This window comes from Bradyrhizobium sp. CCBAU 45384 (genome assembly GCF_028128665.1).
Taxonomy (GTDB): domain Bacteria; phylum Pseudomonadota; class Alphaproteobacteria; order Rhizobiales; family Xanthobacteraceae; genus Bradyrhizobium; species Bradyrhizobium manausense.
Map to the genome: position 1 here is coordinate 109831 of NZ_LBIZ01000112.1, position 111918 is coordinate 221748.

The window sequence follows — 111918 nt, forward strand, 5'->3', positions numbered from 1 at the left end:
CGATGCCCGGGGCATCAACAGTGCGATCCCCTACACTGTCGACGAGAACGGCGCCTATACCGACCAGGCGCCCGGCTTCACCGGCAAGCGGGTCATCAGCGACAAGGGCGAGAAAGGCGACGCCAACGAGGCCGTGATCAAGGCGCTGATCGAGGGCGGCAAGCTGCTCGCGCGCGGCCGGCTCAAGCACCAATATCCGCATTCCTGGCGCTCGAAGAAGCCGGTGATCTTCCGCAACACGCCGCAATGGTTCATCGCGATGGACAAGGATATTGCGGCTGGCGGCAAGACCAAGCCCGGCGACACCCTGCGCGCCCGTGCGCTGCACGCGATCTCGGTGACGCAATGGGTGCCGCCATCCGGCGAGAACCGCATCACCGGCATGATCGAGGCCCGCCCCGACTGGGTAATCTCGCGCCAGCGCGCCTGGGGCGTGCCGATCGCCGTATTCGTCCGCGAGAAGGGCGACGGCTCCGCCGAGATCCTCCAGGACGAGGCCGTCAACACCCGCATTGGCGATGCCTTCGAACAGGAAGGCGCCGACGCCTGGTACGCGACGGGGGCGCGCGAGCGCTTCCTCGGACCGCGTGCCCACGAGGATTGGCAGAAGGTCGACGACATCCTCGACGTCTGGTTCGATTCCGGCTCGACCCACGCCTTCGTGCTGGAAGACCCCGTGCACTTCCCCGGGCTATCAGGCATCAAGCGCAAGGTCGACGGCGGCGCTGACACCGTGATGTATCTGGAAGGCTCGGACCAGCATCGCGGCTGGTTCCACTCCTCGCTGCTGGAGAGCTGCGGCACACGCGGCCGCGCGCCCTACGACATCGTGCTGACCCACGGCTTCACCCAGGCCGAGGACGGCCGCAAGATGTCGAAGTCGCTCGGCAACACCATCGAGCCGCAGGCCGTCATCAAGGAATCCGGCGCCGACATCCTGCGGCTCTGGGTCGCGTCCTGCGACTACACCGACGATCAGCGCATCGGGCCCGAGATCCTGAAGAACACGGTCGAGACCTACCGCAAGCTGCGCAACACCGTGCGCTGGATGCTCGGCACGCTGCATCACTACAAGCCCGCCGACGCCGTCGCGCCCGACGAGATGCCGGAGCTCGAGCAGCTGATGCTGCACGAGCTCGCGCTCCGCGCTGAATTGGTCCGCAAGGCCTATGAGACGTTCGACTACAAGAGCGTGGTCGCGACCTTGTCCGCCTTCATGAACAGCGAGCTGTCGGCGTTCTATTTCGATATCCGCAAGGACACGCTGTATTGCGATCCGCCGTCCTCGCTGACGCGAAAGGCGGCACTGACCACGATCGACCTGCTGTGCGATTCGATCCTGAAATGGCTGGCGCCGATCCTGAGCTTCACCGCGGAAGAGGCTTGGCGCATGTACAGGCCGGATGCCGAACCGTCGGTGCATCTGACGCTGTTCCCGGAAGGCCTGGAAAAGCTGCGCGACGACAAGCTCGCCGCGAAGTGGGAGACGATCCGTGACATTCGACGCGTCGTCACCGGCGCGCTCGAGCTCGAACGCGCCGCCAAGAACATCGGCTCCTCGCTCGAGGCCTCGCCGGTGATCTATGTCGCCGACCGCGACATGCTGGCGACATTGTTCGACATCGATCTCGCCGAGATCTGCATCACCTCGAATTACGAGGTGCGCGAGGGCGAGGCGCCGGCCAATGCGTTCCGTCTCGATGCGGTGCCCGGCGTCGCGGTCGTGGTCGAGAAGGCCGTCGGCACCAAATGCGCCCGCTCCTGGAAGATCTCGCCCACGGTCGGCGAGGACGCCGAATATCCCGACGTCACCCCGCGCGACGCCAAGGCGCTGCGCGAATGGAAGGCGTTGGGCGCGAGCTTTTGATCCGGTCGATGACCCCGCTCCGCGCCGGCATCATCGCGGCCGTGGTGACACTCGTGGCCGATCAGGCCTCGAAGCTCTGGCTGCTGAACGGGTTCGACCTCGCCCGCAAGGGCGTGGTGAAGGTGACGCCGTTCTTCGACCTGGTGCTGGCCTGGAACATCGGGATCAGCTTCGGCTGGCTGCAGAACGACAGCCAGTCGGCGCAGATCGCGCTGATGGCGGTGAAGGTCCTCGCGGTGATTGCGCTCGCGATCTGGATGGCGCGGTCGCAGACCCGGCTCGCCACCGTCGCGCTGGGACTGATCATCGGCGGCGCCATTGGCAATGGCATCGACCGTTTCGCCTATGGCGCAGTGGTCGATTTCGCCCTGTTCCACATCGAAATCGGCGGAAATACCTACAATTGGTACGTCTTCAACCTCGCGGACGTGGCCATCGTTGCTGGGGTGGCGGCCCTATTGTATGATTCCTTCCTTGGGGTACCCGCCGCAAAAGCGCCCTGATCCCGGCCGATACGGGCCGGAGGCGGAACCTTGCTTGGCGAGGCGTGGTCGCGCGAGACGCGGCAAGATTGCTACAATCAAGACTGCCACAATATGGAACAGGTACAGGTATGCGCAGCTTCGAGACCAGCGGATCGATGGGTCGAGACTCCCGACGGGGACTTTGGCTGGCGCTGAAATTGTCGGCTGTCGCATTCGGCATCGGTCTTGTCATGGCGGCGGGCCCGGTCCGGGCCGGCGACGACGATGATGACGACGACATGACCTTCGAAGAGAAGCTCATCGACAATCTGATGTCGGGCCTCGGCGCCAAGAGCATGGAGAAAAAGGGCATCGAGTACCGCGAGCGGTCGCCGCTGGTGGTTCCGCCCAAGCTCGACCTGCCGCCGCCCGCCGGCACGGAAGCCAAGAATGCGCCGAACTGGCCGAAGGATCCCGACGAGAAGCGTCGCCAGGAGGCCATCGCCCAGCGGAAGAAGGTGAGCGGCACCAAGGCAAACGAGTTCTGGAAAATTGGCCAGCCGCTGTCGCCCGCCGAGTTGAACGCCCACAAATCGGGCCCCCAGCAGGCCAACAATGAGCCGCCCCCGCCGGGCAGCAACCCCAACAGCCCGACCATGAGCCCGGCCGAGATGGGTTACACCGGCGGTCTGTGGAAATTGTTCAAGGGCAGCGGGCCTGAATCCAAGCAGTTTACGAGCGAGCCGCCGCGCCAATCCCTGGTGGAGCCGCCGCCCGGATATCAGACGCCCTCGCCGAGCTACGCCTATGGCTCCGGAGAGGATACGACGCGGAAGACCTATTTCGACGTCCGATCGGGTAAGGAGAAGGAGCAGTAAGCTCCTTGTCCGTCGCCCGCAGGCGCGCACATGCCGCAATCGTCCGGTATAGGCCGGGTGCGGCAGATGACCTATTTTTAAGTACAGCTCGACCGCGTTCTCTGCTTCGTGACCCGAAGCCCAAAGCCGCGCGGTGTAGCATGCCGCGCTTTCACGCCCGGACATCATCGTCCGGGCTTTCACAAGGATCGTGATGTCCTCACACCGATCGATTGCCTGCCTCTTCGCCGCGCTGCTCTCGACATCTGCCCTCGACGTCGGCAGCGCATTCGCCCAGACGACGGTCACCTCGGCACCGCCCGCGAGCTTCACGCTTCCCAACGGCCTCCAGGTCGTGGTGATCCCGGATCACCGCACGCCCGTGGTCACCGAGATGATCTGGTACAAGGTCGGCTCGGCCGACGAGACGCCCGGCAAATCCGGTCTCGCCCACTTCCTCGAACATTTGATGTTCAAGGGCACGTCGAAGCATCCCGTCGGCGAGTTTTCCCAGACCGTGCTCCGCGTCGGCGGCAACGAGAACGCCTCGACCTCGGTCGACTACACCAACTACTACCAGCGCGTGCCGAAAGAGCAGCTCCCGACCATGATGGAGTTCGAGGCCGATCGCATGACCGGGCTGGTGCTCAAGGACGAGAACGTGCTGCCCGAGCGCGATGTCGTGCTCGAAGAGTACAACATGCGCGTTGCCAACAGTCCCGACGCGCGCCTCAATGAACAGATCATGGCGGCGCTCTATCTCAACCATCCGTACGGCCGTCCGGTGATCGGCTGGCACCAGGAGATCGAGAAGCTCAATCGCGAGGACGCGCTGGCCTTCTATCGCCGGTTCTACGCGCCGAACAATGCGATCCTGGTCATCGCCGGCGATGTCGAGGCCGCCGATGTGCGCCCGCTGGTCGAGCTCAATTTCGGTCCGATCCCGTCGCAACCGTCGATCCCTGCCCGTCGCATTCGTCCGCAGGAGCCGGAGCCCGCGGCGCCGCGCACCGTCACATTGTCCGACCCGCGCGTCGAGCAGCCGAGCCTGCGCCGCTATTATCTGGTGCCCTCGGCGACGACGGCCGCGGCTGGCGAAAGCGCTGCGCTCGACGTGCTCGCACAGTTGATGGGCGGCGGCAGCAACTCCTATCTCTACCGCGCGCTCGTCGTCGACAAGCCGCTCGCAGTCTCGGCCAGCGCCAGCTATTCCAGCATCTCGCTCGATCCGACCCAGTTCGCGATCTCGGCCTCGCCGAAATCAGGTGTCAGCTTTACCGAAGTCGAGCAGGCGATCGACCGCGTGATCGCCGATGTTGCGCAGAACCCGATCCGCGCCGAGGATCTCGAGCGGGTCAAGACCCAGCTCATTGCGGAAGCGATCTACGCCCAGGACAACCAGGCGGTGTTGGCGCGCTGGTATGGCGGCGCACTGACCACGGGCCTGTCGATCGAGGATATCCGAAGCTGGCCCGACCGCATCCGCGCCGTCACCGCCGAGCAGGTCCGTGAGGCCGCGCAAAAATGGATCGAGAAGAATCGCTCGGTGACCGGCTATCTGATCAAGGATACCAGCACCGCTGCCAAGCGCGAGGAGAAGCGTTCGTGACCTATCCTATCCTTCGCGCGCGCCAGGTCGCGCTTTCCGTCGTCACCGGCGCTGCCCTCGCGCTCGCCGCGGTCTCGCCGTCGCAGGCGGCAGCAAAGATCCAGCACCTGGTGTCGCCGGGCGGCATCGAAGCATGGTTCGTCCAGGACGCGACCGTGCCGCTGATTGCCATGGAATATTCCTTTGCCGGCGGCTCGGCGCAGGATCCCAAGGACAAGCCCGGCGTCGCCAATCTGGTCGGCGACCTGCTCGACGAAGGCTCGGGCGATCTCGATTCCAAGAACTTCCATGAGCGGCTCGACCGCCGCGCCATCGAACTCTCGTTCAGCGCCACCCGCGATACCTTCCGCGGCAGCCTGCGCATGCTGCGCGACAACAAGGACGAAGCCTTCGACCTGCTCCGGTCCGCGCTGACCTCGCCGCATTTCGATACGGCCGATGTCGAGCGCGTCCGCTCGCAGGTCGTCTCGGGCCTGCGCCGCGACACCACCAACCCGAGCTCGCTCGCGAGCCGCAAATTCCTGGAGATGACCTTCGGCGATCATCCCTATGGACGACAGACCAACGGCACGCTGGAGAGCGTGCCGACCATCACGGTCGCGGACATGAAGGATTATGTCGGCCGCATCCTCGCCCGAGACACGCTGAAGATCGCCGTGGTCGGCGACGTCGATCCGGCGACCTTAGGCAAACTGCTCGACCACACGTTTGGCAGCTTGCCTGCCAAAGCCACTCTGACGCCGGTTCCCGACGTCGGGGCTGCAAAGCCACCGCAGCGCGCCTTCGTGCCGCTGGACGTGCCGCAGACCGTGATCACCTTCGGCGGCCCCGGCGTGATGCGCAACGATCCGAATTTCATGGCGGCCTATGTCGTCAACCATATCCTCGGTGGCGGCGGCCTGTCCTCGCGGCTTTATCGCGAAGTCCGCGAGAAGCGCGGACTGGCCTATTCAGTGTTCGAATCGCTGCTGTGGATGGAACATTCGGGAATCTTCATCGGCAACACCGGCACCCGCGCCGACCGTGCCGGCGACACCATGGATGCCATCGAGAAAGAGGTCCGCCGTATCGCCGACGAGGGTCCGACCCAGAAGGAGCTTGACGAGGCCAAGTCCTACCTCAAGGGCTCGCAGATGCTGGTGCTCGACACCTCCTCAAAGCTCGCGCAGGCGCTGCTGCAATATCAGCAGGACAAGCTGCCGATCGATTATATCGAGAAGCGCAACGCCATCGTCGATGCCGTGACCCTGGACGATGCCAAGGCCGCAGCCAAGCGGCTGTGGAGCCAGGGGCTCCTGACGGTCATCGTCGGCCGCGCACCGCAGGCTGCTGCGCAGCCGGCGGCGGCACCGGCGACGAAGTCGAACTGACGTCCGCCGACATTTCCTGAAATGGCCGGGGCTCGCCCCGGCCATTTGCGTTTCCGCCGTCCCACCATTGCCGAACATGGACGTTCCGAGATATGTCGGGGCATCACGAATGGTGCCATCATGCTGCGGATATCCCGCGATCTCGTCATCGACGAGGACGACATCGAGATCGGCTTTGTCCGCGCCTCCGGCCCGGGCGGGCAGAACGTCAACAAGGTCTCGACCTCGGCGCAACTGCGCTTCGACACGCGCAAGCTGACGATCCCGGAGGATGCGATGATCCGGCTCGCCCGCATCGCCGGCCAGCGCATGACCAAGGACGGCGTGATCGTGATTCACGCCCAGCGCTTTCGCACCCAGGAGCGTAACCGACAGGACGCCATCGACCGGCTCGTCGAGATCCTCACCGAGGCCATGGTCCGGCCGACGCCGCGCCGCGCGACGCGACCGACCTTTGCTTCCAAGCAGCGCCGCCTCGACGGCAAGAAGCGCCGCAGCGACGTCAAGGCCGGCCGCGGCGGCCGCTTCGACGATTGATCGAAAAAACCTCCGGCCGACACGCGACCGGAGGTCCGTTCACTCAGATCTCGCGCGTCAGTAGCGCTTGCCGTTGGTGGTTGCCCCGCCCGCAGCCGAGCCGTCGGTTGCGCTCTTATGCGCGGCACTTCCTGTCGTCCCGACCGTGCCCTTGGTGCTCCTGGCCGGCTTCATGCCTGTTTGGCTCGCACCGCCCGGCTGTGCTTCCAGCTCCTCCTCGCTGTTGCCTGCGACGCCGCCCTGCGTCGTCTTGCCTTGCGCGCCGCCTCGCAACTTGCTGTCAGATGACATTCCTTGCGCCAGGACGGGGCCCGCAAGCAGAGCGGAAAGTGCGCAAGCGATCACTGAGGTCTTCACCAACTTCATCCATGTCTCCTGGATTTTATTCGCGATGAGCGGTTCGGCCGTTCCCCACGCCGTTCGTCTGGACCGGACCGCGCCATCGCGCAAAGAGCTGAACGGCGCGTTCGCGATGCAATCCCGACCGTGTGGTCATCGTTTAGGGATTTCGCGGCGCTTTCGCGGAATCGTGCTCCTCATATGCGGCGGCAAGGAACACGCGCGTGCGGAAAATCCAGATCTGATATGTGGGTAGCGGGACTTATCCCATGCATTTGCGTTCCGGCGGGGATAAACTGCGCCGTCATTGAGCGAATCCATGCCCGTCCGCCAGCTTCCAGAACAGGTCGTCAACCGCATCGCCGCCGGCGAGGTGGTCGAGCGCCCGGCGAGCGTGGTCAAGGAGCTCGTCGAGAACGCCATCGATGCCGGCGCGAGCCGGATCGACGTCTTCACCGATGGCGGCGGCCGACGGCGGATCGGCATTACCGACGACGGCAGCGGCATGACCGCGAAGGACCTCGCGCTCGCGGTCGAGCGCCACGCGACCTCCAAGCTCGACGACGAGGATCTGCTCCAGATCCGCACGCTCGGGTTCCGTGGCGAGGCACTGCCTTCGATCGGCTCGGTGGCGCGGCTCTCGATCACGACGCGGCATGCCAGCGAGCCGCATGCCTGGGCGCTCACTGTCGAGGGCGGCGAGAAGTCCGAGATCATGCCGGCCGCGCTCGCGCACGGCACCCGCGTCGAGGTCAACGACCTCTTCTACGCGACGCCGGCGCGGCTGAAATTCCTGAAGACCGATCGCACCGAAGCCGAAGCGATCCGCGAGGTGGTGCGACGCCTCGCGATGGCACGGCCTGACGTCGCCTTCACCCTCGCGGGCGAAGAGCGCGTGCCTGTCACCTGGGCCGCCGCGCTGCCCGGCGCGGCCGGACGGCTGACCCGGCTTGGCGACATCCTGGGCGCTGAGTTCCGCAGCCATGCCTTCGAGGTCCATGCCGAGCGCGACGGCGTCGTCGTCGCCGGCTATGCCGCGGCCCCCGCGCTGACCAAGGCCAATGCGCTCGGGCAATATCTCTTCGTCAATGGCCGGCCGGTGCGCGACAAGTTGATCCTGGGGGCGGTACGCGGCGCCTATGCCGATTATCTGCCGCGCGACCGCCATCCGGTGCTGGCGCTGTTCGTGACGCTCGACCCGCGCGAGGTCGACGCCAATGTGCATCCGGCCAAGACGGAGGTGCGCTTCCGCAATGCCGGTCTCGTGCGTGCGCTGATCGTGCACGGACTGAAGGAAGGTCTCGCGCGCGAAGGACGCCGCACCGCGGCCAATAGCGGCGAGAGCGCCTTGTCCTCGTTCCGTCCCGCCTTCACGCCGCCACGACCGGCAAGCTGGGACTGGCGAGCTTCGCCGTCTGCACCGGTTGCTTCGATGCCGACATTCGACGGCTCCGCCGCGCCCGCTTTCGCCGAGCGCGCGCAGGCTGCGTTCGATGTCGGTGCGCCGAGCGCTGATGTGCGGTTCGACGCGCAGCCTGTCGCCGATCTCGTCGACCGCCCGCTCGGCGCGGCGCGCACGCAGCTGCATGAGACATACATCGTGTCGCAGACCCGCGACGGTCTGATCATCGTGGACCAGCACGCCGCGCATGAGCGGATCGTCTATGAGCGCCTCAAGGCGTCACTCGCCGAGAACGGCGTGCAGAGGCAGATCCTGTTGATCCCCGAAATCGTCGAGATGGACGAAGCCACGGTCGAGCGGCTGCTCGAGCGCAGCGAGGAGCTTGCTTCCTTCGGTCTCGCGATCGAATCCTTCGGCCCCGGCGCGGTCGCGGTGCGCGAGACGCCCTCGCTGCTCGGCAAGACCAATGCGGGCGGCCTCTTGCGCGATCTCTCCGAGCACATGGCCGAGTGGGACGAGGCGCTGCCGCTCGAACGCCGCCTGATGCATGTCGCTGCCACCATGGCCTGCCACGGCTCGGTCCGCGCCGGCCGCAGACTGCGGCCCGAGGAGATGAACGCACTGCTCCGCGAGATGGAGGAGACGCCGAACTCCGGCCAGTGCAACCACGGCCGGCCGACATACGTGGAGCTGAAGCTTGCAGATGTGGAGAAGCTGTTCGGGCGGCGATAGGCCGACGGTCTCGTAGGGTGGGCAAAGGCGCAACGCGCCGTGCCCACCATCTTTTCCGTGATCGAGATAGGTGGTGGGCACGCTTCGCTTTGCCCACCCTACAACAGCGAGGCTACGGTCTCTTCAAGAACACGAACTCCGTGTCGTCATACGCCCGCCGCTCCAGCTCTTCAAAACCCTCCGGCGTCGTGAACTGCGCGGCCTTCGCCTCCTCCACCACCAGCAGCGCGCCGGGCGTCAGCCAGCCGCCATCGCGCAAGCTCGCGAGTGCCTTCTCCGCAAAGCCCTTGCCGTAGGGCGGGTCGAGAAACACCAGCGAGAACGGCTCGACGGGATGCGCGGGGCCGAGGTCGGTCGCATCGCGGCGATAGACTTTGGTGACACCACCAAGGCCGAGCGACTCGACGTTGTTGCGCAGCAGCGCCCGCGCCTCCGCGCCGTTGTCCACGAACAGCGTGAACTTCGCACCGCGCGAGGACGCCTCGATGCCGAGCGCTCCGGTGCCGGCGAAGAGGTCAAGCACGCGCGCGTCGGGAATCGGGTCGTCATAGGCGTGCACGAGGATGTTGAACACGGATTCGCGCAAGCGATCCGCCGTGGGACGGATGTCGCGCGAAGACGGTGAAGCGAGATTGCGCCCCTTCAAGCGACCGCCGACGACACGCAAGCTAGTCCTCCCGCGGCGTCAGATCGCGCTTGCCGTGATAACCGCGCTTGGGACGGCGCGGCGGGCCGTAGCCGCTCGCCTCTTCCTCGTTGCGCTCGCGCGCCTCCTCGCTCCCGGTGCGCTGCACCAGCACGCGGCGGCCCTTGCGGTCGGCGATCACGGCGCGCTTGGACGTCTTGGGGCCGGATGCATCACCCTCGGCAGGTTTCTTCGGTACGTCGAACTGCGCCCCCGACTTCTCGATCACCTTGTCGCCGAGCTGCTCGCGCAATACGCGCGCGCGGACTTCCTCGACCTGGCCCTCGGGCACTTCGCCGAGCTGGAACGGGCCGTAGGACACGCGGATCAGACGGTTCACCTCGAGCCCGAGATGGGCGCAGACATTGCGCACCTCGCGGTTCTTGCCTTCGCGGATCGCGAACACCAGCCAGACATTGGCGCCCTGGTCGCGCTCCAGCGTCGCCTCGATCGGACCGTATTTCACGCCGTCGACCTCGATGCCGTTCTTGAGCTGGTCGAGCTGCGCCTGGGTGATGTCGCCATGGGCGCGAACGCGGTAGCGCCGCAGCCAGCCGGTGTCGGGCAGCTCGAGCGTGCGCGCGAGACCACCATCATTGGTGAGCAGCAGCAGGCCCTCGGTGTTGAAGTCGAGCCGGCCGACCGAGATCAGGCGCGGCAGGCCTTCGGGCAGATTGTCGAACACGGTCGGACGACCCTCGGGGTCGTCATGCGTCGTCATCAGCCCGCGCGGCTTGTGATAGAGGAACAGCCGCGTGCGTTCGCGCTCCGGCAACGGCTTGCCGTCGACCAGAACGACATCGTTCTTGGTGATGTCGAGCGCCGGCGAGTTGATGACGCGGCCGTTGACGGTGACGCGGCCCTGCGTGACCATCTCCTCCGCATCGCGGCGCGAGGCGAGACCCGCACGTGCCAGCGCCTTGGCGATGCGTTCGCCGGCCTTCTTGGGCTTCGGCGCCTCTTCGCGGCGCGGACGCCCCTCGAAATCACGCTCGCGCTCGCGATAGGCGCCGCGGCCGCCGAAGGCCGGACGCTTCTCGAAGATGCGGCCGTCGTCCTCGTTGTCGCGGCGCGGACGGTCGCGGAAGCGGCCTTCGCTGCGCGGATGCTCCTGCCAGTCCATGCGGCCTTCCGGCCGCTCGCGCGGGCGATCGAATTTCGGACGCTCTCGGAACGGACGGTCGCCCGACCCACGATCGTCTCGCGAGCGCGAGAAGCGCGGACGGTCTTCGCCGCGGCCGCTGTCGCGACGATCATCGCGCTGACGCCAGGGTTTTTCCTCGCTGCGATCGCGGCCGCCGAAATCCCTATCGAAGGACTTGCGCGGACGGTCGCCATGTGGGCGATCGTCGCGCTTCTGCCACGGCTTTGAATCGCTGCGCTCGCCGCGGTCGCGCGAAAACTTCCGCTCGCCGTCGAACTTGCGTTCCGGACGGTCGCCGCGCGGCCGCTTGTCGCCGAACTTCTTGTCGCCGAAGCGACCGGCGGGACGCGCATCGTCGCGATCGCGGCTGCGCGGCGGACGGTCGTCGCGGCCATAGGACGGACGATCTCCGCGCGGCTTGAAGGAGCGCTTCTCGCCATCGCGCGATCCACGATCGGAGAAGGGGCGGTCGCCGCGCGGCTTGAAGCTGCGCTCGCCGCGGCCCTCGCTGCTGCGATCGTCGCGCTTGAAGCGGGGACGGTCGGAAAAATCGCGGCGCGGGGCGTCGCTCTCCTCGCGGCGGCGGAAGGGGCGGCTGTCGCGGTCGCCGCGGGGCGGGCGGCTGTCGCGATCGCCCTTGCCCTCAAAACCGCGCTTGGCGAATTTCTTCTCGGGGCCACGGGGCTTGCCGCTGCGGCCGCCTTTGGGCGGGCCTCGCCGGCCGCGGGAATCGTTGTCTTTGTCGCTGTCGCGAGGCATGAATAATCTCACTTACGGGGGTGGCCAGACGCATTGTGCGCGCTCGTTTCGAGCCGCATGCTCAGGCAAATCAGGGTAAAGCACTTCTGCTGAAGGCGCAGCTACTAGCAGGTTTCTTCGGATGATACGAGGCTTGAAAGCCCCCTCCTTCATGGATTTGGCGCTCAAAACGGCCGAAAATGCCGGAAAGGCGGGCGAAGTTCCGATCGGGTGCGTGGTGGTCCGAAATTACGAGGTCATCGCCACCGCCGCCAACCGGACGCTGACCGATTACGACCCCACGGGCCACGCCGAGATCGTTGCGCTGCGCGAGGCGGCGAAGAAGATCGGCAGCGAGCGGCTGATCGACTGCGACCTCTACGTGACGCTGGAGCCCTGCACCATGTGTGCGGGCGCGATCTCCTTTGCAAGGGTCCGCCGGCTCTATTACGGCGCGGCCGACCCCAAGGGCGGCGCGGTGGAGTCAGGCGTGCGGTTCTTTGCCTCCCCAACCTGCCACCACGCTCCGGACGTCTATTCCGGGGTCGGCGAGAGCGAGGCGGCGCGGCTGCTCAAGGAGTTCTTTCGCGAGCGGCGTTAGGGGATACGCACTCCACTGTCATGCCCCGGCTCGACCGGGGCATCCAGTACGCCGCGGCCTGTCGATCGATCACGGCCGTCACGGAGTACTGGATCGCCCGGTCGAGCCGGGCGATGACAGGTTGTGGCGGGCAGCGACGCTAAGCCAAGAAGAAGTCCTGCAGCGCCTTGGCGGTCACGTCGGGGTTCTCCTCGGTGAGGAAGTGGCCGGAGTCGACCGGCATGCCGTCGACGTTGGTGGCCCATTGCTTCCAGATGTCGAGCGGGGTCGCGGCGGCCTGGGCGATGCCGGCGTTGCCCCACAGCGCCAGCATGGGCACGGTGATCTTCTTGCCGGCTTCGAAATCGGCCTTGTCGAGGTCGTAGTCGATATAGGCGCCGGCGCGGTAGTCCTCGCACATCGCGTGAATGCGGGCGGGATCGCGGAACGGGGCGATGTAGTGCGCAAGCGCGCGCGGATCGATCGCATCCAGATTCTTCGACTTGGTCTGGCTCGCCATCTTGAAGCGCAGGAAGAATTCGCCTTGTCCCGAGATCAGCGTCTCCGGCAGCGGCGCGGGCTGGGCCAGGAACGTCCAGTGATAGATCTTCAGCGCGTAGGCGCGGTTCATCCGCTCCCAGTAATTATAGGTCGGCAGGATATCGAGCACGGCGAGCTTCGACAGCCGGCCGGGATGATCGAGCGCGAGCCGATATGACACGCGGCCGCCGCGGTCGTGGCCGGCCAGCGCGAAGTGGACGTGGCCGAGGCGCTCCATCATCTCGACCATCGCCTTCGCCATCGCGCGCTTGGAGTATGGCATGTGCAGCGCATCGCTCTCGGGCATGTCGGACCAGCCATAGCCGGGCAGGTCGGCGATGATCAGCGTGAACGCGTCGGCGAGCGCAGGCGCGACGCGGTGCCACATCACATGCGTCTCGGAGAAGCCGTGCAAGAGCAGCAGCGGCGGCCCCTTGCCGCCGACGCGGGCGAAGATGCGGCCGAACGAGGTGTCGGTCCATTCGGAGGCGAAGCCGGGATAGAGGTCGGCGAGATCGGACATCTTCTGCATCCTTGTCTGGTCAGTCGCGGGGGCCCGACACACCAAAAGTCGAAAACAACCCCATGCACAGTAGCGGTATTATCAGCGGGGCGGCTAACCCCATCTGCTGATTGCGCATTTCTGCAATGTCGAGATGGGGCCCACAGCTCGAGATTCCGGATCGGCGCGCGTGGCGCGCGCCGATCCGGAATGACACAAGGCTAGCTGCGCGCCTTCTCAGCTTCCACAGCCTGCCAGCCGATGTCACGGCGGCAAAAGCCCTCCGGCCAGCGTATCAGGTCGACCGCCTGATAGGCGCGCGCCTGTGCCTCTGTCACGGTCGCGCCGAGCGCGCAGACATTGAGCACGCGGCCGCCATTGGCGAGGATGGCGCCGTCCTTCGCGACGGTGCCGGCGTGGAAGATCTCGACGGTGTCGACCTTGGCCGCGTCATCGAGCCCCTCGATCTCAGTGCCCTTCTGATAGTCGCCGGGATAGCCTTTGGCTGCCATCACCACCGTCAGTGCCGACTCCGGATACCAGCGCAGGTCAAAGTTCTTCAGCTGGCCGTCGCAGGCCGCAAGCAACGCCGGCACGATATCGCTCATCATGCGCAGCATCAGCACCTGGCATTCAGGATCGCCGAAGCGGACGTTGAACTCGAACAGCTTTGGGCCCTGCGTCGTCAGCATGATGCCGGCGTAAAGCACCCCGCGGAACGGCGTGCCGCGCTGCTTCATGCCCGCGACCGTCGGCAAAATGATTTTCGCCATGATCGCGTCGTGGATCGCGGGCGTGACCAAAGGCGTCGGCGAATAGGCGCCCATGCCGCCGGTGTTCGGGCCGACGTCGTGGTCGAACACGCGCTTGTGGTCCTGCGCGGAGGCAAGCGGGATGGCGGTCTCGCCGTCGCACAGCGCGAAGAAGCTGATCTCGCGGCCCGCCAAAAATTCCTCGATCACGACCTCAGCGCCGGCCTCGCCAAAGGCGCCCTCGAACATCATGGCGATGGCGTCCTCGGCCTCGCGCACGGTTTTGGCGACAACGACGCCCTTGCCGGCGGCAAGTCCATCGGCCTTGACCACGATCGGCGCGCCCTGGCTGTGCACGTAAGCGAGCGCATCGCTGGCGTTGGTGAAGCGCTGGTAGGCGCCGGTGGGAATGCCGAACTCGGTGCAGAGCGCCTTGGTAAAGCCCTTGGAGCTTTCGAGCTGGGCCGGGATCTTGTTCGGCCCGAACGCCTTGATGCCGGCGGCGGCAAGGTCATCGACGATGCCGGCCGCCAGCGGCGTCTCCGGGCCGACCACCACGAGCTCGACCGCGTTCTTTTTGCAGAAATCGATCACGGCGGCATGGTCGGCGACATCGAGCGCCACGCATTCCGCCTCGCGCGCGATGCCGGCATTGCCGGGCGCGCACCAGAGTTTGGTCACCAGGGGAGAGGCTGCGATCTTCCACGCCAGAGCATGTTCGCGGCCGCCGGAACCAAGCAGGAGAATGTGCATCGAAGGCTCTGAAAATGAGGGTGTTGCTGGGGGCGGAGGTCGCACGAATCTGGGTGGGGCTCAAGGGGGTGGCCTAGGACTCCCGCTCATTCCGGGCGCGACGGCTGAGGCGCGAGCCCGGCTAGGGCGGCAGCCTTTCGCTCTCTTCGCGAGTTACAGCCCAGCTGCTGAGGGCAAAACCACCAAAGCGAGACCGCGAAGGCTGTCCCGACGGTAGCTACGTCGAGAAGTTCTAGTCGTCCTTGCCGAGCTTATAGTCGCAATAGCTGCAAAAGTCGTGATTGTCCCAGGCGACGTTGTTGGGCGTCAGCGATGCTTCGCACAGAGAGCATTCGCCGAGCTCAAGCTGGCACCAGGCGCAGCCGTTCTCCTCGTCGTACATAACGTATGTCTCGCAACCGCATTCCGGGCAGGTGTCCAGCACTACCTCACCCCCGTCCTTAACAGCTACGTAATTATGCCCCGCGAAATGCTCCTTGAGCGCAGTCTCGATCAGCGCTTCCGCTTCGAAGTCCTCACCGCACTGGCGGCAAGTTGCATCGGCGTGATCATAGATCGTGTTCGCAGGATCTTTCTGATGGACCAGCCGCGAACCGCACGTGGGGCAAACGCGCTCAGCATTCGCCACAGCATTCGACTTCCAATCGACGTTATCGAAGCTCGCAACACATTCGGCGAGTTCCTGATCGTAGACGGCCTTCACCTCCAGCATAATATCCCAGCACTTACCCAAATGCTTGGCGGGCTCCTCGTGCAACTGCTTGAACATGTCCACGACCACAGGGAACGCGCGTGCAATAGCCTCACGGACCTTCTTGCCACTGGCGTTGGTGTAGTAGTGCTCCATGTCGTTGCGGATCTTGTTTAGGTCCGCTAGAGCGCTCTTGTCGATCTTGAGGCCGAACAGCTTGAAGCGGTCACCGATCTCGGCAAAGTCAACGGTTTTGTTGCTTGCCTCATAGGTCACGCCGCCCTTTCCGTCCGGTACAGGAACGAATTTCGAGCCGATAACGGCTTTGACGTCGGCCTTTGGCGCCGCCCGCACGAGGACTTCTTTGGAAATGAGCAGGGTGCCAGCGTAGAAATTCCGGACAGCCGAAAGTGCCCGCTTCGGGTCATTGTGCTGGTAATCTTCGATACCAAGCTGAATCGATTGAATAGCGTTATCAAACAATGTGTTCATGAGCGCGCGGCCTCCCGGCCGCAAGTAGAACGACTGTATAGAACGTAGGGAACCCAGGCCGCAACGGCAAGTAGACGACACGGACGGAACGTCACCGGACTTAAATCTCCAGAATTTCGTGGAGGATGGCGACGATGTACCTTTTGATTTGGAGAACAGCCTTGCGTTCCGTTCCAACATGGGCCGCGACAGAGGATCGGTCGTACACCGCGCGAAAGAGGCTCCCTACCAGTTCATCAATCGTCAAGGCCGTCTGCTCCGGCACGACCCCTGACGATTTGCTCTCGCCCCTCGCCTTGCGGATGAAGCGAACCTTTTGCTTCATCGTAGGGCCTTTTCTGTCTGGCTCGCGCTTATATCCATCGGACGCCTCGACATCGGCGTCAGGGGCAAGATGATCCAATGTTTCTCGGAACGCCTCGCGTAGTTCTAGTGCGGGACCGCGAAACGAGACCCGATCGTCGTCCGCTAAGTCGGCGACTGCCTGACGGAATGAGAGAGCGGCAGACGGTACGAGTCCCTCCAAGGTCTCGATGATGCGCTGGTCCTCGTTGGTGATGCCGACCTCCACCTTGACCGATCGCCCGCGATCCCTCTCCAATTTGGCGACCACATCAGGGGAAATCTCCCGAAGCACGCGGAACGCGGCTGCGTACTTCGATTTCGCACTCTCGGCCTCGGCGAGCCGAATCAGGGTTTCGAACTCATCTGACAAAAGCTGAGCTTCTTCTTCGAGCCCAGCGCCGATAAGCCCGAGGTGCAAGTTCTGAAAGAACGACTGTCCCAGGCCGCGAGCTTCCTCCCGCAGCGGAATTGACTTAACCCTAGCGTTGGGGACGCGATTGATCTTCTTTTGGACCTTTGAAGCTTCTGATATGAGCGCCCGCCAATCATCGACGGTATCGCTCATCGCTTGCCTTTCTTTACTGGCTTCTTGACCGGTCGGCGCGTCGCTTTCGCGCCGGCGTCCTTGCTTGGCAGCTTATGGGCCACGAGATTATGCCCGACCGAGTTAAGCCTATATTGGCCGCGCTCTAGAGCGTTGAGGTACCCCGCGTTCTTAGCGTTAGTGAGCGTCATGCTCCCGGTGGCCGTCGGCAGCTCGAAATCAGCCTGGATGAAATAGGGCTTGATGTCCTCCGGCGTAATGTAATCACGCCGCTCTGCCGGGGGCGCAAGCTGCGCAAGATAATAAGCCATGACCGCCACCTTCTCGTTCATCGTCTTTGGCGACTTAAGAGCTGCGAACGACCTGATGTCCTGCCCCGGTTGATCAGGGACGGGCGGCGTGGCCGGGGTTATGGGCGTGGGCGGGCTCGGCGAACCGGAATGATGTATTGGAGCCGGTGCCGCGCCAAGCGATATACCAAGGCGCTTCATAACGAAGTCCAGCGCGTGCTCTCGGGCCTCCTTGTCGAGAGGGGTCAGTGCCTCCATCAGTGTAGAAATTGCCTTTACGACCTCGTCCTCAGCCATGCCTACCCCCGGTCAATAAAAAAGCCGAGACATAGTCTCGGCTAAAAACCTCAGGTAGCAGATTCATCCCGGATAGGCTACCGAACGTTGTCAGCTTTCAACTGCTCCCGGATGTACTGATCCCGCCGCTATACGACCTCGGCTGTGACGAACACGAGGCAAATCAGCTTTAGGGTGGGTTGAGCCCTTACGAAACCCACCACACTTGTTTCCACGAAGCGTCCGCCGAGTTCACTGACCGCGCGGCATCCGCGGCGGCGACGGCGAAATTGTTTCAGGGCTCGTCGCTTCGCGACGCCTGCTCTTCCCTTCTCCCCTTGCGGGAGAAGGTGGCATAGGCGGTCTACGGCCGCCCTATTTGAGAACGCCGAAGCGAAACTTCGGCTATGGCGCCGGATGAGGGGTCTCTCTCCACGGAGAGACCTTTGATGAGGAGCGAACCCTCACCCCCTGAGTCGGGTTTACCGTCGTGGCTGCCCTCTCCCGCAAGGGGCCAGGGCACAGCCATGCCGCATCTCACCGGCGGAGCCATCCAACCGCGTTGGCGCGCAGGGAGAGCAGCCAATTCCAGAGGCGGGCGAACCAGGGCAGCGTGAGGAGTTTCGGCCGGACGATCCTGAACAGTCTTTCGACCAGAAACAGGCTAGCCGCGTAGGCGCACACGATGACGGCGATGCCGGTGATCCAATGCCCTTCACCCGTGATCGCTACGGCAGCGAGCTTCAGGGGCTCGACGATACTGGCCGGGATGAGAAGCAGCACCAGGGATTGGTAAGGCCCCAATCCCTCGATGTGGCGACGCAGCCACGATGGCTGATGTGACGAGGGCGGCGACACCGGACTATCGCCCCAGCCTCTTCTCCACCTTCTTCCTGGTGTTGCCGACTTTTCTGACCGCCTTCTTGACGGCCGAGGCCGATCGTCCTGATTTCCTGGCCTCGTATTGGACCTCGTAATCCTGCCCGCCGGCGACGCGGCTGCGGTCCTGCCTGCGCCCGCGGGCGGTTTGCTTCTTTGCCTTCTTCGCCATGACACTCCTCCTCATGGCGCAACGCAGGAATGAGTCGCCCGGTTCCGGGAGCCTTTCCCGCTTTGATGACCGCGCGATGCAAGACGCGCTGCTCGCGGCGAGAGGCGAATTGGAACGACCGGACAGCGGACGGCTTGATGGCTCAAAGGAGTGCCATCATGAACATCTCCCGTTTTGCGCTCGTCATGGCCCTTATCATTCCCTGCTCGGCGTTCGCTCAAGGCGGCGGCGGAGGTGGTGGTGGCGCTGGAGGCGCGGGCGGAGCATCATCTTCGGCCGGCGGCGCGGCAGGCGGAGCCTCCTCGGCCGGAAGGGCGGGTGCAGCCGCGACATCTCCATCCGGTTCGGTCGGGACTGGTGTCGCGGGGACGGGTGCAAATGCCAACGCGACGACCGCACCTGGCGCTAACGCACCTGACCTCAACAATGGACCGACCACCGGAAACGTTGCGGGCGGCAATTTCAACAGCCCCTCGCCCGCCCAATCAGGTGCAAATCTTCCAACGGGCAGCGGCAACGGACTGACAACGGGAGCGGCGCCCGGCACGAACACGGCCGGCACGGCGGCCCCATCGGGTTCTTCGCCCGCGAACGCGCAAGCCACGGCCCCTGCGGGCGGCATTGGCAGGCCGATGACGACGGACGAAAAGGGCAGTGACGACAAGATCGATCAAGAGAACAACCGCGCCGACAAGATCGTGGGGAAGATTTGCAAAAACTGCTGAACTGCACCTTGTGCATCGCTTTCATCGCAGCACTTGTGTTGAATGAGCCTGCCGAGGCCAGACACCACAGGCAGCATACGCATCCCGTCGCTTCAGCGACAGGCGAACCCAACTCCCCGAAACTTGCCGTGGATTCGCCTCGCGATCCCGCCGACAAAGCCCTGGAGAAGAAGATCAAGAGCATCTGCCGCGGCTGCTAGGCGCAATGCGATTGGGGTGACAGTGCTGGACTGCACTCCCCCTCCCTGTCATTCCGGGGGCGCAAAGCGCGGGCTATGGTGCGCAATTGCGCACCTGAGAATCCATCGGGCCCCTGCGTCGGTGGATGAATGGATTCCGGGCTCGTCGCTTCGCGACGCCCCGGAATGACGGCGGAGAGAGGCGTGCCGCGCGAACGGGGCGAAGCTGCTCTCCCCTTCTCCCCCTTGTGGGAAAAGTCCGGCGCTGGAATGCTCTCAGAACGGCTCCGGCACGACGTCGACCTCGTAAACGATCCGGCCCGTGTACCATCCGTTGGTGTGCGGATTGAGCCAGCGTCGCTCGACGGTGAAGCGGTCATGGCCGACTTTGTTGCCGCGATAGGAAATCCGGTAGTCATTTGCACTGACCTGCCCGAGCTTCGGGCTCTCGACAATCCTGTTCGAATAATGGCCACCCAGGCTGTGTCGATTTTCGATGCACCAGGGACGTTGATCCGGCTTTCCGGCGATGTGCGCCCGACCCACCGACGCGACGACAATCTTGAGCGTTTCGGTGACGGTCTGACCGTCGCTTAAATTCGATCCTGAAAACCAGCAATAGGCCGCTTGCACAGGTGAACAGAAAAACGGAAGCAGAGATAGCGCGAACAAAACCTTGACCAACAGAGTCCCCCATCCACGAAAATGTTCAGTCATCTTCCATCTGCAGGATAAAGGTGATTTTTGTCCAGCTCAACCTAAGAGGGTTTCTTCAGGCTTGGAATTGCGCTGACAGTGCACAAAATTCCGAAGCCAACGCATCTGTTGACCCCGTTGAGTGCACTGGCACCGTAGTCCCTGTCATTCCGGGGCGCGCGTAGCGCGAGCTATGGTGCGCAATTGCGCACCTGAGAATCCATCGGCCCCCAGCGTCGGTGGATGAATGGATTCCGGGTTCGTCGCTTCGCGACGCCCCGGAATGACGGAAGAAAGTGGGTCGAGCCTGCTTGAGCGCAAGTCTGAAATTGCTTCGGCGCGCCGGGTGTTCAACTCATCTCGCCCGCGACGATCTCTTACCGTCACCCTGAGGTGGCCGCTTCTTCAGCGGCCCTCGAAGGGCGACGCCCCTGCTGCATCCGGCCGTTCATCCTTCGAGGCTCCCGGCACGATGCTGTTGCATCGCGCCGCTCGCACCTCAGGATGACGGAAGAGTCTGTCGATGCTTCGCACTGCTACCCCTGCTTCCCCGCAATGATCTCCTGCAGCGTCGCCACATGCCGCGCGAAGGCGCCGCGGCCCGCCGCGGTGGCGGTCACCGTCGTCTGCGGCTTCTTGCCGACGAAGGCTTTCTCCACCGAGACGTAGCCGGCCTTGGCGAGGGTCTCGATATGGGCGCCGAGATTGCCGTCGGTGGCGCCGGTGAGTTTTTTCAGGCGGGCGAATTCCAGGCCTGCGGCAACCGGCAGTGCGTTCAGGGCCGCCATGATCTTCAGCCGCAAGGGCTGATGGATGATGTCGTCGAGCTCGGCCATCAGATCCGCCGCATCCAGAGGCCGCCGAGGATCAGGCCGCCGCCGTTGACGAAGGCCATCCAGAGCGGGAAGGCCGCGCCGATATAGAAGAAGCCGATCAATGTCAGCGCGGTAATGACAAGGCCGATCGCGACGAAGGCGGTGCCGAACCAGAGGCCCGCCAGCATGTAGAACAGCATGAAATAGAGCGGCCAGAACGTGCCCTGCTGGCGCGGGCCGAAATGGCCGATCACGCTGGTGCAGAGATAACCGAAGGCGAAGAACAGCACGAAGACCAGCAGCAGCCTGATATCGAAGGCGGGGCCATAGGCGTGATGCGGCGGATTGAAGACGCGAAGCGCTACGAGACCCGCGACGCCCACGACATCCACCGCAATCCAGGCGTAGCCCGCATAGAGCGGCCACGCCCAAGTTACCAGGTTGCCGGCAAAGACCAGAACGCCCCACCAGATCGCCGCGAGGCTCGCCAGTTCGTAGAGCCGCGATTGCCGCACGCGCTGGACGATGTCATCGATCTCGGCCAGCGCTTTGGAGGCCTCTTTGCTGTCGATCATGGCTGTCACCATCAACCCGGTATCACCGCAACATCGTCGGCGCGAGCGGCGGCACGCCGGCGGCGCGCAACGGCGATGGTGCGCATAGCTGCGTAGCTGATCAGGAACATCACGGCCTTGCTGACGATGCCATAGATCGACATGGCCGCCGACCAGGTCGCGACGTCGACATTGAGGGCCACGATCACGTTGAGCGCGGCAGAGAAGAACATCAGGCCCGACCAGGCGTAGCCGACGATGATGGCGATGTCAGGCACCAGCTCGATCGCCACGGGCGGCAGATAGCGGTTCATCCAGCCGCGCTTCAGCATCACGATTCCGACGATGACGTAGATGACGCTCGGCTTGATCATGACGAAACGCGGATCGTTGGTGATGAGCGTGACGGTGCCGGCGCCGAGCACCAGAAACAGGCTCATCCATTGCATGATGTCGATCGGCTTTCTGCGCGCGAACTGCCAGCCGATCTGGGCGAGGCCCAGCGCCATGCCGAGCACGACCGACAGGGTTACATTGTGGGTCAGCAGATAGAGCACGAGAAAGAACAGCGTCGCCGCCATGTCGAGCAGCAGCAATTTTCCGGCCTCAAACAGGTTCTTCATGGCTGTCTCCGCGGGCCGCCGAAACTGGATCGCATCATGACTGCCCCGCCCCTCTGGTCGCCACGTCCTCGGCGATCGCATTGACGGCCTTCGGATGGGTGACCATGCCCATATGGTTGACGCCGTCGATGATCTTGACGTCGATGGAGGGTTTGATGGCCTGCACGACTTCCGCATATTTGGCTGAGATCATCATCTCGTCGTCGCCGCCGCCGAAGATCATCATCGGATGCGTCACATTGGGCAGATCGAGGCGATAGCCGTGCGTGGCGAAATTGCGCATCAGGCGGTCGGAATAAGTCGCCGTCAAAATCCGCTCCGAATTCGGCGGCACCGCGAAGGCGAGCACCGGCAGCTGCGCGCAGCAATCGATGCCGAGCTTGCGCAGCGCGGTGAGGCCGAGGAAGCGCGGGATATCGGCATTGGCCCAGCCGCCGGAATGCTCGACATTGGTCGGCGCGTCATAGCCGAGATAGGGCGCGACCAGCACGGTGCGGACGAACAGGTCCTGGATGATCGGCGTCGCAGCAATGCGCAGCGAGAAGCCGGCGCCGGCGGAATGGCCGATCAGCGTGAGCGGCAGATCCGGGGCACTTTTGCGGACATGGGCGACGAAATCGACGAGGTCGTCCTCGAGCTGGCCGACATAGCCGATATCGCCGCGCGTGCCCGAGGCGCCATGGCCGCGGGTGTCCAGCGCCCAGGTCTCGACGCCGTGCGCGGCGAGCGCCGCCGTGAGCGCGTGGTTGACCGTGCCGGAGGAGCCGGACGAGCCGTGGATGAAGATCGCGCCGCGACCGGTGTCCGCCCCCTTCGGCTGATAGTGGCGGAAGCCGAGCCAGGTGCCGTCGCGGGCCTGAAAACGCTCCAGCGGCGGCAAAGTGGACCAGTCGATGCCCTTGGCGGAGTCCGAGACCGAGCGCAGCTCGGGAGGCCGCTGCAGCGGTGTCGCGACGAGTGCGGTGAAGACCAGGGCGACGGCGCCGACCGCGCACAGGCCCCATTTGAGCAAGCCCAGCAACCCTCGCAGCAGCCGCATCGCCATGGTCGAACTCCCTCATTGGAACATCAATAGAGAACTCTATATTACAGAGTACTCTTGCGATCAAGAGCCGGATTCGCGCTTGCTGGCGAAAATCCTTAACGTCCTGATGACCCCAACATGCCGAATCGTTTGCCAGATGCCGCCTGCGGAACAACTTCACAACGCGCCTGAATTCACCGTTTCCGAGCTGTCCCAGTCGCTGAAGCGGACGGTGGAGGACACCTATGGCCATGTCCGGGTCCGCGGCGAGATCTCCGGGTTCCGCGGCGCCCATTCCTCCGGCCATTGCTATTTCGCGCTCAAGGACGAGAGCGCCAAGATCGAGGCGGTGATCTGGAAGGGCGTGCACGGCCGCATGCGCTTCAAGCCCCAGGAGGGGCTCGAGGTGATCGCGACCGGCAAGCTCACCACCTATCCGGGCTCGTCGAAGTACCAGATCGTGATCGAGGCGCTGGAGCCGGCCGGCATCGGCGCGCTGATGGCGCTGATGGAGGAGCGCAAGAAGAAGCTCGCCGCCGAGGGCCTGTTCGACGAGGCGCGCAAGCAGCTTTTGCCCTGGCTACCCGAGGTGATCGGCGTCGTCACCTCGCCGACCGGCGCGGTGATCCGCGACATCCTGCACCGGCTCGAGGACCGCTTCCCTCGCCGCGTGCTGGTGTGGCCGGTGAAGGTGCAGGGCGAGGGCTCGGCCGAGCAGGTCGCAGCCGCGATCCGCGGCTTCAACGCGCTGCCTGAAGGCGGCAGGATTCCGCGGCCCGACGTGCTGATCGTCGCGCGCGGCGGCGGCTCGCTGGAGGATCTCTGGTCGTTCAACGAGGAGATCGTGGTGCGGGCCGCGGCCGAGAGCATGATCCCGCTGATCTCGGCCGTAGGCCACGAGACCGACATCACGCTGATCGATTTCGTCGCCGACAAGCGCGCGCCGACGCCGACGGCGGCCGCGGAGATGGCGGTGCCGGTGCGCAGCGAATTGTTCGTCGAGGTCGCTGATCTGGCGCGGCGCACGCGCGCCTATTGGCAACGTGCGCATGAAAGCCGGCGCAGCGAGTTGCGCGCGGCTGCGCGCGCGTTGCCGGCGGCCGGCGATCTGCTGGCGATCCCGCGGCAGCGGCTGGATTCGGCGGGCGCGTCGCTGCCCCGCTGCCTCAAGGCGAATACGCATGCGCATTTCCGCAGGTTCACGGCGGCGGGTTCAAAACTGACATTGCGAGTGCTGCATGGCCAGATCGCGCAGGCCGGGCACCGGCTCACCGTCTGCGGTGAGCGGCTCGGCCTGTCGGCGCGCTCGCTGTTGCGGCGGCGGCGCGACCGCTTCGCCGGACTTGAAGTGCGGCTGCGGGCCTCGAAGCTCTCCAACGCGCAGGCCCAGCGCAATGCGATTGCCCGCCAGCGCGAGCGTACGCAGCGGTTCTCCGAACGTGCGGGCCGCGCGCTGGTGACGTTGCTGCAGCGGCTCGACGCCCGCGTCGAGAACAGCGGCAAGCTGCTCTCCGCGCTGTCCTATCGCGGCGTGCTCGCCCGCGGCTTTGCCTTGGTGCGCGATGATTCAGGGCATCCGCTGCATTCGGCCGACGCGATCGGGCCCGGTGCACGCGTCGAGATCGAGTTCGCGGATGGCCGCGTCGGTGCGACCGCGGATGCCGATCGGCCGGCGGTGGCGAGGCGTGCGCCGGTGCAGCCGAAGGCTGCGGCGCAGGAGACAAAGCCGGCACCGAGGCGCGTGGCCAAGCCGGTGGATCAGGGCAGTTTGTTCTGAGGGCTGCTCGCGAGCTCTCTCATCCTCGTCATTGCGAGCGTAGCCCATTCAGACCCGTCATCCTGAGGTGCGAGCTGCGGGACGCGCAGCATCGCGCAGGGAGCCTCGAAGGATGAATGGCCGCGATGCAGCCGGGCCGTCGCCCTTCGAGGCTCGCTGCGCGGCGCGATGCGCCGCACGGCGCGCACCTCAGGGTGACGGTGATGGATTAGCCCGCTTCAGCGGCAGGACAGTCCCGCGTCCATCGTGGTCCAGAAGCCGCAATGTTCCGGGGCGAGCTGGGGCGAGCCGGCGTGGGCTTCGAACAGGAAGATCGCGACGGTGAAGACGGCGAGGGCCGATGAGAAGATGACGATGCGATTGCGCATGGTGATGCGTTTAGCTGACATCATGGTCGAACTATGGCACCGATCACCGCGCCAGCCACTCCGCGACTTCCTTCTGCGACTCCGCGCGCGCCACCGAATCGGTTCCGAGATGACCGTGCTCGGGAACGGCGGCATCAGGGCTGGCGCTAGCTGCGTGCAGCGGCGTGTTGGCGCGGTCGAAATCGTGATAGGCGCCGGGATAGACCACGATGCGCGCGAGCGCGCTGCGGCCATGGGCGCCGTCCACCATCTGGCGGCAGGCCGGGGGCGAGGAGACGTCGTCATTGGCGCCGATCAGCAGCAGCGTCGGCACCCGCGTGCTCCAGCCGAGACCGGCCGAGATCCGGCAATCCGGATAGAACGCGATCGCGGCGCGGAAGTCCGGGCCCGCATCGCGCGCGGCGGCTTGCGGCCGCACCGCCCAGAGCAGCGCACTGGCGCCATTGGCCCAGCCGATCAGGCTGACACGGTCGCGGGCCACCCAGGTCTGCTTCATCAGCCAGGCGCGTGAGGCCGCGATGTCGGTGACACGCTCGCGCCGCGCCTTGACGTGGATGTCCTTGACGCGGCATTGCGGCCCGAGCTCGCGCGAGCCATAGCTGTCCGGAAGCAGCACTGCATTGCCCGCCTTGAGCAGGCGCTCGGCCCAATCGCGATAGCGCGGCTGGACGGAATCGGAATGACTGCCGAGGCCGCCGCAGCCGTGCAGCGCGATCACGGTCGGAAACGGCCCCTCGCCCTCGGGCTTGAACAGCTGCGCATGCAGGACGCCGGACGACAGCGGAATCTCGACCGCTTGCGGCGCAGGCGCCGGCGCGGCCTGCGCGGCCGACATCAGCAGTGCCAGGAACAGGGCGGAAGTTAAGGCGCGCATCGGACTCTGTCGCAGGAGGTGCCGCACGGCCTCCAGAATTATCATGCGGTAACGGCGGCAAAACATCACAAACCGGTGGGTTTAACGGGCGGACAAGCCGTCCTATCTATGCTAGGTCAGGTCCAACACATCGTGCCCTCCAGGGTTCACCCATCAGGGGTTGCCCTAAAGGTATTCCTGGAAGCGGCCTCCCACGGAGACTTTCGACCGTGCTGAACAAGTTCGGCCCCTCGGGCCATGGCGAAGCCCAGGTGCAATATCTCGACGGCGATTTCCGCGTGATCTCGCCCGGGACTTTCGTACGCTGCGCTGTGACCGACACGCGGATTCCGCTCGACGAATTGAAGTACTGGAGCGTGGACCTGCAAGAGGCCTACGCCACGCCCGCCGCCGTGCTGCAGCGGCATTTTCCCGGCGCGCCGAAGCCGCAGACGTAAGGCGCCGTTGTTTCATCGACGTCTCCTGGATCGTGTCGGATCGATAGGAGTTTCCCGATGAATGTTGCCTGAATGGCAGGTCGGGTCGTCGGCTGAATAGCGAGGTGCCGTAGGGTGGGCAAAGCGTAAGCGTGCCCACCAGCTGTCTCCGAACGCAACAGATCGTGGGCACGGCGCAAGAGCGCCTTTGCCCACCCTACGAGATCAGTGCCGGTGGCAAGATCATCGCGTGCTGAAGCGGCGCTCGCGGGCCTTGTAGAGATGATCGCTGATCAGCTGCTTGAGCCTGGCCGGATCGTCGAATTCGAGCGCTACCTTGAACGGCACGATGCCGTCGGGCACGCCATCAATGCCGCGCAGGCGCGCGAGATCTTTTTCCGTCGTCACCAGGGTGAGCTGCCCGGCTTTCGCGTCGGCCGCGAGCGCGGCGAGCTCGTCGCGCGAGAACATGTGGTGATCGGCGAAGGGACGCGTGCGCGCGACGTCGATGCCGCCAGTGCGAAGGGTGCGGAAGAAACGCTCGGGATCGCCGATGCCCGCGAAAGCGAACACCGGCTTGCCCTGCAGTCTTGCAACCGAGCCCGCATCGGGCTTCAGCCGCGCGCGCAGCACCGGCTTGCCACGTTTGGCAAGCTCAGACGCGACATCGTCCGCGGCATGGCCGTCGCCGATCAGCACCAGCGCGTCGGTGCGCGAAAGCTGTGGCTTGAGCGGCGCGCGCAGAGGCCCTGCCGGAAACACGCGGCCGTTGCCGAGGCCGCGCTCGCTGTCGATCACGATCAGCGAGGCATCCTTCAAGAGGTTTGGATTCTGGAAGCCGTCGTCCATCAGGATCACGGTGGCGCCTTGCGACTTCGCCAGCGCGACACCGTCGAGGCGGTCGCGCGCGACAGCGACCGGCACGTCGCGCACCATCATCAAGGGCTCGTCGCCGACCTCAGTGGCGGTGTGACGCATCCGATCGACCATGACCGGGCCGCGCAAGCGCCCGCCGTAACCGCGGCTGAGCACGACCGGGCTCTCGCCAAGCTCGCGCAGCAGCTTGGTCAGGGCCAGCACGGTCGGCGTCTTGCCGGCGCCGCCGACATGGTAATTGCCGACGCAGAGCACGGGGATGCCGGCGTCAAATCCACTGCGCGCCATGCGGCGCGCGGTGATGGCGCCATAGAGTGCGCCGAGCGGGCTGAGCAGATGCGACTTCGGAGAGCGCGGCCGGTACCAGAAGGCCGGCTCACGCATTGGCGGCTCCCATCTCGATCCGCAACTGCATCAGATACGGCTCGAGCGCCGCCATGGTGCGATCGAGCGCGCCGCCGAGCTGCTCGACCACGCCGCTTCCCGCGCGCTGCATCTTGTCGCGCACGCTTGGCTCGGCCAGCAACAGGCCGAGCTGCTTCGTCAGCGCCTCCTGCGTGTCGACCTGGCGCGCACCGCCGCTCTGGTCGAGGGCCGCATAGAGTTCGCTGAAATTGGCAACGTTCGGGCCGTGGACGATGGCAGCGCCAAGCTTGATCGCCTCGATCGGGTTCTGGCCGCCCTCTCCCACCAGCGATTTGCCCATGAACACGATCGGCGAGAGGCGATAGAACAGGCCAAGCTCGCCCATGGTGTCGGCGACATAGACATCGGTCGTCGCCGCCAGCTGCTCGTCGCGCGAGCGCAGCGCCGGCTTCAGGCCCGATGCCGCGATCATGCCAACGATCGATGAGCCGCGATCCGGGTGCCGCGGCACGATCACGGTCAAGAGCTGCGGGAAGATGCCGACGAGGCTGCGATGGGCCGCGACAAGCATCTCGTCCTCGCCCGGATGGGTCGAGGCCGCGACGATGATCGGCCGGCCGCGCGTCATCGTCATCAGCCGTTCGAGCTTGGCGGGATCTGCCGGCGGCGCCGGCACGTCGAGCTTGAGATTGCCCGTGGTGACGACGTCACGGCCGCCGAGCGCGGCGAAGCGTTCGGCATCGGTCTTCGACTGCGCGAGGCAGATATCAAAGCGCGACAGCAGCGCCGAGATGGTGCCGTGCATCCGCCGCCAGCGCGGGAAGGAGCGCGGCGACATCCGCCCGTTGATCAGCACCATCGGCACGCGGCGCGCCGCGCCGGCCAGGATCAGGTTCGGCCACAGGTCGGATTCGATGAACAGCGCCAGCGACGGCTTCCAATGGTCGAGGAAGCGCGCGACATAGCGCGGGGAATCATACGGCACGTATTGATGGATGACGTCGGGCGGAAAGCGTTTTGCCACCACGGCCGCCGAGGTGACCGTGCCCGACGTGAGCAGGATGCGCAGGTTGAGATCGCGCAGGCGCTCGATCAGCGCCGCCGCGGCCAGCACCTCGCCGACGCTGGCGCCGTGGATCCAGACCAGCGGGCCGTGCGGCCGCACGTCCCTGCTGAGCCCCCGCCGCTCGCCGACGCGCGCGGGGTCTTCCTTGCCTTGCCGCAGCCGCCGCTTGATCAGCGCAGGCGCGAGCGGCACGAGGCTCGTCGTCAGGCGCCGATACATCCGCAGCGTCATTGGCAGCGACTTGGGAAGCGCGTGGGGCAACGAGCTAGCCATCTGCAGGCCCCTTGCGGCCGAGCTGCGCATAGGCGCGGCTGGTGGCTTCGTTCAGCGTGTCTTCCAGTTCCTGCCGCAGCTCTTCCATCTTCGCGGCATCAGCGTCTGCGGGAACGCGGATTTCCTTGATGCCGACCAGGACGCCCCGGCCGAACGGCAGGTTGATGGTGGTGCGGTCCCAGTTCCTGAGCCGGATGAAGCGGCTGGTCGCCATCGCAAAAGGCATGATCGGCCGCCCCGATTCCCGTGCCAGCATGATGATGCCGAGGCCGGCCACGCGCGAACGCTTGGGGACATCGGCGGTCAACGCGACATTACAACCGTCTTGCAGCGTGTACACCATTTCCCTGAAGGCGCCGACACCACCCTTGCGGTGGAACGCGCCGCCGTGATCCCCGGACCCCCTGATGGTGCCGATGCCGAGCCGCTCGGCGGCAACCGCGTTGAACTCGCCGTCGCGGTGGCGGGAGATCAGCACCTTGGCGCGGTACCAGTCCTTGTTCTTGATGAACGGGGTGAGGAAATGCTGGCCGTGCCAGAACGCGAAGATCGCCGGCATCTGCGGCTCGACCAGCTGATAGACGTCAGGCGGATCGAACGTGAACCTGTTGGTCCGCCACACCAGACGCAGATATTCGGCCGCCAGGACCCCGACGGCACGCTGAAACCAGCTGCTTCGCAGCGTATTGCGAAGCAGTTTTTTCAACGCGCCGGCTTCGTTTCTTGATTCGGGTCGAGCAGCCGGTGCAGGTGGACGATGAAATAGCGCATCTGCGCGTTGTCGACCGTGCTCTGCGCCTTGGCGCGCCAGGCGACGTGGGCGGACGCATAGTTCGGGTAGAGGCCGACGATCTCGACCTCGTCGAGATTCTTGAAGGTGTTGTGCTCGAGGTCAAGCAGCTCACCGCCGATGACGAGGTGAAGCAGTTGTTGCGGGGCACTATCTGACATGAGTTCGGTTCCTAACAGGCTGCCCGGCAAAGCAGTGGTCGACAAGCACGCCGACGGGCGCTTCAGGGCAAGGGACGATTGCGAAAATGCGCGACAATGCTCGCATGACGATCGCGTCCCGCTGCCACCAGCACCCCGTGCGTCACTTCCCGGCGATTATAAAGGATGGGACCTCCAGAGAGGTCGCTCATCCTACCATCCGCTTCCTGCACGATCAAATCGGCCGCCGCAAGATCCCAATCATGGCTATTGCCGCCCGCAAAAGCCGCATCCAGGGCGCCATTGGCGACCCGGCACAGCCGTAGCGCGAGCGAACCGATTCGCGGATGCAGCTTGACGTCGCCGACCTTTGCATTGAGTCGCTCGACCATCGGCTTGGGGCCGGCCATGCGGGCGAAGTCGAGCACGGACCCGGGCGTCGCCCGGACCTGATTGCCATTCAGCGTGGTGCCTTGGCCGCGGGCGGCGAAAAAGAACTCGTTCGTCACAGGCGCGTAGACCGCGGCCAGCACCGGCGCTGAAACCTCGACCAGCGCGACGCTGACGCACCATTCGTCATGGCCATTGAGGTAGTTGCGGGTGCCGTCGATGGGATCGACCACCCAGGTCAGCCGCCGCGACAGCCGCGCCTGATCATCGGCGCTCTCCTCCGACAGCCAGCCATAGTCGGGCGTGGCACCGCGCAGGCGCGCTTCGAGCAGATCGTTGACGGCGATGTCGGCTTCCGAGACCGGCGAGGACGCGCCCTTGATCCACTTCTTCAGCGTGGTGCGGAACATCGACTGCGCCAGGCTTCCCGCCTCCCGCACCGTCTCCTGCAGCAGCGCTGCGTCACGCGTCAGTGTCGTCGTGTCGGAAAAGTCAGCGTCCGCCAAGCGTCAGTCCCTCGATGCGCACCGTCGGCGCATTGATGCCGTAGCGGAACTCGAGATTGTTGGCCGGCTGCATCGACTTGAAGATCTCGAACAGATGGCCGGCGATCGTCACCTCGCTGACGGGATAGGTGAGCTCGCCGTTCTCGATCCAGAAGCCGGAGGCGCCGCGGCTGTAATCGCCGGTGACGCCGTTGACGCCGGAACCGATCAGATCGGTGACATAGAAACCTTGGCCGATGTCGGCGATCAGTTCGGCCGGGCTCAGTGTGCCGGCTTCGAGATGCAGATTATACGGCCCTGGCGAGGGCGAGGACGAGACGCCGCGATGGGCGTGGCCTGTCGTGGTGAGACCGAGCTCGCGCGCGGTGGCGCAGTCGAGCAGCCAGGTCGTCAGCACGCCGTCGTCGACCAGCGCGGTCCGCTTCACCGCGACGCCTTCGGCATCGAAGGTCTGCGAGCGCAGGCCGCGCTTGCGCAAGGGATCGTCGATGATGCGGATGTTTTTCGAAAACAGCTGCTGGCCGAGCCTGTCCTTCAGGAAGCTGGTCTTGCGCGCGATCGAGGCGCCGTTGATGGCGCCGACGAGATGGCCGACCAGCGAGCCGGCGACGCGAGGATCGAACACCACGGGCACCTTGCAGGTCTCGACCTTGCGCGGATTGTAGCGCGCCACGGTGCGCTCGCCGGCGGAGCGGCCGACGGCTTCCGGCGACAACAGATCGGCAGCGTGCGGCGCCGAGGTGAAGTCGTAGTCGCGCTCCATGCCGGTGCCTTCGCCGACGATGGCGGTCGCCGAGATGCCCTGGCTGGAACGCAGGTAAGAGCCGTGGAAACCGGTCGAGGTGACGAGCACCATGCCGCCCATGCCCGCGGAGGCGGACGCGCCGCCGGATTTCGACACGCCCTTCACGGCAAGCGCGGCAGCCTCCGCTTCGAGCGCGCGGCGCTCCAGCTCTGATGTTGCGGGCACGTTGGGATCGAGCAGATCGAGATCGGGGAAGTCACGCGCCAGCAGCGCGGGATCGGCGAGGCCGACATATTTGTCATCAGGCGCGACACGCGCCATCGCCACCGCACGTTCCGCGAGCTTGGTGACGGCATCGCCGCTCGCGTCATTGGTCGAGACCACCGCCTGGCGCTGGCCGACCAGCACGCGCAGGCCGACATCGTCGCCCTCGGACCGCTCGGATTCCTCGACGCGGCCGTCGCGCACCTCGACGCCCTGCGAGACGCCGCGCACCGCGACTGCATCGGCCGCATCTGCGCCGGCGCGCTTGGCCGCCTCGACCAGGCGTTGCGCCAGATCCGACAGCGCGGATTGGTCAAACAGGGCGCTGGTGGCTTTGGACTGAAGCGTCGAGCTTGCGGATGGTGAAGAGTTCACAAACGAAATCCTGTTGGGGCGCGCGGGAGGTTTCGGGGCGATCTTAGGCCCTGAACACCAGATGTGCCCAAATGGTGCGGACTTCAAGCATTTTCAGTCCGCAGAAGGCTCAGATTCGCTGCTTTCGCGCAACGTCTCGTCAATCATGCGCGCCAAGGTCTTGTCAATCATGGCGTGCGGTGAGGTTGGATTAACCAGCCTTTTTAAGCGGTTTCGGAAGCCGCCGCGCTAAGCTCCTCACATCGACCGGGAACATAATCCTGGCGGGGAGAACGAAGGCCGTGAGGCGTCAAACAGCAATATGCGGGGTCAACCCCGCCGGGTCGAGCCGCTCTCTGCGGCTCGACCCTCTTTCCCTTCCGGTCCGCTTCGACGCGCATGATCCGCGCGCCGACGGCTACACCAGGCAGATCGAGCTTCATCGCGAGCGTGTCGTGCTGCGCCGTGCCGTCCGCGGCATGCAGATGGCAATCAACGTCCGCGTCAGCGACTTCACCGGGCTCGCGCTGCGCGGCAATGACGAGGCGCAGACCCTCGTCCTCGTGCACCGCGATCCCTCGCTCTCCGTTCCGCTGCTGGTCAGCGCCGATGGCGACGAACTCAACGAGGCCTGGGCGATCTGGAGCGAGATCCTTGCGCTGCCGCAGCTCGACGAAGGCGCCCGCAAGCCGGCGCCGCGCCGCCGCCGCGCCAACGCGATCCGCGCGCGCCGTCCGAAATTCCTGATGCGCCGCCGCAGCGCCATGGCGCGCGAGCTGCCGGTTCATCGCGAGGAACGCGAGATCATCGCGCGCAATTGAGGTGCCGTAGGGTGGGCAAAGCGAAGCGTGCCCACCACCTCTATCGAATTGAGAAAGATCGTGGGCACGGCGCAAGGGCGCCTTTGCCCACCCTGCGAGAGCGGCGAATTACGCCGCCCGCATCACCGCATCCGCCAGCAATCCCGCGAACAGCAACAGGCCCGCGTCGCGGTTCGACTTGAACAGACGCAGGCAGAGCGCGGGATCGTCGATCCGAAGTCGTTGGATCTGCCAGGCCAGATGCACGGCGAAGGCCGCAAGTCCAAGCCAAGCCGGCCAGCGCACATCGCCCGACGCCAGCGCAACGCCGATCAGCATCACCGCAAGTCCATAGAACAGGATCAACGCCTGGTGCGTATGCGCGCCGAACAGGCGCGCGGTGGATTTGACGCCGATCAGCGCATCGTCCTCGGAGTCCTGATGCGCATAGATGGTGTCATAGCCGATCACCCAGGCGATCGACCCCGCATAGAGCACCAACGCGGTGATATCGATGCGTCCGAAGGTGACGGCGAATCCCATCAACGCGCCCCACGAGAAGGCAAGACCGAGGAAGACCTGCGGCCACCAGGTGACGCGCTTCATGAAAGGATAGATGGCGACGATCATGAGCGAGCCGATGCCGGTCGCCACCGCAAAGCGGTTGAACTGGAGCAGCACTGCAAGGCCGATCAGCGCTTGCGCGATCATGAAGGCCAGCGCCTGCTTTACGGTGATCTGCCCGGCGGGCAGCGGCCGTGAGCGGGTGCGCTCGACCTTGGCATCCAGGTCGCGGTCGGTGATGTCGTTCCAGGTGCAGCCCGCCCCGCGCATCACGAAGGCTCCGACGAGGAACAGGACGATGGTGAGCGGCAGGGAACGGATATCGTGCGCCATTGCGCCGGCGAGCGCCGCCGACCACCAGCACGGCATCAACAGCAGCCAGGAGCCGATCGGGCGATCGAAGCGGGACACCCGCAAGTAAGGCCGTGCCCATTGCGGCGCGAGCGTATCGACCCAGTTGCCGGTGGAATCGGCAACGCGGGCGGATGTGTCGCTCATCGCGTGAGGACGTTGCCGTTGAGCGTGTCGAAGGTGCTGCCGCCCTTCTTGCTGGCATTGGCCTCCGGCGCCGCGCCCGAACCCACCACCTCGCTCAGCGACGGACCGGCCGGACCGCGCTGCCCGTTCGCCATCTGCTGCGCGACGTTGCAGACCTTGGTCTGCATCGACTCGGTGTTCTTGTGACCTTCCTTCATCTGCGCGGCGACGGTCGGCGGGATTCCGCATTTTGCGGCATGGGCCTCGACATACTTGATCATCTTGAGCTCGGCCTGGCCGAAGCCCCTGATCAATTTGCAGGCCTCGTCAGGCGGGGCGTGGCGATCGCTCGCGGCCTTGATCATCTTGCCGCGCTTTTCGGCGTCCTCGCGCAGCGGGATGAACGCCTTCATGCAATCCTCGCCGGGACCGGCCTGGGTCGGCGGAGCCGCGCTGAAGGCGCCCGCGCCACCGATCGGAGCTACACCATTGACCGGGAAAGAGGCCTGCGGCGGGGCGCCGACGGAGGCGACCGGCGCCTGGCCGTTCACGGGCGGAAATGCGGAACTGGTTGCGGCCTGGTTCGGCAGCGGCGCCGGGAACCCCTGGGCGTAAGCGCCCGCGGCGCCCATGACGACCATGGCGGCAGTGATCGGAACCATCAAACGACGGATCATCAAAAGTGTCTCTCCGGCAGGAGCTACGGGTTCAGGCGTCTTCCAATTGAAGCGCGACCAGCGTGCAGGCGTTTTTACGATTCCCGCCGGCACTTAACAACCCGTCGAATAGGGCAAGAGCGCGGCGTGCCGACACACCAATCCGGCGATATTTACCCCCAAACTACCGCTTTCGGTTAAGAACGGCGACAAATCGGACCTAAAAGATGCCCTCCCACGATTTTCGCGCCCCCCGCCTGTTCGTTGACGCCCCCCTGGCCCAGGATGCCAGGATTCCGCTCGACCGCGACCAGAGCAATTATCTCGGCAATGTGCTGCGGCTTGCCGCTGGAGCCGAGGTTTTGGCCTTCAACGGCCGCGATGGCGAATGGCAGGCCGCGATCGAGGGCCGCAAGCGGCCCGAGAGCCTTGTGATCCTCCAGCAGGTCCGTCCCCAGGACCGGCTGCCCGACCTCGCCTATGTGTTCGCCCCGCTCAAGCACGCCCGGCTCGACTACATGGTCCAGAAGGCCATCGAAATGGGCGCTGCCAGGCTGCAGCCGGTCCTGACCCGGTTCACCCAGGCCTCCCGGGTCAACACCGAGCGGATGCGCGCCAACGTCGTCGAGGCCGCGGAACAATGCGGCATATTGAGCATCGCCGCGGTTGCCGAACCGGTGCCGCTGGAGCGGTATCTCAGTCAGCGCCCTGTGGGCCGTCTGCTCATCTTCTGCGACGAGGCGGCGGAGGTCCAAAGCCCCATCCAGAGCCTGCAAGGCGCAAGCGTGGCGGGCCAAGGTATCGACGTGCTGATCGGCCCCGAGGGCGGGTTTGCCGAGGAAGAGCGCACCCTGCTGCTGCGGCAGCCGAACATCCTGCGGCTGGCCCTGGGCCCGCGGATCATGCGGGCCGACACCGCCGCCGTGGCGGCGCTGGCCCTGGTCCAGGCCGTGCTGGGCGATTGGGGTGGCGGAAGCGGTTAGCTCGTCGCCTGGCGAACGGTCATCGCATCTAGCTGCGCTCGCGCAGCGATCGATGCAGGGTCTCGGACGGCAACTCTCCGAACGCCGCCCGATAGCTCGCCGCGAACTCGCTCAAATGCCAGAAGCCGTGCGCGATGGCGCAGGCCTTGACGCTGCGCCGTGCCGGGCCGGTGCGCAGCTGCCGGCGCACCGACCAGAGGCGCAAGACCCTGGAATAGCGATGCGGGCTCATGCCGCAGATGGCCTGGGTCGCACTCTGAAGAGTCCGGACCGACACGCCCACACGCTCCGCCATTTCGGTGGTCTTGTGCCAGATCGTCAGATCGTGCCGGATCAAGCTTTCCATCTCGGCGACGATCCGCAGATAAGTCGAGGTCGTCGCGTGTGTAGAACGGCTGTCCATGCTCGTTGCGATCGTGGCGTCCATCACGCTGAGCAGCGATCGTTCGACAGCCGCTCGCGACGCCGGCTCGTTCAGGACGTCCGGATCGTTGGCTGCAGTTTCAAGCGTTGTGGAAATCCGGCCGCGCAGGGCAGCAAGCATGTCCGTTGCCGGGCTCAGCAAATGATAGCCATCCAGGCGAGACCATGGCTCGCATGCGGGCGGCGTGAAGTAGATGACACCGATCAGACGGCCGACCGGTTCATGGACAAGGCAGTCGGAGGCACCCTTCAGAACGACGATGGAGCTGCCGATTGACTGCCCATTGATGCGCGTCGAGGTCACATGATCCATCGGCACCACCACGGCCGCGGCATGTGCCAGATCGTACCCTCTGACAATCCGCGGGAAGGTCTTCACCAGCGACAGGCTCAGATTCGGCAGGCTCAGCCGTGCGCGCATGATCGCGGTCGTGCCTGAGGACAACGGCATGCTCGATGCACCGGCATATTTCTCGCTGTCGCCGAAATGATCGATGTCGTAGGTTTGCAGCTCGAGCGCCGAGGACGGCTTGAGATCCTGGAACGACAACAGGCGTTCCGCCGCACTCTTGTTCGCTCCATCGCGGGCGATGTCGAGAAGGCTTTGATCCATATCCCGTCGCTTACTTCGCTTCCTTTGCCGCGACCGCGAATTTGGCGGCGCTCAGATCATCCGGTCCGCTGATGCCGGCGCGCTTGAGATCGCGAAGCAATTTCGTCAGCAGCAGCATGTTGGTCTTCTGCAGTTCGTGATTGTTGCCGAACCTGAATGCGTTCTGCTCGGTCACGATCAGTCCGGCCTTGGTCTCGGCGAGAATCTTCCGCCGCTTCAGTCCCGCCACGCGACGGCGAACCGTCTCCAGCGGCAGGCTGAGGAAACGAGAGAGCGCCGCGCGCGACACGCCCTGCTTGATCGCTTCAGGCTCGACGGTGTGAATGCTCGAAAACTTCTCGTCCAGCGCAGGATCGTTCATCACATTGATGACGTTGGCATTGAGAATCGCATGAACGATCAGAAGGTCCATCGGATCGAATTCTTCGTAGTTCCGGAACATCTCGCTGATCGAAAACAGCATGTAGGCCAGCGTGTGCCGCGAGACCGTCCGGATGACATCAGAAGCATTGCGCATGAATCGGCAACCAGCATTGATCTTGTAGACGAAGGCAGCAGCGAACGTACCATTGGGCATACCCAAATTGAGTATGTGACAACTTGCCAAGCAGTCTCAATCTTTCATTGTGACTCACTGTGACGTTGCGGAGGGACGCGCGGGTCGGACGATGTCCCGATCGACATCGCGGCTGCGAAACGATCGTCGGGTCGGCGGCTGCCGTGAGTTCGATGCACGACAGCATCCAACTCTTTCGATGCTGCCTGCTCCGTTCAGCCGACCGTCTGACGGGATGAATGGTGATGCACGATGATGTTTGCGAGCGCCAGGCACTAGGCCTGATCAAAGCTTTTCGCGGCATCGCGGACCCCCGCAAGCGGCAGAGAATTCTCGATCTCGCCGAGCAACTCGCCAATGACCAGGGGTCGGACACCGCAAAACCTGGCGTGCACGAAGCACCGACGGCGAAAGACGGTGGAGTTGAGTGAAGCAAGGCAGCTCCGGCAGGTTTGAGGACGCCGCGGAAACCTGTATATAGGTATAATGATACTCTTATCGCGAGCCTCTTCCGGTTTTGGAGAGCTCGTGCAGGGGATCCGGGCGAGACCGGCTGCGCGGCTCCAAAGTCGTTAAGCGATTGATCCTTTGGAGGTCGAAACCGCTTTCCGGCCATGCTAAGGGCTGCGCCAATACCGGTGCCTGCCTTTGGCGCCTCCCCTTGCCTCCCTTGCCTGCCCGGTTCTCCCGGGACGATGGACCCCGAGATGACCGCAACTGCCACCTCAAATGCTGCCGGCTCCGCCGCCTGGGCGGACACGCTGCTGTTGTCGTTCGCGCAGGCCGGCTATGTCAGGGCCGAGCCCGCCATTCTGCAGCCGGCCGAACCGTTCCTGGACCTGTCGGGCGAGGACATCCGCAAAAGCCTCTATCTGACGACAGACCTGTCGGGCGAAGAGCTTTGCCTGCGTCCCGACCTGACGATCCCCGTGGCGCGCGATTACCTCGTATCCAGCCGCGCCGGCCAGCCGGCCGGGTTCAGCTATCTGGGTCCCGTGTTCCGCTATCGCAGCGGACAGGCCAGTGAATTCCTTCAGGCCGGAATCGAGTCGTTCGGCCGCCAGGACCGCGCTGCCGCCGATGCCGAGACGCTGGCGCTGGCGCTGGAGGCGACCGCCGCTTTCGGCGTGCGCGACATCGAGGTCCGTACCGGCGACGTCGCGCTGTTCAATGCGCTGCTCGACGCGCTCAATCTCTATCCGGTCTGGCGCCGCCGCCTGGTCAAGGACTTCAACCGCAAGATCAGCCTCGAGCAGGATCTGGAGCGGCTGGCGGCCGAGACCACCGCCACCCGCAGCGAATATGAGGGCGTGCTGGCGGCACTGGCCGGCTCCGACCGCAAGGCCGCGCTGGCCTTCGTCACCGACCTGATGTCGATTGCCGGCACTACCAATGTCGGCGGCCGCACCACGGCCGAGATCGCCGACCGCTTCCTCGAGCAATCGACGTTGAAGAGCGGCAAGCTGCCGCGCGAGGCGATCACTGTCCTGAAGCGCTTTCTGTCGATCTCGGGCAACCCGGACGAGGCGGTCGCCGCGCTGCGCGCGCTCACCGCCGAGGCAAGGCTCGACCTGAATGGCGCGATCGACCAGCTCGAGAGCCGGGTCGGCTTCATGGCCGCGCGGGGTATCGACGTGAAGAGCACGCGCTTCTCGACCGCGTTCGGGCGCGGCCTCGACTACTATACCGGGTTTGAATTCGAGCTGCATCACAGGGGTAACGGCGCCGGGCCGCTGGTTGCCGGTGGTCGCTATGATGGACTGATGACCCAGCTCGGAGCCGCCGCTCCGATACCGGCGGTCGGCTTCTCGGTCTGGGTGGATGCACTGACCAGCATCGGCCGCAAGGTGGGAGCTTAAGCCATGAGCGCGCCGTTCGTCCTGGCCGTTCCCTCCAAGGGCCGCCTTCAGGAAAATGCCGAAGCCTTCTTCGCCCGCGCCGGGCTCAAGCTGTCCAAGGCCGGCGGCGCCCGCGACTATCGTGGCACCATCGCGGGCCTCGACAATGTCGAGGTCGCCTATCTCTCGGCGAGCGAGATCGCCGCGCAATTGTCGCGCGGCTACGCGCATTTCGGCGTCACCGGCGAAGACCTGGTGCGCGACAACATCGCGGATGCGGAGAAGCGGGTGTTGCTGATCGACGGGCTGGGCTTCGGCCATGCCGACGTCGTCGTCGCGGTGCCGCAGGCCTGGATCGACGTCCGCACCATGGCCGATCTCGACGACGTCGCCACCGGCTTTCGCGAGCAGCATCACATGCGGATGCGGGTCGCGACCAAGTTCATCAATCTCACCCGCGCGTTCTTCTCGCAGCGCGGCATCAGCGACTACCGCATCGTCGAAAGCGCGGGCGCGACCGAGGGCGCGCCGGCGGCCGGCAGCGCCGAGCTGATCGTCGACATCACCACGACGGGCGCGACGCTCGCCGCCAACGGCCTGCGGGTGCTCGACGACGGCGTGATCCTGCGCAGCCAGGCCAATCTGGTCGCCTCGAAAGATGCCGACTGGTCGCCGCAAGCCCGCGAGACCGCACGCATCATCCTCGACCACATCGCGGCCCGAGCCCGCGCCAACAAATACCGCGAGGTCCGGACCCGCTTCCGGCAATGCGACGCCGCCCTGCTCGGCGAAGCCCACAGCCGCTTCGGCGTCGAGGCTCCGTTCGGCGGGCCGACCTCGTCGGGCATGCTCACGCTGCACTGCCCACCCGGGCAGCTCTATGCGCTGGCGAGCTTCCTGCGCGAACATGGGGCCGAGACCGTCTCGGTGGTCTCGCTCGACTACGTGTTCGATCGGGAGAACCCGCTGTTCGCCAAGCTCGAAGCGTTCTTGCGGCAGTGAGCCCAAAGTCTATTGAGCAGCTCCGTTCAGCGTAGCGACAGCAAGCTGCAGCTACCATATGCTGCCCCGATGACCTTGAACGCTCTGGAACCTTGATCGATGACGCTGGGCTCTGACGTTTCCGCCCTGACGACCACCGCAGTGAATGCCGCCGCGAAGGGGCTGTCGATTGTCGTCCCCGTCTATAACGAGGCGGCGGGCCTTGCCGCCCTGCACCAGCGCATCTGCGATCTCGCCAAGACCTTGCGGCAACGCTACCGCCTGTCCTGCGAGGTCGTCTATGTCGACGACGGCAGCAAGGACAGCACGCTGTCGATCGCACGCTCGCTGCCGGCCGACGCGATCGACGTCCAGGTGGTGTCGCTGTCGCGCAATTTCGGCAAGGAGGCGGCGCTGATGGCCGGCCTCGACCATGCCCGGCTCGGCGCCGTCATGTTCATGGACGGCGACGGACAGCATCCGCCTGATCTGATCGAGCAATTGGTGCAGCACTGGATCGATGACGGCTATGACGTCGTCTATACCGCCAAGGCGCATCGCGACAACGAGCCGTTCCTGCGCCGCCTCGCCGTGCACGGCTTCTACGCGCTGATCAATTGGGGCGCGCGCCAGAAGATTCCGGAGGACGCCGGCGACTTCCGCCTGCTGTCGCCACGCGCGGTCACCGCGCTTCGGCAACTGCCGGAGCGCAACCGCTTCTTCAAGGGGCTGGCCAGCTGGATCGGCTTCCGCCAGATTCGCGTCGATTACGAGCCTGCGGCGCGCGCCCATGGCGTCACCACCTTCAACGCTGCCCGCCTGCTCGGCCTGTCGATCGAGGGCCTGACCTCGTTCTCGGTGGCGCCGTTGCGCTTTGCCAGCCTGCTCGGCGTCGCGCTTGCCGGCGTCGCCTTCCTGTTCGGCCTCTCGATCCTCTGGGAGGTGTTCACGACGGGCAAGCAGGTGCCGGGCTATCCCTCGCTCGTGGTCGGCCTGATGACGATCGGCGGCGTGCAGCTGATCATGATCGGCATCGTCGGTGAATATATCGGCAAGATCCTCTCCGAGCTGAAGGCGCGTCCGATCTACTTCGTCGCCGAGCACAGCGAGAAGCATTTCGAGGCCGGCAAGGCCCAGGGCATTTCAAGTCAGGACACTTCAGGTCAGGCCGCATCCGACAGGACCGCGGCCGAATGAGCACGGCCGCGCGCCTGCGGCATGTCTGGCTCTGCGCCGACGATTACGGCATCAGCCCTGGCGTCAACCGTGCCATTCGCGACCTGATCGAGCGCGGCCGCCTCAACGCCACCTCGGTGATGATGGTGGGCCCCGCCATCGATCAGAGCGAGGTTGCGGCGCTTTCTGCCGCCGCGAATGCAAGCCCGCGCTGCGCGATCGGACTGCACGTGACGCTCTCGGCGCCGTTCCGGCCGCTCACCATGCATTTCCGCCCGCTCGACGGCGACATGTTCATGGCTTTTCCAAAGCTGCTGCGCGCCGGACTGATGCGCCGGCTCGACAGCGAGTTCTTCCGCAACGAAGTGAGAGCGCAGCTTCTGGCGTTCGCGGAAGCCTTTGGCCGCCCGCCCGACTTCGTCGACGGGCATCAGCACGTGCAGCTGTTTCCGCAGGTGCGCGACGGCTTTGTCGAGGCAGTCAGCGAAATCGCGCCAAAGGCATGGGTGCGCCAGGGCGGGCGCGATTTGCCGCTGGCGCAGCGGCTGGCCTCTCCGAAAGCCCTGGTGCTCGATCTGCTCAGTGCACAATTCCGCCGCCGTGCGGGCCGCGCCGGCCTTGCATTCAATCCCGCCTTTGCCGGCGCCTATGATTTCACCCGCGCGGCCGATTTCGGCGAGCTGATGCGGCAATTCCTGCAGGGCCTGCCCGAGGGCGGGCTCGTGATGTGCCATCCCGGCTTTGTCGACGAGGTTCTCACCGGCCTCGATCCGATGACTGACGTCAGGGAGCGCGAGCATGGCTATCTCGCCAGCGACGCCTTCGCGCAGCTGCTCGCAACCAGCAACGTGACATTGGGATGAAACCGGCAGAGACAAGCCGGGAGGCAGTCTGTCGCATACCGAAATTTAATCCGGCCGGCACTGTTGAGGCCACATTGGAACCCTACATCCCGCTTGCGCTTGGTTTTGCGCGAAGGAGACAGATCATGACGCCGCAGGAACGCCAGCTCGTCGACGACCTTTTCGACCGGCTTTCAAAGCTGGAAAATGCACCGCGCGATCCCGACGCGGTCGCCGCGATCTCCGACGGCCTGCGCAAGGCGCCCGGCGCCGTCTATGCGCTGGTGCAGACCACGCTGTTGCAGGACGAAGCGCTCAAGCGCGCCCATCATCGCATCCAGGAGCTGGAAGCGGCCCAAGCGCCCGCGCAGCCGCAGTCCGGCGGTTTTCTCGACACCATGCGCGACACGTTGTTTGGCACGAGCCAATCGCGCGGCTCGGTTCCGAACGTGCCGCCGCGTGACTCCCGGCCGGTCTGGAACAGCGGTCAGGCGATGCAGCAGGGCCAGCCCGGCTATGGCCAGCCGCCTTATGGTCAGGCCTATGGACAAGGCCAGGGATATGGACAGAGCTACGGCGCGCCGCCGATCGGCGGCGGCGGCTCGTTCCTGGGCACGGCGGCGGCAGCCGCGGCCGGCGTGGTCGGCGGCTCGCTGCTGCTCTCCAGCATTCGCGGCATGATGGGCGGCGGATCGCATCAGACCTTTGGTGACACCACCATCATCGAGGAGCGTGGCGGCAGCCCATGGGGCGGCAGCGGCGACCAGTCCGGCGGCTCGCTCGCGCGCGATGCCGGCCTCGATGACATCGGATCGAACCGGGATTCGCGGCAAGGCTTCTTCGACCAGGCCTCGAACGATCGGGATAACGACGATCCGGGCTATGACAACAACGACAACGACAATGTGGACACGGCCGACGACAGCGACTTCGGCGGCGGCGACGACGGCGGCAGCGATTACGCGTAGGCCATTCGGCCGACGGATGTGGAACGGCCGCCTCCGGGCGGCCGATTTCTTTTCAAGAACAGCTCGACACGCGCTGCTCTGCACCACACGCCAAGAGGCCGTTCGATATAATATGACTAGTGCTGCAGAGCGAAAACCTCCTCCGACACACGCTGCCGTAGACTCCCGGATTTCCAAATTTGGACATGGGTGTTCAACTGGAAGAACACGTTGCTTATGCCACACGCCGTGGCTGCCTCTCTTGGCACAGTCGGGGGTTTTAAGAATGAGTCCACTTCAGCAGCGCATTGCGACCCTGAGCGACGTCGCAACACACCTCATCACCGAATTGTACGAGTTGGAGGGACTGCACGAGCGCCTCAGGAAGGCAGAGCTTTCGCTGCGGCGGCGGCTGAACCGCTCGGCTCGCGCACCGCATTCGGCTTCATCGACTCCTCGTCGCCGGTCCGCTGCCCCTCGTCTCGTGTCGAGGCACCGGATATAGACCATTCAGGCAGGCGTCCGGCGGCGGCAGCGTCCCCTTCGCTGCCGCATTTCGCGCCGACGCGGCACGCGGATTGATCGCCCCATCGAGCGCATGACGCTTCACATCACCACGACCTTGGTGCCGACATTGACGCGGCCATAGAGGTCGATGACGTCCTCGTTGCGCATGCGGATGCAGCCGGAGGAGACGTTGGTGCCGATGGTCCAGGGCTCGTTGGAGCCGTGGATGCGATAGAGCGTGGAGCCGAGATACATCGCGCGGGCACCGAGCGGATTTTCCGGGCCGCCTTCCATGTGCCTGGGCAGATCGGGACGGCGGGCGAGCATTTCCGCCGGCGGCGTCCAGTCCGGCCATTCGCGCTTGGCGGTGATCGATTTCACGCCGGTCCAGGTGAAGCCCTCGCGTCCGACGCCGATGCCGTAGCGCAGCGCCCGGCCGTTGCCCTCGACGAGGTAAAGGAACTTGTTGTTGGAATCGACCACGATGGTGCCGGCGCTTTCCTTGCCGCTATAGTCGACCAGCTGTTTCTCGAATTTCGGATCGAACGGACGCTGCCGCGGATCGATCGCTTCCTGCTGGTAGCTTGCGCCTTGCTGATAACCGCCTTGTTGATATCCGCCTTGCATCTGCGGCTCGCCGACCGGCGGCAGGCGACGCGGATCGTTGTAGGCGGGCTGCTGCTGATAGATCGGCTGCTCCGGCGCGTAGGCCGGGCCGCGACCGGGCCCGTCGCCGAACAGGAACTCGATGAAGCCGCCGCCCATATTGGCGTTGGAGGCGACGCGCACCGGCGCCGGGGCGACACGCGGCCGGTAGAGCACCGCGGGCGGATCGTTCGGCGCGCTATTGTCGAAGGCGCTGGCGCCGGTAGCGCCGACAATGAAGGCGCATGCGCTGCCGAGCAGCGCGACAGACGTTTTCTTGAACATCGACGTACTCTGTACTGTTTCGTCTAGTTGCATTCGCCGCCGAACGCGCTGGCTGATCGCGTCCTCGACGTGGTCAATAAAGAGCAAACTCCGTTTCGTTTGGTAAACAGAACAGGCGTTTCGATTCACCACGTCGCGAGCAACGCTGCAATTTCCCGATCAGCGTTTATTTTCGATGAAAGGCAAAGCCTCATGGTTAATCGTGCGTTTGCGTGCCGTCGCGCGCGGCTGCACGACAGTTCCGGACGTGAACCTCGTGTTAAATCGCTTCTGTCTACAAAGACGCGTGAGTGAGGTGGGGGGAGTATCCTGATGGCTGTTCACCGCAAGCGTTTTCGTGTCGAGGATATCGCCGGTGGCGAGATGCCGATTCTGGACATGACTGAAGAGGCAGGCCCGATGCATAGCGAAATCATGGCGGAGTTGCGCGCGATCCGCGCCCAGATGGCGCGAGGCGGCCACGCCGCGCAGCCGCAGAGCGACACCGTCGTGGCGCACGAAGTTGCCGAAACGCGCGCGCTGCTGGAGACCTATCGCGCCCAGATCGAGCAGTGCGAGAAGCTGAAAGTCGAGCTCGACCTCATCCACGATGCCATCGACCGTACCAAGCGCGAGATCGCGACCTTGCACGGCAAGAGCTTCGACGGCGGCGAGATGGCCAAGGTCAACGGCGAGCTCGGCGCGGTGGTGGGCGGCACCGAACAGGCGACCCAGCAGATCCTCGAAGCCGCGGAGTCGATCGACCAGGCGGCGAGCGCGATGTCCAAGGTGGACTCGATCGATCAGCAGAAGCGGCTCGCCGACGACATCCAGGAACGCGTCATCTCGATCTTCGAGGCCTGCAACTTCCAGGATCTGACCGGCCAGCGCATCAGCAAGGTCATGAGCACGATGAAGTTCATCGAGCAGCACATCAACGCGATGATGGAGATCTGGGGTGGCGTCGACGCCATCAAGTCCCACGTGCCGGTCCATGTCGACAACCGCAGCGAAGATGAAAAGCTGCTCAACGGCCCGAAACTCGCCGGCGACGTCGGCCACGCCTCGCAGGACGACATCGACGCGCTGTTCGACTAAGCGCGACGCGACAGAGAGAAAACAAATCGCCGGCCCGAGGGCCGGCGTTTTTTGTTGCCTTCATTTCTCTCGAACTGTCATTCCGGGGCACGCGAAGCGTGAACTATGGTGCGCATTTGCGCACCTGAGAATCTCGTCATTCCGGGTTCGGTCCTGCGGACCGCCCCGGAATGACGGAGAGGAATCACGCCCGCGGCGCGCAGCGGACGTAGACCATGTTGCCGTAGCGGGTGGCGGCGTCCTTGTCGACGAAGCGGGTGATCATGACGCGGCCGTCGAAGGAGACAATCTCGCGGTCCTGCTCGCCCGGCGTCGGGCCGGATGGGCCGATATAGTTCTTGCCGCTCGGCGAGCCCTTCAGCCGCAGTTCCTGCGGCGTGGCCTGGTCGGCCAGATGCATGATCACCCCGCCGGAGGAGCCGGCGCCGATGACGTAGGGGTTCTTGCACTGGGCCCGCGCGGCCGCCTCGGTACGGGCGCGGTCGGCCGGGTTCTGGAACGAGGCGAGGCCCCAGCGGCCGACGATCTCGTCGGCGCGGATCGAGGCCGGCATTTCCGGCGCGACGCCGGGCTCGGCCTCGGGCGCCGGCTGGGACGAGAAGGACGGCAGGCTCATGCCGCCGCCGCAGGCCCCCAGCAGCAGCGCCAGGCAAGAGGCCGCCGCCAGGTTGGTAAGCGTGCGCGCGTGAGCTGAACTGATCATGGCATTCCCCCGAACAAGACCATGGCCGCATCCCTCCCGCAGCCAAGCGCAAAACCGCAGCCAGGGCAATGACGTCCTAAGATACGCCTCTCCCCCGAACGAGCTTCCAGTGCCACCATCCTATATCCGCCTCACCAATCGCTTAACCACCTTTGCTTGACAGGATCACAGCCAAGCCATATCCCCTGCGCCCTATTAGCACTCGGAAAGACCGATTGCTAAGCGCGCCGCTCGCCCCTCGGCAAGAGGGAGAACGGCAGCGCCGCCCCCACTCACTTCCGCTGCTTATCGAAAAGCGAGCCTCCAAAGGGAAACGTCATGGCTAAGTCCAAATTTCGTCCGCTGCATGACCGTGTCGTGGTCAAACGTATCGACGCCGAGGAAAAGACCAAGGGCGGCATCATCATCCCCGACACCGCCAAGGAAAAGCCGTCCCAGGGCGAAGTCGTCGCCGTCGGCCCCGGCGGCCGTGACGAGGCGGGCAAGCTGATCCCGATCGACCTCAAGGTCGGCGACCGCGTGCTGTTCGGCAAGTGGTCGGGCACCGAGGTCAAGATCGACAACGAAGAGCTCCTGATCATGAAGGAGTCGGACATCATGGGCGTGATGGCCTAGAGCCATCCGTCTGAACGGCCGCTGAATATCTCATCGTCATGCCCGGGCAGAAGCGCGAAGCGCGTCTTCGCGCTAGATGACCCGGGCAACCATCATTCTTCGCAGTGAGATGGATTGCCGGGCCTACGCCACGCCGAAGCGGCTTCGGCCGCGCAGGCGGGTCAAGCCCGGCAATGACGAACGGAGTGCGACAGACACATCACGGATTAAGAAGGATTGCAGACAATGGCTGCCAAGGACGTCAAGTTTTCCGGAGACGCGCGCGATCGCATGCTGCGCGGCGTCGACATTCTCGCCAACGCCGTCAAGGTGACGCTCGGCCCCAAGGGCCGCAACGTCGTCATCGAGAAGAGCTTCGGTGCGCCCCGCATCACCAAGGACGGCGTCACCGTCGCCAAGGAGATCGAGCTCGAGGACAAGTTCGAGAACATGGGCGCCCAGATGGTGCGAGAGGTTGCCTCCAAGACCAACGACCTCGCCGGCGACGGCACCACCACCGCGACCGTGCTGGCCCAGGCCATCGTGCGCGAAGGCGCCAAGGCGGTTGCCGCCGGCATGAATCCGATGGACCTCAAGCGCGGCATCGACACCGCGGTCCATGCCGTCGTCAAGGACATCGAGAAGCGCGCCAAGCCCGTCGCCGCCTCCTCCGAGGTCGCCCAGGTCGGCACCATCTCGGCCAACGGCGATTCGGCCATCGGCAAGATGATCGCGCAGGCGATGCAGAAGGTCGGCAACGAGGGCGTCATCACCGTCGAGGAAAACAAGTCGCTCGACACCGAAGTCGACATCGTCGAGGGCATGAAGTTCGATCGCGGCTATCTCAGCCCCTACTTCGTCACCAACCCCGAGAAGATGACCGCCGAGCTCGAGGACGCCTACATCCTCCTGCACGAGAAGAAGCTCTCCGGCCTGCAGGCCATGCTGCCGGTGCTCGAAGCCGTGGTGCAGTCGGGCAAGCCGCTCGTCATCATCGCCGAGGACGTCGAGGGCGAGGCGCTGGCGACCCTGGTCGTCAACCGCCTGCGTGGCGGCCTCAAGGTCGCCGCCGTCAAGGCGCCCGGCTTCGGTGACCGCCGCAAGGCCATGCTGGAAGACCTCGCCATCCTCACCGGTGGCCAGCTGATCTCCGAGGACCTCGGCATGAAGCTCGAGAACGTCACGGTGAAGATGCTCGGCCGCGCCGGCAAGGTCGTGATCGACAAGGAGAACACCACGATCGTCAAGGGCGCCGGCAAGAAGCCGGACATCGAGGCCCGCGTCGGCCAGATCAAGGCCCAGATCGAGGAGACCACCTCGGACTACGACCGTGAGAAGCTGCAGGAGCGCCTGGCCAAGCTCGCCGGCGGCGTCGCGGTGATCCGCGTCGGCGGCGCCACCGAGATCGAGGTCAAGGAGAAGAAGGACCGCGTCGAGGACGCGCTCAACGCCACCCGTGCCGCGGTCCAGGAAGGCATCGTCCCCGGCGGCGGCGTGACCTTGCTGCGCGCCAAGAAGGCGGTCGGCCGTCTCACCAACGCCAATGCCGACGTGCAGGCCGGCATCAATATCGTGTTGAAGGCGCTGGAAGCTCCGATCCGCCAGATCTCGGAGAATGCCGGCGTCGAGGGCTCGATCGTGGTCGGCAAGATCCTGGAGAACAAGTCCGAGACCTTCGGCTTCGACGCCCAGACCGAGGACTATGTCGACATGATCGAGAAAGGCATCATCGATCCCGCCAAGGTGGTGCGCACCGCGCTGCAGGACGCCTCCTCCGTGGCCGGCCTGCTGGTGACCACCGAAGCCATGGTCGCCGAGACGCCGAAGAAGGAAGCCGCGCCCGCCATGCCGGCCGGCGGCGGCATGGGCGGTTTCTAAAGCCTATCCTTCCCGCTGACACTATTGCGAAGGCCGCCTCCGGGCGGCCTTCTTTTTTGCCCACACTGGCCTGCGCTTCAACCGGCGGACAAAACCCACTACGGTGGCGCGCCGATTCTGATTTGAGGATTTCGTCAATGCGCGCGCTTTTTCCGACGGCTCTCTTGGCGAGCCTGCTCGTCATGTCTCCGGGACTCGTATCAGCCCAGATGAAGCTGTCGCCGAAGGCCGCGGCGCCCGGCGGCACCGAGACGCGCTATTTCACCTCGATCGACGGGCTGATGGACGGCAACGCCGACGTCATCCTGAAGGAGACGCGGCAGGGCAAGACGGTCACCGCGGCCGTGCTCGACGTTTGCTATCCCGTGGCGAAAAATTCCGATCGCAAGGACCGCTTCGTCGTCAATCTCCAGGTCTCCGGCCAGACCTTGACCGGCACGACCACGAGCCTCGGCGCCAAGGCGCCCGTCACGGTCAAGCTCACGCGCAAGCCCACCGGCGACACCTTTGAGTTCCGCGGCCAGATCGGCGTCGGCCAGGCCGTGACCGAAGTGACCTCGCCGGACAATTCCGATCTCAGCGAGAAGGAGTTTCTGGACAACCAGACCACCGACGACGGCATTACGCCCCAACCGAAGGACTTTACCGAAGTCTCGCCGGAGGCAATCGCGGTCAAGGTCAAGCTCGATGCCGCGACCGACTTCCTGAAGAGCCTCAAGGGCCAGGACGTCGAGGTGACGCTGGCAAGCCTGACGGTCGGCTGCGACGCGCTGCGCGCCGGCGAGCAGACCATCAACATGTCGGTCGATCCGGAGCGTGCGGCCGCGCTGCTGGCAAAATTCAAGACGATGCCGGGCGTCACCGCCGCCGGCTGGACCGCGGGACTGGTGGAAATGGATCGCACCATCCGCATTGGCGCCGCCGACTGGCGCGACGGCGACAAGATCAACCGCGACAAGCTCGCAGGCGCAATCGCCGGCGTGCTGAGCAAGACGCTTGCGGCCAAGCCGGTCTCGCAGAGCTTCAACGCCGCCACCGGCAAGCTCAAGCTGGTGTTCAAGCGGCCGAATCAGGACTTCCCGGCGCTTGAGCTCACCGACACGATCGAGGTCTCAACCCTTGTCTCCGCCGACAAGCCGGGGACATCGGACAAGCTGATCGTCTGGATCGGCAGCCCCTCGACCACGACATCAGACGAAAGCAGCGGCGCCAAGCTCAACCTCTCGGATGAAGCGACGGCCGATGAGGAAGGCGACCAGCCCGACGACAACGGCTCGATCGAAGCGCTCGCCAAGGAGCTGAAAGGCCAGCGCTGGGACGCAGACAAGTCGGTGTGGAAGTGACGAAGTCATTCCGGGGCGACGCGCTAGCGTCGAACCCGGAATCCATCACGCCACCTGTTCCGTTGATCAATGGATTCCGGGGTTCGCGCTTCGCGCGCCCCGGAATGACGTAACGGTCAATTCCCGTTCTCGCGAAACCGCAGCGTCTTCGGGCCGATCAGCGTGAGCATGTCGCCCTGGCGTTTCCAGGTTTCGACCGCGGCGAGCGCGGCGATGAGTTCGTCATCGGCCTGAGCTTTGGCCGGTGGACAGGAACGATCCTGGATCTGGCCGGGGACGAAGATCACGGTGTTGCCGGCCACCGAGAACTGACCCTTGCCGCCCTTGCACCAGAGCTCGAGCACGACCTCGCCATTGTCGCCGATCTCGATATTCGGAATCCGCTTCGAGCCGGGCTGCGGCACGGCCTCCAGCGTCATCTCGGCGCCGAAGGGAAAGCCCTCTTCCGAATGTGCGCCGACGGACATCACAAGCAACGCAGCCGCACCACACATTATCCGCTTCAACAACACCATAAGACCTCTCGACCACGCCGATTTGCCGGTCTTCTATAAGACGGCAAAGCCCTTGAGAAGGTTCGTCGGCGCTCGACGCAAAAATCCCCGCGGGACGATCCCGCGGGGATTTTGCCTCGAAGCGGGGCCTCGCTGCTACTTCAGGACGAGCTCCGTGAACGGATAGACATAGGCTTGCAGGGTCACGAACACGCCGACGAGGCAGGCCAGCACGATCGAGTGCCAGAACACGAAGCGCAGGATGGTGCCTTCGTGGCCGTACCAGTTGGTTGCGGTGGAGGCGACGACGATCGATTGCGCGTCGATCATCTTGCCCATCACGCCGCCGGACGAGTTCGCCGCCGCCATCAGGATCGGCGAGAGGCCGAGCTGCTGCGAGGTGATCTTCTGGAGGTTGCCGAACAGGATGTTCGACGACGTATCCGATCCCGTCAGCGCCACGCCCAACCAACCGAGCAGCGTGCCGAAGAAGGGGTAGAGCACGCCGGTCGCGGCAAAGGCGAGACCCAGCGTCGCGTCGACGCCGGAGAGCCGCGTCAAGGTGCCGATCGCGAGCATCGCCGAGATCGTGATCAACGAGATCGCGCACAGCCTGATGGTGCGTCCGTATTCGACCAGCAGCCTGACAGGACCGACACCCATCAGGATGCCGGAGATGATCGCCGCGATCAACATGCCGGTGCCGGTGAAGGACAGGTAGGTGAAGCCGAACACCGCCGCTTCCTTGGTCGGCGCAGGCGCGACCGGCGGCATCTTGTTGATCATCTGGTGCAGCTCGGGAACCGGATAATTCCAGACGAAGATCCCGTTCGCCCAGGTCTTGAAGGCTCCGTTGCCCCAGATCAGCATCACGACGCAGACGATGATCCACGGCAGCAGTGCGCTGAACAGCTCGCTCTCGGTGAGCGGCGTCTTGTCGAGCGGCTTGGCCGTCGCCATCGTCGCGGCCGATTCATCATGTCCGCGCAGTGCCGGCGACAGCCAGAGTTGCTTCGGTCGCCAGACCCTCAGGAACAGGATCAGCGCGCCCATCGAGATCAGCGAGGCGCCGATGTCGACGATCCAGGGATTGACGAAGTTCGAGATCACGAATTGCGGGACCGCGAACGACACGCCGGTGACGAGGATCGCCGGCCAGACGTCCTTCATGCCTCTCCAGCCCGCGAACGCCCACACCACCCAGAACGGCACGATCAGCGAGAACAGCGGCAATTGCCGTCCGACCATCGCGCCGAGGATGTAGGGGTCAAGCCCGGTGACCGAGGCGAGGCCCTGGATCGGCGTGCCCAGCGCGCCGAAGGCGACTGGCGCGGTGTTGGCGATCAGCGAGAGGCCGGAGGCCGCAAGTGGCGAGAAGCCGAGGCCGATCAGCACGGCACCGGTGATTGCCACCGGCGTACCGAAGCCCGAGGCGCCCTCGAAGAACGCGCCGAACGAAAATGCGATCAGCAGCAATTGCAGCCGCCGATCCTCGGTGACGCCGCCGACCGCGCGCTTGAGCAGCTCGAAGCGACCGGTGGTCACCGTCACCTGGTAGAGGAAGATGACGTTGAGAACGATCCATCCGATCGGGAAGAAGCCGGTCACGATGCCGAGGATCGAGGCGCGGATCGACATGTTCGCCGGCATGGTGAACACGAAGATCGTGATCAGGTTGGTCACGATCACGGCGATGATGGCCGCGATGTGAGCCTGAACGCGCCCGCTCGCGATCAGCACCAGCAGCGTGACGACGGGTACCGCCGCCGCGATCGTCGACAGCACGGGACTGTGCAACGGATCATAGATTTGATTCCACATGATCTTCCTCCCCCACGCATGTGTACGGCAGGTGACCCGCGTGGGCGGCCGGACCTGCTTGACGCTGGAAGCGATAACCCCCGAGTTGGACGCGAATTCCTCGGATAAGCAGCGGTTCCCGCCTGCTCACAAGGTCGCGAAAATCTGGAGGCCCCCACCCCACGCCGTTATGCCCATGCTAGGGTTGCAAGCTGCGGCTCGCCAACGCAAATTGCAGACCTTGCGACTTTAGTCTAAGTGCGCCGCTTTTCCGCTACGGCCGAGCCGCTTGGCTTCGGGGCCGCTGTGAATATCCCTCAGGAGATCTCGCTCTGTGAACAACATCCGCGCCACGCTCGCGATCGTCTGGCGAATCGCCATCCCCTATTTCCGATCGGAGGACAAATGGGCCGGTCGCGGCCTGCTTGCGGCAGTCGTCACCATGGAGCTGGCACTCGTCGCCATCGACGTGCTGGTGAACCAGTGGCAGAACCGGTTCTACAGTGCGCTCCAGGCCAGCGACTGGGATGCCTTCATCACGCAGATCTGGATCTTCGTCGGCCTCGCCTCGGTCTATATCGCGCTCGCCGTCTACAAGCTCTATCTGAACCAATGGCTCCAGATCCGCTGGCGGCAATGGCTGACCCGGCATTATCTCGGCGAATGGCTGAGCGGCGCCACGCACTATCGCATGCAGCTCAAGGGCGATGCCGCCGACAACCCCGACCAGCGCATCACCGAAGACGTCAAGAACTTCGTCGAGCAAACCCTGACCATCGGCCTCGGCCTGCTCTCATCGATCGTGACGCTGTTCTCCTTCGTCATCATCCTCTGGGGTCTCTCCAACGCCGCGCCGCTGCATTTGTTCGGCAGCGACTACATGATCCCGGGCTATCTGTGCTGGGGTGCCTTGATCTACGCGATCTTCGGCACCGCCCTGACGCACTGGATCGGCGCACCGCTGGTCAACCTCAATTTCGAGCAGCAGCGCTTCGAGGCTGACTTCCGCTTCAATCTCGTTCGCGTCCGCGAAAACTCCGAGCAGATCGCACTGCTGAAGGGCGAAGGCGCCGAGCGCGGTCGCCTGCTGGACCGCTTCGGCTTCGTGATCGGCAATTGGTACGCGATCATGAGCCGGACCAAGCGCCTCACGATGTTCACGGCGAGCTATCAACAGGCCGCCGTGATCTTTCCCTACGTGCTGGTCGCACCGGCCTTCTTTGCCAAGAAGATCCAGCTCGGCGACATGATGCAGACGGCATCGGCGTTTTCGAGCGTGCAAGGTGCCCTGTCGTTCTTCGTCACGGCCTATCGGTCGCTGGCGGAATGGCGCTCGATCGTCGCCCGTCTCGACGGCTTCGAGATGTCGGTCAATTCGGCGACGAACCTGCCGGCGCACGAGGCCACGATCGAACTCAGGGCGGCCGGCGGCGGCCGCAATATCGGGCTCGAGAAGCTTTGCGTGTATCTTCCCAACGGCACGCCACTGGTCGCAGCCGACGGCTTCGCCATCCAGACGCCGGAGCGCGTGCTTGTGACCGGGCCGTCGGGCGCCGGCAAGTCGACACTGTTCCGGGCGATTGCCGGCATCTGGCCGTTCGGCACCGGCAGCATCGTCATCCCCGCCAAGGCGAAGCTGATGATGCTGCCGCAACGCCCCTATTTCCCGGTCGGCGCGCTCGGCGATGCCGTGATCTATCCTGCAGCGCCCGGCGCGTTCCAGGCAGCCCAGATCCGCGATGCGGTGGTATCGGTCGGCCTGCCGGACCTCGCCGATCGGCTCGGCGAAGACGGGCACTGGAACCGGATGCTGTCGCTCGGGGAGCAGCAGCGCCTCGGGCTCGCCCGCGCGCTGCTGCATGCGCCGGACTATCTGTTCCTGGACGAGGCCACCGCCTCGCTCGACGAACCGTCGGAGGCCCGCCTCTACCGGCTGCTGGCGGAGAAGCTGCCGCAGGCCACCATCGTCTCGATCGGCCATCGCTCGACGCTCGATGCCTTCCACACCCGCAAGGTGGCGATGGTGAAGGACGGCCCGATCCACGTGCTGGGCAAGGACGGTGCCCCCGCCGAACCGGAGCCGAGCACGGCGCGTTGAGGGCGAGGGGGTGCCCGGATGAGGCCAACGGGTCGACGCGAAGCACCGCCCGATGACAGGCTCCGCGCAATCCGGGATATCTCGCGGCGCCGATAGACCCCGGATTTCGCTGCGCTCCATCCGGGCTACGCGCTCTCCCCAAAACAAAGCCCCCAAAGCAAAAGGGCGGCAGATCGCTCTGCCGCCCTTGTTAGTCAGTCTCGGAATAAAGCTTACTTCAGGTTGGTCATCGCCGTCAGGTCGAAGGACAGCTTGGCGATACCGGCCGCGCCGCACCAGTTGGAGCCGACGCCGGTCGGGTTGATCGCGGTGATATTGTTGCTGCCTGAACCATTGAAGGCGCTGGTGAAGGCGTTGCAATTGCCCTTGTTCAGATCGGTGTCGGAGTAACGCAGATCCAGCGTGAACACCTTGTAGGTGAAGCCGATGCCGATATTCCAGGTGTTGTAGTCGGCGTATTTGATGCCGTTCGGGAACGGGCCAGCGAAGCCGGGATTGGTGAAGGTGGTACCGTAGAACGAATCGCTGGTACCGAGGAACTGGCGACCGAACTCACCCGACACGTACATGCCGACGCCACTCGAACCGAAGATGGTGCTGGGCGCAGTGTACTTGGCGGTGATCGAGGCGTAGTCGCCCCAAGCACCCGAATTCAGGAAGTTCGGCGAGTAGTACTCGTTCACACCGACCGACCAGTTGTCGTTGATGGTGTAAGTCATCTTGCCGTAGACTTCGAAGAAGCTGACATCCTTCTTCATGACGTTGCCATCGGCGAGGAAGATCGTGTTGCTGCTGACGGGGCAGACGCCGCCACCGGGAACACCGCCGGTCAGCACGCTGTCGGCGCAGTTCCCACCGGGATACAGGTAGCCCCAAACACCGATATCGAAGGCGAAAGCACCAAAGGTCGGGCGGATACCGCCGTAGACGTCGATCTCGGCTGCGGCGCGGTTGGCGAACGAGATGCTCTCGCCGGACACGCCGACATAGAGCTGCAGGTCCTTGGTGACGTTGTAGCGCGGCTCGAAATAGGCGGCGACCGAGGGCTTATGGTTCGACTGGGTCACGCCGCGGAAGATGTAGTCGTTCATGAGGGCGCCGCCGAAGGCGATATCCCAGGGATCGAACGCAGGCGGCGGAGGAGCCTTCAGGGCCTTCACAGGCATGTCCGCCGCGAAAGCCGACCCGGTCACCATTGCCAGCGCCGTTGCCAACAAAGTCACTTTTTTCATTTCGATCCCCATCACCAAGTTCTAAACCCCGGTCGAGCTCCGGAAGCCCCCCGGGGCACCCGACCTGATTGCAAATTTCATAACTGAGGCAATCTGGATGGTGGAACGCAAAGCGAGAAGCAAAAAACACAAGCATCTGCCGACTTTTTAGGCGTTCTGGCGATTCCACGAAAGGTTGTCGGTGGGTGTTGCTTCTCGATCACATTATTTTCACGGCAAAGTGCGCTGAGATGCCCGGGATACTACGGAGATCCCCGCTCCCCGGCACGCACGCTACGAATCAGGTGACTCAAAAACGGGCAGCCTCCGGCAGCCTCTGACGGAGGTGGCAAAAAGGCCGCAGCGTCGCCGCTGCGGCCTTCCTGCTGTCGACCGGTCGCCCGGGGGGAAGCCTGGTCCGGTGGACCTGGCCTTCGACCTAACCCTGCCCTTCGGCCGGCGTTGATTCCGCAGAAGACGAAGGCATCGCCCAGCTTGTCTCAGCGGCCGGCTCGGGGGCCGGCGCGGCTACCGGGGCCGCCGGCTTCGGCGCGGGAGCTGCCTTCGCCTTCTTCGGTGCCGCTTTCGTTGCGGTCGTCTTGGCGGCCTTCTTCGGCGCCGCCTTCTTGGCAGCGGCTTTCTTCGCTGTCTTCTTCGGTGCTGCCTTCTTGGCCGATTTCTTCGCGGCCTTCTTGGCGGACTTCTTGGCAGACTTCTTGGCAGACTTCTTGGCCGCCTTCTTCTTCGTCGCCTTCTTCGTCGCTACAACCTTCTTGGCCTTTTTGGCCTTTTTGGCCTTCTTGCTTTTCTTCTTGCTCGCTTTCGCCATCGTGGTCCTCCTGTTGCCGCCGAACTATGGTGGATCGGGCGCCTTCAGCCGTCACCTCGGGACGAAGGTTCAGCTCGACGCATTCAATGCCGGCCGCGACCCGCCCGTAGCCCAATCGAGAAGCTCAATCGTGTGTACGACCGGAACTGACGTGCCACCGGCAATCTGCACCATGCAGCCGATATTGCCTGCGGCAATCATGTCCGGCTTCACGCTTGCGATGTTGGCGACCTTGCGATCGCGCAACCTGCCCGCAAGCTCGGGCTGGAGAATGTTGTAAGTCCCCGCCGAACCGCAACACAAATGGCTCTCCGGCACATCTTTCACCACGAATCCATTCTTGGAAAGCAATTCTTTCGGAAGGCCCGTGATTTTCTGCCCGTGCTGCAACGAACATGCGGAGTGATAGGCGACGACGATGTTGTCCTGTTGCGTGCTCGGCGCAAGGCTGAGATCAGCGACATATTCGGTGATGTCTTTCGCAAGCGCGGACACCTTTGCCGCATCGGCTGCGAACACGGCGTCCTCGCGCAGCAGATAGCCGTAATCCTTGATGACGGTGCCGCAGCCGGACGTCGTCACCAGGATGGCATCGAGCCCCTCGCCCGCGGCCTCCCTGTGCCACGCCGCGACATTGGCGCGGGCGCGCGCCAGCGCATCCTCGTCGTCTCCGAGGTGATGGGTGAGCGCGCCGCAGCATTGCTCGTCCTTGACCAGGACGACCTCGATGCCGTGGCGGGTGAGAAGGCTGATGGCAGCCTGGTTGATGCGCGGCGCCAGCACCTGCTGGGCACAGCCCTGGAGCAGCGCGACCCGGCCCCGCTTCTTGCCGAGCGCCGCGAACACGCTGCCAGGAGGAGCACCCGGCGCCGGCAGCCGGCCGGGAGCCAACGCCAGCATCGCCTTGAGACGCTGGATCAGGCCTGGCGTGGCCGAAGGCCGCGGGGTCGGCAGGAAGACGGCAAGGGGCCGGGCCAGCTGTGCCAGCCGCATGCTGATGCGAAACCATCGCGGGTCCGGCAGGACGAAGGCCAGCAGGCGGCGCAACAGCCGCTCGGCGAGCGGGCGCTGATAGCGCTGCTCGATCCGGACCCGGGCCTGGTCGACGAGATGCATGTAGTTCACCCCGGACGGGCAGGTCGTCATACAAGCCAGGCACGACAGACAGCGATCGACATGCTTGACCACCTCTGGCGTCGGCGCCTGGTCCTTCTCCAGCATCTGCTTGATCAGATAGATGCGGCCGCGCGGGCTATCGAGTTCGTCGCCGAGCAGGACGTAGGTCGGACAGGTCGCGGTGCAGAAGCCGCAATGGACGCAGGCGCGCAAGATCTTGTCGGCTTCCGCGATGTCGGGGTCAGCAAGCTGGACGAGTGAGAATTCGGTCTTCATGCCGTAGCCCGCCTTAGGCGTCCCCGGTTCAGAATCGACTTCGGATCGAAGCTGGCGCGGACCCGTTCGCTCAACGCGGCGACGCCGGGCGCCTGCGGATGGAACACGTCGACGCTGCGCCTGACGTCCTCAACCGCCCGGATCAGCGTGGCATGCCCGCCGACTGCATCAACACGCTGGCGCACGGAGGGGGCATGCGCGTCGGCCTTCGGCGGCAGTGCCGCCCAGATCAGCCCGCCGCCCCAGTCATAGATCACATCGCCTCCGGTCTCGCGCGCCAATTGCGTGCCGAGCAGCGCCCCCGAGGCCGGCGGGCAGACGATCCGCCACACCGGCCAGGCGCCGAGCGCGCCGCTGGCAGCAAACGGCAGCACATCGCGGATGGCGGCCCACAGCACCGACGAGGCGGCATCCTCGATCAGGGTCGCCGCGCCGAACGGCGCCAGCAGCTCGCGCAACGATCCGGCCCGGTGAGTGGCGGAGGCCGTGATGCCCTCGAGCCGCAGCGCGGTCACCGCCTCGCCCTGGCCGGCGATATCGCCGAGCTCGTCGGTCCTGGTCCGCAGCGCCGATTTCGGCAGATGCGCGGCACCGGAGACGTCGTAGGGGGAGCCGAGGGCCACGGTCATCGCCTTGTTCGCGGCAGCATCGTCGAGGCCGCGGAGCAGCAGCGTCCGCTCCGCTTCCGGCTTCGGCATCACCTTCAGCGTCACTTCGGTCATAACGGACAGCGTGCCCCAGGAGCCCGCGAGGAGCTTGCAGAGGTCATAGCCGGTGACGTTTTTCACCACCCTGCCGCCGGTTTTAAAACTGTCGCCGAAGCCGGAGACGGCATGCGCCCCGAGGAGATGATCGCGCGCCCCGCCCGCCTTGATCCGGCGTGGGCCCGCAAGCCCTGCCGCGATCATGCCGCCGATGGTTCCTGAGACGGGCGTGCCGAGCAGCGGCGCGGTGTTAACAGGCTCAAATGCGAATTGCTGGTTCTTGGCGTCGATCAGCGACAGCACGTCCGCCAGCGGCGCACCGGCCTGGAGCGTGACGATCAATTCGTTCGGCTCGTAGGAGGTGACCGCATTCAGCGCGGAGACGTCGAGCACGGCATTGGTCGCCATCACATGGCCGATGCTGCGCTTGGAACCATGGCCAATGATCTCGAGCGGCTGCTCGTTGGCAATTGCCGCGCGCACCACCTCTTCGACGTCTTTGGCGTCTCTGACCTTGAGCGTATCCACGGGAGCAGGCGGTATCCAAGTTTAGGGCGGAAAGCAAATCTGGCGCATTGCAGCGACGATGAGCGCTAGAACCGCGGAATGTCCGGAAACGCCAGCTTGCCCGCGTGCACATGCATGCGGCCAAGCTCGGCACAGCGGTGCAGGGTCGGAAACACTTTTCCGGGATTGAGCAGGCCTTGCGCGTCGAAGGCGCATTTCAACCGTTGCTGCTGGTTGAGGTCGATCTCGGTGAACATGTCGCCCATGAGATCGCGCTTCTCGATGCCGACGCCGTGTTCGCCGGTGAGCACGCCGCCGAACTCGACGCAGGCGCGCAGGATGTCGGCGCCGAAGGCTTCGGCTCGCTCGATCTCACCGGGCTTGTTGGCATCGTAGAGGATCAGCGGATGCAGATTGCCGTCGCCGGCGTGGAACACGTTGGCGCAGCCGAGCTGGTATTTTTCGCCGAGCTCGCGGATGCGCGCCAGCGCCTTCGGCAGCGCGCCGCGCGGAATGGTACCGTCCATGCAGAGATAATCGGGCGAGATGCGGCCGACTGCGGGGAACGCGGCCTTGCGGCCGGCCCAGAACAGGTTGCGCTCGGCCTCCGAGGTCGAGATCTGGCAGGTGGTCGAGCCACAGGCATTTGCGATGGTCTCGACGCGCGTGATCAACTCGTCGACCTCGATCTTGGGACCGTCGAGCTCGATGATCAGCAGCGCCTCCACATCCAGCGGATAGCCGGCATGGACGAAGGCCTCCGCGGCGTGGATCGCCGGCTTGTCCATCATCTCCATGCCGCCGGGAATGATGCCGGCGCCGATGATGCGCGCCACGCATTCTCCGGCCGCCTCGACCTCGGCGAAGCCGACCATCAGCGCGCGCGCCGTCTCCGGCTTTTGCAGGATGCGCACGGTGATCTCGGTGATGACGCCGAGCAGGCCCTCCGAGCCGGTGATGACGCCCATCAGATCATAGCCGGAATTCTCGCACCCCTTGCCGCCGATGCGCAGGATCTCGCCGCTCATCAGGACAATCTCGCAACCGAGCACGTTGTTGGTGGTCATGCCGTATTTCAGGCAATGCACGCCGCCGGAATTTTCCGCGACATTGCCACCGATCGAGCAGGCGATCTGCGAGGACGGATCTGGCGCATAGTAGAAGCCGGCATGCGCGACGGCCTGGCTGATGGCGAGATTGGTGACGCCTGGCTCGGTGACGACGACACGGTTGTCGAAATCGATCTCGCGGATGCGCTTGAACTTGCCGAGGCCGAGCAGCACGCCGTCCTCGAGCGGCAGCGCGCCGCCCGATAGCGACGTGCCCGAGCCGCGCGGCACCACCTTGATGCCATGGGCGGCACAATATTTCAGAACGAGCGAGACCTGCTCGGTCGTATCGGGCAGCACCACGACCATCGGCGGCTGCCGGTAGGCGGTCAGCCCGTCGGATTCATAGGCCCGCATCTCGGCAGGCGTATCGATCACGCCCTCGCCGGGCACGATTGCGCGCAAGGCGGCGACGATCTCCCTGCGGCGCGCCAGCACCGCCTGATCGCTCGCGGGCATCATGATGGCCATGTTGCAAACCTTCTTCGGGCATTGGAATTTGTTCCGGCAAATCAATCATGTCTGCCCACGTTTGGGTAGGGTCCTCCGAAGGTCGCATTGCTTTGTCGCAACGCAAGTTCTCTCTGAGGCAAGTCTGCTATCAGGAAACCTGTCAGGGTTTGGCGGCTTGTCCACGTGCATCGGACCTGCCAAAAACCACGATCCCCCCCTCTGACCCCGGGAAGAGACGAAGAGCTATGAAAAAATTGACTTTCGGCGCGTTGGTTGCCCTTGCCATGACTGCCTCAGCCTCCACCGCGATGGCGCAGGATGTCGCGGCCGGCAAATCGTCGTTCAACAAGTGTCTGGCCTGCCACGCCATCGGCGAAGGCGCCAAGAACAAGGTCGGCCCCGAGCTCAACGGCCTCGACGGCCGCAAGTCCGGCACCGCGCCCGACTACAATTATTCCGATGCGAACAAGAATTCCGGCATCACCTGGAACGAGGCGCAGTTCAAGGAATACATCAAGGATCCGAAGGCCAAGATCCCCGGCACCAAGATGGCGTTCGCCGGCATCAAGAACGAAACCGAGATCAACAATCTCTGGTCCTTCATCTCCCAGTTCGACAAGGACGGAAAGGTCAAGCAGTAGGCGGACATACGGCGGCCGCTAATCGGCGGCCGCCTGCGCCGGGGCAATGCGACCGATCATCGTCTCGATCTCGGTCTTCACCAGATCCGGCACGGCATTCTGCACCATGTGGCCGAGATCTGGCAGCACGATCAGCTTTGCATTTGCGACCGTCGCTGCGAAAGGGCGCGCGTGGACGTCGGTCCTCACCGTCTTGTCGGGCGCGCCTGCGATGATCGTGACCGGCACTCTGATCTCGCCGTAGCGCGGAGCCTGCGCGGCCACCGATTCCTTGAGCGTCACCAGATCATAGGCATTGGCGATGAATTCGCGCGGCCGCAGCAATAGCGGCGTCGCGGACTCCTTCACGAATCCATCAGGCATCGTCTGCGGCAAGAAGACGTTGCGTGCGCCCGATTCGGTGACGAACAAGCCCAGCGGCAGCGTGATGGTGGAGGCGAGCAGCGGGCCGATGACAGGTGTTGCGATGATCTCGTTGTAGCGGCCGACGCCGCCGCGCCAGGGATGGGTCACCGGTGCCAGCATGACGAGACCGGCGACGCGGCTTGCATGATCGAGCGCCAGCCGCGCGCCCAGCGCACCACTCCAGGAATGCACGACGAAAACGGCGCGATCGATTCCGAGCTTGCCAAGCGCCTCGTCGATCATCCGCGCCTGAATCTGAGGCGTCGAATCCTGCCGTCGCGCACGCGTGCTCCAGCCGTGCCCGGGCCGGTCGATCAGGATGACGCGATGATCCCTGGCGAGCATGTCGCCGAGCGGTCGCCGCATCACTTCGAGATTGGAGCTTGCTCCGTGCAGCATGACGATCGGCAATCCCGCATCGCGCGGGCCGATGTCGACGACGTGCAGCGTTGCACCCTCGACCTCGATCATCCGGCCCTGCGGCGGAAAGGAGCGTTGCACCAGGACGATTCCGGCCTGCGTGACCAGCGCGAGCAGGGCCAGCGCCGTCACGGCTGATAAAACGATCATGAGGACAGTCCGGACGATCCTGGGCACATGGCAGTTACGAATGACGCAGACGGCAGTTTCGCGCGGGGAGGCTCAGGGCTTCCACCGGAAATGCTGCCCTGTGGATATGTGCATAATTGCCGGACTAAAAAATACAATAAAATCAATGCTGCAGCTGGATGACACACAAGCCTCCGACCAGCTTCATGCCGTCGTCATCGCGCCGTCCTTACAATCGCCACGGTCGGTTCCGCCATCTAGACGCGGATGGGCGCCGATCCCTCCTCGCATCCTCAAGGGATGCAGGAAAGACCGGCAAGATTGTCCTGGTTTGAACCGGAGGATTTTCGATGAGCTTCAGATCGAATGACACTGCAATCGACGAGATCGTCGCAAGCTGCAACGGCGATCTGCGCGGTGCGGTGCGGGCGCTGCTGCTTATCAACGAGCATCTCGAGACCGAACTCGCCAAGGCCTACGCTGCGGCGGCCGATCGCGGTTTCGCCGAGCGCGGCACCAACGTCCTGCACTAGCCCAGGCTAGCCGGCGCCGTCCTCGGCCTTTTGCTCGTCTGGCGTGAGCACGGGACAGGCGCGGATGGTCGAGCGCGCGAGCTTGGCGTCGTCCTTGGATTTGTAGGGACCGTCGCCGAACCAGATGTCGCCGTAGATGACCGGATTGCTGGTCACGATGTTGCATTTGCCGGTGGCGCGATTGCCGACCACCCAGAACAGCCCGTTGGCGAGGCTGATCGTTCCCGACGCCAACAGCAAGCTACAAGCAAAGATCAAGCGCTTCATGGCTGTGCTCCCTGCCATGCAGGTAAACCTGCGGCACCGCCGGCAATAGTCCTTGCGACACTGCGCTTGCGATCGTGGTTAATCTCCACGCGCCGCAACCGCTCGAAAGATGATCGAAATATCGGCTAGATGTCGCGGCCTTCGACCTTCTCGGTCAAGGCCTTTACCTGTTCAGGGATCTTCTCCAGGTGCGGATTGACGGCGAGCGCCTTGCGATAGGCCTCGAGCGCGCGTTTCTCGTCACCGACGTCCTGCATGATCATGCCGAGGCCTGCGAGCGCACCGAAATGGCGGGGCTCGCGGGTCAGCACCTCGCGGATGTCGGCGAGCGAGCGGGCATAGTCGTTCTGCATGTAATAGAGCGTGGCGCGACGATTCCAGGCTTCGATGTAGTCGGGCCGGAGCTTGACGACGGAATCGAGCAGCTTGATCGCGACGTCGATCTTCTGCGCATCGACCGCCGCCTTGGCCCGCGCCATCAAAAGCGCGGCGGTGTCGCTGGGGGTCTGCAGCCAGATCGCCCAGATCCGCGCCTCGACATGCTTGGCGCTGACCTCATCAGGCGCGGCCTTGAGCGCGCCGAACAGGAAATCGAGATTCTTGGTGCGGTCGGCCTTGGGCAGCTTGGCCGGCGCCTCGGGCAGCTTCTTCTGCTGCTTCGCCGGCGGGGCCGCATCATTCTGCGCCAGCGCCGGCGCGAGGCCGGCAGTGCCGAGAACCAGGGCCAGCCACAGCGTGCGCGCGAAAGGGAATCTCACGGTCATGGTGAAAGTGTAAACGCGCACAGCCGCCCTTGCAAAGCAAAGGCGGCGTCAAACTCGCGTGAGACCGTGGTCTTGCGGGGGCGCGCGGGGCGACCGCCGGGCAATCAGCCTTTGCTGATCAGCCTTGGCGAGCCTTGAAGCGGCGCTGCACCTTGTTGATCACATAGACCCGGCCCTTGCGGCGGACCAGGCGGTTGGCGCGATGGCGACCGCGCAGCGACTTCAGCGAGTTACGGACCTTCATGGCAGAATCCTGGACGTTCGAAAGGCCGTGTTCGGCACTACCGTTTCGGCACGCGCGAATGTGGCAAAATGAGATCTTTCCCGCTGGCGGACCGGCCGCCCGGGACGGGGCGGTTCTTAAGGCATGGCGGGAGGTCATGTCAATGTTAACTGGCCGGTTCCCAACGACCAAATCGCGAAAACAACCCCATGCACAGTAGAAGCGGCCGGATCGGCCCGATTCTATCCAGCCGCGGCGAGACCCTGCAAAGATCTTCGCGGGCCGGCGATTTCCCGCCGGCGACGCCTTGCCAAATTCGTTATATTCTATAATCAATTTGGCAACCCGTCGGGAGGACACAAATGCCCAAGCTGAAGCTGCCTGATATCGACAAGGTCATCGCCATCGACATCCACACCCATGCCGAGGAGCCCTGCGGCACCCATCCCGACGACGGCTATGACGATTTCCAGGCCCAGATGGCGGAGTATTTCAAGTCGCCGCACAAGCATCCGCCGACCGTGCCGGAGACCGCGGCCTATTACCGCTCCAAGAACATCGCCGCGGTGATCTTCCCCGTCGATGCCGAGCGCGAGACCGGCTTTCGCCGCTACAAGAACGAGGAGATGCTGGAGATCGCCTCCGACCATCTCGACGTCCTGATCCCGTTCGTCTCGATCGACCCGCACAAGGGCAAGTTAGGGGTGCGTGAGGCGCGCAAGCTGATCGAGGAATACGGCGTGCGCGGCTTCAAATTCCATCCGACCATGCAGGGCTTCTACGCCAACGACCGCATGGCCTATCCGCTCTATGAAGAGATCAACAATGGCGGCGCGATCGCGCTGTTTCACACCGGCCAGACCGGCGTCGGCTCGGGCATGCCGGGCGGCATGGGCATGCGGCTGAAATATTCCAACCCGATGTACATGGACGACGTCGCGGCTGATTTCCCCGACCTCAAGATCATCCTCGCCCACCCCTCCTTCCCCTGGCAGGAAGAGGCGCTCTCGGTCGCGACCCACAAGCCGAACGTCTATATCGACCTCTCCGGCTGGTCGCCGAAGTATTTCCCGCCGATCCTGGTGCGCTACATCAACTCGATCCTGCAGGACAAGATGCTGTTCGGCTCGGACTGGCCTGTGATCACGCCGGACCGCTGGCTGTCCGACTTCGCCAAGATCGACATCCGCGACGACATCAGGCCGAAGGTGCTGAAGGCCAACGCGCGCAAGATTTTGGGGATCTAAGGCGCGACCTCACGACGTCCGCCCATTGCCCGAGAGCGGACGTCGGCGTGTCAGCGTGATCAGTTCACGCTCGCCAGATAGCCGGCCAGAATTGTCCGGCTTTGGCTGAGCGTCTCGATTCGTTCGTCAATCAGGCCGACCTGCTGAGCGAGTATTCTTCGCAGCTCGTTGCACGGCGTGAAGGCCGGGTCGTTGTTGCGCACACATGGAAGCAGCTGCTGGATCGTCTCAAGCGTCATCCCGGCTGCGCCAAGCATCTTGATCCGCCGCACCGTCTCCTCTTCCGCCGGACCATAATCGCGATAACCGGAGCCGGTCCGCTGCGGCGCTAGCAGCCCTTCGGCCTCGTAATATCGCAACATCCGCACACTGACCCCAGTCCGCCGTGAGAGTTCGCCAATTTTCATTTGAAAACCTCTTGACCCTGACAGTGCTGTCAGACCCTACAGACTGTGCCCATCCAAGTCATGCCACTTGTGAAGGGTGCAACGATGAAAGCCTACCATTTGAATGGCCATGCAGGTGCTGGCCGCCTCGTACGCGTCGATCTCGGCAAACCTGAACCCGCCGACGGAGAGGTTCGCATCCGCGTCGAAGCGGCCAGTCTCAACTACCGAGACCTGATCACCCTCGACCGTGCAGGACAAACCGGGCTCAACGGCCGCGTGCCGCTCTCCGACGGTGCGGGCATCGTTGACGCAATTGGTTCTAACGTCGTGCAATGGCAGGTCGGCGATCGCGTTGCTGCGTCATTCTTTCGCGATTGGGTCTCGGGGCCATTCAAGTCCAGCTACGTTTCGTCGTCCCTCGGTGGCACCTCGACGGACGGAATGCTCGCAGAATATGTCGTGCTGCCTGCGACCGCGCTCGTCGCCGTGCCGCCGCATCTGTCCTCGGTCGAGGCGGCGACATTGCCCTGTGCCGGCGTTACGGTCTGGCACGGCCTGATCACACGCGGCGGGATGCGCAAAGGCGACACGCTGCTTGTCCAGGGAACTGGTGGGGTTGCACTGTTCGGCCTTCAATTCGCGACGGCGCTCGGCGCACGCGCAATCGTGATCTCGTCCTCGGACGAGAAACTCGCCCGCGCCAGGATGCTGGGCGGCTCGATCCTCATCAACTACCGCGACACGCCCGACTGGGACGCCGCTGTGATGAAAGCCACTGATGGCGAAGGTGCTAGTCACATTCTCGAACTTGGCGGCCCCGGTACCTATGACCGGTCGCTTCGCTCCGTCGCGTCGGGCGGCAAGATCATCCAGATTGGCGTCTTGACCGGGTTCGGCCCGAAACCAGACCTCGCCCGCCTGCAATGGGAGAACGCCGACATCATTGGTGTCACCGTTGGATCGGCCGAACATTTGGTGGCGATGAACAGCTTCCTGACCGGCCATGCGATCCACCCGATCGTGGATCGCGTCTTTGGTTTCGCGGAAGTCCCAGAAGCCTATGCTCGCCTGCGGAGCGGCTCGCATTTCGGCAAGGTCGTCGTAGAGTTCTAGAGGCCAAGGCGGGCTTGCTCCACCTTTTCCGCTTGCCTGCGCTCGCTCGTTCAGCATCGAGGCCGATCGCCGATTGAACGCCGCCGGCAACAAAATGGGCCGCGGCACGTTAGCTCCGTAGCACGGTTTGCCCGAGCGGAGTGTTCATGGCTACCGAGATCATCAGGGCAGGCGGATGCCTGTGCGGAGACGTCCGCTATTCCGTGAGAGGCGATCCCTTCAAGAGCGGGCTCTGTCATTGCGCCGATTGCCGCAAGGTGACGGGCTCGGCTTTTCTTGCCTACGCCGATTGGCGACCGGCGCAATTTGAATATAGCGGCAAGGTATAGACGTATCGGGGACGAAGCTTTTGTCCGAATTGCGGATCTCGCCTGTTCAGCCGGAACGAACGGCAAGTCGAGATATACATCGGCACCCTGGACAGCGTCCCCAGCGGCATTGCTCCGATCGACGAAGGTTGGATCATCCGGCGCGAGCCATGGCAGCCTCCGATCGAAGCAGCGTCACAACATGAGAAGGACGTGCCTCCTCACTCTGAATAGGTCCAACAACTGCTGGAGGCTCCGTTCGTCAGGCGATGGGTTTCGCAAGGGCTCAACCCATCCTACGGACTCGCCCATGCCAAGGACGCTCGGCAAGTACACGCGCTTCGATCAGCCTTCTTGAACGGCAGCTGCCGCCTTGCGGATGACGTCGATCACGACGTCGGGCTGGGAGAGCATCGGCACGTGGCTGCTTGCCACCTCGGTGACCGTCGCGCCCATGCGCTTGGAGACCCAGCGTTGCAGGTCGGGATGCACGGTGTGGTCCTGCGTCGCGAGGATGTACCAGCTTGGCTTTGACCTCCACGCGACCTTCTCTGCGCTCAGCTTCTGCTGCTGGAACAGATCGGCGACGGGCGCATAATGCGTGGCCCATACCAGCTTCTGCTCGGCCTCGGAAAGGTCTCCGGCAAAGAACTCGGTGCCGTTCGGCAGCATCCAGGCACGTCCGTCCGCGACCTCGACGCGCGAGAAGATGTCCGACGGATATTTGTTGAGCTGGTCTTGCACGGTTTCGCCCGCATCGGGGGCCACCGCTGCGATATAGACGAGGCCAACCACGCGGGGATCAGTGCCGGCGCCGGTGATAGTGGCTCCGCCATAGGAATGACCGACGAGCAGGACCGGGCTGCCGACGCGGTTGAGCGTGCGCTTCACCGTCGCAAGGTCTTCTTCATAGGAGTCCAGACCATATTGGACGGCGATGACCTCGTGGCCATCGGCCTGCAACGCAGGAATGACCTTGCTGAAGCACGAGCCGTCAGCCCAGATACCGTGACAAAAGACGATTGTCGGCTTCGATGTGACGGACATGGGCACCCCCTGGGGAGTCGCGATTGCAGCCCAATTCTGTCGAAGTGACGCAGCTGCGTCTTTCGAAATCACCCGAATCGACAGAAAGGAGACGCCTCAAACCGCGTCTCCTTTAGCGAGCGAAACGTCACGGCGTGCGACGCCATCGGTGCCGCTAAGGTCGCGGCGTTGGCTGCGGCGAGGGTGTCGCGGCAGGCTGCTGCGACGCCGGAGCAGAAGGTTGCTGTTGCGGTGCTGCTGTGACCGGCAACGAATCGCCGCCGCCGTGCGGGACGCACGTCCCTACATTGCTGAGCAGCCGTTTGGCCTCGATATCGCGGGCTTTCTTGTAGTCGCTGCGGCGGTCGATCCTTGCCGCAGCCGTGCGATCCCAGGCATCGAACGCGTCAGCATAGTGCTGCCGCATCTGCTCCTCAGCGGAAAGGCAATCACTGAACTTGTCGAACACCAGATCGGTGTTGACGGGTGAGATGCCGCCGACCAAGACGACCAACATCCATTTCATCGCGCCAGCCTACGTTCGTGCCCGCTAACGGGAACGAAGAGGCACCGGCAAAGTTCCGAAAGGGAGCCCAGGTGCTGACGATATGCGCGCGGGCCTATTCATCTTCTAGTGCGTACGAATCTCATGGGATGGCTGGATCGCAATCCCCTTGCAGTGGCCAAGCTCCGCTGTCCTTTGGTAAGCTGACGATACACGCACTCTCCCAAGCGGGATTGTTGTGACCACACCGCCCGAAAGGACAGCCCATGAGCATCAAAGCCGTCGTGTTCGACGCCTACGGGACGCTCTACGACATCCAGTCGGTCGCTGACATCACCGAAGAGGCCTTTCCCGGCTATGGCGAGATCATCACGCAGGTCTGGCGGATCAAGCAGCTCGAATACACCTGGCTGCGCTCACTGATGCGGCGCTATCGGGATTTTGCCGCCGTGACACGCGACTCGCTGGCTTATACGCTCCGCATGCTTGGGCTCGCTTATGACAACGAGGCCTTTGAGCGCGTCATCGAGAAATATCTGCATCTCGATCTCTATCCGGACGCGACCAGCGCACTCACCGCCTTGAAGCCGCGAAAGCTTGCCATCCTCTCCAACGGCAGCCCGGACATGCTGAACGCCCTGGTTCGCAATTCCGGGCTCGACCGCCTGCTCGATGCCACCATCAGTGTCGACGCGAGGAAGATCTTCAAGCCGAGCCCGGAGGCCTATGAGTTGATCGGCGAGGTGCTCGGCACCGGGCCTTCCGAGGTGCTGTTCGTCTCCTCCAATCCCTGGGACGTCGCCGGCGCCAAGTCATTCGGGCTGAACGTCGCCTGGATCGAGCTGATAACGCCGGAGGCCATGGCACTGGCTTGCGTCGAGACCGAACTCGTGGCACCGCTGACAATGTTCAAGGCGATCCGCACCCAGATGGACGAGCTCGGCTTTGCGCCTGACTATCTGATGCGTTCGCTGTCGGACCTGCCCGGGATCATCAAGGGATGACCCGGACATTGCCGCCCGCCCGTAAGTCCTCGATGAGCCCATTGGAATGAGCCTTCAATCCGTTCGCGCCTTCTTCGCCGAGAAAGCCCCCGATATCTCTGTCATGGAATCCCCGATCAGCTCGGCGACGGTGGCGCTGGCCGCCGAAGCCTATGGCGTCGAGCCCGGCATGATCGCCAAGACGCTGTCCTTGCGCATCGGCGAGCGTGTGATCCTGATCGTCGCCGCCGGCACCTCGCGCATGGACAACAGGAAGGTGAAGGCGCAGTTCGGCGGCAAGCCGAAGATGCTGGGGCTGGAAGAGGTCGCCGACATCACCGGCCACGAGGTCGGCGGCGTCTGCCCGTTCGGGCTGAAATCACCGCTGCCGGTCTATTGTGACATCTCGTTGAAGGCATACGAATTGGTGGTGCCGGCCGCGGGCTCGACCCACAGCGCCGTCCGCATCACGCCGGAACGGATGGCCGAGCTGACCGCCGCTGAATGGGTCGATGTCTGCGAGGTCAGGCCGTAACGCGCCGCGCGGATCTCACATCTAGCCACCCCAGCCGCAATAGGGCCGGCAGCGATAGCCTGCACGATGCCAATGGCCCCAGTGCCAGCCGAAACGCGCCTGCACCAGGTCGCTCTCCTGCACCATCGGCCTGGCGGCTCCGGACAAAGGCGTGACTGGAGCTGCCATTGCAGGTGCGCCGAGCAACAGCGCGCCAATCACGAAAGATGCGGCAGGAATTCCGGTCTTGAATTTGGTCTTGAATTTGGTCTTGGATTTGGTCTCGGACATGACATTCCTCCGATCCACAGCTTGCGACCGCAATCAACCTGGCAGAGGGCAATTCGTTGCACTGACATGACGGTTTCGGGACGGGACGGCCGGTCTGTGAACCGTGATGGCGCAAGATGCAATGCCTGATGCATTTGCCGGTCAGCTCGGAAAACCGCTGCACGGTTTTCCGGATCATGCTCTAATGTGGGGACCATGCCCGACGACAAGGTGAAACGACGACTGACCACCGTGCTGTGCGCTGACGTGTACGGCTATTCCCGACTCATGGAAGCGGACGAGGCCGGAACGCTGGAGGCGCTGCGCCGCTCCCGCGCGGCCATCGCCCGACTGGTCGAGCGCCATGACGGCCGCATCGTGAATACCTGGGGCGATGCCGTGATCGCCGAGTTCGCCAGCGTGGTCGAGGCCGTGCAAAGCGCGATCGAGATTCAGCAGGAAATATCCGATCAGGAATCGGTCGCGCCGCAAGCGAGCTCGATGCGGTTTCGCATCGGCATCAATCTCGGCGACGTGATGGTGGATGGCACCAACATCTATGGTGACGGGGTCAATATCGCATCGCGGCTGCAGGAGCTCGCTGACCCCGGCGGGGTCGTGATCTCGAGCTCCGTCTACGACCAGGTGCACAACAAATTATCCGTTGGCTTCGACTGTCTAGGCCAGCGCCCGATGAAGAACATCGCGCCCCTGACCAGCTATCGGCTGACCCTGGGCGGCCAGGCCGCCGGGCAAGCCGGCCTCCCCTTGCAGGAAAACCGGACTCCATCACAGAGCGCGCGCGCTCCGGGGATCGACGACAGGCGCGAGCCATCATCGTCCACGAATGCCGTTTCGGATTGGCTGGGAAGGCTGCCGCGGCCGGTCGCCGTGGCGCTAACCGTCTCGGCCTTCCTGATCACGATCAATCTGTTCACCGGCGCGCATAAGATCTGGTTCCATTGGCCCGTCGCGATCATCCTGCTCGGCGCCGCCTTGCGGACGGTGCTCGGACGTCGACCGGAACGGGACAGAAGCTAGGCAGCGCTAATCATTGTCATAGGGCCGTGGCTGCACCTGCTGAGGGGGCGGCGCATTGTCATAGCGCGGCGGCGGCGCTGCCCGATTGCGCGGGACTTGCTGTTGCGGCGGCATCTGATTGTTGGACTGGAACACAGCGCGGCAGCCGCTGGAAAGTTGCGGCGTGTTCTGTCGCAGGCAAGCGGTGATGCGGCTCACATCCGGAATCTGGTCGCTGCACAGCCGCCAGACGTCGGGCGTGCAGGCCATCTGCTGCTCCAGGGTTCCACGATATTCTTCAGCGGAGGCTGCGCCCTGTGCGACGATGCCAATCGCTAGCGCCACACCCAGCGCAATCCGCTCTTCTCGCATGGTTCCAATCCCTTCCAAACTCGCTCGATTTGTTTTCAATCAATGAGGCGCGGACAGGTTCTGGACCAACAACAAAATGTGAGGAAGGGGCTGGAACCTATTCCACCCTGCCAATCTTCTTCACCGCCGCGATCAGCCGTGCGCTGTCGGTTGCGACGAACTTGGCGAACTCGGGCGCATCCTGATACGCGACGAGGCTGCCCGAGGCGTCGAACGTTTTGAGCACGTCCGGGCTCGTCATCACCTGCGCCATCGCTTCGCGCAAGCGGCTCGCGACCGGTGCGGGGAGCGCGCTCTGTGCGAACAGCCCGGCCCAGATGTACATCTCGACATCCTTGTAACCCAACTCCTGAAAGGTCGGCACGTCGGGGAAGCTCGCGATGCGATGCGCACCGCAATTGCCGAGCACGCGCAGCTTGCCGTCGTCGACCTGCGGCTTCAGCGTGCCCGGCGCCGCCGCGATCGCCTGCACGGTACCACTGAGCAGCGCAGTCAGCGCCGGCCCTGCGCCGCGGAACGGCACATGCAGCAATTTGATGTCGGCGCTGTTTGCGAACATCTCCATCGCCACATGCAGCGTGCCATAGGGACCGGACGAACCATAAGTGATCTGGCCGGGGCGTTTCTTCGCGTCCGCGACGAATTCCTGCGCCGTCTTCCATGGCGCCGAAGTCGGCACCGCAAGCAGCGTCGGATCGGCCAGCACGCGCGCGATCGGCATGAACTGCGACATTTCGTAGGCAACGGGGCGGTCGAACAGCCGGTCGGCCTCGGGCAACACCGCGAGCGAGGACAATGTCATCAGCAGGGTGTAGCCATCGGGCTCGGCGCGCGCGGCCGCGGCATTGCCGACCGATCCGCCGGCGCCGCCGGCACGGTTGTCGACGATGACGGACTTGCCGAGGATCCGCTCCAGCGCCTGCGCGACGGGACGCGCGGCGAGATCGGCCTGGCCGCCGGCGGGGAATGGCACGATCATGGTGATGTTGCGAACGGGGTAGGTTTGCGCGAAGGCCGGCGCCGGTAACGCGGCCCGCAACATTGGCAATGCGGCAACGGCGCGCAAGACGTCACGTCGATCCATGCGTCGATTCATGGCAGCCCCCTCCCGTTGTTTTCTTGTTTCGCTCCCAGCCTAGCGTCACAGGCCGCAAGAACAAGTCGTTTACGAAGTGTTAGCCATGTTCGGCCTCGTCCGGAACGCATCCCTCCCCCCTCCGTTGCCCCAGCAGGGAGTGTGAGGAGGGAACGTGCCGTGGGAAAACTTGCGACCATTGACCTCGCCCTGGACGAGATGCTGGTGAACCTGGCGGCGATCGTCCTGCGGCTTTCAAAGCCCGAGATAACGCGAACGCCGGAAGCCCGCCGCGCCCTGACGCAATCGGTGCACCAATACGCGGTGTGCGCCGCGCGCTCGACCGACCCGCGCGTGCATGAATTGAAGACGCAGTTGGAGAACACGATCAAGCCGAGCCTGCGCATCGTCGCGATCGATGGCGTGAAGGTGTCGTAGTGAGATCTCGTAGGGTGGGCAAAGGCGCGCTCTTCGCGCGCCGTGCCCACGCTCACTCGCCGAATTGCACATGTCCCTGCGAACAGAGGGAAGAACATCCGCCCTGTGCGCGCTGATATCGAGACACCTGCAATCCGCTCGGGCAAAGACGTGGGCACGCTTCGCTTTGCCCACCCTACGATAGTAACGAGATGCCGTAGGGTGGGCAAAGTCGCGCTCTTGGCGCGCCGTGCCCACGCTCACTCGCCGAATTGCCCGGAAATATCACGCATGTCCCCGCCCCAATCCACGGGAAGCGTGCCCTGCTCCACGTAGCGATGGAAGCTGCTGAGAGACCAATCGCGCACCCGGGTGACGAGGCCGTGCTTCACGGGATTGAAGTGAATGTAATCGACGTGTCTCTCCAAATCCTCTTCATCACGGATCGCGTGCTCCCAATAGCGGCGCTGCCAGATGCCCTTCTCGCGTTTTTTCAATTTGCTCATTGAAGGCGAGCCGGCCTCCATACCTCGCGAAAAGCCGCCTTTGATCAGATTCCAACGCGATGAAAAGTCGACGTCATGGTCCGGAAGCGACCAAATGGCATGGAGATGATCGGGAAGGACACAAATAGCGACCGTCTCGAACGGGCGGCGCTGCTGGACAGTCTGATAAATTCGTCTCAGGCGATCAACATGGTCCACGAGGAGAGTAGTTGAGCGATCAGCGAGCACGACGGTGAAGAAGAACGTGCTGCCCTGTGCGCGCCGATATCGAGACACTGGCGATCCCCCGAGGCAAAGACGTGGGCACGCTGCGCTTTGCCCGCCCTACGATAGCTGTTTGCAGGATAGACTAACGCCCTCCATAGTGGCTATCCCGCCTTCGCACGCTTCTGCGGCTTCCGCTTGCAGGTGCCGGGCAGCTTCGCCGCCAGGAAATCAGCGAGCGCTTCGACCCGCGCGGGGCGCGGGCCGCCGGGCGGAGTGACGAGGTGCACGGCGCCTTCGGCCTGCTTCCAGTCTTTCAGGATGACCTCGACGGCGCCGGACGAAATGGCGTCGCCGACGATGAACTCGGGCAGCTCGGCGATGCCGAGGCCGGCGATGAGCGAGGGCATCACGGCTTCACCGTTGTTGACGCGAAGCTGGCCGCCGGGACGGACGCTGGCCTGCTCGCCGGCGGCGTTGGTGTAGTGCCAGAGGTTCGGTGTCGAGAGATAGGCGTAAGCGAAGCATTTGTGCTCGGCGAGATGCATCGGATGCGTGGGACGGCCGTGCTTCCTGAGATAGGACGGCGCGGCCACGGTGAAGCGCGGCATGGTGAACAGCCGGCGCGCGATCAGCGAGGAATCCGGCAGGCGCGCGATCCGCACCGCGATGTCGAAACCTTCGCCGATCAGATCGACGGTCGCATCGCTCAAGTGAAGATCGACCGAGACCTCCGGATAGGTCTCGAAGAACTCCGGCAAGAGCGGCGCCACCGCCTTGATGCCGAACGTCATGGGCACCGCCAGCCGCACCAGCCCGCGCGGCGCCACCGATTGCGCCAAGGCCTCGTTCTCGGCTGCCTCGCCGTCGGCAAGCAGGCGCGTGGCGCGGTCGGCGAGCTTATGGCCGGCATCGGTCAGCGCGAGACGCCGCGAGGTGCGGTTGAACAAGCGGGCCCCTAACCGCTCCTCCAGGCGGGTGACAGCCTTGGACACTGTCGCCTTGGACATTGTGAGCTCGCTGGCGGCCCCCGCAAACGACCGTAGCTCCACGACTTTTGCAAAAATCGCGAGCGCCTCGAAATCGGGGAGTTTTGCCATGGCTGGGTCCGTCAGGGTTAGCCTGGGAAACAATGTGTTTCGACAGTTTCTATTTCTATACCACAGGCGACGGCTTATCCAAGGTCCATCAGGAATTGAGGACTGCTCCAACCCAGGGGATGACGCAAATGATCGAACTCAGACCTTTCGATAAGCTCGGCGGCGCCGATCACGGCTGGCTGAAAGCCAAGCATCATTTCTCCTTCGCCAGTCACTACGATCCGAACAACATGGGTCATGGCGCGTTGCGGGTGTGGAACGATGACGAGATCGCGCCGAACACCGGCTTTCCCGCCCATCCCCACGCCAACATGGAGATCATCACCTATGTGCGCGAAGGCGCGATCACCCATCAGGACAGCCTCGGCAACGAGGGCCGCACGGAAGCGGGCGACGTGCAGGTGATGAGTGCCGGCAGCGGCATCCGCCATTCCGAGTACAATCTCGAGCCGACCAGGACCCGGATCTTCCAGATCTGGATCGAGCCTGTGGCGCGCGGCGGTCAGCCGACCTGGGGCTCAAAACCGTTTCCGAAGGCGGATCGCTCCGGCAGGCTTGTCACCATCGCGAGCGGCCTTGACGGTGACACCGACGCGCTGCCGATCCGCGCCGATGCGCGGGTGCTCGCCACCACGCTGAAGGCCGGCGAGAGCGCGGAGTACGAGCCCCACAAGGCGCGCCACCTGTATCTGGTGCCCGCGGCCGGCGCGATCGAGGTCAACGGCGTGCGCGTCAATGCGCGCGACGGGGCCGCGATCCGCGACGAGAGCAAGCTGACCATCACGGCGCTCGAAGATTCCGAGCTCGTGCTCGTCGACGCGGCGTAAACCGCTCTCTCCGTCATGGCCGGGCTTGTCCCGGCCATCGACGCGCATCAGCGAGTCACCAAGAACGTGGATGCCCGGGACAAGCCCGGGCATGACGACCTCAACAACCAATCAAACTCGTCACCCAACGGAGACCACCATGACCAAAGTTCTCGTCCTCTATTATTCCGCCTATGGCCATATCGAAGCGATGGCGAATGCCGTCGCGGAAGGCGCGCGCGAAGCCGGCGCCACCGTCGACATCAAGCGCGTGCCTGAGCTGGTGCCGGCCGAAGTCGCGAAAGCCTCGTATTACAAGGTCGATCAGGCCGCCCCCATCGCCAAGATCGAAGACCTCGCCAATTACGATGCGATCATCGTCGGCACCGGCACCCGCTTCGGCCGCATGGCCTCGCAGATGGCGAACTTCCTCGACCAGGCCGGCGGGCTCTGGGCCAAGGGCGCGCTGCACGGCAAGGTCGGTGGCGCCTTCACCGCAAGCGCGACCCAGCATGGCGGCCAGGAGACGACGCTGTTCTCGATCATCACCAACCTCCTGCATTTCGGCATGGTGATCGTCGGCATGAACTACGGCTTTGCCGGCCAGATGAAGCTCGACGAGGTCACCGGCGGCGCGCCCTATGGCGCCACCACGATAACCGGCGGCGACGGCAGCCGCCAGCCCAGCGCCAACGAGCTCGCCGGCGCGCGCTATCAGGGCCGCCAGATCGCGGAGACCGCGAAGAAGCTGCACGGTTAGGCCAGGGCTTCAATCTGCTGCATGGCAGATGCGACGCGGGCGGCATTCTCTCACGGGAATGCCGCCCCATCTCTATGAGCGACAACGAGACGACTTCCGGACAGGACTTTGCCATAGCGATGGCTTTCGAACTTCTCTTGATTGCACAGATGATCCGCAGGCCGGCCCAGGCGCTGGCGCGCCGCTGGTATTGCCGCAGCCTGTTTCGCGCCTCGCGCGGCCGGTTTCACTGCGCCGAGTGCACCGGCTCGTAATCCGTCACGCCCGCGTGATGTCCGCGTGCGGCGGGATGCTGACATCAGGCGCAGATGCGGATGCCGTCGAAAGCCACCAGCCGTCGCCGGCGAACCAGCAGGTCTCGTCGGGCGCCTCGCCTCGCCGCAGCGACTGCACCCCCTCCCAGCCTTTTGCGAACGCTTCGGCCAGTCGCCGGCCCGCCTCCGCATCCTGAAGCCCGGCGCAGCCGATGAACTGGGCGCGGCTCAGGAATTTCGCGGGCCAGGCCGTGCCCTGCTGCGGGCGAGTGATCATCAACATGCCGCCGAGCACGCCCGCGGGCGCCAGCGGAAACACCAGCCGGCCGCCGGGCCGCAGCGCCCCCAGCCATTCCGGCGCCGGCTGCGCCGCGCCCGCACAGACGTAGATCACGTCGACATCGGGCAGATCGGAGGCAACGCCCGAGCGCGCGCGCAGCTCGACATTGGCGATGTCCTTCAGGTTCTCGCGCGCAAGCGCTGCGAGCCGTTCGTCGACCTCATAGGCATAGACGCAACCGCCAGGCCCGGCGAGCTCGGCGAGGATCGCGGTGTAATAGCCCGTGCCCGCGCCGATCTGCAGCACCGTCTCTCCTTCCTTGACACCGCAGCCGCTGAGCCAATGCGCGTGCGCGCCGGGCATGCCGATGTTGATGCCCCGCGCCGGATCCAGCGCCAGCAGCGTGTTCTGATACAGGAAGGCGGGATCGTCGTCGGGCGTCACGACATAGGGATGGCCGCCCAGCGTGATCGACCACGGCCCGGGCCCGGCGAAGGGTTCGCGCCTCACCTTGCGAAAGGCCTGCTCGAGGCGAGGGTCCGTGGCCCTGGCCGCGGCGCAGATCAATTGCGCAAAGAACGCGCGATATTTGTCCGAACGATCGTGCATGTCGCCTCCTGAATGAGGCGGTCACGATAGCACAATTCATGCGATATTCGAGCGACCGCTGCAACCGGCGACGGTTCAGCGCGCCTTGCCCATGGCCCGCGCGGCCAAGGCCGCAAGCCTTGGATGACGGCGCAGTCCCTGCGCGGCATGGTCGCGCAGAACAAAAGGCAGCCCGCGCCAGGACAGCGCGACGGTGACATCGGTCAATGGCAACGGCTCGGCGCCGAAGCGGCGCTTGTAGTCGTGATTGCCGATGCTGAGATCGAAGCGCCGCACGCCCTGCGCATGCAGGGCGGCCATGGTGCGCTCGGTCACGAGCAGCCCCGGCGAGCAATTCGCCCATCGCTTGCCGGCATTGCCGATTCGCAGCAAATAGAAGGTCGCGCCGTATCTGACGCCGAACGCGGTCGCGACGATGCCCTCGTCGCAGACGAGCGCCGAAATGACCGCATAGCCTTCCGCAACGCCCCGACGGGCGACATCGCGGTAGAAGCGGGAATGGGCCGCGTCGTTGAGGACGAACCGCAAGCCGATCTGCTGCATGCGCTCCTGCTGCTGGATGTCGATCACGTCCAGAAGCTGGTGCGCGCGTACGACGTCGGTCGCGATCTCGAAGCGGGCGCCGGCATGGCGGTTGAACACGCGCCAGCAGCGCGGCATCTGCATGCGCTTGATCGAGGCCTGATAGTCCGCATAGTCATCGCCGGTCAGCACGAGATTGGCGTTCAGCGAGCAGGAGCCGGAGCGGCCGAGCGACACCAGCGGGTTCGGCTTGGCACCGACATAGGACGGCATCTTCTTGAAGCGAAGCAGGTCGAAACGATCAGGCAAGGCGCGCAAGCCATCGACCAGCGCCGCACTGATCGCCTCGGCGCCGGCCGCATCGAAATTCGCATCCCCCGCAACGATCGGAGCGTTATTGTCGGAGACGCCGAGATCGGCAAACTCGACGATACGGATGCCGCGCCTAAAGTGGCTGAACATCGGCACGACAGCGATGTCCTTGGCCGTCGCCGCGTCGGTGATGACAGCGATCAGCGGCGCGACGCCTTCAAACGCCTCGTACCAGGCACCCAGCCAGTAACCATGTTGAAACGCGGTGCGATGCCCACCGTTCAGGCGCAATGCCGCCTGTTGCCAGTCGCGCAGGAACTCGACCGAGATTCCCGACGCGCTTGAGGCCCGACCGTCTAGCTGCTCGACGCTGAGAAACGCCATTTGCGGGGCATACAGTTAATGAACACGTCCAGATAGATGATGTTTTGCCGCTGACTACAAGTTACGTTGCTGCTTATCGTTAAGCGGTTACCGTCAGCCCGCGCGCAGGTTTTCAGCCGCGGCGATATCCGGACGCACGGCTGCGACAGATTGTCTGCGATCGGGTTCACCTTGCGCGACGCATTGGAACCTGGCCAGAAAGTGCAGCCCCGCGACCGCGAGCGCGAACATGAACCAGACCGGATTCTGCCGCTCGACCAGGAAGGTCTCGGTCGTTCCGAAGTAGAGGCCGAACAGCCAGATGGTCAGGAACAGCCTGCCCAGCGCATGGCTGCGATTGTGGGCCTGGACCTCCTGCAAATTGCGCAGCGGCGCGAGCACGAAGATGAGGATAACGAGCAAGAGGCCCGGCAGGCCGATGGTGACGGCAAGGTCGAGATAGCTGTTGTGGCTGTGCGCCGCGGTCACCGCCCATTCCGAGCCCTGGATGGTCTTCCCTTCCGCCGCGCCGTCCCAGAACGCCGCATAGCCATGACCGGTGATCGGCTTTTCCGCAACGGCCCCGAGCGCAAACTCCCAGATCTCGGAACGGCCGGTGAAGGTGGGGTCGACCGGAAGCGCCCGCGTGATGCCGCCGAGCACCGGGCTCATGACGCTGCCGACCGTCAGCAGGTTCATCACGATCAGCGGCGCGAAGCAGATGATCCGCTTCAGCCACGGGCTTCTGATGGCATAGACCACCGATGCCAGCGCATAGACCGCAAGACACAGCACCGAGGACGTCTTGCCGCCGGTGAAGATCAGGAAGATGCCGGAAAGCAGCGCGATCGCCGGCCCCATTACGAAGGAGCCCACGGCCGTCAGGTAAATGCCTGTATAGACCAGGATCGACATCACCGGCGAGGCGATGTTCTTGTGGCCGAAGCTGCCGCGCCAGTCGCCGGCAAGCTGCGGCTCGGTGATGTCGAGCGCGGTGTGGATCGAATATTGCGGGGCAAGGATGATGCCGAGATAGCATGTCACCAGCAGCACCAGGGCGGCGCCGCCGAGGCACAGATCGAAGCTTCGCTGCGTCGGCGGCAGCAACGGCAGCAGGATAGCCAGCGTGGTTGCGCTGGCCGCGAGCACGAAGCGCTGGATCGAGATCTCGCGGCTCTCGGAGAATGCCAGATTGATCATCATCCAGCCGATCAGGCAGAGATGCAGCGGCGTGATCAGGCTTCTGAGCGAGGGCGCGTCGGTCGTGAAGGTGAGCAGCACCGCGATCGCGGCCAGCAATCCGAACGAGACGTAGGTCGTCGCCAATCGTCCGCTGACGATGGCGGCGACGTCGGGGTTGCGCAGGTCGGCGAACGGATCGAGCGTGATCAGGACCAGCAGCAGGCTTGCAACGGCAACAAGACAACGCGCCGTGCTCGCGACGTCGAACTTCGCCAGCGCATCGCGCAGCGCCTCGCCCAGCGAGCGGGCCTCGACGTCGGTCATGTCTGCGGCGCTGCGATCCATGCCTCAAGGCCTGCCGGGACGATGGGGGACTCCAAGGGTCTACACCGGGCTACGCCGGGTCTAGCCCATCCCCGTTAACCATCCGTCAACCAGCCCGCCCGAGGCGGCAGGGACCCGGCTCTGCCGCGCGACGCTGCGCGCGATTTCGTAATATTGCAGCGCGCGCTGCTCCAGCGTCAGATTGTCCACGATGTAGCCGCGCGGATCGAATTTTCCCGCGGTGCAGCCCGCCCAGAAATCGGTCCAGCGCTCCTCGAAGCCGGCGTGGTCGGTGAACTTGAGCCCGCAGCGATCATCCCAATAGGGCACCGACGAGACGGGCGCGAACTGGACGCGGTGCGGGTAATAGTCGGGATCCCGCCACGGACCGCCGGGATCCCAGGCAAACACCGGCACGCCGCAGGACAGCGCCTGCTGATAGGCAATGCCCTGGCTCTCGTTCTGGCACAGGAAGATCATCGCGCGCGAGCGTGCCAGCGCGGACCGGTAGTCCTCCTCCTTGTAGCTGCCGTAACGCAGCTCGGTGAAGGAGCGGCCTTCCCTCGTCAGCCTTGCGCGAACCGGCTCGAGCAGCTCCGGCACGTGCCGGTCGCGATCCAGGCTGAGCTTGTCGTAGATCAGGACGTCGACGGTCTTGTCGCGCGGGCGCGACGGCGCCCAGTGATCCGTGTCGATGCCGACGGGCCAGGCTTCCGTCTCAGGCCAATGCGGCCGGTACATCTCGGCATACCACGGACCGGGCACCAGGAATTTCCTGACTGGAAGCCGCCTGAACAGGTCAGGATCGTCGAACGGATGGTTATAGGCACAAACGCCAAGCAGGATCGGGTTCTTCCACGCAAACTTGTCGAGCAGGAAGGCGCGACCGATGATGCAGGCGACTTCTTCCTGATGTTGCGCGATGTAGCCGTAGTCGTTGACGCGATAGCGGATGCCGAGCCGGTCGAGCCCGGCGCAGAGATTGAGGAACACGCGCAGCTGCCCGCTCATGCGCGGCTCGCCAAACAGCATCCTGCGCGCCATGCGACGCAGATGGCGGTCGCCGGGAAACCAGCGATCGTCCTTGTCCTCGTAGAACAGGTTGAGGATCATGTCGTCGGGGTCGTAGTCGAACGTCTTTGCGGGCACTTTCATCCATCCGCGGCATCAAGGCCGGTAGTTTCGCACGAGACCGGCTGTCGCACCTGTCGAAATCAGCGACAGACTTAACGCCCCGGGTTTAACGCTAATCTACGAAACCGATGATTTGGACCGCGTTCGCAACACCGATCTGGTTCTTATCTGGGTATCATCTGCGCACGCCAGGACCGCGGCTGCAGGCCGCCTGGTTAACAGATCCTTAAACACGACGAGCCCCCGCTTGCCTCTCGCCGATGCCATGCTCGATGCAGCGACCACAGCCTCGGTGGCGGCGGACGCGCGCGCGACGTCGCCTGCCGTGTCGGTTGTCATCCCGGCGAAGAATGCCGCAGCCTATATCGGCGAAGCCATCGAGAGCGCGCTCATGCAGGGCGGCGTCGGCGAGATCATCGTCGTCGACGACGGCTCCACCGACGGCACCGACGCAATCGTCCGCGCCATCCGCGAGCCGCGGCTGCGCCTGATGCGGAACGACGCCAGCGGCGTGTCGGCCGCACGCAACCTCGGTGCCCGCAACGCGCGCGGGGACTGGCTGCTCTTCCTCGATGCGGATGATCGCCTGCGGCCCGACGCGGTCAAGACATTGCTGGCGACGGCCAGGACCGCGCCGCAGGCGGTTCTGGTCTATGGCGACTACAACACCATCGACAGCGCCGGGCGAACGATCGGCCGCCGCGATCTCTTGAAGGGACGGCTCAAGCCCTCGGGCAATGTGCTGGAACGGCTCGCCGGCGGCAATTTCATCGTCAACGGCGGCATCATGCTGATTCGCGCAGATGCCTTCCGCACCAGCGGCGGCTTCGACGTTTCACTGCGCTATTGCGAGGACTGGCACTGCTGGTGCCGGCTCGCCGCAACGGGCGAATTCGCCTATGCGCCCAAGCTTCTGCTCGATTATCGGCTGCACACGGCCAATACGATGAATGCGGCAGCGCGGACGCCGCAGGATTTCTTCCCGGCGGTGGCGCGCGTGTTCGGTGACGAGCTCATCCTGAGCAAGCTGCCATCGGGCGCGGCTGCGCGGCTGCGGCAGGCGGCCGAGATCCATCTCGTCACCTATGCCGCGACGCAGGCGGTCCGCTTCGGGCGATATCGCGAGGCGCTTGCCTATCTCGGCATGGTCGGGCAGCGATCGCTCAAGGCGATGCCGCGGTCCGCGATCAAGATTGCGCTTTCCTGGCTTGGGATCTAGCGTCTCTGCGCCAACCCGTCAGGAGACGGTGTTCGAGGCCTGATAGGGCTTCGGATCGTAACCGAATGCCGCGAGCGTGGACCCGACGGCCACCATCATGGGATGCATCGCGACGACCGCTTTCGATGACGTCAGCAAGCGGAGCGAGCGGACCAGAGACAGCGGCAGCCGTCCGAGCGTCTGCGCAAACAGGCGCGCCCGTGCCGACGCACCGTGCGCGGCCTTGGATCGCACACGATAGTTGATGACCCCGATGCGCAGGCCTCGCCTGGCGATCCAGCCGAAGTCAGTGCGGCTTTGCGGCACGGTCTCGGTGATGACGGCTTCCGCGGTCCAGTGGAAGATCATGCCGGCATTGCGGCCGCGATAGAAGAAGTCGCAATCGCCGCCGCCGAGAAAATTGAACTGCAGATCGAAGGCGGGGCTGCCGAGCCGGTCGAACGCAGCGCGCGTGATCAGGCAATTGCCGCAGCCATAGATCATCGGCACAGCACCGGTGTAATCGTAGGCAGGGCAGAAGGCGGGATGACGCGCGAGCCAGGGCTGGCTGTCATCGTCAAACACGGGCAGCACCGGTCCGCCGACAATGTCGGCACCGGTCGCCTCCGCCGTGCGAACCATCAGCTCGAGCCAATCGGGCGAAGCGATCTCGTCGTCGTCGATCATCAGGAAGCGGGTCGCGGCGGGAAACACCGCCTGCGCCGTCTCGAACGCGGCGTTGATCGCCCGGCAATTGCCCTGCCGCTTCTCGACCAGACAGATGCCCTGGAGTTTGCCTGACACGAGGTATTCCGCAGCCACCGGCGCGCTCGCGCGTGCTGCCGCATCGTTCTCAACCATGACCACCGCGAATGAGCGCGGGGTGCGCTGGTTGACCAGCGAATCCAGCGTCAGCCGCAGATGTTCAGGTCGGCGGAAACAGGGAATGCAGACGACGATGCCGACCGAGAGGTCGATAACGCGCGAACTCGTCGCGATCTCCCTGAAGGGATCGCGCACCGCGTCTGAGATCCGGCTGGCGGACAAATCTGTCGGGATCAGCGTCATTGCGTTCTCAATGCCTGAGATATGTTGAGAAAGCCCTGCCTCCACTGTCCCGCGACGGCACGGCCGCACGGGACAGATGCGTCCCAATATGAGCGGCCTGCCCGCGTGATCAAATTGCACCGCGACGGCGATGTCGCGTCCGTGAGGCGTCCTGTCATGCGCTTGATCGCTTCGCGTGCTTTTTTCCTGCAAATTCCGTCGCGCCTCACACTGCAATTCGCGGTCCATCACGCGCCAGCGGCGCAGGCATGAACGATGCCGTAGTTAACGCGGGGTCTGATTAACCCAGCTGTAAGCACCGCGATCGGTGATGCCCCGCGGCACCGGATTTGCTCTTCGAGGTCGCGAGATTTTTCCTGTAAATTTAAGTCGAACAAGCGCGGTTGGAAACAATGGGCAGGTCAGCAACGATCGATCTCGCGACGGCGACGCTGCCGAAGCTCGAAGCCTTCGACGGCGCCGCCGTGCTGCCGATGTGCGCGCCGCCGGGCACGCATGGTAACGAACCGTTAATCACTGGAGGGCTGGCGGCACCGAGGCGGCCCAACGACGCGGCAAGAGGCGGCGTGCCCTTAAACGCTTTGTTTGCCATTTCGGTGAATAGTCCCTCAATGAGTATGGTTAATTTTCCCTGTTGCGTTGATTGGGCACCTATATCCCCGGTGCGAGGCGTAAAGCGAAGAGTAACCCCTCAGCCCGCGACCGTTGCAATGAAAGCTGGGGACTATGCTTGACTACAACCAGCCGATCGATCGGGCCAAAAATCCGACCGCGTCGGAAGCCTCGCGGCGGAGATCCGAGTCCAGCTTCAACGTGCTGGAGCTCGCCAGCCTGCTGTGGCGGCGCAGGATCGCGATTGCCTCCGCGGCACTGATCGGCGCGTGCCTCGCCGTCGTCGTCGGCAAGAGCTTGGCACCCCGCTACACCGCGACCGCGCAGCTCTATGTCGATCCCCGCGAGCTTCAACTGGTCGATCGCGAGCTGACGCCGCGCGCGCAGGACGTCTCCGGCATGTCCATGCTGGTGGAGAGCCAGGCGCGCCTCATCACCTCCAACAGCGTTCTGCTGCAGGTGATCCAGCAGGCAGGTCTCGACAAGGATCCGGAATTCGGCGGCAGCGACGGCAAGACCCTGGCTGCCTCCTTGCTCGGCCTGGTCGGCCTCCAGCTCCGCACGCCTTCCGCTGCGGAAGCCAAGGAGGTGCAGCTCGCCGCGCTCGACGCGCTGAACAAGCACATCACGATCCGCAAGACCGAAAAGAGCTTTATCGTCGACATCGAGGTCTGGTCGACCGATCCGGCGAAGGCGGCGATGCTGGCCAACACCCTGACCAGCACCTACCTCACGGAATCCCGCAACTCCCAGGCCCTGGCGGCGCGGCGCGCCACCAGCGAATTGTCGGGCCGGCTGAAGGAGCTGCGCGAGCGGCTGCGCAATGCCGAGACCGCGCTTGCCAACTACAAGGCCCAGAACAATTTCGTCGGCACCCAGGATTCGCTGATCTCCGATCAGCAACTCTCCTCCAGCAACCAGCGCCTGTCCGCGGCCCGCGCAGCGACGATGGACGCCCAAGCGCGGTTGGACCAGATCGAGGCCAACAAGCGGACCGCCGCGGATGCGGGCGCAATCCCCGAAGCGCTGCAATCGCCGACCATCGCCAATTTGCGCGCGCAATATGCCGACGCCCGCAAGAAATATGCGGAGCAGACCGCCGAACTCGGCCCGCGCCACCCGGCGCTGCGGCAGACCGAGAAGCAGGTCGAGGATCTCAAGCGCACCATCAACGAAGAGATCGATCGCTTCGCACTGTCCGCCAAGAACGACCTGACCCGCGCCCGCGATTACGAAGCCTCGCTCAACCGGGCGCTGGAGGTGCAGAAGCGACAGAGCGTGCAGCTGAGCCAGGCGGCGGTGCGCCTGCGCGAGCTCGAGCGCGAAGCCGACGCCAGCCGCGATGTCTACCAATCATTTCTCAAGCGCTCGCGCGAGACCGAGGAACAGGAAACCCTGAACACCTCGGCGGCGCGCGTCATCGGCGAAGCCACGATACCGCAACGCCGCTCGTTCCCGCCGGGCATGACCCTGTTCGCGATGATCGGCTTCGGCTTCGGCGCGCTCGCCGCCATCTTCTGGTTCGTCGCGGCCGAGCATCTGTTCAATGGCACGACCGCCCCCGAACCGAGCCGCCGCGAACGCAAGCCTGCGCCCGAAATCGCGATGCCTGAGGTCGAAGCCACCACGCCTCCGCCCGCGCTCGCGCTGGTCGAGAAGCCGCTGATCGCCCGGCTGCAGGAGGCGGACGTGATCCGCACGCTCGGCGCCATTCTCGCAAGGGGCAGCGGCGTCGACCTGACCCGAATCGGCTGGCCGACACTCCGGCCCGGATTTCCGTTGACGACGCTGCTCAACGCGCTGCGCGACATGCGTGCGGCGATGGCGCGCCGCGCCGGCACCAAGACGATGCCCGTGATTGCGCTGGTCGGGACCGGCCAGACCTCGGGGCGCAGCGTGACCACGTTGAACTTCGCGCTCGCGGCCGCGCGCGACGGCAGCCGCGTGCTGATGATCGATGCCGACCATCAATCACACGCGCTCTCGAACAGGATCAAACGCCCAGGCAAGGCCGAAACCGGCAAGGTGGGCTGGTTCTCGATCGGCAGCAAGGCCGCGCGCGAGATCAAGACCGTGAACGGCATCTCGGTGCTGCCGGCGACCGAGACCGATGCCGGCAAGGCCACTGAGTCGATCCGCAAGGCAATCGCGCAGGCGCGCGCGGCCGGCGGTTATGACCTCGTCATTCTCGACGGCCCCGCGATGCCGCTCTCGGCCGCCGGCCGCAAGCTGCTCGATGGCGCTGACGCGCTGGTGGCGGTGCTGCCGACCAGCCACGACATCAACGACAGCATGGAAGAGATCCTGACCGCGCTCGGCGCCGCCCAGCGCAAGCTTGTCGGCGTCGTGCTCGACGAGCTCACCCCGGCAACCCAAACGCTCCAGCGAGGCAAACAATATGCTTGAGCGCCGCGTCAATCTCGAAGGTCGGGCCGCAACCGCCGACGTGCCCCGGATCACTGTCGGTGGCCTGCGCATGGCTGCGCTCGACCTGGAAGCCACCGCCGACTTCATGATCGCTGCGACCGATCAACGTCACCGCATCAACCGGCCGCTGTACCTGACCTCCGCCAACGGCGAGGTGCTGGCGCGCTGCTCGACGGAGCCGCAGATCGAACGTCTGTTCCGCGCCGCCGATCTGATCAATGCCGACGGCCAGCCGCTGGTGGCGGCCTCGAAGCTGCAGTCCTGGTTTCCATTGCCGGAGCGCGTTGCCACGACCGACCTGTTCCATGTCGTCGCGCGCAAAGCGGAGGTGACCGGTCGCACCTTCTACATGTTCGGCGCCAGCGAGGAGGAGAACGCCGCGGCCGTCAGGCGCGTCCAGAACATGTATCCGAGGCTCGAAATCGTCGGATACAGCCATGGCTATCTCCATGGCGAGGCGCTGCGGGCCAAGGTCGACGAGATCAACGCGCTGGCGCCCGACTTCCTGTGGGTGGCGCTCGGCGTCCCCAGCGAGCAGGCTTTTGTCGAGGAATACACGCCACGGCTGACCAATGTCGGCATCATCAAGACGTCAGGCGGCCTCTTCAACTTCCTGTCGGGCAGCCGCTCCCGCGCGCCGCGATGGATGCAGAGGGTCGGGCTTGAATGGGCCTGGCGTACCTGGCTCGAGCCGCGCCGTCTGTTCTGGCGCTATTTGACCACCAATCCCCGCGCGATCTATCTTCTCTTCAGCCGCAACCCGCCGATCAATCGCTGAGGCCTCAAGCGCGATGTGATCAGGATGAATCACAATCGCGCTTTTAGGTTATTGTTTGAGCATGATCTTTTCGGAAAACCGCTGCACACTTTTCCGGATCATGCTGTAGCGCATCCGCCTCGATCGCGTTGCGCAGCCGTCAGACGATTGCGCGTTTCAACACCGGTCGCACCTCGTCCACGGCCAAGTCCGTCTCCGGCTGGAGCGGTGGCGCGATCGGCAGCTCGATCGGCCGCAGCAGCTCGGCCACCTGCTTGGCCGGCAACGGCTTGGAGATCAGGAAGCCCTGCATCTCGTCGCAGCCATGGGTGCGCAGGAACGCTTCCTGCTCGGCATTCTCGACGCCCTCGGCAACCACCGTCATGCCGAGCGCCTTGCCCATGCTGATGATGGCCTGCGCGATCGCCTGGTCCTCCGAATCCTGCGGCAGGTCGCGCACGAAGGAACGGTCGATCTTGATCGTGTCGATCGGGAAATGCTTCATCAGCGACATCGACGAATAGCCGGTGCCGAAATCGTCGATTGCCAAGCGGATGCCGCGGCTCTGGATCGCGTCGAGCACCTTCAGCGCACGCCCGACATTGCGCATCATCATGCTCTCGGTGACCTCGAGCTGGAGCAGCACCGGCGACATGCCGGACGCCGCCAGCGCTTCGTCGACGTCCTGCAACAGATGCTCGTCGGCGAACTGCCGCGGCGACAGGTTCACCGCCATCGACAACGGCAGCAGGCCGCGGCGCTGCCAGGCCATCGCCTGCGCGCAGGCTTCGTTCAGCACCCAGCGGCCGATCGGCACGATCAGGCCGGTTTCTTCCGCGAGCGGGATGAACTGCGCCGGCGAGACGTTGCCGAGATCGGGGTGGTTCCAGCGGAGCAGCGCTTCCACGCCGGTGATCTGCCCCGTCTCCATGTCGACCTTGGGCTGGTAGTTCAGCGAGAACTGCTCCCGTTCGAGCGCCCGGCGCAACGCGCTTTCGAGCGACAAACGTTCGATCGACTGCGTCTTTACTTCCTTGGAGAAGAGGCGATAGCCGTTCTTGCCGTCTTCCTTGGCGAGGTACATCGCCATGTCGGCGTTCTTGGTCAACGTCTGTGCATCGGCGCCGTTGGCCGGATACATCGCGATGCCGATCGACGCCGTGGTGTGGCATTCGTGACCGGCGAGCTCCATCGGCTCGGCGAGCGCGGCGAGCAGCCCGGCGGCGATGCGCTGGACATCGTCGATCTCGCCGCACTGATCGAGGATCACCACGAACTCGTCACCGCCGAGGCGCGCCACAACGTCGCTGGCCCGTAGCGCGCCGCGCAAGCGATTTGCCACCTCGAGCAGGAGCAAATCGCCGGCCTCGTGCCCGAGCGAGTCGTTGATGACCTTGAAGCGATCGAGATCGATAAACAGCACTGCGAAGCGGTGATCATGGCGCTGCGCGTTGTCGATCGCTTCGCGCAGCAGCCCGTTGAAGGTCTCGCGGTTCGGCAGATCGGTCAGGCTGTCATGCGAGGCGAGGTATTCGATCCGCTCGTCGGCTTTGTTCTTCTCGTCGGCGCGATCGAAATTCTCCATCGCGAAAGAGACGTTGTCGGCGAGACGCTGCAGCAACTCGACGAACTCGGATGTGAAGGTGTCCTGTTCCGTCGACATGTAGATCATGACGCCAACGGCCTTGTCGTGCGTGATCAGCGGAAATGCCGCGCCGGAGCGCGCCCCGTCGACCCGGACGACAGCATGGAAGGCGCTGACGCGGCTGTCGTTGACGTAGTCGTTAACGATGCAAGGCTGGCGGGTGCGGAACGCCGTTCCGCTCATGCCACGGCCTTCGGGCCGGCCGGCGTCGACGGAGAGACGGACGTTGCGGGTGGTCTCGGCGGAAGGTCCCGCGCTTGCGACGATCGCGAGCTGATCGCTGTCCGCACTGGCGAGCGCAATGGTCGTCGAGGTAAACTTGCCGCCGGTGGACGCGGCCCGGCAGACGAGCTCGAACAGCTCAGTACGAGACTTGGCGCGCACAATCGCTTCATTAGTGGCGCTGAGCGCCGCGAACATGCGCGTCAGGCGCTCCTTCTGCGCTTCGGCCCGCGCACGTTCGTCGGCCCGATCGAAATTGTCGAGCGCAAAGGCGACATTGGCCTGCAGCCGCTGCAGCAGTTCGACAAATTCCGGCGTGAAGGTGCCGCGCTCCGGCGAGTTGAACACGAATACGCCCTCGATACGGTCGCCGTTGAACAGCGGCAACGCCGCGGCTGATCCGATGCCGTGGCGGCGGGCATTGTCCGCCCAGGGCTTGATCCGGTCGTCGGACAGCACGTCGTTGCTGATGCAGGGCTGACGGGTACGGAAAGCCGTTCCGGTCAACCCGCGGCCTTCGGGCACCTGATCCGAGGTCGAAAATCTGAAGTTGCGAACCGCATCTGCGTTCGGACCGTAACAGGCGGCGACGCGGAGCAGCTCGGCCTGGTGATCGACCAGCGCGATGGCGGCCGAGGTGAATTTGGCGCCTTTGGCAGTTGCTTCACAAACGAGATCGAACAGCTCGGCACGCGAATGGGCGCGCAGGATCGCCTCGTTGGTCGCGCTCAGCGCCGCATACATGCGCGCCAGGCGTTCCTCCTCCTCGGCGATCCGGGCCTTCTCGGCCTCGCGGTCGAAATTGTCGATCGCAAAGCAGACATTCTCGGCGATGCGCAGCATCAGCCCGACGACTTCGCCGTCGGCGGCCCAGGACTGGCTGAGGAAGGCCAGGATGACGCCGATGCTTTGGCCGCGCTTGACCAGCGGCGCCGCGACAAGCGCGGCGACGCCGGTGTTGACGTTGGGCTGCTCCCACGGCGTTCCCTTGGTGCGACGCGCGAGATCGCGCTCGACAATGGGCTTCTGTGTTCGAAACACTTCGCCGGAAATGCCGCGGCCGTAGGGATTGTCGGGATCAGTAGAGTAAAGTGTCTGCGCCGCGATCTCCAGATTCTCGCCGGTGCCGGCGACGGGCTTCAACCAGTGCGAATCCGGTTCCTTCAACAGAACGAACGTCGCCAGTGACTTGCCGCCGTGCACGGAGGCGTCGCACACGAGCTGATACAGCTCCTGCTCGTTCTTTGCACGAAGGATGGCTTCATTGGTCGCGCTGAGCGCGCCGAACATGCGGTTGAGCCGCCGCGTCGTCCGCTCGCTGGCCTGCCGCGCGGCCTCGCGCGCAAAATTCTCCAGCGTGTAGGAAATGTTGGTCGACATGCGCTCGAACAGCGACACCATCTGCTCGTTCAGCGAGTTGGCCTCGCTGCGGGTCACGTACAGCACACCGACGCTGCTGCCGTTACACAGAAGCGGTAGCGCCGCCGCGGCGCCGATATTCGCTTTGGTCGCGCCCTCACGCCATGCCAGCGAGCGCGGATCGTTCAGATAGTCGTTGCTGATGCAGAGCTTCTGGGTGCGAAACGCCTCGCCGCCGACACCCAAGCCCTCGGGCGCGCCGGCTTCGGTGGTGATCTTGAGCGCGCGCAGGCGAGCCACGTCGTCGCCACGCCCGGCAGCGAAACGCAGGTGCTGGCCCTCCGGCTCCACCAGGAACACCGCGACGGCCATGAAGTCTCCGCTGGAAAACCCGGCGTCGCAGACCCTCTGGTACAGCTCCTCCGGCGATTTCGCGTAGAGGATCGCTTCGTTAATGGCGCTCAGCGCCGCAAAGGTGCGCGCGAGTGACGTCGACACGATCTCAACTCCCGGGCATTTCTGCCGATTTTTCCCGGGTACCTTATGAATAGGGATCGCCTAAGTGGTCGTTATTGCGGCAGGGAAACCGCCAATCAGGGTGAACGAGCAGCGAATGATAGCTGAAAAATGTCCGGGAATACCGCCGCGCGGCAGGAGCCTTCGACCAAAGGCGCGCTCTGTCTACGAATTTGCAGCCCTGTATTGGTTTACGGGAGATTGATATCGCAGCTCCGCTTTGAGACGATGGCACCCAACAACAGGTCCGTTAAGGGCACGAAAGCCGAGGGAACGCCATGCCGATCGTCAAGGCCGACCGCCTCACGCGCGTCAGCGCGGCGCTGCTCCGAGCGGCCGGCGCCTCCGAGGACTTCCTTATCGCCCTCGATCTGTCCTGACACATCCGGAGACAGCAGCATGGACAGGCAGATGGTGCTGGTCGGCTTCCTTCAGGCGCAGAACTGCACGAACTTGCCGAGTTCGTGGCGGCATCCGGACTCGCGCAGCGACTTCATGTCGGCGGACTATTACCAGGAGATCGCGAAAATTCTCGAAGCCGGCAAATTCCACATGGCCTTCTTCGACGATCGTCTCGCCATGCCGGACCGCTACGGCAACGACCACGCCCATACCGTCGAATACGGCATCCGCTGCGTGAAGATGGATCCGATTGTCGTGCTGACCACGATGGGCATGGTGACCGACAAGCTCGGCCTAGGGGCGACCTGCTCGACCACCTATTACGAGCCGTTCGACGTCGCGCGCCGCTTTGCCACGCTCGATCTGATGTCGGGCGGGCGCGCGGGCTGGAACGTCGTGACCTCGCTCAACGACGGCGAGGCGCTCAATATGGGACGGGACTCCCATCCCGAGCATGATTCCCGCTACGACAAGGCCGACGAATTCATGGAGGTCGTGCTCGGCCATTGGGACACATGGGACGACGGCGCGCTCATCATGGACAAAAAGACCGGCCGCTTTGCCGATCCGACCAAGGTGAAGCGGCTCGATCACAAGGGCGCGGCCTTCAAGTCCCGCGGGCCGTTCACCGTGCCGCGCTCACAGCAGGGCCATCCTGTCATCATCCAGGCCGGCGCATCCGGCCGCGGCCAGCGCTTTGCCGGACGCTGGGGCGAGGTCATCTTCACCGCCGCGCGCAATCTCCAGGGCGCCAAGGACGGTTACGCCGCCGTGCGCAACGAGGCCGCCAAGGCCGGCCGCGATCCTGATCAGATGTTCCTCTGCAATCTGACCACCCCGGTCTGCGCTGCGACCAAGGCGGAGGCCGAAGACAAGATGGCGCTGATCAACAAGCTGCCGCTCGAGATCGACGCGCTGTCGCTGCTATCCGAAGCGCTCAATTACGATTTTGCTTCCAAGCATCTCGACGAACCGCTGACGACGGACGACCTCAGGAGCATGCAGGGCATTCTGGGCATCCGCGACGGCGTGCTGAAGGCTTCGGGCAAGAGCAATCCGAGCGCGCGCGACTTTGTCACCTTCTCCGGCCGCGGCCACGTGCATGACGCCATGGTCGGCGGCCCCAAGGAGATCGCGGACAGACTGGAAGAAATGTTCGTCGAGCGCGGCTGCGACGGCTTTGTCATCGCGGCGACGTACGTGCCCGGCTCCTATGCCGATTTCGTGCAGCATGTCGTGCCGGAGCTGCAGCGGCGCGGCCTGTTCCAGAAGGACTATCGCGGCAAGACGCTGCGGGAGAATCTCGGCTTGGCGCGCCCAGCCGCCGGTGCCTGGAAAGTGCAGCCGCACGATGCCGCGGAATAACAACAAGGACAGAACATGCGCTGGCTGAAATTCACCGCCTCCGGCAAGACCTCCTGGGGCGTGGTCGAAGGCGATCAAGTGATCGCGGTCGACGGCGATCCCCTCAGTGAATGGCAGCGCACGTCGCGCACGCATCCGCTGTCGCAGGTGAAGATCGAGCTGCCGCTGATCCCCCGCACCTTCTACTGCGTCGGGCTGAATTATCTGAAGCACCTCAAGGAAGCCGCCGACAAGGCCGGTACGGTGCCGGCCGTGCCTGATCGCCCCGAGATCGGCTACCGCGCCCAGAATGCGCTGATCGCGCATGACGAGGATGTCGTGATCCCGTCGCTTGCGACGGAGAAGATCCATTACGAGGGCGAGCTCGTGGTCGTCATCGGCAAGAAGGTGAAGCACCTCACCGAAGCGAACGCGATGGAGTGCGTGTTCGGCTACACCATCGGCAACGACGTCAGCGAACGTTCATGGCAGAAGGCCGATCGCAGCCTGTGGCGCTCGAAGAATGCCGACACGTTCAAGCCGATGGGTCCCTGGATCGAGACCGAGGCTGATCTTGCGACGATGCAGACCATCGTGCGCGTCAATGGCAAGGAGACCAACCGCTTCGCGACGAACGACATGATCTTTGGCGTGGTGCCGTTCCTGGTCGAGCTGACGAAGTATTTCACCCTGTGGCCGGGTGATGTGATCTGGATGGGCACCGATGGCGCGTCACCTGACATCAAGCACGGCGATGTCGTGGAGATCGACATCCCCGGTGTCGGGACGTTGCGGAACAGGTTTGTGCGGGAAGGAAAGTAAACGACAATGCCGTAGGGTGGGCAAAGGCGCTCTTGCGCCGGTGCCCACCATCTTTCTCCCCCATGAAATAACGTGGGCACGCTTCGCTTTGCCCACCCTACGGCGCCTCCCGTGTCTCAAAACGGCAGCGCGACGCTGGTCTTGATCTCCTTCAGCACCACATTGCTGCGGACGTAGCGGATGCCGGGGATGCGGAACATGAACTCGTCGAGAAAACGATTGTAGGCCGCCATGTCCTGCACGACGACGCGCAGGTGATAATCGGCATCACCGGTGGTCGCAAAACACTCCAGCACCTCGCGGCGCGTGGTGACGCGCGAGACGAACTCGTCGACGAATTTGGCGTCGTGCCGCTCCAGCGAAACATGGAGGATGGCCGACATCGCAAAGCCCGCCTGCTCGCGCGCGATGAGAGCGGCATAACCGCGGATGACGCCGCTGTCCTCGAGCGCGCGCACCCGGCGCCAGCAGGCCGAGGTCGACATGCCGACCTCGTCGGCGAGCTGCTGGTTGGTGGCGCGACCGTCCTTCTGGAGGTGAGCGAGAATCCTGATGTCCTGGTCTTCGATCATTGAGGGCCTCAAATTGATAAAATATACCACATTTTGGCGGAATTAGCAAAAATCTACCGATATAGTAGCTTAACTGGGAAAAATAGGTAAGACCTACCAGTCCCCCGGGCCTAACCTTCGCTATCGGCAGGATGCCGCGCGAGGTCCACCATGGACGCCATTCCGTCACTCGATGCCTACGAGCTCTCCGACCGCTACGATCGCGAGGAGGGCCGCGTCTTCCTCACGGGCACGCAGGCCATTGTCCGCATCGCGCTCGATCAGGTGCGACGCGACCGGGCGGCGGGGCTCAACACCGCCGGCTTCATCTCCGGCTATCGCGGCTCGCCGCTCGGCGGCATCGATCTCGAACTCTGGCGCATCCAGCAGCGGCTTGAGAAAGACCGCATCGAATTCCTCCCCGCGGTGAACGAGGACCTCGCGGCGACCGCGGTGCTCGGCTCGCAACAGGTGGAGACGCAAGGAGAGCGCGAGGTCGATGGCGTATTCGGGCTGTGGTACGGCAAGGGCCCCGGCGTCGACCGCTCTGGTGACGCGCTCAAGCACGGCAACGCCTACGGCTCCTCGCCGCATGGCGGCGTGCTGGTCGTCGCCGGCGACGATCATGGCTGCGTGTCGTCCTCGATGCCGCACCAGTCCGACGTCGCCTTCATGAGCTGGTTCATGCCGACGCTGCACCCCGCAAGCGTCGACGAATATCTTGAATTCGGCGAATATGGCTATGCGCTGAGCCGCTTCTCCGGCATGTGGGTCGGCTTCAAGGCGATCTCGGAGATCGTGGAGTCAGGCGCCTCCGTCGCGCTGCGCCCGCCGCGGCTTTTTCGCACACCCGACTTCACGCCGCCGCCTGATGGACTGCACTATCGCTGGCCCGATCTGCCGGGCCCGCAGATCGAGGAGCGGCTGGAGGCGAAGAAACACGCGGTGTACGCCTTCGCAAAAGCCAATCCGATCGATCGCCACATCTACGACATTCCAAACGCCACCTACGGCATCGTCACCACAGGCAAGGCGCATCTCGACCTGATGGAGGCGCTGCGGCTGATGGGCCTCGACGAGGCGGCCTGCCGCAGCATCGGCATCGACATCTACAAGGTCGGCATGGTCTGGCCGCTGGCGCTGCACGACGCCATGGATTTCGTGAAGGGCAAGCGCGAGATCCTCGTGGTCGAGGAGAAGCGCGGCATCATCGAGAGCCAGTTCAAGGAATATTTTTACGACTATCCCGGCGCCAAGCCCGAGCGCATGGTCGGCAAGCATGACGAAAACGGCGCACGACTGATCTCCTGGATCGGCGAGCTGTCACCACGCGCACTGGCTGGCGTGCTCGCCCGCCGGCTCGATCCGATGTTTCCAGGGCTCAATCTTGCCGCGCGTGCGGCCGCCCTGATGCCGGAAGCTGCGCGCACGATCAACGTCTTGGGCGCAACACGTACGCCGTATTTCTGCTCGGGATGCCCGCACAACACCTCGACAAAAGTGCCCGAGGGCTCAAAGGCGCTGGCCGGCATCGGCTGCCATTTCATGGCGAGCTGGATGGACCGCGAGACCTCGTCGCTGATCCAGATGGGCGGCGAGGGCGTAAACTGGGCGGCATCGTCGCGATTTACCGGCCACAAGCATGTGTTCCAGAATCTCGGCGAGGGCACCTATTACCACTCCGGCTCGATGGCGATCCGTCAGGCGATCGCTGCGAAAGCCAACATCACCTACAAGATCCTGTTCAACGACGCGGTCGCCATGACCGGCGGCCAGCCGGTCGATGGCCCCGTCAGCGTCCAGGCGATCGCGCACAGCGTCCGCGCCGAGGGTGTGACGCGCATCGCGCTGGTGTCGGACCACCCCGCGCAGTTCTCGCCGGCCAACCTACCTGATGGCGTCACCATCCATCCGCGCGAGGAAATGGACGCGGTGCAGCGCGAGCTGCGCGAGGTCTCCGGCGTCTCGGTGCTGATCTACCAGCAGACCTGCGCCACCGAGAAACGGCGGCGGCGCAAGCGCGGGCAGATGGCCGATCCCAAGCGCTTTGCCTATATCAACGACCTCGTCTGCGAGGGCTGCGGCGACTGCTCGGTCGAGTCCAACTGCCTCAGCGTCGAGCCGAGAGAGACCCCGTTCGGCCGCAAGCGACAGATCAACCTGTCCGCCTGCAACAAGGACTTTTCCTGCCTTAACGGCTTCTGCCCGAGTTTTGTCACGGTCGAAGGCGCGACGCGGCGGAAGAAGAGCGCCAGCCAGATCGACGCGATCGGCCGCGCCGCCATGCTTCCCCTCCCCTCTTCCGCAACACTCAATCGGCCCTACGACCTGCTCGTGACCGGCGTCGGCGGCACCGGCGTGATCACGGTCGGCGCGCTGATCGGCATGGCCGCTCATCTCGAGCGTCGCGGCGTCTCGGTGCTGGACTTCACCGGCTTTGCCCAGAAATTCGGTCCCGTGCTGAGCTACATCCGCCTGGCCGCAAGCCCTGAGGCGCTGCATCAGGTCCGTATCGACCAGGGTGCAGCCGACGCGCTGATCGGCTGCGACCTTGTGGTCAGCTCCTCGCCCAAGGCCTCCGGCACCTATCGCCGCGGCACGCGCGCGGCGATCAACACTGCAGAGATGCCGACAGGCGACGTCGTCCGCTTCCGCGACGCCGATCTCGCCTCGCCTGCGCGCCTGCGCGCAATCCGGCAGGTCATCGGCAACGACAATGTCGACAGCATCGATGCCAATGCGCTCGCCGAGCGCCTGCTCGGCGATGCCGTTTACGCCAATATCATCATGCTGGGCTTTGCCTGGCAGCGCGGACTGGTGCCGGTCTCGCTATCGGCGCTGCTGCGGGCGATCGAACTCAATGGTGTCGCGATCGAGCGCAACAAGCAGGCCTTTGCGTGGGGCAGGATCGCTGCCGCCGATCCGGGCTTCCTGCCGCAGACGAATGAAGCGCCGAAGGCCGAGACGCTCGACCAGATCATCCTCAGACGCTCCGATTTCCTCACGGCCTACCAGGATGACGCCTACGCGGCGCACTACCGGGCGCTGGTCGGAAAAGTCCGCGAGGCCGAAGCCGGGCTCAACAGCGAGGCGCTGACCGAAGCCGTCGCGCGCGCCCTGTTCAAGCTCATGGCCTACAAGGACGAATATGAGGTCGCGCGTCTGCACATGCAAAGCGGCTTCCTCGATGAGCTGAGGCGCGAATTCGAAGACGGCTTCAGCGTGCAGTATCACCTCGCGCCGCCATTTCTGCCGTCCGGTCACGACGCGCGCGGCCGCCCGCGCAAGCGCGCTTTCGGCCAGTGGATCCAGCTGCCGCTCGCGGTATTGGCGCGGCTCAAGGCGCTGCGCGGAACGCCGTTCGATCCGTTCGGCTATGCGGCCGAGCGGCGAACCGAGCGCGAGCTGATTGCCTGGTACGAGAGCATCATCGCGCAAATGCTCGGCAAGCTCGACGCAGCGCATCTGCCCGATCTCATCGCCGTTGCCAAAGCGCCGATGGAGATCCGCGGTTATGGGCCGGTGAAAGACATCGCCATCGCGAAAGTGAAGCCCGAGGTCGAGCAGCTGCTTGCGCGTTTGGCCACATCTTCGCCGCCGAAGATCCGCGCCACCGGCTGACGCTCTTGTAGGGTGGGCAAAGCGCAAGCGTGCCCACCATTTCCATCAATCGGAAAAGATCGTAGGCGCGGCGCAAGGGCGCCTTTGCCCACCCTACGGCACTGATGTCTGCGTCTTACGAATACGGATTGATCAGCTTCTGCTGCTCGGCGCTGTGATGCACCAGCATGTCGATGAAGGTCCTGACCTTCGCCGACAGATGATGGCGATGCGGATAGACCGCGTTCATCGACAGCTCGACGGTCCGGTATTCCGGCAACAGGCGCACGAGGCGGCCTGCTTCAAGGTCGTCCTGAATGAGAAAACCGGCCATCAGGCAGACGGCGGCACCTCCCAGTGCGACCTTCCGCAGCGCTTCTCCGCTGTTGGTGACGAAGCTGCCTGAAATGCGCACCGACGCCGGTGCACCCTTGCGATCGAGGAAGCGCCACTCGTCGCCAAACGGATAGTTCAGGTGACGACCGCAATTATGCGCGGTGAGCTCGTCGAGCTTCCGCACCCGGCCGTGCTTCTCAATGTAATCGTGGGAACAGCACAGCACGTGACGCCAGGTGGCGAGGCTCCGCACGATCAGGCTCGAATCCGGCGGCGGGATCATGCGCAGCGCGACGTCGTAGCCTTCCTCGATGAGATCGACGTCGGCTTCGCCCATGCGTAGATCGACCTTGAGCTCCGGATAGGCCGACAGCAGCTTCGCCACCACCGGCGCCACGAATGGCACCATATGGGTGGCGACGTGGATGCGCAGCGTGCCGCGCGGCACCGACTGCAATTCGCCGGCGATGTCGTCGGCCTGTTCGATATCGGCGAGGATCTGGACGCAGCGGTCGTAATAGGCCTTGCCGATTTCGGTCAGGTTGACCTTGCGCGTGGTGCGGTGAAGCAGCCTCACCCCGAGCCGCTCCTCCAGCGCCTGGACGTGATTGCTCACCATGGTGGTCGACATGTTGAGCTTGCGGGCTGCTGCGGAGAAACCGCCGGTCTCTGCCACCCGGCTGAACACTTCAATGCTGGTCAATCGGTCCATGGCACCACCTCGGCAGCAATCGCGCGACAGGAACGGCAATCGCTCTGGGGCAGTCGCGAGCCTCACCCGATAGAGATCAGGCACCAAGCCGGCGGCCCCGATTATCCACCCTGAATGGATAATCCTTCCAGAATTTTGCCAATTATCACTTGCCCCGGCAAGACCGATAGTCTCAGCGAGCCGACCGGAGAGCGCCATGTCTGAAATGCCCCGCACCGAGACCTTCCAGCAAGCTACTGAAATTACGCGTGATTACGCCAAGGCGCCGGCAACAATCGCGGCCCGCAAGATGGTTCGACGCGCGGCCCTGATACTCGCGCTCCTCGCCGGCGCTGCAACCACGGCCTATTACGGGCACGACTACTGGACCACCGGCCGCTACCTTGAAACGACCGATGACGCCTATGTGAAGGCGGATTCCACCATCATCGCCCCGAAGGTCTCCGGCTATATCGCGAAGGTGCTGGTCGGCGACAACGCGAAGGTCAGGGCCGGCCAGGTGCTGGCCCGGATCGACGACCGCGACTTCAAGGCAGCGCTCGGCCAGGCCCGCGCCGACGTTGCGGCAGCCGAAGCCTCCGTGCGCAACCTCGACGCCCAGCTCGAGCTGCAACAGCCTGTGATCGCGCAGAGCACCGCCGACGTCACGGCTGCCGATGCGAATCTGAAGTTTGCGCAGGAAGAGCGGGCCCGCTACGACGAGCTCATGAAGTCTGGCTCCGGCACGATCCAGCGCGCGCAGCAGACCGATGCGGCGCTCCGCGCCAGCAACGCGCAATTGCAGCACGCCCAGTCGGGCCTGGTTGCCGCACGACGCAAGGTCGACGTGCTGACCACCCAACGTGCGCAGGCCATTGCGCAGCTCGATCACGCTCGCGCGGTGGCCGATCAGGCCGAGCTGAACCTGTCCTACACCGAGATTACCGCGCCTGTTGACGGCACCGTCGGCGCCCGCAGCCTGCGGGTTGGCCAGTACGTGCAGGCCGGCACGCAGCTGATGGCGGTGGTTCCGCTCGATGCGGTCTACGTCGTCGCGAATTTCAAGGAGACCCAGCTCACGCATGTTCGCGCGGGCCAGCCGGTCGAGCTGCACGTCGACAGTTTTCGCAATCGCACGCTGCATGGCCATGTCGACAGCCTTTCGCCGGCCAGCGGGCTTGAATTCGCGCTGCTGCCTCCGGACAATGCGACTGGCAATTTCACCAAGATCGTGCAGCGCGTGCCGGTGAAGATTGTGCTCGACGATCACAGCCTCACGGGCCTGCTGCGCCCCGGCATGTCGGCGGTACCGACGGTCGATACCAAAGCAACGGTAGTGGCCGAGCGCGAGACGGCCAAGCGCGTCGCCGACAACGCGCCGCGGCCAAACGGAGGCTGATGTCGCGGAGGGATTATCAAGTCCTGCCTGATGATCCTTCCCGGACTTCCCTTGTTGTCGAAACGTCCCGACCAACGCACCCTGTCTCCTATCAGAGACGAGGCTTCCATGAGCACGCTTCAACCGACACTCGATGCAGCATCGGCTGCCAACCTCCCGGCCCCGCAAGCGGCCGCCGCAACGCCTGTCGTCTCCGCGAAAACCTGGATCGCCGTGGTCGGCGCCACGCTCGGCGCCTTCATGGCGGTGCTGAACATCCAGATCGTCAACGCTTCGCTCGCCGACATCCAGGGCGCGATCGGCGCCGGCATCGACGACGGCGGCTGGATCTCGACGTCCTACCTGATCGCCGAGATCGTGGTGATCCCGCTGTCCGGCTGGCTCGCGCAAGTGTTCTCGATCCGCATCTATCTGCTGACCAACGCGATCCTGTTCTTGGGCCTGTCGGCAGCCTGCGCGCTGGCGCAGGACCTGCCACAGATCATCGTGCTGCGCGCCGTGCAAGGGTTTAGCGGCGGCGTGCTGATCCCGATGGCCTTCACGCTGATCATCACACTCTTGCCGCGCGCCAAGCAGCCGGTGGGGCTTGCACTGTTCGCGCTGTCGGCGACGTTCGCGCCGGCGATCGGCCCGACGATCGGCGGCTATCTCACCGAGAACTTTGGCTGGCAGTACATCTTCTACGTCAACCTCGTGCCCGGCGCGATCATGGTCGGCATGCTCTGGTATGCACTCGAGCCCAAGTCGATGAAGCTGTCACTGCTGCGCGACGGCGACTGGGCCGGCATCATCACCATGGCGATCGGCCTCTCCGCCCTCCAGACCGTGCTGGAAGAAGGCAACAAGGACGATTGGTTCGGCTCACCCTTCATCGTCAAGCTCAGCGTGATCGCAGCCGTGGCGCTGACCGTGTTCCTGATCATCGAGCTGACCGTGAAGAAGCCGCTGTTGAACCTGCGCCTGCTGGCCCGCCGCAATTTCGGCTTCGGCATGCTCGCCAATTTCCTGCTCGGCGTCGCGTTGTACGGCTCGGTTTTCATCCTGCCGCAATATCTGGCGCGCATCCAGGGCTACAATGCCGAGCAGATCGGCACGGTGCTGGCCTGGACCGGATTGCCGCAGCTGGTGCTGATCCCGCTGGTGCCGCGCCTGATGCAGAAGTTCGACGCGCGGATCATCATCGCCATCGGCTTCGTGCTGTTCGCCGGCTCGAACTTCATGAACATCTTCATGACCAACGACTACGCCGCCGATCAGCTACTCTGGCCCAACGTCGTCCGCGCCATCGGCCAGGCGCTGGTCATGGCGCCGCTCTCGGCGGTCGCAACATCAGGCATCGAAGCTGAGAACGCGGGATCGGCGTCCGGCTTGTTCAATATGATGCGCAACCTCGGCGGTGCCGTCGGCATTGCGCTCCTGCAGACCGTACTGACCAAGCGGGAGCAATATCATTCCAACGTGCTGATGCAGTCTGTCTCGGTGTTCGAGCAGGCCACCCGCACGCGGCTGGAACAGCTCACGCAGTATTTCATCAATCACGGCGTGCTCGACCGTGCGGATGCGTCGCATCGCGCCTATGTCGCGATCGGCCATATCGTACAGAAGCAGGCTTACATCCTCGCCTTCAGCGACACGTTCTATCTGCTCGGCATGGCGCTGATCGTGGCCCTGATCGCGGTTCTCTTCCTGAAGAAGCCCGGCCATGTCTCGGCCGGGGAAGCCCACTGACCCCAAGCCAAAGGAGAACGACCATGAAGCCCCGCATGAATTTCTACCAGGCCGCCCCCGATACGATGAAGGCGCTGATGGCGCTGGAAGAGCAGATCCAGTCGACCGGACTCGAGAAGTCGCTGATCGAACTGGTCAAGATTCGCGCTTCGCAGATCAACGGCTGTGCCTTCTGCATCAACATGCACACCGAGGACGCCCGTAAGCGGGGCGAGACCGAGCAACGCATCTATCTGCTCAACGCCTGGCGCGAGTCTCCGCTCTATACCGACCGCGAGCGCGCCGCGCTGGCCTGGACCGAGTCGGTGACGCTGATCTCCGAGACGCATGCGCCCGACGATGTCTATGAGCAGGTCCGTGCGCATTTCTCCGATGCGGAGACGGTGAACCTGACGGCGCTGATCGGCGCCATCAACGCCTGGAACAGGCTGGCGATCGCGTTCCGCGCGGTACATCCGGTGAAGGTGAAGGCGTCAGTGGCGTAAGCTCACCACAACGACGGTCTCGTAGGGTGGGCAAAGGCGCACTTGCGCCGTGCCCACCATCTCTCCATGCATTCAAGAAGACGTGGGCACGCTTCGCTTTGCCCACCCTTCGATAGCTACGGCAGCGGAGCGTACCGCCTAAACCGCCGTCGCCTTGGCGAACTCCACATAGATCTCGCGCAGGCGCGTCGCCATCGGGCCGGGCTTGCCGTCGCCGATCGTCTTGCCGTCGACGGCGATCACCGGCTGCACGAATGCCGAGGCTGAGGTGATGAACGCCTCCTTGGCGGCGAGCGCCTCGGCCACCGTGAAGGAACGCTCTTCGACGCGAAGCTGACGCTCCTGCGCAAGCGCGATCACCGCCTTGCGGGTGCAACCCGGCAGGATCGCGTTCGAATTCTGTCGGGTGACGATGACGTCGTCCCTGGTCAGGATGAACGCCGTGGACGATCCACCTTCGGTGACGTAACCGTCTTGCAGCATCCAGGCTTCACCGGCGCCGGCTTCGGCTGCGGCCTGCTTCGCCAGCACCTGCGCCAGCAGCGCCACGCTCTTGATGTCGCGGCGCTCCCAGCGGATGTCGGGGACCGTGATGACGTTGATGCCGGCCTTGGCCGAGGCGGCGTTGATAATGTCCTTCTCCGAGGTGAACATCACCAGGCTCGACTTGACGTCGGCCTTGGGGAACGGGAAGTCGCGACTCTTGTCGGCGCCGCGGGTGACCTGGAGATAGACGAGGCCGCTTTCGAGCTTGTTGCGGGCGATCAGCTCTTTCTGGATCTCGGTGATGCGATCGAGCGTCTCCGGCAGCCCGAGCTTGATCTCGCCGACCGACCGCTGCAGCCGCGCCAGATGCGAGGCGTTGTCGACCAGCTTGCCGTCCAGCACGGCCGAGACCTCGTAAATGCCGTCGGCGAACAGGAAGCCGCGATCGAGCACCGAGATTTTCGCGTCTGCGAGCGGGACGAATGAGCCGTTGACGTAGGCGATCGGGTCCAAGGCGGGTCTCCTGGCGGGAAGGGGGATTTGGGGCGCTTATACGCGAAACGGGGGCACCAAGCACCCTCGTTTCGTCATTCCGGGGCGGCGCGTAGCGACGAGCCCGGAATCCATCTCACGCCATGGACCGCCGCCCGATGGATCCCCCGGGATGACGACCGCTTAATGCGACAGAATCTTCGACAAGAACTTCTGTGCGCGGTCGCTTCTCGGCTTGCCGAAGAAATCGTCCTTCGGGGCGTCCTCGACGATCTCGCCGCGGTCCATGAAGATGACGCGGTTGGCGACCTTGCGCGCAAAGCCCATTTCGTGAGTCACGACCATCATGGTCATGCCTTCGCGGGCGAGATCGACCATGACGTCGAGCACCTCGCTGACCATTTCCGGATCGAGCGCCGAGGTCGGCTCGTCGAACAGCATCACGATCGGATCCATCGCGAGCGCGCGCGCAATGGCAACGCGCTGCTGCTGGCCGCCGGAGAGCTGTGCCGGAAATTTCTGCGCCTGCTCCTTCAGGCCAACGCGCTCCAGGAGCTGCATGCCCTTGGTGACCGAATTGTCGTGGGCCCGGCCCAGCACCTTCTCCTGCGCCAGGCAGAGATTGTCGATGATCTTCAGATGCGGGAACAGCTCGAAATGCTGAAACACCATGCCGACGCGCGAACGCAGCTTCGGCAGATTGGTCCTGGGATCGTTGACCTTGGTGCCATCGACACTGATGTCGCCGCTCTGGAACGGCTCCAGCGCGTTGACGCATTTGATCAGGGTCGACTTGCCCGAGCCCGAGGGACCGCAGACCACCACGACCTCACCCTTGGTGACGCTGGTGGTGCAGTCGGTCAGCACCTGGAAGGTCGGGCTGTACCATTTGTTGACGTGGCTGATTTCGATCATGACCGGCTTTACTCTAGCGGATGATGGCGATGCGCGCCTGGAGGCGGCGGACGCCGAAGGACGCGATACAGGAAATGGTGAAATAGACGATTGCGGCAAACAGATACATCTCGACCAGACGGCCGTCGCGCTGCGCGACCTTGCTGGCGGCGCCGAGGAAGTCGGTGATCGACAATACGTAGACCAGCGAGGTGTCCTGGAACAGCACGATGGTCTGCGTGATCAGCACCGGCAGCATGTTGCGGAACGCCTGCGGCAGCACGACGTAGCGCATGGTCTGCGCGTAGGTCAGGCCGAGCGCGCTGGCCGCGGCCGGCTGCCCGCGCGAGATCGACTGGATGCCGGCGCGCATGATCTCGGAGAAATAGGCCGCCTCGAACATGATGAAGGTGATCAACGAGGAGGCGAACGCGCCGACGCTGATGGGGCGCGACGCTCCGGTCAGCCACTGGCCGATATAGGGCACCAGAAAATAGAACCAGAAGATCACCAGCACCAGCGGCAGCGAGCGCATGAAGTCGACATAGACGCCGGCGATGCGGCCGAGCACCTTGTAGCCGGACAGCCGCATCAAGGCGATCGCCGTGCCGAAGACGAGGCCGCCGAGTGCTGCGAGGCCGGTCAGCATCAGCGTGAACGTCATGCCCTCGTAGAACAGGTAGGGCAACGCGCGGATGATGACGCCGAAATCGAAATTGCTGAACATGGCGCTATTTCCCCGTGATGTAGCCGGGGATCGCGACCCAGCGCTCGAGGAAGCGCATCGCGGTCACGACGACGGCGTTGACGAGGAGATAGAGGATGGTCGCGGCCGTGAAGGCCTCGAACACCTGGAACGAGAATTCCTGCATCGAGCGCGCCTGCCCGGTCAGCTCGATCAGGCCGATGGTGATGGCAACCGCGGTGTTCTTGATGGTGTTGAGAAACTCGGACGTCAGCGGCGGCAGGATGATCCGGAACGCCATCGGCATCAGGATGTAGCGATAGCCCTGCATGGTGGTCAGCCCGAGCGCGGTGGCGGCCATCTTCTGCCCGCGCGGCAGCGAGGAGATGCCGGCCTGCAATTGGATCGCGACACGAGCCGACATGAAGAAGCCGATACCGATCGCCGCCGTCCAGAACGGGGCGTTCGGCAATTGCTTCAGCCACAGGCCGGCGGGCTTCGGCAACAGCTCCGGCAGCACGAAGAACCACAGGAACAGCTGCACCAATAGCGGCATGTTGCGGAAGAACTCGACCCAGCAGAAGCCGAACCAAGACGCCGCCTTGGACGGCAGCGTTCGCATCACGCCGACGATCGAGCCGAAGATCAGCGCGATGATCCAGGCGAGCACCGCCGTCTTCAGGGTCAACACCAGGCCCGACAGCAGCATGTCGAGATAGGTGCCGGTCCCCATCGGATTCGGCTCGAAGAAAATTCCCCAGTTCCAATGGTAGTTCACGTGTCCCCCGCGCGAACGCGCCCGTCAGAGGTATCCCGGGCGCTTATGCAAATGTCCGGCCACTCCCTCCAGAATGGCCGGAATTTCTTACCTCTCCCCGCATCCGGCTTCGCCAAGGCTTCGGCGGACAAGAGCGGGGAGAGGCGAACGGCATCCTACTTGTAGTCGTCCGGATTCGGCGAGTCCGTCGGCTTGGCGAACTCGTTCTTCAGCTCGGGCGAGATCGGCGTGTTCAGGTTCAGGCCCTTTGGCGGGATCTTCTGGGTGAACCATTTGTCGTAGATCTTTTCGCCTTCGCCAGAGGTGTAGAGCGCAGCCGTTGCCGCATCGACCACCTTCTTGAAGGGCGCATCGTCCTTGCGCAGCATGATGCCGTAGGGCTCCGGCTTGGAGAATGCATCCTTGGAGATGGTGTAGTCATCGGGCGACTTCGAGCCGGCGACGAGGCTGGCCAGCAGGATGTCGTCCATCACGAAGGCGACCGCCCGATCGGTCTCGACCATCAGGAAGGCTTCGGCGTGATCCTTGGCCGGGATGATGTTGGCGCCGAGGCCCTTTGAGACATTGGCTTCGGTGAGCTGCTTGATGTTGGTGGTGCCGGCGGTGGACACCACCGTCTTGCCCTTGAGGTCGTCGATCGACTTGATGCCGCTCGACTTCTTGAAGACGTAGCGGCTGGCGGTCAGGAAGTGGGTGTTGGTGAAGGCAACCTGCTTCTGGCGCTCGGCATTGTTGGTGGTCGAGCCGCATTCAAGGTCGATGGTGCCGTTCGCCATCAGCGGGATGCGCGTGGCCGAGGTCACCGGGTTGAGCTTGACCTCGAGCTTGTCGAGCTTGAGCTCCTTCTTCACGGCGTCGACGATCTTGTAGCAGATGTCCATCGCGAACCCGACGGGCTTCTGGTTGTCGTCGAGATAGGAGAACGGGATCGAGGAGTCGCGGAAGCCGAGCGTGATGGCGCCGGTGTCCTTGATGTTCTTCAGCGTGCCGGTGAGCTCCTCGGCCCCAGCCTGGCTCACAGCAAAGGTGGCGACCAGCGCGAGGCCGATGTGACGGAAATGTTTCACTTTTTCTCCCCTTTCGGATGATGCGGCCGGATGCAAGCACATCTCGGGCCGGATTAGAATGTGACTTTTGGCTGGATGCCAGCTCAGGTTAACGGCCGCGGTAATTCGCCGAGATCCCAGAACAAGCCGGCCATGACCGTCAAGGCCTCTTCTGTCAACGGCAGCAGAATGTGCTCATTGGGCGCATGCTGGGAGCAGCCGGGATAGGAGTGCGGGACCCAGATCGTCGGCAGGCCCAGAATTTCCGAAAACACGTCGTTCGGCAACGAGCCGCCGAAATTCGGCAGCACCGCCGGCGCCTTGCCGGTGGTGTTGTGGACCGAGTCAGCCGCCCATTTGATCCAGGGGCTGTCAAAATCGGTGCGCGAGGCGGCAAAGCTCTGGCCCGCCCGCACCTCGACCATTGGAAAGCCCTTTGCGACGAGGTGCGCCCTGATAGCATCGATCAGCCCATCGACCTTGGTGCCGACCACGAAACGCAGTTGCAGCACGGCGTTGGCGTGGCCGGGAATGGCATTGGCCGGCTTCTCGATATTGCCCGACGACATCGCCAGCACTTCCAGCGTGTTCCAGGCATAGAGCCGCTCGGCCGCGGACAGCCCCTCCTCGCCCCAGTTCTCGGCAAGCTGCGGCTCGTCCGCGGTCGGCACCACCTGTACATCCGCAAGATAGCTGCGGATCTGGTTGGTCAGCCGCGGCGGCTTCAAGACCTCGAACTGGAGACGGCCATGGCCGTCGACCAGCGTCGAAATCGCATTGACCAGGATGGTCGCGGGGTTGGCGAGCACGCCGCCCCAATTGCCGGAATGGTTGCCGCCGTCGCGCAAATTCACATCCAGATGAATGCGGATGCCGCCGCGGCAGCCCAGAAAAAGAGTCGGTCGATCCGCCGATAGCCGCGGCCCGTCCGAGGCCATGAACAGATCGGCCTTGAGCGCATCGCGATTGAGATCGCAGACCTTGCCGAGATCGGGCGAGCCGATCTCCTCGCCCATCTCGACGATGAACTTGGCATTGAAGCCGAGCTTGCCGCCGCGGGCCTCGCGCACCGCGCGGAGCGCCGCCATGTTGATGCTGTGCTGGCCCTTGTTGTCGGCCGTGCCGCGGCCGTAGAGGCGAATGCCCGCCTTCGTCGTGCGCCAGGGATCGCGGCCCTCGCGCCATTCGCCTTCCATGCCGTCGACGACGTCACCATGGCCGTAGACCAGCACGGTCGGCGCGGACGCGCTCTCATGATGCTCGGCAAACAGGAACGGCGACTTGCCGCTCGGGGATTCGACGATGCGGCTCTCGAAACCGAGCGCGGCAAAGGCCGGTACCATCTCCTGTTCCAGATAGGCGCGCAGCTCGGGACCGCGCGAGGCGTTCTGGCTCTCGGTCTTGTAGGCGACGCGGCGGTCGAGTTCGGAGAGGAACGCACCGGATTGGAAGTCGTCCCGGGCGCGGGCGATGGCGTCGGCTCTGGTCATCAGTATCGTCTTCAACGTCCTGGAACGAGGCAGCGTAGCGGACTACGCGGACGCTCGAAAGTGGCGAGGCTTGCGATTTCGTTCTTGCTCTCTCGAGCCTGACTTGCCAAGGGCGGGTGTGCCGCCGATTTTGGCCTTGCCAAGCTCAAGCCTTTCTATTCTTGGCCCTTGCCAAGGGCCAATTATATGCAAGAACTTCGCCAAGTTGGGGCGCACGTCTATCATTCAAAGAGCGCTCAGTACAGGGCGCCGAGGGACCAGCATGGCCAAGCAAATCAGGCTCAACGCATTTGCGATGAATTGCGTCGCGCATCAATCGCCCGGGCTGTGGACCCATCCGCGCGACCGCACCGCCGAATATAACCGCCTGCCCTACTGGATCGATCTCGCCAAGACGCTGGAACGCGGCCGTTTCGACGGCCTGTTCCTGGCCGACGTGCTCGGCGTCTATGACGTCTATGGCAACAGCCCTGACGCAGCCTTACGCAATGCAGCACAAACGCCGTCGAACGAGCCGCTGCTGCTGCTCTCGGCGATGGCGGCGGTAACGAAAAATCTCGGCTTCGGCGTCACCAGCAATCTCTCCTTCGAGCCGCCCTACCCGTTCGCGCGACGGATGTCGACGCTCGACCATCTCACCGAGGGACGGATCGGCTGGAACGTCGTCACCGGCTATCTCGACAGCGCCGCGCGCGGCGCCGGCAAGGACAAGCAGACCGGACATGACGACCGCTACGACATCGCCGACGAATATATGGAGGTGGTCTACAAGCTCTGGGAGGGAAGCTGGGAGGACGACGCCGTGTTGCGCGATCGCAAACGCGGCATCTTCACCGATCCCTCAAAGGTTCATCGCATCAATCATGAGAGCGCGAACTACCGCGTCAACAACACCATTCATCTGAGCGAGCCGTCGCCGCAACGCACGCCCGTGCTTTATCAAGCAGGCACCTCGCCGCGCGGCCGGCAATTCGCGGCAAAACACGCCGAATGCGTATTCATGTCGGGACCGTCAGCCAAGATCATCGCGCCGCGCGTCGCCGCGATCCGCGAGGAAGCCGCCAAGCTCGGCCGCAACCCGGCCAAGATCCTGATGTTCAGCATGATGACCATCATCCGCGGCAACACCGAGGCTGAAGCCGCGGCGAAATATGCCGACTACCGCTCGCATATCAATCCGGAAGGCGCGCTCGCCCTGATGTCGGGCTGGACCGGCATCGACTTCTCCGGCTACGAGCTCGACCAACAGGTCCGTCACGTCCAGAACGATGCCGGCCGCAGCGCGCTCGACAACGTCACCCGCGGCGACCCCGACCGCGTCTGGACCGTGCGCGATGTCATCGAGCACGTCGGCATCGGCGGTGCCGGCCCGGTCGTGGTCGGCACGCCCGAGAGCGTCGCCGACAAGATCGAGGACTGGTTCGAGAAGACCGACGTCGACGGTCTCAACGTTGCGTTTGCGATCTCGCCCGGCGATTTCGAGGATATCAGCGATATGCTGGTGCCGGAGCTGACCAGGCGCGGGCGGTACAAGAAGGACTACGCCAGGGGGACGCTGCGGGAAAAGCTGTTCGGCGACGGCCGGGCGCGGTTAGCCCCGCCGCATCCGGCGGCGGGGTATCGGGTGGGGAGGAAGGGGTAGTTGCGCCCTCCTCGTCATTGCGAGCGAAGCGAAGCAATCCAGTGTATCCGCAAAAGCAGTCTGGATTGCTTCGTCGCAAGGGCTCCTCGCAATGACGGGTGGAGGGAGCCCATCCTACACCTTCCCGTCCACCATCACCTCGATCAGCTTCGTCCCCGGCCGGCTAAACGCCGAAGTGAGCGTCCCCTTCAGCTCGCGCGGATCGCTGACCTTGATCGCCTCGCAGCCGAGCGCCTTCGCGACGCCCGCAAAATCAACCGGCGGATCGACGAAATCCATGCCGACATAATTGTCGTCGCCATGAAAAGCTAGCAGGCGCTGCTTGATGATGCGGTAGCCGCCATTGTTGGCGATGACGACGTTGAGCGGCAGCTTGTGATGCGCGGCGGTCCACAGCGCCTGGATCGAATACATCGCGCTGCCGTCGCCGGAGAAGCACAACACCGGGCGATCCGGATTGGCGATGCTGGCGCCGACCGAGGCCGGCAGGCCCCAGCCGATGCCGCCGGAGGCAAGGCCATGATAGCCATAGCGATCGCGGTGTGGACGCAAGTTGGTGATCTGGCGGCTCGAGGTGAGGCCTTCGTCGACGAGGATGGCATTCTCAGGCATCGCCTCGACCATCTGCAGTACGAGATAGTCAGGATCGATGGGGTTGCGGCCCGCGCTCTTGCCGATCTGCTCGACCAGTGCGGCACGCCGCGCTGTCCAGTTCTTCGGCGCAAGCTCGGCCAGGCGCTGTTTCCCGCGGCTCTCCAGCGACGCTCCGCCCATCTCCTTCAGCACCGGGATCAGAGCGCGCAGCGTTTCCTTCACATCCGCCTTCAGCGCGATCTCGGCGCCGTAGTTCTTGGCGATCTCCCAGTCGACGAGACCGATCTGCACGATGCCGAGGCCATCAGGCAGCGCGTCGACTTCGCTATAGACCGACATGCGCAGGGGATCGCCGCCGAGCGCGATCAAGAGATCATAAGGCGCGAGCGTATCGCGCGCGACCTTCTGCACGCGGGCCAGCGTGCCGACGAAACCGGGACTCTCCGAGAGGAAGTGCGCGCCATAGGGCGTCGAGGATTGATAGGCGGCGGCGCCGAGCAACTCGGCGAGTTCGGCGGCTTCCTTCAGCGCATCGCTCTTCACCACCTCGTCCATGGTGACGATGACAGGGCGCTCGGCCTTCAGCAGCCGTGCGGCAAATGCTCTGAGCGCGTCATCCGACGGCTTCACCCGCGTGTCGATGCGGGTGGAGCGGCCGAGATCGATGCCGGCTTCGCTGTTGAGGATGTCACCGGGCAGCGAAATGAACACCGGCCCGGTCGGCGGCGTCATCGCGACCTTGGCGGCGCGGCGCACGATGCGCGGCAGGTCCTCCAGCCGCGTCACCTCCACCGCCCATTTCACCA

At 64.3% G+C, this 111918-nt stretch carries 109 protein-coding genes (2 of these 109 cut by a window edge); 46 read left to right on the forward strand and 63 right to left on the reverse strand.

Annotation, left to right across the window (positions count from 1 at the left end; genetic code table 11):
• The 6 genes from ileS to arfB form a co-directional block, all read left to right on the forward strand.
• Positions 1-1867, forward strand: partial view of an isoleucine--tRNA ligase gene (gene ileS / locus XH80_RS23970; RefSeq protein ID WP_271600672.1) — the 3' portion only. It extends 1142 nt beyond the left edge of the window; the window shows 1867 of its 3009 coding nt (coding positions 1143-3009); the start codon falls outside the window, past its left edge; it ends in the stop codon at positions 1865-1867.
• An 8-nt stretch (positions 1868-1875) separates the two neighbouring features.
• Positions 1876-2370 (forward strand): signal peptidase II, encoded by a 495-nt coding sequence (gene lspA, locus XH80_RS23975; RefSeq protein WP_271600673.1) that lies wholly within the window; start codon positions 1876-1878, stop codon positions 2368-2370.
• A 110-nt stretch (positions 2371-2480) separates the two neighbouring features.
• The gene (locus XH80_RS23980; protein WP_271600674.1) at positions 2481-3209 is read left to right on the forward strand and encodes a hypothetical protein; all 729 of its coding nucleotides are present in this window, start codon (positions 2481-2483) and stop codon (positions 3207-3209) included.
• Positions 3210-3402: 193 nt separating this feature from the next.
• On the forward strand, positions 3403-4797 hold the full coding sequence (locus tag XH80_RS23985; protein ID WP_271600675.1) for a M16 family metallopeptidase: 1395 nt from the start codon (positions 3403-3405) through the stop codon (positions 4795-4797).
• Entirely contained in the window at positions 4794-6167 is a 1374-nt protein-coding gene (locus XH80_RS23990; protein WP_271600676.1) for a M16 family metallopeptidase, read from the forward strand. Before XH80_RS23985 ends, XH80_RS23990 begins: the two co-directional genes overlap by 4 nt.
• Before the next feature lie 120 nt (positions 6168-6287).
• Positions 6288-6704, forward strand: coding sequence for an alternative ribosome rescue aminoacyl-tRNA hydrolase ArfB (arfB, locus tag XH80_RS23995; RefSeq protein ID WP_220006445.1), 417 nt, complete (start codon positions 6288-6290; stop codon positions 6702-6704).
• Positions 6705-6761: 57 nt separating this feature from the next.
• On the opposite strand, the gene XH80_RS24000 is transcribed toward arfB, so the two are convergent.
• Positions 6762-7070 (reverse strand): hypothetical protein, encoded by a 309-nt coding sequence (locus XH80_RS24000; protein ID WP_271600677.1) that lies wholly within the window; start codon positions 7068-7070, stop codon positions 6762-6764.
• A gap of 292 nt (positions 7071-7362) precedes the next feature.
• On the opposite strand from XH80_RS24000, the gene mutL reads away from it, so the two are divergent.
• Positions 7363-9177, forward strand: coding sequence for a DNA mismatch repair endonuclease MutL (mutL, locus tag XH80_RS24005; RefSeq protein WP_271600678.1), 1815 nt, complete (start codon positions 7363-7365; stop codon positions 9175-9177).
• Positions 9178-9289: 112 nt separating this feature from the next.
• Here mutL and rsmD read toward each other — a convergent pair whose 3' ends face one another.
• Both rsmD and XH80_RS24015 read right to left on the reverse strand, forming a co-directional pair.
• Positions 9290-9844, reverse strand: a complete 555-nt coding sequence (gene rsmD, locus XH80_RS24010; protein WP_271600679.1) for a 16S rRNA (guanine(966)-N(2))-methyltransferase RsmD — start codon at positions 9842-9844, stop codon at positions 9290-9292.
• 1 nt (position 9845) lies between these two features.
• The gene (locus XH80_RS24015) at positions 9846-11765 is read right to left on the reverse strand and encodes a pseudouridine synthase (protein ID WP_271600680.1); all 1920 of its coding nucleotides are present in this window, start codon (positions 11763-11765) and stop codon (positions 9846-9848) included.
• Positions 11766-11886: 121 nt separating this feature from the next.
• On the opposite strand from XH80_RS24015, the gene XH80_RS24020 reads away from it, so the two are divergent.
• Entirely contained in the window at positions 11887-12345 is a 459-nt protein-coding gene (locus tag XH80_RS24020) for a nucleoside deaminase (protein ID WP_271600681.1), read from the forward strand.
• Positions 12346-12484: 139 nt separating this feature from the next.
• On the opposite strand, the gene XH80_RS24025 is transcribed toward XH80_RS24020, so the two are convergent.
• The 7 genes from XH80_RS24025 to XH80_RS24055 all read right to left on the reverse strand — a co-directional run bounded on the left by XH80_RS24025 (position 12485) and on the right by XH80_RS24055 (position 18560).
• On the reverse strand, positions 12485-13387 hold the full coding sequence (locus tag XH80_RS24025; RefSeq protein WP_271600682.1) for an alpha/beta fold hydrolase: 903 nt from the start codon (positions 13385-13387) through the stop codon (positions 12485-12487).
• 200 nt (positions 13388-13587) lie between these two features.
• Positions 13588-14871, reverse strand: a complete 1284-nt coding sequence (purD, locus tag XH80_RS24030) for a phosphoribosylamine--glycine ligase (RefSeq protein WP_271600683.1) — start codon at positions 14869-14871, stop codon at positions 13588-13590.
• Between the two features lie 232 nt (positions 14872-15103).
• Positions 15104-16054: a hypothetical protein gene (locus tag XH80_RS24035; RefSeq protein WP_271600684.1), complete on the reverse strand. Its 951-nt coding sequence runs from the start codon at positions 16052-16054 to the stop codon at positions 15104-15106.
• Positions 16055-16154: 100 nt separating this feature from the next.
• Positions 16155-16964: a hypothetical protein gene (locus XH80_RS24040; protein ID WP_271600685.1), complete on the reverse strand. Its 810-nt coding sequence runs from the start codon at positions 16962-16964 to the stop codon at positions 16155-16157.
• Complete coding sequence (locus tag XH80_RS24045) at positions 16961-17530, reverse strand: hypothetical protein (RefSeq protein WP_271600686.1); 570 nt, start codon at positions 17528-17530, stop codon at positions 16961-16963. The genes XH80_RS24040 and XH80_RS24045 overlap by 4 nt, the downstream gene beginning before the upstream one ends.
• 516 nt (positions 17531-18046) lie before the next feature.
• Positions 18047-18367 (reverse strand): hypothetical protein, encoded by a 321-nt coding sequence (locus XH80_RS24050; RefSeq protein WP_271600687.1) that lies wholly within the window; start codon positions 18365-18367, stop codon positions 18047-18049.
• A 4-nt stretch (positions 18368-18371) separates the two neighbouring features.
• Complete coding sequence (locus XH80_RS24055) at positions 18372-18560, reverse strand: DUF3606 domain-containing protein (RefSeq protein ID WP_271600688.1); 189 nt, start codon at positions 18558-18560, stop codon at positions 18372-18374.
• 158 nt (positions 18561-18718) lie between these two features.
• Here XH80_RS24055 and XH80_RS24060 point away from each other — a divergent pair, with 158 nt between their 5' ends.
• A complete protein-coding gene (locus XH80_RS24060) occupies positions 18719-19285 on the forward strand; it encodes a hypothetical protein (RefSeq protein ID WP_271600689.1) in 567 nt (188 codons plus the stop codon).
• 455 nt (positions 19286-19740) lie between these two features.
• Here the strand turns inward: XH80_RS24060 and XH80_RS24065 are convergent, their stop codons facing one another.
• The 5 genes from XH80_RS24065 to XH80_RS24085 all read right to left on the reverse strand — a co-directional run bounded on the left by XH80_RS24065 (position 19741) and on the right by XH80_RS24085 (position 23197).
• Positions 19741-20181, reverse strand: a complete 441-nt coding sequence (locus XH80_RS24065; RefSeq protein ID WP_271600690.1) for a hypothetical protein — start codon at positions 20179-20181, stop codon at positions 19741-19743.
• A gap of 515 nt (positions 20182-20696) precedes the next feature.
• Entirely contained in the window at positions 20697-20996 is a 300-nt protein-coding gene (locus XH80_RS24070; protein WP_271600691.1) for a winged helix-turn-helix domain-containing protein, read from the reverse strand.
• On the reverse strand, positions 20996-21550 hold the full coding sequence (locus XH80_RS24075) for a hypothetical protein (protein WP_271600692.1): 555 nt from the start codon (positions 21548-21550) through the stop codon (positions 20996-20998). The genes XH80_RS24070 and XH80_RS24075 overlap by 1 nt, the downstream gene beginning before the upstream one ends.
• Positions 21551-21561: 11 nt before the next feature.
• The gene (locus XH80_RS24080) at positions 21562-22152 is read right to left on the reverse strand and encodes an inner membrane-spanning protein YciB (RefSeq protein WP_271600693.1); all 591 of its coding nucleotides are present in this window, start codon (positions 22150-22152) and stop codon (positions 21562-21564) included.
• A gap of 34 nt (positions 22153-22186) precedes the next feature.
• Positions 22187-23197, reverse strand: a complete 1011-nt coding sequence (locus XH80_RS24085; protein ID WP_271600694.1) for an alpha/beta hydrolase — start codon at positions 23195-23197, stop codon at positions 22187-22189.
• A 136-nt stretch (positions 23198-23333) separates the two neighbouring features.
• Here XH80_RS24085 and xseA point away from each other — a divergent pair, with 136 nt between their 5' ends.
• Positions 23334-24953 carry an exodeoxyribonuclease VII large subunit gene (xseA, locus tag XH80_RS24090; RefSeq protein WP_271600695.1) on the forward strand — a complete coding sequence of 540 codons (1620 nt, stop codon included), beginning with the start codon at positions 23334-23336 and terminating at the stop codon, positions 24951-24953.
• A gap of 218 nt (positions 24954-25171) precedes the next feature.
• Here xseA and XH80_RS24095 read toward each other — a convergent pair whose 3' ends face one another.
• Positions 25172-25345, reverse strand: coding sequence for a hypothetical protein (locus tag XH80_RS24095; protein ID WP_271600696.1), 174 nt, complete (start codon positions 25343-25345; stop codon positions 25172-25174).
• Between the two features lie 19 nt (positions 25346-25364).
• Complete coding sequence (locus tag XH80_RS24100; protein WP_271600697.1) at positions 25365-26195, reverse strand: dienelactone hydrolase family protein; 831 nt, start codon at positions 26193-26195, stop codon at positions 25365-25367.
• Between the two features lie 209 nt (positions 26196-26404).
• Between XH80_RS24100 and XH80_RS24105 the strand changes: the two genes are divergently transcribed.
• Entirely contained in the window at positions 26405-26632 is a 228-nt protein-coding gene (locus XH80_RS24105; RefSeq protein WP_271600698.1) for a DUF2093 domain-containing protein, read from the forward strand.
• Positions 26633-26854: 222 nt separating this feature from the next.
• Here the strand turns inward: XH80_RS24105 and lpxK are convergent, their stop codons facing one another.
• The 6 genes from lpxK to XH80_RS24135 form a co-directional block, all read right to left on the reverse strand.
• Positions 26855-27871 (reverse strand): tetraacyldisaccharide 4'-kinase, encoded by a 1017-nt coding sequence (lpxK, locus tag XH80_RS24110; protein WP_271600699.1) that lies wholly within the window; start codon positions 27869-27871, stop codon positions 26855-26857.
• Positions 27864-29222, reverse strand: coding sequence for a 3-deoxy-D-manno-octulosonic acid transferase (locus XH80_RS24115; protein WP_271600700.1), 1359 nt, complete (start codon positions 29220-29222; stop codon positions 27864-27866). The genes lpxK and XH80_RS24115 overlap by 8 nt, the downstream gene beginning before the upstream one ends.
• Positions 29185-29898: a lysophospholipid acyltransferase family protein gene (locus tag XH80_RS24120; RefSeq protein ID WP_271600701.1), complete on the reverse strand. Its 714-nt coding sequence runs from the start codon at positions 29896-29898 to the stop codon at positions 29185-29187. The genes XH80_RS24115 and XH80_RS24120 overlap by 38 nt, the downstream gene beginning before the upstream one ends.
• Entirely contained in the window at positions 29895-30143 is a 249-nt protein-coding gene (locus XH80_RS24125; protein ID WP_057741752.1) for a DUF4170 domain-containing protein, read from the reverse strand. Before XH80_RS24125 ends, XH80_RS24120 begins: the two co-directional genes overlap by 4 nt.
• 62 nt (positions 30144-30205) lie before the next feature.
• Positions 30206-31018 (reverse strand): 3'(2'),5'-bisphosphate nucleotidase CysQ, encoded by an 813-nt coding sequence (locus XH80_RS24130; protein ID WP_271600702.1) that lies wholly within the window; start codon positions 31016-31018, stop codon positions 30206-30208.
• On the reverse strand, positions 31005-32402 hold the full coding sequence (locus XH80_RS24135) for a TldD/PmbA family protein (protein WP_271600703.1): 1398 nt from the start codon (positions 32400-32402) through the stop codon (positions 31005-31007). The genes XH80_RS24130 and XH80_RS24135 overlap by 14 nt, the downstream gene beginning before the upstream one ends.
• A gap of 281 nt (positions 32403-32683) precedes the next feature.
• Between XH80_RS24135 and XH80_RS24140 the strand changes: the two genes are divergently transcribed.
• Positions 32684-33202, forward strand: coding sequence for a DUF6101 family protein (locus XH80_RS24140; RefSeq protein ID WP_220002473.1), 519 nt, complete (start codon positions 32684-32686; stop codon positions 33200-33202).
• A gap of 108 nt (positions 33203-33310) precedes the next feature.
• On the opposite strand, the gene ubiA is transcribed toward XH80_RS24140, so the two are convergent.
• Together ubiA and XH80_RS24150 are read right to left on the reverse strand one after the other, a co-directional pair.
• Complete coding sequence (ubiA, locus tag XH80_RS24145; protein ID WP_271600704.1) at positions 33311-34243, reverse strand: 4-hydroxybenzoate octaprenyltransferase; 933 nt, start codon at positions 34241-34243, stop codon at positions 33311-33313.
• On the reverse strand, positions 34240-34899 hold the full coding sequence (locus XH80_RS24150; protein ID WP_271600705.1) for a hypothetical protein: 660 nt from the start codon (positions 34897-34899) through the stop codon (positions 34240-34242). The genes ubiA and XH80_RS24150 overlap by 4 nt, the downstream gene beginning before the upstream one ends.
• Positions 34900-35105: 206 nt before the next feature.
• Between XH80_RS24150 and XH80_RS24155 the strand changes: the two genes are divergently transcribed.
• Positions 35106-35861 carry a 16S rRNA (uracil(1498)-N(3))-methyltransferase gene (locus XH80_RS24155; protein ID WP_057741769.1) on the forward strand — a complete coding sequence of 252 codons (756 nt, stop codon included), beginning with the start codon at positions 35106-35108 and terminating at the stop codon, positions 35859-35861.
• A 28-nt stretch (positions 35862-35889) separates the two neighbouring features.
• On the opposite strand, the gene XH80_RS24160 is transcribed toward XH80_RS24155, so the two are convergent.
• Both XH80_RS24160 and XH80_RS24165 read right to left on the reverse strand, forming a co-directional pair.
• On the reverse strand, positions 35890-36897 hold the full coding sequence (locus XH80_RS24160) for a helix-turn-helix domain-containing protein (RefSeq protein WP_271600706.1): 1008 nt from the start codon (positions 36895-36897) through the stop codon (positions 35890-35892).
• 10 nt (positions 36898-36907) lie between these two features.
• Positions 36908-37414 (reverse strand): hypothetical protein, encoded by a 507-nt coding sequence (locus XH80_RS24165; RefSeq protein ID WP_271600707.1) that lies wholly within the window; start codon positions 37412-37414, stop codon positions 36908-36910.
• Positions 37415-37692: 278 nt separating this feature from the next.
• Here XH80_RS24165 and XH80_RS24170 point away from each other — a divergent pair, with 278 nt between their 5' ends.
• From XH80_RS24170 to XH80_RS24195, 6 genes are all read left to right on the forward strand, one after another.
• Complete coding sequence (locus XH80_RS24170; protein ID WP_271600708.1) at positions 37693-37884, forward strand: hypothetical protein; 192 nt, start codon at positions 37693-37695, stop codon at positions 37882-37884.
• Positions 37885-38160: 276 nt separating this feature from the next.
• Complete coding sequence (locus XH80_RS24175; protein ID WP_271600709.1) at positions 38161-39312, forward strand: ATP phosphoribosyltransferase regulatory subunit; 1152 nt, start codon at positions 38161-38163, stop codon at positions 39310-39312.
• A gap of 3 nt (positions 39313-39315) precedes the next feature.
• Positions 39316-40293 (forward strand): ATP phosphoribosyltransferase, encoded by a 978-nt coding sequence (gene hisG, locus XH80_RS24180; protein WP_271600710.1) that lies wholly within the window; start codon positions 39316-39318, stop codon positions 40291-40293.
• 99 nt (positions 40294-40392) lie between these two features.
• Complete coding sequence (locus tag XH80_RS24185; RefSeq protein ID WP_271600711.1) at positions 40393-41469, forward strand: glycosyltransferase family 2 protein; 1077 nt, start codon at positions 40393-40395, stop codon at positions 41467-41469.
• On the forward strand, positions 41466-42311 hold the full coding sequence (locus XH80_RS24190; protein ID WP_271600712.1) for a ChbG/HpnK family deacetylase: 846 nt from the start codon (positions 41466-41468) through the stop codon (positions 42309-42311). The genes XH80_RS24185 and XH80_RS24190 overlap by 4 nt, the downstream gene beginning before the upstream one ends.
• A 125-nt stretch (positions 42312-42436) precedes the next feature.
• Entirely contained in the window at positions 42437-43258 is an 822-nt protein-coding gene (locus XH80_RS24195) for a DUF2076 domain-containing protein (RefSeq protein WP_271600713.1), read from the forward strand.
• A gap of 585 nt (positions 43259-43843) precedes the next feature.
• Here XH80_RS24195 and XH80_RS24200 read toward each other — a convergent pair.
• Entirely contained in the window at positions 43844-44674 is an 831-nt protein-coding gene (locus tag XH80_RS24200) for a L,D-transpeptidase (protein ID WP_271600714.1), read from the reverse strand.
• A gap of 312 nt (positions 44675-44986) precedes the next feature.
• Here XH80_RS24200 and XH80_RS24205 point away from each other — a divergent pair, with 312 nt between their 5' ends.
• Positions 44987-45751 carry a protein phosphatase CheZ gene (locus XH80_RS24205; RefSeq protein ID WP_057741789.1) on the forward strand — a complete coding sequence of 255 codons (765 nt, stop codon included), beginning with the start codon at positions 44987-44989 and terminating at the stop codon, positions 45749-45751.
• 184 nt (positions 45752-45935) lie between these two features.
• On the opposite strand, the gene XH80_RS24210 is transcribed toward XH80_RS24205, so the two are convergent.
• The gene (locus XH80_RS24210) at positions 45936-46454 is read right to left on the reverse strand and encodes a hypothetical protein (RefSeq protein WP_271600715.1); all 519 of its coding nucleotides are present in this window, start codon (positions 46452-46454) and stop codon (positions 45936-45938) included.
• A 318-nt stretch (positions 46455-46772) separates the two neighbouring features.
• Between XH80_RS24210 and XH80_RS24215 the strand changes: the two genes are divergently transcribed.
• The 3 genes from XH80_RS24215 (at position 46773) to XH80_RS24225 (ending at position 50269) form a co-directional block, all read left to right on the forward strand.
• Positions 46773-47069, forward strand: a complete 297-nt coding sequence (locus XH80_RS24215) for a co-chaperone GroES (protein WP_014491914.1) — start codon at positions 46773-46775, stop codon at positions 47067-47069.
• A 225-nt stretch (positions 47070-47294) separates the two neighbouring features.
• Complete coding sequence (groL, locus tag XH80_RS24220; RefSeq protein WP_057741796.1) at positions 47295-48926, forward strand: chaperonin GroEL; 1632 nt, start codon at positions 47295-47297, stop codon at positions 48924-48926.
• Positions 48927-49063: 137 nt separating this feature from the next.
• Positions 49064-50269 carry a hypothetical protein gene (locus XH80_RS24225; RefSeq protein WP_271600716.1) on the forward strand — a complete coding sequence of 402 codons (1206 nt, stop codon included), beginning with the start codon at positions 49064-49066 and terminating at the stop codon, positions 50267-50269.
• Between the two features lie 116 nt (positions 50270-50385).
• Here XH80_RS24225 and XH80_RS24230 read toward each other — a convergent pair whose 3' ends face one another.
• Positions 50386-50784 carry an META domain-containing protein gene (locus tag XH80_RS24230; protein ID WP_271600717.1) on the reverse strand — a complete coding sequence of 133 codons (399 nt, stop codon included), beginning with the start codon at positions 50782-50784 and terminating at the stop codon, positions 50386-50388.
• Positions 50785-50919: 135 nt separating this feature from the next.
• Positions 50920-52584 (reverse strand): L-lactate permease, encoded by a 1665-nt coding sequence (locus tag XH80_RS24235; RefSeq protein ID WP_271600718.1) that lies wholly within the window; start codon positions 52582-52584, stop codon positions 50920-50922.
• A 313-nt stretch (positions 52585-52897) separates the two neighbouring features.
• On the opposite strand from XH80_RS24235, the gene XH80_RS24240 reads away from it, so the two are divergent.
• Positions 52898-54661: an ABC transporter ATP-binding protein/permease gene (locus tag XH80_RS24240; RefSeq protein WP_271600719.1), complete on the forward strand. Its 1764-nt coding sequence runs from the start codon at positions 52898-52900 to the stop codon at positions 54659-54661.
• Between the two features lie 212 nt (positions 54662-54873).
• Here XH80_RS24240 and XH80_RS24245 read toward each other — a convergent pair whose 3' ends face one another.
• From XH80_RS24245 to XH80_RS24265, 5 genes are all read right to left on the reverse strand, one after another.
• Entirely contained in the window at positions 54874-55893 is a 1020-nt protein-coding gene (locus XH80_RS24245; RefSeq protein WP_271600720.1) for a TorF family putative porin, read from the reverse strand.
• 418 nt (positions 55894-56311) lie between these two features.
• Positions 56312-56701: a histone gene (locus XH80_RS24250; protein ID WP_271600721.1), complete on the reverse strand. Its 390-nt coding sequence runs from the start codon at positions 56699-56701 to the stop codon at positions 56312-56314.
• Positions 56702-56770: 69 nt separating this feature from the next.
• Positions 56771-58093 (reverse strand): glycolate oxidase subunit GlcF, encoded by a 1323-nt coding sequence (glcF, locus tag XH80_RS24255; RefSeq protein WP_271600722.1) that lies wholly within the window; start codon positions 58091-58093, stop codon positions 56771-56773.
• The gene (locus XH80_RS24260) at positions 58090-59325 is read right to left on the reverse strand and encodes an FAD-binding protein (RefSeq protein WP_271600723.1); all 1236 of its coding nucleotides are present in this window, start codon (positions 59323-59325) and stop codon (positions 58090-58092) included. The genes glcF and XH80_RS24260 overlap by 4 nt, the downstream gene beginning before the upstream one ends.
• A 65-nt stretch (positions 59326-59390) precedes the next feature.
• The gene (locus XH80_RS24265; protein ID WP_271600724.1) at positions 59391-60884 is read right to left on the reverse strand and encodes an FAD-linked oxidase C-terminal domain-containing protein; all 1494 of its coding nucleotides are present in this window, start codon (positions 60882-60884) and stop codon (positions 59391-59393) included.
• 227 nt (positions 60885-61111) lie between these two features.
• Between XH80_RS24265 and cycA the strand changes: the two genes are divergently transcribed.
• The gene (gene cycA, locus XH80_RS24270; protein WP_057741831.1) at positions 61112-61507 is read left to right on the forward strand and encodes a cytochrome c-550 CycA; all 396 of its coding nucleotides are present in this window, start codon (positions 61112-61114) and stop codon (positions 61505-61507) included.
• A gap of 18 nt (positions 61508-61525) precedes the next feature.
• Here the strand turns inward: cycA and XH80_RS24275 are convergent, their stop codons facing one another.
• Complete coding sequence (locus XH80_RS24275; protein ID WP_271600725.1) at positions 61526-62482, reverse strand: alpha/beta fold hydrolase; 957 nt, start codon at positions 62480-62482, stop codon at positions 61526-61528.
• A 329-nt stretch (positions 62483-62811) separates the two neighbouring features.
• Between XH80_RS24275 and XH80_RS24280 the strand changes: the two genes are divergently transcribed.
• Positions 62812-62994, forward strand: a complete 183-nt coding sequence (locus tag XH80_RS24280; RefSeq protein ID WP_057741840.1) for a hypothetical protein — start codon at positions 62812-62814, stop codon at positions 62992-62994.
• A gap of 6 nt (positions 62995-63000) precedes the next feature.
• Here XH80_RS24280 and XH80_RS24285 read toward each other — a convergent pair whose 3' ends face one another.
• The 3 genes from XH80_RS24285 to ykgO all read right to left on the reverse strand — a co-directional run bounded on the left by XH80_RS24285 (position 63001) and on the right by ykgO (position 64269).
• Positions 63001-63261, reverse strand: coding sequence for a hypothetical protein (locus XH80_RS24285; protein ID WP_220002451.1), 261 nt, complete (start codon positions 63259-63261; stop codon positions 63001-63003).
• 125 nt (positions 63262-63386) lie between these two features.
• On the reverse strand, positions 63387-64025 hold the full coding sequence (locus XH80_RS24290) for a tetratricopeptide repeat protein (RefSeq protein ID WP_271600726.1): 639 nt from the start codon (positions 64023-64025) through the stop codon (positions 63387-63389).
• Between the two features lie 118 nt (positions 64026-64143).
• A complete protein-coding gene (ykgO, locus tag XH80_RS24295; RefSeq protein ID WP_006611362.1) occupies positions 64144-64269 on the reverse strand; it encodes a type B 50S ribosomal protein L36 in 126 nt (41 codons plus the stop codon).
• 341 nt (positions 64270-64610) lie between these two features.
• On the opposite strand from ykgO, the gene XH80_RS24300 reads away from it, so the two are divergent.
• The gene (locus XH80_RS24300) at positions 64611-65495 is read left to right on the forward strand and encodes an amidohydrolase family protein (RefSeq protein ID WP_220002449.1); all 885 of its coding nucleotides are present in this window, start codon (positions 64611-64613) and stop codon (positions 65493-65495) included.
• 59 nt (positions 65496-65554) lie between these two features.
• On the opposite strand, the gene XH80_RS24305 is transcribed toward XH80_RS24300, so the two are convergent.
• A complete protein-coding gene (locus tag XH80_RS24305) occupies positions 65555-65902 on the reverse strand; it encodes a MerR family transcriptional regulator (protein ID WP_271600727.1) in 348 nt (115 codons plus the stop codon).
• Positions 65903-65986: 84 nt separating this feature from the next.
• Here XH80_RS24305 and XH80_RS24310 point away from each other — a divergent pair, with 84 nt between their 5' ends.
• Positions 65987-66997, forward strand: coding sequence for a zinc-dependent alcohol dehydrogenase family protein (locus XH80_RS24310; RefSeq protein WP_271600728.1), 1011 nt, complete (start codon positions 65987-65989; stop codon positions 66995-66997).
• A 146-nt stretch (positions 66998-67143) separates the two neighbouring features.
• Positions 67144-67326, forward strand: coding sequence for a GFA family protein (locus XH80_RS43765; RefSeq protein WP_333968843.1), 183 nt, complete (start codon positions 67144-67146; stop codon positions 67324-67326).
• A 324-nt stretch (positions 67327-67650) separates the two neighbouring features.
• On the opposite strand, the gene XH80_RS24320 is transcribed toward XH80_RS43765, so the two are convergent.
• Together XH80_RS24320 and XH80_RS24325 are read right to left on the reverse strand one after the other, a co-directional pair.
• Positions 67651-68352, reverse strand: coding sequence for an alpha/beta fold hydrolase (locus XH80_RS24320; RefSeq protein ID WP_271600729.1), 702 nt, complete (start codon positions 68350-68352; stop codon positions 67651-67653).
• A gap of 154 nt (positions 68353-68506) precedes the next feature.
• Positions 68507-68836, reverse strand: a complete 330-nt coding sequence (locus XH80_RS24325; protein WP_271600730.1) for a hypothetical protein — start codon at positions 68834-68836, stop codon at positions 68507-68509.
• A 266-nt stretch (positions 68837-69102) separates the two neighbouring features.
• On the opposite strand from XH80_RS24325, the gene XH80_RS24330 reads away from it, so the two are divergent.
• Together XH80_RS24330 and XH80_RS24335 are read left to right on the forward strand one after the other, a co-directional pair.
• Complete coding sequence (locus tag XH80_RS24330; RefSeq protein WP_271600731.1) at positions 69103-69840, forward strand: haloacid dehalogenase type II; 738 nt, start codon at positions 69103-69105, stop codon at positions 69838-69840.
• Between the two features lie 46 nt (positions 69841-69886).
• Positions 69887-70354 (forward strand): YbaK/EbsC family protein, encoded by a 468-nt coding sequence (locus XH80_RS24335; RefSeq protein WP_271600732.1) that lies wholly within the window; start codon positions 69887-69889, stop codon positions 70352-70354.
• Between the two features lie 21 nt (positions 70355-70375).
• Here XH80_RS24335 and XH80_RS24340 read toward each other — a convergent pair whose 3' ends face one another.
• The gene (locus XH80_RS24340; RefSeq protein ID WP_271600733.1) at positions 70376-70624 is read right to left on the reverse strand and encodes a hypothetical protein; all 249 of its coding nucleotides are present in this window, start codon (positions 70622-70624) and stop codon (positions 70376-70378) included.
• A 195-nt stretch (positions 70625-70819) separates the two neighbouring features.
• On the opposite strand from XH80_RS24340, the gene XH80_RS24345 reads away from it, so the two are divergent.
• On the forward strand, positions 70820-71644 hold the full coding sequence (locus XH80_RS24345) for an adenylate/guanylate cyclase domain-containing protein (RefSeq protein WP_271600734.1): 825 nt from the start codon (positions 70820-70822) through the stop codon (positions 71642-71644).
• A 6-nt stretch (positions 71645-71650) separates the two neighbouring features.
• Here the strand turns inward: XH80_RS24345 and XH80_RS24350 are convergent, their stop codons facing one another.
• Positions 71651-71995, reverse strand: coding sequence for a hypothetical protein (locus XH80_RS24350; protein WP_271600735.1), 345 nt, complete (start codon positions 71993-71995; stop codon positions 71651-71653).
• Positions 71996-72092: 97 nt separating this feature from the next.
• Positions 72093-73079 carry a Bug family tripartite tricarboxylate transporter substrate binding protein gene (locus tag XH80_RS24355; RefSeq protein ID WP_271600801.1) on the reverse strand — a complete coding sequence of 329 codons (987 nt, stop codon included), beginning with the start codon at positions 73077-73079 and terminating at the stop codon, positions 72093-72095.
• Positions 73080-73250: 171 nt separating this feature from the next.
• Between XH80_RS24355 and XH80_RS24360 the strand changes: the two genes are divergently transcribed.
• Positions 73251-73508, forward strand: a complete 258-nt coding sequence (locus tag XH80_RS24360; protein WP_057741890.1) for a hypothetical protein — start codon at positions 73251-73253, stop codon at positions 73506-73508.
• 239 nt (positions 73509-73747) lie between these two features.
• On the opposite strand, the gene XH80_RS24365 is transcribed toward XH80_RS24360, so the two are convergent.
• The gene (locus XH80_RS24365; protein ID WP_057741892.1) at positions 73748-74269 is read right to left on the reverse strand and encodes an REP-associated tyrosine transposase; all 522 of its coding nucleotides are present in this window, start codon (positions 74267-74269) and stop codon (positions 73748-73750) included.
• 92 nt (positions 74270-74361) lie between these two features.
• Positions 74362-75297: a LysR family transcriptional regulator gene (locus tag XH80_RS24370; RefSeq protein ID WP_271600736.1), complete on the reverse strand. Its 936-nt coding sequence runs from the start codon at positions 75295-75297 to the stop codon at positions 74362-74364.
• Positions 75298-75425: 128 nt separating this feature from the next.
• Between XH80_RS24370 and XH80_RS24375 the strand changes: the two genes are divergently transcribed.
• From XH80_RS24375 to XH80_RS24385, 3 genes are all read left to right on the forward strand, one after another.
• Entirely contained in the window at positions 75426-76124 is a 699-nt protein-coding gene (locus XH80_RS24375; RefSeq protein WP_271600737.1) for a pirin family protein, read from the forward strand.
• Positions 76125-76263: 139 nt separating this feature from the next.
• On the forward strand, positions 76264-76863 hold the full coding sequence (gene wrbA / locus XH80_RS24380; RefSeq protein ID WP_271600738.1) for an NAD(P)H:quinone oxidoreductase: 600 nt from the start codon (positions 76264-76266) through the stop codon (positions 76861-76863).
• A gap of 119 nt (positions 76864-76982) precedes the next feature.
• Positions 76983-77117 carry a hypothetical protein gene (locus XH80_RS24385; protein ID WP_271600739.1) on the forward strand — a complete coding sequence of 45 codons (135 nt, stop codon included), beginning with the start codon at positions 76983-76985 and terminating at the stop codon, positions 77115-77117.
• A 4-nt stretch (positions 77118-77121) separates the two neighbouring features.
• On the opposite strand, the gene XH80_RS24390 is transcribed toward XH80_RS24385, so the two are convergent.
• From XH80_RS24390 to XH80_RS24405, 4 genes are all read right to left on the reverse strand, one after another.
• Positions 77122-78006 (reverse strand): protein-L-isoaspartate O-methyltransferase family protein, encoded by an 885-nt coding sequence (locus tag XH80_RS24390; protein WP_271600740.1) that lies wholly within the window; start codon positions 78004-78006, stop codon positions 77122-77124.
• A 75-nt stretch (positions 78007-78081) separates the two neighbouring features.
• Positions 78082-79224: a GNAT family N-acetyltransferase gene (locus XH80_RS24395; RefSeq protein WP_271600741.1), complete on the reverse strand. Its 1143-nt coding sequence runs from the start codon at positions 79222-79224 to the stop codon at positions 78082-78084.
• A 93-nt stretch (positions 79225-79317) separates the two neighbouring features.
• Positions 79318-80730 (reverse strand): O-antigen ligase family protein, encoded by a 1413-nt coding sequence (locus XH80_RS24400; protein WP_271600742.1) that lies wholly within the window; start codon positions 80728-80730, stop codon positions 79318-79320.
• Positions 80731-80790: 60 nt separating this feature from the next.
• Positions 80791-81858 (reverse strand): glycosyltransferase, encoded by a 1068-nt coding sequence (locus XH80_RS24405; RefSeq protein ID WP_271600743.1) that lies wholly within the window; start codon positions 81856-81858, stop codon positions 80791-80793.
• Positions 81859-82108: 250 nt separating this feature from the next.
• Here XH80_RS24405 and XH80_RS24410 point away from each other — a divergent pair, with 250 nt between their 5' ends.
• Positions 82109-83062, forward strand: coding sequence for a glycosyltransferase (locus XH80_RS24410; RefSeq protein WP_271600802.1), 954 nt, complete (start codon positions 82109-82111; stop codon positions 83060-83062).
• Between the two features lie 18 nt (positions 83063-83080).
• Here the strand turns inward: XH80_RS24410 and XH80_RS24415 are convergent, their stop codons facing one another.
• Positions 83081-84109: a glycosyltransferase family 2 protein gene (locus XH80_RS24415; RefSeq protein WP_271600744.1), complete on the reverse strand. Its 1029-nt coding sequence runs from the start codon at positions 84107-84109 to the stop codon at positions 83081-83083.
• A gap of 726 nt (positions 84110-84835) precedes the next feature.
• On the opposite strand from XH80_RS24415, the gene XH80_RS24420 reads away from it, so the two are divergent.
• Both XH80_RS24420 and XH80_RS24425 read left to right on the forward strand, forming a co-directional pair.
• Entirely contained in the window at positions 84836-87127 is a 2292-nt protein-coding gene (locus XH80_RS24420; RefSeq protein WP_271600745.1) for a GumC family protein, read from the forward strand.
• The gene (locus XH80_RS24425; RefSeq protein ID WP_271600746.1) at positions 87120-87926 is read left to right on the forward strand and encodes a WecB/TagA/CpsF family glycosyltransferase; all 807 of its coding nucleotides are present in this window, start codon (positions 87120-87122) and stop codon (positions 87924-87926) included. The genes XH80_RS24420 and XH80_RS24425 overlap by 8 nt, the downstream gene beginning before the upstream one ends.
• A 139-nt stretch (positions 87927-88065) precedes the next feature.
• Here the strand turns inward: XH80_RS24425 and XH80_RS24430 are convergent, their stop codons facing one another.
• Positions 88066-91629, reverse strand: coding sequence for a bifunctional diguanylate cyclase/phosphodiesterase (locus XH80_RS24430; RefSeq protein WP_271600747.1), 3564 nt, complete (start codon positions 91627-91629; stop codon positions 88066-88068).
• A 417-nt stretch (positions 91630-92046) separates the two neighbouring features.
• Here XH80_RS24430 and XH80_RS24435 point away from each other — a divergent pair, with 417 nt between their 5' ends.
• Together XH80_RS24435 and XH80_RS24440 are read left to right on the forward strand one after the other, a co-directional pair.
• Positions 92047-93414 carry an LLM class flavin-dependent oxidoreductase gene (locus XH80_RS24435; protein ID WP_271600748.1) on the forward strand — a complete coding sequence of 456 codons (1368 nt, stop codon included), beginning with the start codon at positions 92047-92049 and terminating at the stop codon, positions 93412-93414.
• 15 nt (positions 93415-93429) lie between these two features.
• Entirely contained in the window at positions 93430-94215 is a 786-nt protein-coding gene (locus XH80_RS24440; protein ID WP_271600749.1) for a fumarylacetoacetate hydrolase family protein, read from the forward strand.
• A gap of 116 nt (positions 94216-94331) precedes the next feature.
• Here the strand turns inward: XH80_RS24440 and XH80_RS24445 are convergent, their stop codons facing one another.
• The gene (locus XH80_RS24445) at positions 94332-94787 is read right to left on the reverse strand and encodes an Lrp/AsnC family transcriptional regulator (protein ID WP_220002423.1); all 456 of its coding nucleotides are present in this window, start codon (positions 94785-94787) and stop codon (positions 94332-94334) included.
• Between the two features lie 150 nt (positions 94788-94937).
• Here XH80_RS24445 and XH80_RS24450 point away from each other — a divergent pair, with 150 nt between their 5' ends.
• Entirely contained in the window at positions 94938-98387 is a 3450-nt protein-coding gene (locus tag XH80_RS24450) for an indolepyruvate ferredoxin oxidoreductase family protein (RefSeq protein WP_271600750.1), read from the forward strand.
• Positions 98388-98502: 115 nt separating this feature from the next.
• Here the strand turns inward: XH80_RS24450 and XH80_RS24455 are convergent, their stop codons facing one another.
• Positions 98503-99414: a LysR family transcriptional regulator gene (locus XH80_RS24455; RefSeq protein WP_271600751.1), complete on the reverse strand. Its 912-nt coding sequence runs from the start codon at positions 99412-99414 to the stop codon at positions 98503-98505.
• A 196-nt stretch (positions 99415-99610) separates the two neighbouring features.
• On the opposite strand from XH80_RS24455, the gene XH80_RS24460 reads away from it, so the two are divergent.
• From XH80_RS24460 to XH80_RS24470, 3 genes are all read left to right on the forward strand, one after another.
• Positions 99611-100792, forward strand: coding sequence for an HlyD family secretion protein (locus XH80_RS24460; RefSeq protein WP_271600752.1), 1182 nt, complete (start codon positions 99611-99613; stop codon positions 100790-100792).
• A gap of 108 nt (positions 100793-100900) precedes the next feature.
• The gene (locus XH80_RS24465) at positions 100901-102520 is read left to right on the forward strand and encodes an MDR family MFS transporter (RefSeq protein ID WP_271600753.1); all 1620 of its coding nucleotides are present in this window, start codon (positions 100901-100903) and stop codon (positions 102518-102520) included.
• A 23-nt stretch (positions 102521-102543) separates the two neighbouring features.
• Positions 102544-103005 carry a carboxymuconolactone decarboxylase family protein gene (locus tag XH80_RS24470; RefSeq protein ID WP_271600754.1) on the forward strand — a complete coding sequence of 154 codons (462 nt, stop codon included), beginning with the start codon at positions 102544-102546 and terminating at the stop codon, positions 103003-103005.
• A 138-nt stretch (positions 103006-103143) separates the two neighbouring features.
• Here XH80_RS24470 and XH80_RS24475 read toward each other — a convergent pair whose 3' ends face one another.
• The 6 genes from XH80_RS24475 to XH80_RS24500 form a co-directional block, all read right to left on the reverse strand.
• Positions 103144-104004 carry a D-amino-acid transaminase gene (locus XH80_RS24475; protein ID WP_271600755.1) on the reverse strand — a complete coding sequence of 287 codons (861 nt, stop codon included), beginning with the start codon at positions 104002-104004 and terminating at the stop codon, positions 103144-103146.
• 162 nt (positions 104005-104166) lie between these two features.
• Complete coding sequence (locus XH80_RS24480; RefSeq protein WP_271600756.1) at positions 104167-104898, reverse strand: amino acid ABC transporter ATP-binding protein; 732 nt, start codon at positions 104896-104898, stop codon at positions 104167-104169.
• A 13-nt stretch (positions 104899-104911) separates the two neighbouring features.
• A complete protein-coding gene (locus XH80_RS24485; protein ID WP_220002415.1) occupies positions 104912-105604 on the reverse strand; it encodes an amino acid ABC transporter permease in 693 nt (230 codons plus the stop codon).
• A gap of 4 nt (positions 105605-105608) precedes the next feature.
• A complete protein-coding gene (locus XH80_RS24490; RefSeq protein ID WP_271600757.1) occupies positions 105609-106340 on the reverse strand; it encodes an amino acid ABC transporter permease in 732 nt (243 codons plus the stop codon).
• 155 nt (positions 106341-106495) lie between these two features.
• Positions 106496-107449 carry an amino acid ABC transporter substrate-binding protein gene (locus tag XH80_RS24495; RefSeq protein WP_430648648.1) on the reverse strand — a complete coding sequence of 318 codons (954 nt, stop codon included), beginning with the start codon at positions 107447-107449 and terminating at the stop codon, positions 106496-106498.
• A 41-nt stretch (positions 107450-107490) separates the two neighbouring features.
• Positions 107491-108876 (reverse strand): M20 family metallopeptidase, encoded by a 1386-nt coding sequence (locus XH80_RS24500; protein ID WP_271600758.1) that lies wholly within the window; start codon positions 108874-108876, stop codon positions 107491-107493.
• A gap of 262 nt (positions 108877-109138) precedes the next feature.
• On the opposite strand from XH80_RS24500, the gene XH80_RS24505 reads away from it, so the two are divergent.
• On the forward strand, positions 109139-110518 hold the full coding sequence (locus tag XH80_RS24505; protein ID WP_271600759.1) for an LLM class flavin-dependent oxidoreductase: 1380 nt from the start codon (positions 109139-109141) through the stop codon (positions 110516-110518).
• 114 nt (positions 110519-110632) lie between these two features.
• Here XH80_RS24505 and XH80_RS24510 read toward each other — a convergent pair whose 3' ends face one another.
• A protein-coding gene (locus XH80_RS24510) for a thiamine pyrophosphate-binding protein (protein WP_271600760.1) crosses the window boundary here: on the reverse strand, positions 110633-111918 show its 3' portion. Its footprint extends 376 nt past the window's final position; only the last 1286 of its 1662 coding nucleotides appear in the window; its start codon lies beyond the right edge, outside the window; the stop codon is at positions 110633-110635.

Bases quoted from the DNA above. Each gene is read 5' to 3' on its own strand.
- XH80_RS24055 (WP_271600688.1), bottom strand. From the start codon at position 18,560: ATGGCGAAGAAGGCAAAGAAGCAAACCGCCCGCGGGCGCAGGCAGGAC.
- groL (WP_057741796.1), top strand. From the start codon at position 47,295: ATGGCTGCCAAGGACGTCAAGTTTTCCGGAGACGCGCGCGATCGCATG.
- XH80_RS24375 (WP_271600737.1), top strand. From the start codon at position 75,426: ATGATCGAACTCAGACCTTTCGATAAGCTCGGCGGCGCCGATCACGGC.
- XH80_RS23985 (WP_271600675.1), top strand. From the start codon at position 3,403: ATGTCCTCACACCGATCGATTGCCTGCCTCTTCGCCGCGCTGCTCTCG.
- XH80_RS24415 (WP_271600744.1), bottom strand. From the start codon at position 84,109: ATGACGCTGATCCCGACAGATTTGTCCGCCAGCCGGATCTCAGACGCG.
- XH80_RS24095 (WP_271600696.1), bottom strand. From the start codon at position 25,345: ATGATGTCAGCTAAACGCATCACCATGCGCAATCGCATCGTCATCTTC.
- XH80_RS24015 (WP_271600680.1), bottom strand. From the start codon at position 11,765: ATGCCTCGCGACAGCGACAAAGACAACGATTCCCGCGGCCGGCGAGGC.
- XH80_RS24410 (WP_271600802.1), top strand. From the start codon at position 82,109: ATGCTCGATGCAGCGACCACAGCCTCGGTGGCGGCGGACGCGCGCGCG.
- XH80_RS24450 (WP_271600750.1), top strand. From the start codon at position 94,938: ATGGACGCCATTCCGTCACTCGATGCCTACGAGCTCTCCGACCGCTAC.
- XH80_RS24100 (WP_271600697.1), bottom strand. From the start codon at position 26,195: ATGCGCGCCTTAACTTCCGCCCTGTTCCTGGCACTGCTGATGTCGGCC.
- lpxK (WP_271600699.1), bottom strand. From the start codon at position 27,871: ATGCGTGAGCCGGCCTTCTGGTACCGGCCGCGCTCTCCGAAGTCGCAT.
- XH80_RS24185 (WP_271600711.1), top strand. From the start codon at position 40,393: ATGACGCTGGGCTCTGACGTTTCCGCCCTGACGACCACCGCAGTGAAT.
- XH80_RS24230 (WP_271600717.1), bottom strand. From the start codon at position 50,784: ATGGTGTTGTTGAAGCGGATAATGTGTGGTGCGGCTGCGTTGCTTGTG.
- XH80_RS24400 (WP_271600742.1), bottom strand. From the start codon at position 80,730: ATGGATCGCAGCGCCGCAGACATGACCGACGTCGAGGCCCGCTCGCTG.
- arfB (WP_220006445.1), top strand. From the start codon at position 6,288: ATGCTGCGGATATCCCGCGATCTCGTCATCGACGAGGACGACATCGAG.
- XH80_RS24495 (WP_430648648.1), bottom strand. From the start codon at position 107,449: ATGTGCTTGCATCCGGCCGCATCATCCGAAAGGGGAGAAAAAGTGAAA.
- XH80_RS24285 (WP_220002451.1), bottom strand. From the start codon at position 63,261: ATGAAGCGCTTGATCTTTGCTTGTAGCTTGCTGTTGGCGTCGGGAACG.
- XH80_RS24020 (WP_271600681.1), top strand. From the start codon at position 11,887: ATGATACGAGGCTTGAAAGCCCCCTCCTTCATGGATTTGGCGCTCAAA.
- XH80_RS24355 (WP_271600801.1), bottom strand. From the start codon at position 73,079: ATGGATCGACGTGACGTCTTGCGCGCCGTTGCCGCATTGCCAATGTTG.
- XH80_RS24480 (WP_271600756.1), bottom strand. From the start codon at position 104,898: ATGATCGAAATCAGCCACGTCAACAAATGGTACAGCCCGACCTTCCAG.
- XH80_RS24250 (WP_271600721.1), bottom strand. From the start codon at position 56,701: ATGGCGAAAGCGAGCAAGAAGAAAAGCAAGAAGGCCAAAAAGGCCAAA.
- XH80_RS24280 (WP_057741840.1), top strand. From the start codon at position 62,812: ATGAGCTTCAGATCGAATGACACTGCAATCGACGAGATCGTCGCAAGC.
- XH80_RS24065 (WP_271600690.1), bottom strand. From the start codon at position 20,181: ATGACTGAACATTTTCGTGGATGGGGGACTCTGTTGGTCAAGGTTTTG.
- XH80_RS24390 (WP_271600740.1), bottom strand. From the start codon at position 78,006: ATGCACGATCGTTCGGACAAATATCGCGCGTTCTTTGCGCAATTGATC.
- XH80_RS24290 (WP_271600726.1), bottom strand. From the start codon at position 64,025: ATGACCGTGAGATTCCCTTTCGCGCGCACGCTGTGGCTGGCCCTGGTT.
- XH80_RS24190 (WP_271600712.1), top strand. From the start codon at position 41,466: ATGAGCACGGCCGCGCGCCTGCGGCATGTCTGGCTCTGCGCCGACGAT.
- XH80_RS24505 (WP_271600759.1), top strand. From the start codon at position 109,139: ATGGCCAAGCAAATCAGGCTCAACGCATTTGCGATGAATTGCGTCGCG.
- XH80_RS24075 (WP_271600692.1), bottom strand. From the start codon at position 21,550: ATGATCGACAGCAAAGAGGCCTCCAAAGCGCTGGCCGAGATCGATGAC.
- XH80_RS24200 (WP_271600714.1), bottom strand. From the start codon at position 44,674: ATGTTCAAGAAAACGTCTGTCGCGCTGCTCGGCAGCGCATGCGCCTTC.
- XH80_RS24420 (WP_271600745.1), top strand. From the start codon at position 84,836: ATGCTTGACTACAACCAGCCGATCGATCGGGCCAAAAATCCGACCGCG.
- XH80_RS23980 (WP_271600674.1), top strand. From the start codon at position 2,481: ATGCGCAGCTTCGAGACCAGCGGATCGATGGGTCGAGACTCCCGACGG.
- XH80_RS24245 (WP_271600720.1), bottom strand. From the start codon at position 55,893: ATGAAAAAAGTGACTTTGTTGGCAACGGCGCTGGCAATGGTGACCGGG.
- XH80_RS24460 (WP_271600752.1), top strand. From the start codon at position 99,611: ATGTCTGAAATGCCCCGCACCGAGACCTTCCAGCAAGCTACTGAAATT.
- XH80_RS24225 (WP_271600716.1), top strand. From the start codon at position 49,064: ATGCGCGCGCTTTTTCCGACGGCTCTCTTGGCGAGCCTGCTCGTCATG.
- xseA (WP_271600695.1), top strand. From the start codon at position 23,334: ATGCCGCCTGCGGAACAACTTCACAACGCGCCTGAATTCACCGTTTCC.
- XH80_RS24195 (WP_271600713.1), top strand. From the start codon at position 42,437: ATGACGCCGCAGGAACGCCAGCTCGTCGACGACCTTTTCGACCGGCTT.
- cycA (WP_057741831.1), top strand. From the start codon at position 61,112: ATGAAAAAATTGACTTTCGGCGCGTTGGTTGCCCTTGCCATGACTGCC.
- XH80_RS24060 (WP_271600689.1), top strand. From the start codon at position 18,719: ATGAACATCTCCCGTTTTGCGCTCGTCATGGCCCTTATCATTCCCTGC.
- XH80_RS24385 (WP_271600739.1), top strand. From the start codon at position 76,983: ATGGCTTTCGAACTTCTCTTGATTGCACAGATGATCCGCAGGCCGGCC.
- XH80_RS24215 (WP_014491914.1), top strand. From the start codon at position 46,773: ATGGCTAAGTCCAAATTTCGTCCGCTGCATGACCGTGTCGTGGTCAAA.
- XH80_RS24080 (WP_271600693.1), bottom strand. From the start codon at position 22,152: ATGAAGAACCTGTTTGAGGCCGGAAAATTGCTGCTGCTCGACATGGCG.
- XH80_RS24485 (WP_220002415.1), bottom strand. From the start codon at position 105,604: ATGTTCAGCAATTTCGATTTCGGCGTCATCATCCGCGCGTTGCCCTAC.
- XH80_RS24340 (WP_271600733.1), bottom strand. From the start codon at position 70,624: ATGTCCGAGACCAAATCCAAGACCAAATTCAAGACCAAATTCAAGACC.
- XH80_RS43765 (WP_333968843.1), top strand. From the start codon at position 67,144: ATGGCTACCGAGATCATCAGGGCAGGCGGATGCCTGTGCGGAGACGTC.
- wrbA (WP_271600738.1), top strand. From the start codon at position 76,264: ATGACCAAAGTTCTCGTCCTCTATTATTCCGCCTATGGCCATATCGAA.
- XH80_RS24350 (WP_271600735.1), bottom strand. From the start codon at position 71,995: ATGCGAGAAGAGCGGATTGCGCTGGGTGTGGCGCTAGCGATTGGCATC.
- XH80_RS24210 (WP_271600715.1), bottom strand. From the start codon at position 46,454: ATGATCAGTTCAGCTCACGCGCGCACGCTTACCAACCTGGCGGCGGCC.
- XH80_RS24160 (WP_271600706.1), bottom strand. From the start codon at position 36,897: ATGGATCAAAGCCTTCTCGACATCGCCCGCGATGGAGCGAACAAGAGT.
- XH80_RS24330 (WP_271600731.1), top strand. From the start codon at position 69,103: ATGAGCATCAAAGCCGTCGTGTTCGACGCCTACGGGACGCTCTACGAC.
- XH80_RS24445 (WP_220002423.1), bottom strand. From the start codon at position 94,787: ATGATCGAAGACCAGGACATCAGGATTCTCGCTCACCTCCAGAAGGAC.
- XH80_RS24205 (WP_057741789.1), top strand. From the start codon at position 44,987: ATGGCTGTTCACCGCAAGCGTTTTCGTGTCGAGGATATCGCCGGTGGC.
- ubiA (WP_271600704.1), bottom strand. From the start codon at position 34,243: ATGAGCGACACATCCGCCCGCGTTGCCGATTCCACCGGCAACTGGGTC.
- XH80_RS24235 (WP_271600718.1), bottom strand. From the start codon at position 52,584: ATGTGGAATCAAATCTATGATCCGTTGCACAGTCCCGTGCTGTCGACG.
- XH80_RS24175 (WP_271600709.1), top strand. From the start codon at position 38,161: ATGACCGCAACTGCCACCTCAAATGCTGCCGGCTCCGCCGCCTGGGCG.
- XH80_RS24035 (WP_271600684.1), bottom strand. From the start codon at position 16,054: ATGAACACATTGTTTGATAACGCTATTCAATCGATTCAGCTTGGTATC.
- XH80_RS24395 (WP_271600741.1), bottom strand. From the start codon at position 79,224: ATGGCGTTTCTCAGCGTCGAGCAGCTAGACGGTCGGGCCTCAAGCGCG.
- mutL (WP_271600678.1), top strand. From the start codon at position 7,363: ATGCCCGTCCGCCAGCTTCCAGAACAGGTCGTCAACCGCATCGCCGCC.
- XH80_RS24425 (WP_271600746.1), top strand. From the start codon at position 87,120: ATGCTTGAGCGCCGCGTCAATCTCGAAGGTCGGGCCGCAACCGCCGAC.
- XH80_RS24320 (WP_271600729.1), bottom strand. From the start codon at position 68,352: ATGTCCGTCACATCGAAGCCGACAATCGTCTTTTGTCACGGTATCTGG.
- XH80_RS24275 (WP_271600725.1), bottom strand. From the start codon at position 62,482: ATGATCGTTTTATCAGCCGTGACGGCGCTGGCCCTGCTCGCGCTGGTC.
- XH80_RS24155 (WP_057741769.1), top strand. From the start codon at position 35,106: ATGCCCTCCCACGATTTTCGCGCCCCCCGCCTGTTCGTTGACGCCCCC.
- XH80_RS24345 (WP_271600734.1), top strand. From the start codon at position 70,820: ATGCCCGACGACAAGGTGAAACGACGACTGACCACCGTGCTGTGCGCT.
- XH80_RS24465 (WP_271600753.1), top strand. From the start codon at position 100,901: ATGAGCACGCTTCAACCGACACTCGATGCAGCATCGGCTGCCAACCTC.
- XH80_RS24440 (WP_271600749.1), top strand. From the start codon at position 93,430: ATGCGCTGGCTGAAATTCACCGCCTCCGGCAAGACCTCCTGGGGCGTG.
- XH80_RS24335 (WP_271600732.1), top strand. From the start codon at position 69,887: ATGAGCCTTCAATCCGTTCGCGCCTTCTTCGCCGAGAAAGCCCCCGAT.
- XH80_RS24370 (WP_271600736.1), bottom strand. From the start codon at position 75,297: ATGGCAAAACTCCCCGATTTCGAGGCGCTCGCGATTTTTGCAAAAGTC.
- XH80_RS24150 (WP_271600705.1), bottom strand. From the start codon at position 34,899: ATGATCCGTCGTTTGATGGTTCCGATCACTGCCGCCATGGTCGTCATG.
- XH80_RS24000 (WP_271600677.1), bottom strand. From the start codon at position 7,070: ATGAAGTTGGTGAAGACCTCAGTGATCGCTTGCGCACTTTCCGCTCTG.
- XH80_RS24165 (WP_271600707.1), bottom strand. From the start codon at position 37,414: ATGCGCAATGCTTCTGATGTCATCCGGACGGTCTCGCGGCACACGCTG.
- ykgO (WP_006611362.1), bottom strand. From the start codon at position 64,269: ATGAAGGTCCGTAACTCGCTGAAGTCGCTGCGCGGTCGCCATCGCGCC.
- XH80_RS24435 (WP_271600748.1), top strand. From the start codon at position 92,047: ATGGACAGGCAGATGGTGCTGGTCGGCTTCCTTCAGGCGCAGAACTGC.
- XH80_RS24455 (WP_271600751.1), bottom strand. From the start codon at position 99,414: ATGGACCGATTGACCAGCATTGAAGTGTTCAGCCGGGTGGCAGAGACC.
- XH80_RS24265 (WP_271600724.1), bottom strand. From the start codon at position 60,884: ATGGCCATCATGATGCCCGCGAGCGATCAGGCGGTGCTGGCGCGCCGC.
- XH80_RS24125 (WP_057741752.1), bottom strand. From the start codon at position 30,143: ATGTCAGATAGTGCCCCGCAACAACTGCTTCACCTCGTCATCGGCGGT.
- XH80_RS24170 (WP_271600708.1), top strand. From the start codon at position 37,693: ATGGTGATGCACGATGATGTTTGCGAGCGCCAGGCACTAGGCCTGATC.
- XH80_RS24025 (WP_271600682.1), bottom strand. From the start codon at position 13,387: ATGTCCGATCTCGCCGACCTCTATCCCGGCTTCGCCTCCGAATGGACC.
- XH80_RS24085 (WP_271600694.1), bottom strand. From the start codon at position 23,197: ATGGCGATGCGGCTGCTGCGAGGGTTGCTGGGCTTGCTCAAATGGGGC.
- XH80_RS24070 (WP_271600691.1), bottom strand. From the start codon at position 20,996: ATGGCCGAGCTCGACGACATCATCCATCAGCCCTTGCGGCTGAAGATC.
- hisG (WP_271600710.1), top strand. From the start codon at position 39,316: ATGAGCGCGCCGTTCGTCCTGGCCGTTCCCTCCAAGGGCCGCCTTCAG.
- glcF (WP_271600722.1), bottom strand. From the start codon at position 58,093: ATGAAGACCGAATTCTCACTCGTCCAGCTTGCTGACCCCGACATCGCG.
- XH80_RS24310 (WP_271600728.1), top strand. From the start codon at position 65,987: ATGAAAGCCTACCATTTGAATGGCCATGCAGGTGCTGGCCGCCTCGTA.
- XH80_RS24305 (WP_271600727.1), bottom strand. From the start codon at position 65,902: ATGAAAATTGGCGAACTCTCACGGCGGACTGGGGTCAGTGTGCGGATG.
- XH80_RS24045 (WP_271600686.1), bottom strand. From the start codon at position 17,530: ATGGCTGAGGACGAGGTCGTAAAGGCAATTTCTACACTGATGGAGGCA.
- lspA (WP_271600673.1), top strand. From the start codon at position 1,876: ATGACCCCGCTCCGCGCCGGCATCATCGCGGCCGTGGTGACACTCGTG.
- XH80_RS24040 (WP_271600685.1), bottom strand. From the start codon at position 16,964: ATGAGCGATACCGTCGATGATTGGCGGGCGCTCATATCAGAAGCTTCA.
- XH80_RS24500 (WP_271600758.1), bottom strand. From the start codon at position 108,876: ATGACCAGAGCCGACGCCATCGCCCGCGCCCGGGACGACTTCCAATCC.
- XH80_RS24300 (WP_220002449.1), top strand. From the start codon at position 64,611: ATGCCCAAGCTGAAGCTGCCTGATATCGACAAGGTCATCGCCATCGAC.
- purD (WP_271600683.1), bottom strand. From the start codon at position 14,871: ATGCACATTCTCCTGCTTGGTTCCGGCGGCCGCGAACATGCTCTGGCG.
- XH80_RS24115 (WP_271600700.1), bottom strand. From the start codon at position 29,222: ATGCGCAGCTCGGCCGCAAGGGGCCTGCAGATGGCTAGCTCGTTGCCC.
- XH80_RS24470 (WP_271600754.1), top strand. From the start codon at position 102,544: ATGAAGCCCCGCATGAATTTCTACCAGGCCGCCCCCGATACGATGAAG.